Origin of the sequence: Bradyrhizobium sp. SZCCHNRI2009 (assembly GCF_032485115.1) — a bacterium.
Lineage (GTDB): Bacteria > Pseudomonadota > Alphaproteobacteria > Rhizobiales > Xanthobacteraceae > Bradyrhizobium.
In genome coordinates, this window is the sequence record NZ_JAUEUH010000002.1 from 744,369 (window position 1) to 859,711 (window position 115,343).

Here is a 115,343-nt window from a genome sequence, read left to right on the forward strand (position 1 = left end):
GCGCTCGCGCGGCGTCTCGAAGCGGCTGAACGACGGCGTCGGCTTCCTGATGAAGAAGAATAAGGTCCAGGTGATCTGGGGCAAGGCTGCGATCGACGCGCCCGGCAAGATCACGGTGACCAAGTCCGACGTCGAAGCGCCCAAGGGCGCGCTGGGTGAGGGGACCTATCAGGCGAAGCACATCATCGTTGCCACCGGCGCGCGGCCGCGCGTGCTGCCGGGGCTCGAGCCGGACAAGAAGCTGGTCTGGACCTATTTCGAGGCGATGGTTCCTGACAAGATGCCGAAGTCGCTGTTGGTGGTCGGCTCTGGCGCGATCGGCATCGAATTCGCCTCGTTCTTCCGCACGATGGGCTCCGAGGTCACCGTGGTCGAGGTGCTGCCGCAGATCCTGCCCGTCGAGGACGCCGAGATCGCCGGCCTCGCGCGCAAGCAGCTGGAGAAGCAGGGCCTCAAGATCATGACCGGGGCCAAGGTCACCAAGCTCGACAAGAAGAGCGACAGCGTGGTCGCCACGATCGACGACGGCAAGGGCAAGATCGAGGCGGTCGAGTTCGATCGCGTGATCTCGGCCGTCGGCGTGGTCGGCAACATCGAGAATCTCGGGCTGGAGAAGCTCGGGGTGAAGACCGATCGTGGCTGCATCGTCATCGACGGCTACGGCAAGACCAACGTGCCCGGCATCTACGCCATCGGTGACGTCGCCGGTCCCCCGATGCTGGCGCACAAGGCCGAGCATGAGGGCGTGGTCTGCATCGAGGCGATCAAGGGCCTGCATCCGCACGCGATGGACAAGAACCTCATTCCGGGCTGCACCTACTGCCATCCGCAGGTCGCCTCCGTCGGCCTCACCGAGGCCAAGGCCAAGGAGCAGGGCCGCGACATCCGGGTCGGCCGCTTCCCCTTCGTCGGCAACGGCAAGGCGATCGCGCTCGGCGAGGACCAGGGCCTGGTCAAGGTCATCTTCGACAAGAAGACGGGCCAGCTGATCGGCGCCCACATGGTCGGCGCCGAGGTCACCGAGCTGATCCAGGGCTATGTCGTGGCGATGAATCTCGAAACGACGGAAGAAGAGCTGATGCACACGGTGTTCCCGCATCCGACCCTGTCGGAGATGATGAAGGAAGCCGTGCTCGACGCCTACGGCCGCGTGCTGAACATGTAGCTCCGTCCCCGCTCGTCATGCGCGGGCTTGACCCGCGCATCCATCGCGCTTCGGGAAACTCTGCGAAGCGGATGGATTGCCGGGTCAAGCCCGGCAATGACGACAGCAGCCAGAAAGTCACTGCCGTGAAATCCAGCGACAATCTCACCATCGAACGTCCGACCTTCGTCACCCATCTCGAATGCGCGATGGAAGGCGATCACTATCCGGCGGATCAGGTCCACAACCTCTCCAAGGCCGGCAAGCCGCTGCTGGTGCGCTACGATCTCGCAGGCGTGAAGCGGGCGCTCACGAAGGACGCGCTGGCGCAGCGTCCGGCCGACATGTGGCGCTATCGCGAACTGCTGCCGGTGCGCAAATGCCAGGACATCGTCAGCCTCGGCGAAGTCATGACACCGCTGATCAGCCTGCCCAAGCTGTCGAAGAAGCTCGGCGGCGGCGAGATCATCGTCAAGGATGAGGGCCGGCTGCCGACCGGCTCGTTCAAGGCGCGCGGCCTCGTGATGGCGGTGTCGATGGGCAAGGCGCTCGGCATCAAGCACATGGCGATGCCGACCAACGGCAATGCCGGTGCTGCGCTCGCGGCCTATGCGACCTCCTGCGGCATCAAGACCACGATCTTCTGTCCGGCCGATACGCCGGAGGTGAATGTCAGCGAGATCGAGCTGCAGGGCGCGACCGTCTACCGCGTCAACGGACTGATCGACGATTGCGGCAAGATCGTCGGCGAGGGCAAGGCCAAGGTCGGCTGGTTCGATACCTCGACCCTGAAGGAGCCGTATCGCATCGAGGGCAAGAAGACGATGGGCCTGGAGCTTGCCGAGCAGCTCGGCTGGGACGTGCCCGACGTGATCTTCTATCCGACCGGCGGCGGCACTGGCCTGATCGGCATGTGGAAGGCGTTCGACGAACTGGAGAAGATCGGCTTCATCGGCGCAAAGCGTCCGCGCATGGTCGCGGTGCAGGCCTCGGGCTGCGCGCCGATGGTGCGGGCCTTCGAGCAGGGCGTCGAGCATGCGACCCGGTGGGAAGACGCCCACACCATCGCGTCCGGCATCCGCGTGCCTCAGGCGGTGGGTGATTTTCTCATCCTGCGCGCGGTGCGCGAGAGCAAAGGTTTCGCCATTGCGGTCGATGATGAGAAGATTTCATCTGCGCTCAGCGAAGTCGCGCGCGAGGAGGGGCTGCTGTTGTGCCCGGAAGGCGCGGCGACCTATGCCGCCTACAAGCAGAGCCTGGCCGACGGGCGCGTAACGAAAAACGATCGCGTCATGCTGTTCAATTGCGCGACAGGACTTAAATATCCGCTGCCGCCGGTCACCCGCACGCTCGATCGTCACCAGCCGATCGACTTCGGGCAGTTCTAACTAACAACCAGCACCGCGGCCTCGGGCACATGCTCCGGCGCAGACGCATTCGCGTCTGCCGCCGGTGCGTGCGACACAAGGGAGGACGTGATGCGACGAGCTCTTTGCGCCGTGCTGTTGGTGTGTCTTGCGCTGATGCAGCCGGCGCGCGCCGACAATTATCCCTCGCGCGCGATCACCGTGATCGTGCCATTCGCTGCCGGCGGCCCATCGGATGCGATGATGCGCATCCTCGCCGAGCACATGAGACAGACGCTCGGCCAGCCCGTTCTGATCGAGAACGTGACAGGGGCGGGCGGTTCGATCGGCGTGGGCCGTGCCGTCCGCTCGAAGCCCGACGGCTACACCGTGAGCTTCGGCCATCTCGGCACCCATGTCGCCAACGGCGCCGTCTACCGGCTCGGCTATGACCTCGAAGCCGATCTCGAGCCGGTGGTGCTGCTGCCGAGCAATCCGATGATCATCGTCAGCAGGAACAATATCCCGGCGAAGTCGCTGCCGGAGTTTCTCGCCTGGGTGAAGTCGCAGCCGAACCCCGTGTCGGCCGGCACCGCGGGCAATGGCTCCGGCAGCCACATCGCGGGGCTCTATTTCGAGCAGGTCACCGGCCTCAAGCTGCAATATGTGCCGTATCGCGGCACGGGACCGGCGATGAACGATCTGGTCGCCGGCCAGATCGATCTGATCGTCGACCAGACCTCCAACGCCATCAACCAGGTTCGTGCCGGCACGATCCGCGCCTACGCCGTCACCGACGCCAAGCGGCTCGAGTCCGCGCCGGAGATTCCGACCACCGACGAGGCCGGCCTGCCGGGCTTCCACATGACCCTGTGGTCGGGCCTCTGGCTGCCGAAGGGCGCCAGCAAGGAGATCGTCGACACCCTCAATGCTGCGGCGGTGGCTGCGCTGGACGAGCCGGATGTGAAAAATCAATTGAAAAACCTGGGGTTGCAGATGCCCGCGGCCGACCAACGGGGCCCCGCCGCGCTTGGAACCCTGCAACGCGCCGAGATCCGCAAATGGTGGCCGATGATCCGCGCCGCCGGGGTGGTGCCGGAGTAGGTTCACCCTGCCACGCCCAATCGCACATGGTTGCGCATCGGCCACGAATGTTGCGACGTCGCCACAGTTTACGAAGTTTTGGTAACAATCTCCGGCGCTCCGCAAACGCGCCGCTTTTTAGCCACACCTGGTCGTGAAATACTTTGATCAGAACATAACCAGTGCGTGTGAGGCTGCCGAAAATCCACTTGCCGGATTTTGAGCGTTCTCCGCGGCACCGGGAGGCCAAAACAGCGATGGACGCGAAGACCGACATCAAGCGCAGGCTGCCCAGCCGTCATGTGACGGAAGGGCCCGAGCGTGCGCCGCATCGGTCCTACCTCTACGCCATGGGCCTCACCACGGCGCAGATCCATCAGCCCTTCGTCGGCGTCGCCTCGTGCTGGAACGAGGCTGCGCCCTGCAACATCGCGCTGATGCGGCAGGCTCAGGCGGTGAAGAAGGGCGTGGCGCACGCCGGCGGCACGCCGCGCGAATTCTGCACCATCACCGTGACCGACGGCATCGCGATGGGCCATGACGGCATGCGCTCGTCGCTGCCGTCGCGCGAGGCGATCGCCGATTCCGTGGAGCTGACGATTCGCGGCCATTCCTACGATGCGCTCGTCGGCCTCGCCGGCTGCGACAAATCGCTGCCGGGCATGATGATGGCGATGGTCCGGCTCAACGTGCCCTCGATCTTCATCTATGGCGGCTCGATCCTGCCCGGCAATTTCCGCGGCCAGCAGGTCACCGTGCAGGACATGTTCGAGGCTGTCGGCAAGCATTCGGTGGGCGCCATGTCGGACGACGACCTCGACGAGCTCGAGCGCGTCGCCTGTCCGTCGGCTGGCGCCTGCGGCGCCCAGTTCACGGCCAACACGATGGCGACGGTGTCCGAGGCGATCGGGCTGGCGCTGCCTTATTCGGCCGGGGCCCCGGCGCCTTACGAAATCCGCGATGCCTTCTGCATGACCGCCGGCGAACAGGTCATGGAGCTGATCGCCGCCAATATCCGCCCGCGCGACATCGTCACGCGAAAATCCCTGGAGAATGCCGCTGCGGTTGTGGCGGCGTCCGGCGGGTCGACCAATGCTGCGCTGCATCTACCTGCGATTGCACACGAGGCCGGCATCAAGTTCGACTTATTCGACGTCGCCGAAATCTTCAAAAAGACACCTTATATCGCGGATTTGAAGCCGGGTGGCCGCTATGTCGCCAAAGACATGTTCGAGGCTGGTGGCATTCCGCTCTTGATGAAGACGTTGCTCGACCATGGCTATTTGAACGGCGACTGCCTCACAGTCACCGGCCGGACGATCGCCGAAAACCTCAAAGGCGTGAAGTGGAATCCGCACCAGGACGTGGTGATGCCGGCTGACAAGCCGATCACTGCAACCGGGGGTGTCGTCGGTCTGAAAGGCAATCTCGCGCCAGAGGGCGCGATCGTGAAAGTCGCGGGCATGTCGAACTTGAAATTCTCTGGGCCGGCCCGCTGCTTCGATCGGGAAGAGGACGCCTTTGACGCCGTCCAGAAGCGCACCTATCGCGAAGGCGACGTGATCGTCATTCGCTACGAGGGGCCGCGCGGCGGTCCGGGCATGCGGGAAATGCTGCAGACCACGGCGGCGCTGACAGGGCAGGGCATGGGCGGCAAGATCGCGCTGATCACCGACGGCCGGTTCTCGGGCGCGACCCGGGGCTTCTGCATCGGCCATATCGGACCGGAGGCGGCGGTCGGCGGGCCGATCGCGCTGGTCGAGGATGGCGACATCATCGAGATCGACGCCGAGGCGGGCATCCTTAACGTGAAGTTGAGCGATGCCGAGCTGGCGACACGCAAGACCAAGTGGACGCCGCGTGAGACGCATCACACGTCAGGTGCACTTTGGAAATATGCCCAGCAGGTGGGGCCGGCCGTGGCGGGCGCCGTGACCCATCCAGGTGGTGCGCAAGAGAAGTATTGCTATGCGGACATCTGATCGGATCCTTTTCGCATTGATGCTGGGGGTTGCCCCGCTCGCGTTGCCGACGCCATCGTTCGCGTTCGATGGCGCTCCGGTCAACCAGGAGCCGGCGATTCCCGTGGCTGGACAGCAGGCTGGCGCCGGCGCGCTGCGCAAGGCGCTGCCCGCGACGACGTCCTCGACCTCACCCACGCAGTCCCTGACGGCGCTGCAATACGCGGCGGAGGAAGGCCACCCGATTGCGCAGTTCAAGCTCGGCCGCATGTATGCGGCGGGCGATGGCGTTGCGCGCGACGACATGCGCGCCTTCGACTATTTCAGCCGCATCGCCAATGCGCATGCGGAGGACAGCCCGTCGGCGCCGCAGGCGCAGATCGTCGCCAATGCCTTCGTCGCGCTCGGCCGCTATTACCTGAGCGGCATCCCCAACACGAAGGTCAAGGCCGATCCGGATCGCGCGCGGGAGATGTTCTCCTATGCGGCGTCCTACTTCGGCAATGCGGACGCCCAGTACGACCTGGCGCGGATGTACCTGAAGACCGCGGATGCCTCGCGCGACGACTTCCGTTATGGTGCGCGCTGGCTCGGCCTCGCCGCGCAGAAGGGCCAGCACCAGGCCCAGGCGCTGCTTGGTCAGATGCTGTTCAACGGCGACCGGTTGCCGCGCCAGCCGGCGCGCGGACTGATGTGGCTCACGCTGGCGCGCGACAGCGCCGGTCCGGACGAAGCCTGGATCAAGGAGAGCTACAACCGCGCCTTCGCCAAGGCCTCGGACGATGACCGCGCCTCGGCGCTGCAGATGCTCGAGAGCTGGGTGCAGGGCAAGCGCGAGTAGCAGGAGCGGAATGCATCGCGTTCCCTCCGTTCGAGAGAGGGGCTGCGATGATCATCCGCGATGCGACGGCTGACGATGCCGAGGCGGCCTGCGCCGTGTTGCGGGCCTCGATTTCCGAATTGTGCAGGGACGACCACCGCGGCGACCCGCAGATCCTGGCGCGCTGGCTGGCCAACAAGACACCGCAGAACGTGGCGCAGTGGGCGGACGGGCAGGGGCGCTCACTGCTGGTCGCGGTCGAGGATGGTGCGATTCTCGCGGTCGGCGGGCTCGCGCATCCCGGCGAGATCACGGTCAACTACGTGTCGCCGCAAGCAAGCCCGGTTTCGCGGCATCAGCTCGGCGCTGGTGGCCGAGCTGGAGCGGCGGGCGGTCGCGCTTGGTGCAAGGGAGATCGCCTTGTTGAGCACCGAGACCGCGCATCGATTCTATCTCGCCCGCGGCTACGTCGATGTCGGCGTGCCCGCCGGCAAGTTCGGCACCGCGGCCTCCTATCCGATGCGCAAAACCCTCGGTCCCGTGCGGTGAGTCGCGGGTCGCGGCGGCACATCGAGGCCATGGCAGCGGATGCCTAACGAATAGGCGTCCGCGCGCCGATGTTCTGACCAGCATCAGGTTCCAGAACCAAAATCGGCGAACTTTGGTACACGAACGACCGCGATGACGCCAAAACGCGCTTGGCACGATTCGTGAGTGCAAATCCTCTGCAACAGCAGAGGCGGCACGTTTGCACAGCGTTCGGATCGGCCTGATCATTCCTCAGCGCGGCTCGGCGGGGTTGTGGGCACCCTCCGCGGAAGCCTGTGGGCGGCTGGCCGTGACCGAGCTGAACCAGGCCGCCGGCATCCGCCGCCGACAGGTCGAGCTGATCGTCATCGACGCCGGCGCAACCGCCGCCAGCGCGGGTCGGGCCGCGGTCGAAGCGGTCGACGAGTTCGCCGTCGACGGCCTCGTCGGCATGCTGCCGAGCTATGCGCGCGATCCTGTCGCGCAAGCCGCGCGCGGCCGCGTGCCGTTCGTCTACACGCCCCAGTTCGAGGGCCTGCCGGCGAACAGCGATGTGATGACCACGGGAGAGACCGCCGGCGAATTGCTGGCACCCGCGATCCAATGGCTCTCGGAGTGCAAGCACGCCCGGCGGTTCTTCCTGTGCGGCAACGACTACATCTGGCCGCGTTCCTCGCTCGACATCGCCAAGCGCCTGATCGCGCGATACGGCGGCGTCGTCACCGGAGAGCACTACGTGCCGGTCGGCGTGCATGATTTCGACGAGATGCTCGATCGTATCAAGACCACGCGCAGCGATGTCGTTCTCCCGGTCTTTCTCGGCTTCGACTGCATCGCCTTCAGCCGCGCCTTCTGCGCCGCCGGGCTCAGCCGCCACGTTCTGCGCTTCTCCTCGGCCTTCGACGAGACCATCGTCTATGGACTCGACAGCAGCGAGACCGAGAACGTCTTCGTCGCCTCCAGCTACTTTGCATCGCTGCGCTCGCGCAACAACGGCGCCTTCCTGGAGCGTTACTACACGGCGTTCGGCGACAACCCGCCGCCCGCGAACGGCTATGGCGAGTCCTGCTACGAGGGCATTCACGCGCTCGCCGCGCTGATCGAGCGCGCCGAGAGCTTCGATGCGCGCGTTCTCAGGCGCTTCTTCGGGCGCACGCTGCAGCGGCGCACCGCGCGCGGCACGGAGGCGCAGCCGGTGGTTGGCGGCCGGCACCCGATCCACCTCGCCGAGCTGGACGGCTACGACTTCGCGGTCGTCGCCTCGCGCTGACGCGCAAGGTGCGCCCCAAAAAACACTTGCCTTTTCAAATATTGTAATTTTAAACTTTGCGCGACTTGTGCAACAGCATCACCAACCGATGGGGACCCCTGATGACTTTTTCCCGCCGTCGTTTTCTGCAACGCTCGGCCATCGCGACGTCGACCTTGATCGCGGCACCTGCGGTGTTCCGCTCAGGCGCGCTCGCGGCCGAGAACCCGATCACCGTCGGCAGCCTGCATGACCAGTCGGGCCCGATCGGCACCTCCGGCACGCCGATGGTCTATGCGCTGCAGCTGGCCGTCGAGGAGATCAACGCCGCCGGCGGCCTGCTCGGACGTCCCTTGAAGGTGATCCACTACGACACCCAGTCCAACATCCAGCTGTACTCGCAATACGCCCAGCAGCTGGCGGTGAAGGACAAGGTCGACGTCGTCCACGGCGGCATCACTTCGGCCTCGCGCGAGGCGATCCGGCCGACCTTCGACCGCTTCAAGGTGCTGTATTTCTACAACACGCTGTACGAAGGCGGCGTCTGCGACCGCAACACCTTCTGCACCGGCACCACGCCGGCGCAGACGGTGGAGAAGCTGGTGCCGAGCGCGATGAAGAAGGCGGGCAAGAAGGCCTACATCATCGCGGCCGACTACAATTACGGTCAGATCACCGCGAAGTGGATGACCAAGTACTGCAAGGACAATGGTGGCGAGATCCTCTCGACCGACTTCTTCCCGCTCGACGTCACCAATTTCGGCTCCACCATCTCGAAGATCCAGGCGGCCAAGCCCGACCTCATCCTGTCGGCGCTGGTCGGCGGCAACCACACCGCATTCTACCGGCAGTGGACCGCCGCCGGCATGAAATCGAAGATCCCGATCGCCTCGACCACCTTTGGGCTCGTCAACGAGCCCTCGACGCTGGACGCGGCGGAAAGCGATGGGGTCATCGGCGCCTACGGCTATTTCGAGGAGCTGACCACGCCGGCCTCCAAGAGCTTCGTCGAGAAGATCAAGAAGGCGCATCCGGATTCGCCTTACATCAGCGAGCTCGCCTCGTGCACCTATGAAGGCGTGATGCTGTGGGCCGAGGGCGTCAAGAAGGCCGGCAGCATCGACCGCATGAAGGTGATCGAGGCGCTCGAAAGCGGCCTCGTCTTCGACGGCCCCAGCGGCAAGGTCTCGCTCGACAAGCCGACCCATCACACGGTCCGCAACGCGTTCCTGGCCGAGGTCAAGGATCGCAAATGGTCGGTGCTGGAAACCTACACCGACGCCAAGCCTGCCGACACCGCGAGCGTCTGCGATCTCGTCAAGAACCCCACCGACACCAAGCAGTACATCATCAATCTCTGACGCCTGCCGGGTCCCGCCATCCGGCGGGGCCCGGTGTCCCTGGACTGCCCTGAAAGACCTGACGCATGGCGATCTACGTCATCCTCGCGCTCGACGTCCTCAATGGAATCTCGTCGCTGTTCCTGCTCTGCCTGGGACTGGCGATCATCTTCGGCATGATGAAGATCATCAATCTCGCCCATGGCGAATTCATCATGCTCGGCGCCTATGCGACCGTCATCTCCGCCAATGCCGGTGTGAACATCTGGATCGCGATGCTGATCATCGCGCCGCTGTTCGTCGGCATCGTGGGGCTCGTGATCGAGCGCTGCCTGATCCGCTTCCTCTATGGCCGTCTCGTCGATTCGATGCTTGCGACCTGGGGCCTCAGCCTCCTGATCATCGGGATCATCACGACGATCTACGGCAATACCCAGCAGGGCGTGCCGACGCCGCTCGGCGGCTTCTCGATCGGCTCATATCAGTCGAGCTATTACACGTTGTTCCTCGCATTGATGGCGGCGGTCATGATGGCGCTCATCTATGGCGTGATGCGCTACACCCGCTTCGGCCTGGTCGCCCGGGCGACGATGCAGAACCCGGCGATGGCGGCCACGCTCGGCGTCAACCCGGCCCGGGTCTACATGAGCACCTTCGCGCTCGGTGCGGCCGTGACCGGCCTCGCCGGGGGCCTGCTGGCGCCGGTCTCCGGCATCACCCCCGTGATGGGCGGCGCCTACGTCGCCAAGGCGTTCATGACCGTGGTCGGCGGCGGCGCCGCAATCCTCTCCGGCACGCTCTCGGCCGCGAGCCTGTTCGGCTCGGTCAACCAGATCGGCGCCTATTTCACCACGCCGGTCTATGGCGAGGTGATCGTCTTCACCACCGCGATCGTGCTGATCCGCTTGCTGCCGCAGGGCATCTCCGGGCGCTTCTTCAAGGGGAACCTGTGATGGACAAGCACCTCCGTCTTTCCGGCCAGGTGGGCGCGATCGTCCTTGCCATCGCAGCGATTGCGATCGTGCCGAGCGTGATCGAGCTGTTCGCGCTGATGCAGCTGACGCTGTTCGCTGCAATGGCGGTGCTGGCGCTCAGCCTCGCCTTCATCTGGGGCTTCGGCGGCATCCTGTCGTTCGGGCAGACCGCGTTCTTCGGGCTCGGCGGCTATGCCTATGCGATCGCGGCCATCAATTTCCAGGACTCGACGCCTGCGATCCTGGTGGCCATCGCGGTCCCGGCGACGTTCGCGGCGATCCTCGGCTATTTCATCTTCTTCGGCCGCATCTCCGACGTCTATCTCGGCGTCATCACGCTCACGGTCACGCTGATCCTGTTCAACTCGGTCAACTCGACCTCGGGCGATCCGTACAGGATCGGCAAGGCGCTGCTCGGCGGCTTCAACGGCATGCCGGCGGTGCCGACCTTCAACATGCCGTTCGATCCGTCGACCGTGCTGTCGCCGGAGCAGTCGTGGTGGACCACGGCCTATGTGCTGCTCGGCGTGTTCCTGCTGCTGCGTCTGCTGCTGGCGTTGCCGGCCGGGCGCATCATCGTCGCGGTGCGCGAGAACGAGGTACGGGCCTCGCTGCTCGGCTACGACCCGCGGCTGGTGAAGTGCCTGACCTTCATCCTCGGCGGTGCGATCGCTGGGCTTGCCGGCGCGCTCTACGTCAACTGGGGCGCCTTCGTCAGTCCGACCATCTTCAGCCTGTCGCTGTCGGCGGAGATCATCATCTGGATCACGGTCGGCGGGCTCGGCACCTTGTTGGGGCCGATCATCGGCTGCGTCGTCATCGAATACATCGTCGCCTATATCGGCTCGCAGCAGCTGTTGAACTCCAACCTCGTGCTCGGCGGCGTGCTGGTGATCTTCGTGCTGCTGCTGCCGAAGGGCATGGTGCCGACCGCCCGCGATCTCGTGATGCGGCTGATGCCGGCCTCCAAGCCGAAAGCCAATGGTCCACCGGTGCAATCCGCTGCGGCGCCGCATCCTGCAGGAGCCGAATGACATGGCGGACCTCGTTCCTCTGCTCAAGGCCGAGCACCTGACGATGCGCTTCGGCGGCGTCGTCGCCAATGACGACATCACCTTCACCCTGCAGGAGATGGAGTTGCGCTGCCTGATCGGCCCGAACGGCGCCGGCAAGAGCACGTTCTTCAAGACGCTGACGGGACAACTGGTGCCAACGTCGGGCAGCATCGCGTTCCGCGGCATGCCGATCGCCGGCAAGCTGTCGCACGAGATCGCGCGCATGGGCATCGGCATCAAGACCCAGGTCCCGAACGTATTCAACGGCCTCTCGGTGCGCGAGAACATCTGGATGGCGGTGCGCCGCAAGGCGACCCCGCGCCAGCAGGGCCCGGCGGTCAATGCCGTGCTCGAGATGATCCGGCTGACCGACTACGCCGACAGCATCGTCGCGACGCTGTCGCACGGCCAGCGCCAATGGGTCGAGATCGGCATGGTGCTCGCCGCCGAGCCCGAGCTGATCCTGCTCGACGAGCCCGCCGCGGGGATGACCGACGAGGAGACCTTCCACACCGCTGCGATCATCCGCGAGATCAACCAGACCCGTGCGATCGTGGTCGTCGAGCACGACATGGAGTTCATCAAGCAGATCGCCAAGCGCGTGACGGTGTTCCACCAGGGCCGCGTGCTGGTCGAGGACACCGTGGACAAGGTGCTCGCCGACCAGCGCGTCCGCGACGTCTATCTCGGCAAGAAGGTGGCGGCATGAGTGCGCTTCTCGAAGTCAACGGGCTCAAGTCCGGCTATGGCCGGATCCCGATCCTGTTCGGCGTGGACCTGACGGTCGCCGACGGCGAATATCTCGGCATCCTCGGCCATAACGGCATGGGCAAGACCACGGCGTTGCGCACGCTGATGGGGCATCTGCCAACCACCGACGGCTCGGTGGTGTTCGCAGGCCGAGCCATCACGCATCTCAAGCCGCACGAGCGCTCGCGGCTCGGCATCGGTCTGGTGCCGCAGGGCCGGGAGATCTTTCCGGACCTTTCGGTCATGGAAAATCTGCGCATGGGGCTCGCCGCGGCTCCCAAGGAGGACCGTAGCGTCATCGATGCTGTGCTGCAGGATTTTCCGCGGCTGGTCCGCCTGCTCGACCGCCGCGGCGGCGCGCTGTCCGGCGGCGAGCAGCAATTGCTGGCGCTGGCACGCTGCCTGTGCACCAAGCCGAAGCTGATCCTGTTGGACGAACCGACCGAAGGCATCCAGCCGTCGATCATCGAGGAGATCATCGAGACGCTGCTGGCGTTGAAGTCGCGCTGGAAGATGTCTTTGATCGTGGTCGAGCAGAACCTCGAATTCATCACGTCGTTATCGGACCGCATCCTGCACATCCAGAAGGGGCGTATCACCGAGGAACTCGACCGTGAGACTCTCCTGGCCCGGGAAGGTCAGATGGTCCCGAGCTAGAGCCCGTACCGGCGCAGCTGCGCCGGCCCATTGAACTGACAATCTGCTGTCTCTGCCCAGCTTGTCCTCACAAGAAAGGATGACTCATGTCCATCAAACGCCCGAATGCCGAGGAAGTCGCCGATCTCGCCGCCAGCCTGCACATGAACATGACGGTGGAGGAGGCCGCCGAATATCTGTCGCTGATGGGCGGCATGTTCGACCAGTACGATATCATCGACGAGCTGCCGAACCCGCTGCCGCCTGTCAAATATCCGCGCACGCCGGGCGCCAAGCCGCCGCCGAAGGAGAACAAGTACAACGCCTGGGCGATCAAGACCGAGGTGAAGGGCGCGTCCAGCGGCAAGCTCGCCGGCCGGAGCGTCGTGCTGAAGGACAACGTCGCGCTCGCCGGCGTTCCCATGATGAACGGCTCGACCACGCTCGAAGGTTTCATTCCCGCCGCCGACGCCACCATCGTCTCCCGCATTCTCGATGCCGGCGGCACCATCGTCGGCAAGGCCGTCTGCGAGCACTTCTGCCTGTCCGGCGGCAGTCACACCTCCGATCCCGCGCCGGTGCACAATCCCTGGAAGATGGGCTATTCGGCCGGCGGCTCGTCGTCGGGCAGCGCCGCGCTGGTGGCGGCCGGCGAGGTCGACATGGCGATCGGCGGCGACCAGGGCGGCTCGATCCGCATTCCAGCGTCCTATTGCGGCATCTACGGCATGAAGGCGACCCACGGCCTCGTGCCTTACACCGGCGTGATGCCGATCGAATCGACGATCGACCACACCGGACCGATGACCAAGTCGGTCGCTGACAATGCGCTGCTGCTCGAAGTGCTGGCCGGCGCCGACGGTCTCGATCCCCGGCAATATGCGCCGAAGGTCTCGGCCTACACCGAGGCGCTCGGCAAGGGCGTCAAGGGTCTCAAGATCGGCGTCCTCAAGGAAGGCTTCAGCGCGCCCAACATGGAAGAGGGCGTGGTCGCCAAGGTCAAGGCTGGCGCGGAGCGCTTCGCCAAGATGGGCGCGAGCGTGTCGGAAGTCTCGATCCCCGAACACATGCATGCGCTGGCGGCGTGGAATCCGATCACGCTCGAAGGCTTCCTCGTGCAGATGATGCTCGGCAACGGCATGGGGTTCAACTGGAAGGGCCTTTACGATGTCGGTCTGCTCGATGCGCATTCCGGCTGGCGCACGCGCGCCGACGATCTGTCGGTGACGTTGAAGCTGACGATGCTGGTCGGCCAGTGGGGCCTCGAGCACTATCGCGGCCGCTACTACGCCAAGTCGCGCAACATCGCGCTCCAGGCCAAGGCGGCCTATGACGCCATGTTCGGCTCCTACGACCTGCTGCTGATGCCGACCCTGCCGTGCGTCGCCACGCCGATCCCGGCCAAGGATGCGCCGCTCGCCGAGGTGGTGCAGCGCGCCTTCGAGATGACCGCGACGACCAGCCCGTTCGACGTGACAGGTCATCCGGCGATGACCCTGCCGTGCGGCCTCTCGGACGGCCTGCCGGTTGGCCTGATGCTGATCGGCAAGGACTACGCCGAATCCACCATCTACCAGGCGGCGGCGGCGTTCGAGGCCGACGGCGACTGGAAGACCTTCTGATGATCACCATCACCGCGGTCATCAGGGCCAAGGCGGGACACGAGGCCACGATGCGCGACGCCCTCGTCGCCGTCGCGGCTCATGTCGCGGCCAACGAGCCGGAGACGATCGGGTTCTTCATCTCGCAGAGCGAGACCGAGCCCGGTCTGTTCACGACCTACGAGCGCTTCGCCGACAAGGCCGCGATGGACCGCCACAACGGCTCCGCCGCGGTGGCGACGTTCTTCGGCATCGCCAAGCCGATCCTCGACGGCGAGGTCATTCTCGTGACGTCGCAGGAGGTGTCGGCGACGCTGCGGTAGTGCGCTGGGAGGTACCAACCGTCTCCACAGTCATTCCGGGGCGATGCGACAGCATCGAACTATGGTGCGCAATTGCGCACCTGAGAATCTCGAGATCCGGGTTCAGCCCTGGCGGGCTGCCCCGGAATGACAGTGATGACGTCAACGAGAGGAAATCACGCCGATGCTCCGTTTGCACGGCATCATAGGACGCGCCGACGACAGGGCTTATGCCGGAAAACTCCACGCGCTGGAGCATCGCGGCGGCATCGAGCTGTTGTTCGTGCCGCCGGAGGACGCCGGCCGCAGGCGCTTCCGGCTGACCACCGATCGCGGCACCGACTGCGCCGTCAGCCTCGATCGCGACGAACAGCTCGTCGACGGCGCGCTGCTGCATCTCGATTCCGATCGCGCCATCATCGCCCGCTTCGGTGAGGAGCAGGTCTGGCACCTGCGCGCGCGCGATCCGGCCTGTGCGCTGAAGCTCGGCTGGCACGCCGGCAACCTGCACTGGCGCGTCCGCTTCGAAGACGATCATCTGATCGTGCTGCTCGATGCCCCGCTCGACACCTATCGCGCCCGCATCCAGCCGCTGCTCGATGCCGGCGAGGTCGTGGAGCGCGATCATGTTTGACCGCGGCGAGGCGCTCGCGCTGCTGCAGCTCGGCGACAGTGCCTTTCCCGCCGGCGGCTTTGCGTTCTCCTGGGGCATCGAAGGCCTCGCGGCCGACGGCCTGCTGTCCGGTCGCGCCGACCTCGACGGCGTTATTGCCGATCACCTCGCGCAGCGCTGGGCCAGCATGGATCGCATCCTGCTCCGCCGCGCCTGGCACGCCGACGACATTGCCGCGATCGCCGCCGTGGATCGCCTCGCCGAGGCGACAACGCCGTCGGCCGAGATGCGCGAGGGCTCGCGGCGCGCGGGCAGGGCGCTGCTCGGCGTCTGGGTCAAGCTCGCCGGTCCGTTGTCTCAGGCGTACCGTGCCCGCGCTTCTGCCGATGCGCGGCTCGGACATCTGCCGGTGGTACAAGCCATCACCGGCCGCGATGCCGGCCTTGGCCTCGACGCGGCCGAACTGGTCTCCGGCTGGACCCTCGTCGCCGGCCTCGTCAGCGCCGCCGTGCGGCTCGGCCTGATCGGCCACATCGAGTCGCAGCGCAGCCTCGCGCTTGCCCGCGCACGGCTCGCTGATCTGCTCGACGAGACACCCGACGACGACGCGATGCCGTCGAGCTTCACGCCCTTCATCGACATCGCCGTGTCGCGCGGTCCGCTGCGGCACGTGCGCATGTTCACGACCTGACCAGAGGTGCCGCGCCATGATGAACCTGTCGCCGACCGAGATGGATCGTCTCGTGATCTTCAACGCCGCGCAGATGGCGCGGCGCAACCGCTTGCTCGGCATCAGGCTCAGCCATCCGGAGGCGGTGGCCTACATCACCGACGAGGTGATGACCGCGGCGCGCCGCAATCTGCCCTATGCCGAGATCCGCGACATGGCGGGACGGCTGCTCACGACCGACGACGTCGAGCCCGGCGTCGCCCAGATGATCCCGATGCTCTATGTCGAGCTGATGTTTGCCGAGGGCACCAAGGTGATGGCGCTGTTCGAGCCGATCCAGCCGGCCGACGGCACTGCGGGTGACGAGTTCGTGCCCGGCGAAATCATTGCGGGCGGCGACGACATCGCGATGTTCACTGAGCTGCCGGCGGTCACGCTCGACGTCGTCAACACCGGCGACCGGGACATCCAGGTGCGCAGCCACACCCATTTCTTCGAGGTCAACCGCGCACTGTTGTTCGATCGTGCCGCCGCCTGGGGCATGAAGATTGATCGTCCGGCGGGACTCGGCGTCCGCTTCGAGCCGGGCGTCACCAAATCGGTACGCCTCGTGCCGATCACCGGCGACCGCATCGTGCGCGGCCAGGCCGGACTCGTCAACGGCCCGCTCGACGCGGCCGGCGCGCGCGAGACCGGGCTGAAACTCGCGCAGTCGCGCGGCTATCTGGGAGCTTGAACTCATGGCCACGCTGACCCGCCGCGCCTATGCCGAGCTGTATGGCCCCACCAAGGGCGATCTCATCCGGCTCGCCGACACCAGCCTGCTCGCCGAGATCGAGCACGACTACACGACCTACGGCCATGAGCTCCTGGTCGGCGCCGGCAAGAACCTGCGCGACGGCGAGGCCATCGCCGGCCACCGCACGTCGTCCCACAAGATCCTCGACGTCGTCATCAAGAACGCCACCATCGTCGACGCCGTCGCCGGCATCGTGAAGGCCGACATCGGCATCCGCGACGGCCGCATCGTCGGCATCGGCAAGGCTGGCAATCCCGACGTCATGCCGGGCGTGCATCCGGACATGGTTGTGGGCCACACCACAGCGCCGATCGCCGGCGGGCCTTTCATCGTCACGTCAGGCGCGATCGAAAGCCACGCCCATCTGATCTCGCCGGAGCAGTCGGATCACGCGCTGGCCGGCGGCACCACGACCATGATCGGCAACGGCTCGGGGCCGGTGTTCGATGTCGGCTCGGGCTCGGGGCCGAATTTTGGGCACTTCCTGAAATCGATCGAGTTCTCGCCGCTGAACTACGCGTTGTTCGGCCGCGGCGGCTCCAACCCCGAAGCTGTCGAGGAGGCGGTCGCGGCCGGCGGCATGTCCGTCAAGATCCACGAGGACTTTGGCGCCGCGCCCGACGTGATCGACAAGAGCCTGATCGCCGCCGACCGCAACGATTTCGCGGTGCATCTGCACACCGATTCGATCAACGAATACGGCTTCTGCGAGGACACGATGGCCGCGGTCGACGGCCGCACCATCCACATGTATCACGTCGAGGGTGCCGGCGGCGGCCATGCACCGGACCTGCTCAAGGTCGTGTCCTGGCCGAACGTGATCCCGTCCTCGACCAACCCGACCAATCCCTACACCTCCTACGGCATGGAGGAGGGCGTGCCGATGACGATGATCTGTCATCAGCTCAACTACAACGCGCCCGAAGACGTCATGTTCGGCGAGGCGCGGGTGCGGGCGCAGTCGATGGCGGCCGAGGATTTCCTGCACGACATGGGCGCGATCTCGATCTTCGGCACGGACACGCAAGGCATGGGACGTCTCGCCGAGAACGTCGCCAAATGCTGGCAGCTCGCCAGCGTGATGAAGGACCGCGTCGGCCGGCTGCCGGAGGAGACGACCGCGCGCGCCGACAATGAGCGCATCAAGCGCTACGTCGCCAAGCTCACCATCAATCCCGCTGTTGCCGTCGGCATCGATCATGTCGTCGGTTCGATCGAGGTCGGCAAGATGGCCGATCTCGTGCTGTGGCCGCGCGCCTCGTTCGGCCTCAAGCCCTACATGGTGATCAAGAACGGCTTCCCGGTGTGGGCCGCGATGGGCGACGGCAATGGCAGTCTGGGTCTCTCCGAGCCGATGATCCAGAAGCGGATGTGGGGCGCGCTCGGCGCAGCGCCACAGCGGCTCGGCGTCAACTTCATGTCGAAGCTCGCGGTCGACGCCGGCATCCGCGCCAAGCTTGGGCTCGGCCGTGAGACCGTGCAGATCAAGAACGTGCGCCGGCTGCGCAAGACCGACATGGTCCGCAACGCGGCGATGCCGCATGTCGAGGTCGATCCGCAGACCTTCGAGGTCCGCGCCGACGGCAAGCTGCTGATGTGCCCGCCTGCGACGACCGTGCCGCTCGCGAGGAGGTTCATGCTGCGATGAGCCGTCTCGCTCTCACCGGCACCGATGCGCCGATGACCGCCGCGCGCGTCGGCATCGGCGGTCCGGTCGGCTCCGGCAAGACCGCTCTGGTCGAGCGCCTGATCCCGGCGCTGCAGGCGCGCGGCATCGACATCGCGGTCATCACCAACGATCTCGTCACCGCCGAGGATGCCGAGCGCGTCCGCCGCTCGGGATTGATCGACCCGGCGCGCGTGTCGGCGGTCGAAGCCGGCGCCTGTCCGCACACCGTGATCCGCGAGGACCCGACGCTCAACATCGAGGCCGCCGACGAATTGGAGCGGCGCTTTCCCGGCGTTGAGCTGATCCTGCTGGAGAGCGGCGGCGACAATCTCGCCTCGACCTTCTCGCGCGACCTCACCGATTTCTGGATGTTCGTGATCGACGTCGCCGGCGGCGACGACATCCCGCGCAAGCGCGGCCCCGGCGTGATCCGCGCCGATCTGCTCGTCATCAACAAGGTCGATCTCGCCCCGCATGTCAGCGTCGATCTCGATCGCATGGAGCGCGAAGCGGCCGAGGTGCGCGGCGGCCGTCCGGTGCTCTTGACCAACTGCCGACGCGGCGAGGGTATTGATGCGATCGTCGATCTGCTCGAGCGCGAGGTGCTGTTCCGCACGTGAGCGCTTCAGCCCCAGAGCCGCCGCGGCTCGATCTCTCCTTCGTTCGCCGCGGCGGCCGCACGGTGATCGACCGCCGGCTGTTCGCGTGGCCGTTCGTGCTGACACGCAGCTTTCACACCGATGCCGAGCGGCCGGACCTGCTCAGCGTGATCCTGCAGACCGGCAGTGGCGCGGTGCATGGCGAGGACCGGTTGACGCAGCGCTTCACGCTCCATGCGGGTGCAGCCGTTTGCGTGACCACGCAGGGCGCCACCTCAGTCCATCGCGCCGAGCCGGGCGCACGTGCCATGGAGCAGGTGCTGCTCCGGGTCGAGACCGGCGCCAGGCTCGATTATCGGCCGGAGCCGCGTATTCTGTTTCCCGGGGCTGCCTTGTGCCAGGTGCTCGAACTGCACTGCGCCGCCGATGCTTTGGCCCTCGTGACCGACGCCTTCACGATGCATGACCCGGTCGGGCAGGGGCGCTTGTTCCGCGAGCTCGACTCCGCGCTCGTCGTGCGCCGGACGGGCGAGGCGCCGCTCCTCATCGACCGCATGCAGCTGCGCGATCCTGATGTCGCCGTCTTCAACGGTCATCGCGCATTCGGCTCGGCCGTGCTGATGCTGCCGCTGACGAACGATCTCACCGCGCTCCGCCAGCGTCTCGCCGATGCGCTGTCCTGCATCGACGGCCTCTACGCCGCGGCAAGCCTGCTGCCGGAGAGCGCCGGTCTCGGCGTGCGCCTCGCGGGCCGCCAGATGCGCCAGCTGCGCACCGGATTCGACGCGATCGCCGCGATCTATCGCGAGGCTCAGGCCCCGAGCGCGCCGGCGACGGCTCGGCCGACCGCTGCGTGAACCGCGTTGCGCTTGTCGTCGCTGGCCTTGGTTTCGGTGAGATAGCTGCTCACGACGACCGGCGCGCGCCCTGTCGGCCAGATCACAGCGACATCGTTGCTGCTGCCGCGCTCGCCCGCGCCGGTCTTGTCGCCGATGCGCCATTCGCCGGGCAGGCCGGCGCGCAGCTTGGCGCCACCGGTCTTGCAGGCGATCAGCCAGGCCGTCAGCTGATCGCGGGAGGCCGGCGACAGCCCATTACCGGTTGTCAGCTTCGCCAGGGTCTGGGCCATTGCCGCTGGTGTGGTCGTGTCCCTCGGATCTCCCGGCACGCTTTCATTGAGCTCGGGCTCGATGCGGTCGAGCCGGGTGATGGCGTCGCCGAAGCCGCGGATCGCACGGGTCAGGCCGGACGGGCCGCCGAGCGTCGCCAGCAGCAGGTTGGCCGCGGTGTTGTCGCTGAGCGTCACCGCGGCGTCACACAGCTCACCAACCGAGAGGCCGGACGTGCCGACATAGGCCTTGGTCACCGGTGCGTAGGACAGGATGTCGGCTTGCGCGATCGGAATGCGCCGCGCCAGCTGCTCGGTGCCGACATCGACCTTGGCGAGAATGGCCGCCGCCAGCAGCGCCTTGAAGGTGCTGCACATCGGGAACCGCTCGTCGAGCCGATGGCCGCCGAGCGCGCCGGTCGCGGTGTCCAGCAGCGCCACGCCGAGTCGCCCGCCGCTGTCGACTTCGATGCCGGCGATGGTGGCCTGCAGGTCGGCGGCAAGCACCGGCTTCGCCGCCAGCAGCGGCACGATTGCGAGCGGAAACAATTGCCGCCGTGTGCAGATCGTCATGGACCGTCCTCGAGTTACGTCGTCTCGAGATCGAAGTCGGCCCACACCGGCACGTGATCCGACGGCTTCTCCCAGGCCCTGACATAGCTGTCGATGCCGACCTCGACCAGCCGGTCGCTGGCCTGCGGCGACAACAGCAGGTGATCGATCCGGATCCCCGCGTTCTTCTGCCAGGCGCCGGCCTGATAGTCCCAGAACGTGTACTGCCCCGGCGCATCGGTGACGGCGCGCAGCGCGTCGGTGAGCCCGAGGCCGAGCAGCGACTGGAAGCTCTCGCGCGTCTCCGGGCGAAACAGCGCGTCCTCGACCCAGGCCTCGGGGTTGGAGACGTCGGCGGCAGCGGGGATCACGTTGAAGTCACCTGCGAGGATCAGCGGCTCCTCGGTCTTCAGCCGCTCACGCGCGTAGTCACGAAGCCGCGACATCCATTTGAGCTTGTAGGGATATTTTTCCGTGTTCGGCGGGTTGCCGTTGGGCAGGTAGAGGCAGGCGATGCGCACCACCCCGCTCTTGAGGCTGACCACGCCCTCCAGGAACCGCGCATGCACGTCCTCGGCATCGCCGTCGAGCCCGGACTTGGTTTCGTCGAACGGCAGCTTCGACAACAGCGCGACGCCGTTGAAGGTCTTCTGGCCGTGCGTCACCACGTTGTAGCCGAGCGCCTCGATCTCGAGCCTTGGGAATGCGTCGTCCGTGCACTTGATCTCCTGCAGGCAGACGATGTCCGGGGAGCATTCCTTGAGCCAGGTCAGGAGGTGATCGATCCGCTGCCGGACCGAATTGACGTTCCAAGTGGCGATACGCATTGGCTTGAGGTTCCCGGGGGGAAGGAGAAACGGCCCCGGTTAGATCAAGCCGCGACCACTCCGGTCAAGGCGGATGGCGTGGGAATCACAGGCGGGCGCAACATTCCGCAGGTGGCGCTGAACTGGCTGCTGCAGCGCCCGACGGTCGCGACCATCATCGTCGGCGCCCGCAACGAGAGCCAGCTGATCGAGAATATCGGCGCGGTCGGCTGGAGCCTGACGGCGGAGCAGGTGGCCACGCTCGACGCCGCGAACGACACGCCGGCGGCCTATCCGGTCTGGCATCGGCGCGGCTTCCCGATGCTGAACGAGCGTCGCTAGTCCAGGACGAGCGGAACTGCTGTGGATCATCAGCCTGAGGCCTCGTGCCTGCAGTGCCGATCCATTTGACGACGACGCCGGACGGGAAGTAAAATTAGGTTCGATCGTCACGTGGCCGCGCTCCGGTCATTCTGGAGCCGCCACAACGGGGGGCATCGACCCCGGACCGATCGGCGGTTGAGCCTCACGACTGTGCCGGACCCGCAGTCTTCAATGTGACGATGTTTGGCTCACTAAGTCGTCCCGGCGGACCGCATCAGATTTTCCACTGACTTGGAGGGTGGGCAAAGGCGCGCAGCGCCGTGCCCACCGCGCACCACGATCAGATCGTCCACCCCTCTGCCGGATACGCCAGCCCGTCGCTTGGCAATATCTCCGCGCCCAGCCCATTGCGAAACCGGCTGGCGTAGAATGCCAGCGGCAGGCCGTCCTGGTGGCGGCACCAGCGGACCTCGCCGATGAACACCGTGTGGTCGGCGATCTCGACCGTGCTCACGACCTCGCAGCCGAATTGCGCGATGGCCGCCGGCAGCAGGAAGAAGCCGTCACGCGCGTCCAAGGCAGGCGCGCCCTGTGCGAGGGCCGCGCCGGCGAAATGCCGGCCGATCGCGACATCATCGGCCGCGAGCACATTCACCGCATAGCGGCCGGACGCGCTCACCGCCTGCCAGGTGCGGCCGCGCTTGAGCGAGACCAGCACCGTCGGCGGCTGCGTCGAGACCGTGGTGAAACTGTTGGCGGTCATGCCGACCGGCGCGCCGTCGCCATCGCTGCTGGTGACGACGGTCACGCCGGTGGAGAACCGCGACGCGGCTGCGCGAAAACCCGCGGCATCGGGATGATGGCTCATCGGCCGCTCTCCGTCATCACGCCTCACGCCGCGAGCCGCGTCCGCTCGTCGATCCAGGCATGAATGCGCCGCTCGCTCGCCAGCCGGTCCCACTGCCGCTCCGGGTAGTTGAAATTGTCGGTGAACTCGTCGCAGAGCCCGCGATCCTGCGCCATGGTGAAGATCAGCCGGCCCATCGCCTCCGACGGCGGCTGCAGCATCAGGTTGGTCCAGCGCGCCGCGGCGAGCACGCGGTTCTCGCGCGCGCGATCGACCGTCTCGACGAAGCGGTCGTCGAACGCCACCGCCTCGGTGATCGCCTTGCCGAGTTCGAACGCGGCATAGGAGGCCATGTTGGCACCCTGGCCCATCATCGGATCGACCACGGAGTGCACGTCGCCGAGCGCAATCGCGATCTTGCCGTCGTCGAAGGTGACCGAGGAGCGCCGCACGGTCGGCACCACGGCGCCCTGCAAGAGGTCCAGCGGCTGCAGATCGAAGCGGTGCGTGTCGATCCGGTTGTAGGTGTGCGGATGGTGCTTCTCCAGCTTGTCGAGCAGCGTCTGCCGGAAGGCTGAGGGATCGGCGTCGTAGTTGAGCGACACCAGCTCGGCCATGTCACCGCCGGGAATGTTCTCCATCAGCAGCGCCGTCTTCATGCCGCCGAAGGTGAGCGTCGGAATCACGATCATCTCGCCATGGCCCGGAGAGACCGACAGCGTCACGCCGCGCGGATCGTCGCCCTCGGGGCTGCCGTGGTCGACGCCGTCATAGAGGCCGACGCAGAGCAGGCGCTGCGGCTGGTTGTAGGGCGACAGCTCCGGCCGGTGGCTGAACATCCGCCCCAGCGCGCCCTTGCCGGTCGATACCACCAGCAGGTCGAAGCGCGCCACCAGCGCCGGAATGTCGTCGTCCTGGATGCTGGCATATTCGATCGCGCCGCCGCGGTCCTCGAAATCCTTCATCAGCGCCGGCAGGTAGATCCGGTAGTCGACCGCGCGGCTCGGCTGCTTGAAGGCCCCGCGAAAGAGCAGGGGGCTGCCGGGGAAATTGAAGTAGTGATCGTGGTGGTGATAGACGAATTCGGGACTGTCCCAGTGGTTCACGCCGAGCTCGTTCTCGCGCGCCACGGTGATGCCGTGATGGGCCACCGTGTTCATCAACCGCGTTGCAGCATACTGTTCCGGCTCGCGGTCGGTCAGAACCGTGGCCTGGATGCCTTTCTTCTGCAGATACAGCGCCAGGTGCAGCCCGCCGATGCCGGCCCCGACGATGCCAATCGACTTCTCCATGGTCTCCCTCCGTTTGATTTTTTGAGAGGCTAGACCGGCCCGCCTCCTGACGTATACGGAATGACGAGAATAAAACTCATTCCGGGGAGGAATGGATGGACCGGATCGACGCGCTGCAGACCTTCATCCGCGTCATGGAAGCCGGCAGCTTCACCCAGGCCGCGGCCGATCTGGGCCTGGGACAGCCGGCGATCACCAAGCGCATCGCGCTCTTGGAGGAGCAGTTCGGCTGTCGCCTGTTCGTCCGCACCACGCGCAAGCTCCGGCCGACAGCCGAGGCCGATCGCGTCCTCAAGCTCGCCAAGGACATCGTCAGCTTGTTCGAGAGCGCGGGCATGCCGTCGCCGAAGCGCGTCGGCGCGCCCTCGGGCACCTTGCGGATGACGGTGCCGACCTCGTTCGGCCGCCATTTCTTCAGCGACGTCTTCGCCGAATATGGCCGCCGTTATCCCGAGGTGCGGCTCGACATCCGCTTCACCGAGCAGTTCGTCGACCTCGTGGAGACCGGGACGGAGCTCGCCATCCGCATCGGCGTGCTCAGCTCCAGCTCGCTGGTCGCGCGGCGCGTCGGCACGGTCAAGCGGCTGCTGGTTGCGGCGCCATCGCTGCTCGCAAGACACCGCCCGCCGCGGTTGCCCAATGATCTGCGCCAGCTCCCCTGCGTGACCTATTCGCGGCTGTCGCCGAAGAACGAGTGGAGCCTCGAATCCGAAACCGGCCGCCACGTCGTCGGCATCACGCCCTCGCTCACCTGCGACGACGCCGACATCATGACCCTGGCGGCGCTGGAAGGCCTCGGCGCCGCCGTGCTGCCGGACTGGTGCGCGGTTCAACACATTGCGTCAGGCAGGCTCATCCATCTGCTACCCGACTACGACGTTCCGTCGCTGCCGCTTCACGTCGTCTATCCCGACCCGCAATGGATGTCGCACCGCGCCCGCCTGTTCCGCGACCTGATCATCGAGCGCGCGGATGTGTTCACGATCGGGGCGCTGCAGTGAGGGAGTTTTCGCAACCACCAAGGGAGCAGTGCCCTCGCGACAAACGCGACTGTCTTCGCCCGGCTCGACCGGGCGATCCAGTGCGCCGAGGCGGTTGTGGCGATACCGATGGACCGCGGCGTACTGGATGCCCGCCTGCGCGGGCATGACGGCGAGGATGTGGCTGCATGGGAGCTGAAGACGCGCAGCAACGCCTCAGCGTCGTGGGCGCCGAGGCCACCGCTTCCGCTGCAGTATAGATGGAGCGAGGAGGCGCCGCGCTCTAGTTCATCCGGCGTCTCCACCGTCGTTGCGAGCGAAGCGAAGCAATCCAGGGCCGCCAAGGGCTCTGGGTTGCTTCGCTTCGCTCGCAATGACGAGGATGCTAGAGTTCTACCTCAAGCGACTGAAGAGAGACGGGACTGCGAGGGGGCGACAATGCGGCTGGCTGTGATTTCCGACGTGCATGGCAATCTGCCGGCGCTGGAGGCGGTGCTCGCGGACATCAAGATGCGCGGCGTCGACGCCACGGTCAATCTTGGCGACTGCGTGACCAGCCCCCTGTGGCCGCGGGAGACGTTCGATCTGCTGCAATCCGTGACGCTGCCCACGGTGCGCGGCAATCATGACCGCTGGATCGAGGAATGGCCGGAGGAGAAGTTGTCGCCGGCCGGCCGCTTCGCGCAGGTCGCGCTGACCGCTGAACAGCGCCGTGTGTTGCATGCCCTGCCGGCGCGGATCGCGCTGGAGCATGGCATCCTCGCTGTGCATGGCACGCCAGACGATGACTGTGCCCTCCTGCTCGAAGAGATGCTGGACGATGGCCGCTACGTCCCGGCGCGTCGCGACGTGCTCATCTCACGGCTCACCAACATCGGCGGCGCCACGCTGGTGCTGTGCGGCCACAGCCATCGGCAGGCGGTGGTGCAGGTGCCCCGTGGGCCGCTGGTGATCAACCCCGGCAGCGTCGGCTGCCCGGTGTTCGGCGACATCCCGATCGCAGCCCAGCTCGAACATCGCTCGCCGCACGCGCGCTATGCGGTTCTGACCGAGCGACGCGGACATTGGCAGGCCGAGCTGCTGGCGCTGACCTATGACTGGGATCACGCGGCGGCGCGTGCCGCCGAAAACGGTTTTCCGCATTGGGCCAGTGCCTACGCCTCCGGCGCGGTGCTGTGAGGGATCAGCGAACAACGACGTGGTGATTGCGATCCCGCGTGCACGTCGGGCAAATCGATCCACCGCATGACCCATGTTGGCGATGCCAATTGGGCGCAGCCGGCGTCGAATAGCGTGCGCCGAGAGATTAATTTCACGAGCGCCTTCAAGCTGATTTGCCCTGTCCAGTCCCGGTGCGAAAAATATCGTGGTTTCGCTTTTACAGAATTCATGCTCCTATGTCGCCGTCCCGCCCCGGCACGAGGGGCGTATCGCGATCGTCACGACACGCGGGGTGGGATGCGATGGGCGTCGTGGGCCGCAGCATGGCGTGATGCCGTGCGGACGAACGGCACAGGGCGCACGCCGAAATCGCATGGTCCTGGTCTCCCGACGCTGAGGCCACGCCGGTGGTGACGATGATCCGCCGGTCACGGGGGCAAGACAGCCCGGTCCCCGGGGAGAATGCGTATAAGGCGTAGAGCCGTCGTGCAGGGAATGCCGGTTGACCGGCTGGACCTGTGGTGACTGCCGCCTGCTTTCTTTCTGCAGGCGGGCCATGGGTTGCGGCCAGCACCCGGCATTCCCTGCGCCCTCGACCTGAACGAGGGGGAAACGGACGATCATGACTCGGGCACATCGTGCCGCGGGAACGATGAGTTGCATCCGGCGCTGCCAGCGCGCGCATTCGGAGGTTCCGTAATTCTACGGGCGGAACAATTAACGCGGCTGAAGCAGCCGATCAGGCATGGCAAGGGACCACAAGGAAAGCATCGCGCCCTCATGAATTGGCCTGGGGATCCCACGAGTTCGAAGCGAACCGCAAGCGCCAGTCCGCTGGGCGCGTTCTTCCTTTGGATCGGCGGCTTCGGCGCCATCGAGGGTCTCGACGACGAAGCGCTGACCGAGCGCGATCGCCGGCGCATCCGGGCGCGGCAGGTCGATGCCGTCGCGCGCCTCGTCCCCGTGACAATCGGCATCAATTTCGCGAACGCGGCCATCATTCTCGGCGTGTTCTGGAACACCGTCTCCAATCTCTTCCTCATCGCGTGGGGCACTGCGATCGGCGTGGCCGGCGGCATGGCGCTGCGCGGCTGGTGGCGCGCGCGCAAGTCGCGGCCGCAGGAGGCGTCCGAGCGCGCCATCTCCCGGATGACGCTGCAGGCGTTCTTCTTGGCGACGATCTGGGGATCGCTGCCGCTGATCGTGATGCCGCAGGTCGATCCGCATCTGCAGATCATCGTGGGTTCGCTGATGACCGGGATGATCTCCGGTGGCGCGTTCGCGATGTCGAGCGTGCCGCGGGCTGGTCTCGCCTACACCTGGACCCTGATGCTCGCCTCGGTGGGCTCGCTGTTTCTGTGCGGCGGCGCGACCTATCTCGTGCTCGTCGTGTTCCTGCTGCTCTACACCTCGTTCATGGTGCGGCACCTGGTGTCGCACGGCAACGTGTTCCTGGAGAACCTGAAGGCGCAGATCCGGCACGAGCGCCAGAACGAGACGATCTCGCTGCTCCTGAAGGAATTCCAGGAAAACGCCGCGAGCTGGCTGTGGCAGACCGATGCCGAGGGCCGGCTGATCGACGCGCCGCAGCGTTTCGCCGACGTGGCCCAGCTTCCGCTCGATCAGCTCAAGGGCGAGCGGCTGATCGATACGCTGAAATATCTCTGCCCGACCGATACGGCGACGCTCAAGACGTTGGCCGATCGCATGGCGCAGCGGCTGTCGATCCCGGAAATTCTGATCCATGTCGTGGTGGCTGGCGGCGAGCGCCGCCGTTGGGCGCTGACGGCGCGGCCGGCGCGGGATCACGAGGGCAAGTTCGCAGGCTATCGCGGCTTCGGCCGCGACGTCACCGAGCGCTGGCGGGCCGAGCAGGCGGAAGCCGAAAGCCGTGCCAAATCCGACTTCCTGGCAATGATGAGCCACGAGATCCGCACCCCGATGAACGGCGTGCTCGGGCTCGCCTCGACCTTGCTAGAGACGAAGCTCGACGACGAGCAGCGTCACGCGGTCATGACGATCCGCGAGTCCGGCGACAACCTGCAGCGCATCCTCAACGACATCCTCGATCTGTCCAAGCTCAACGCCGGCAAGCTCGAATTCGAGACGGTGGATTTTTCGCCGGCGGCGCTGGTCGAGGCGGTCACCGCCATCATGGGCGTCAACGCAAAATCGAAGAGCCTGCTGGTCAATGCGGATATCGATCCGAAGCTGCCGCCGGCGCTCAAGGGCGACGTGGCGCGCATTCGTCAGGTGCTGATCAATCTTGCGTCCAACGCGGTGAAGTTCACCGAGCAGGGAGGCATCACCATCGCCGTGGCCTGCCGCACGCGCGACGACCACAGGGCGACGATCGAGTGGCGCGTCTCCGACACCGGCATCGGCATTCCCGCCGATCGGGTCGGCAAGCTGTTCACGGATTTCGCCCAGGCCGATGCCTCGATCAACCGCCGCTTCGGCGGCACCGGGCTCGGGCTGGCGATCTCCCGGCGGATCATCGAGCAGATGGGCGGGGTCATCGCGGTGTCGTCGGTGCAGGGCGAAGGCTCGACCTTCCGCTTCAGCCTGACCTTGCCGTGGAGCGACAAGCAGGTGTCCGATCAGCGCGGCGACCGGGTCGGCGCCGGCGACCTCAAGGCACGGATCGAGGCACTCGGCCGTCCCTTGCGCGTGCTGATCGCCGAGGACGACGCCACCAACCGCATGGTTGTGTCGAAGATGCTGCAGGAGTTCCCGGTCGATAAATGCATCGTTCCGGATGGCGTGCAGGCGGTGAAGGCGGCCGACGAACAGGAGTTCGACCTCGTGCTGATGGACGTTCGCATGCCGGAAATGGACGGCATCGCCGCGACCCGGGCCATCCGGGCCAAGGGTGGACGGCTCGCCGAGCTGCCGATCATCGCGCTGACCGCGAACGCCTTCCCGGACGACATCAAGCAATGCCGCGAGGCCGGCATGACCGACTTTCTGGCCAAGCCGTTGCGCAAGCCGGCCATGGTGGCGGCAATGCTGAAGGCGATCGGAACGCCCGCGCCAAACGTCGAGGCGCCGGCGCTTGCGCCGTCAGATGTCCCGGCTGCGACGGCGGAGGCCTGAGCCGACAACGAGGGGACGCTAGACCGAGAAGCTGGTGCCGCAGCCGCAGGAGGCGGTGGCGTTGGGATTATTGACCCGGAACGAGGCGCCCATCAGGTCGTCGACGAAATCCACCTCCGAGCCGGCGAGGAATGGCACCGAGGCCGGATCGACCAGCACGACCGCGCGATCGCGCTCGATAACGAGATCGTCGTCGGCCTTGGCGCGGTCGATGTCGAACTTGTACTGGAAGCCGGAGCAGCCGCCGCCTTCGACCGAGATGCGCAGCATCGCGCCGGCGCTCTCCTTGCCGAGGATCTCTCCGATGCGGCGGGCGGCGCGTTCGCTGATGGTGACGGGGCCGGTCGAGGCATCAGTCATGGCAGGAGGTCTCCGAGGTAGCGCGTCATGCCCTATTCATTTGGTGCCGGGCGCTCCCCATAGTTAAGTGGGCTCCGCCGAGGAATCAAACCGCAAAAGGAACAATCGCCCGTGTCGGTCGGAATGGCTGCCCCCCGCGCTCCCTATTCCTGCGATCCCGATCGCAGCCGGGGCCGCCTGTTCGCCGAGCCGCCGTCCCGGACCCGCAGCGCGTTCCGCAGGGATTGCGACCGCGTCATCCATTCGACCGCCTTCCGCCGGCTGAAGCACAAGACCCAGGTGTTCGTCTTCCACGAAGGCGACCACTACCGCACGCGCCTGACCCATTCTTTGGAAGTGGCCCAGATCGCCCGCGCGCTGGCCCGGCAGTTCGGCCTCGACGAGGACCTGACGGAGACGCTGGCCTTGGCGCATGATCTCGGCCATCCGCCGTTCGGCCATGCCGGCGAGCGCGCGCTGAACCGCTGCATGGCGGACCATGGCGGCTTCGACCACAATGCCCAGACATTGCGCATCGTCACGTCGTTCGAGCAGCGCTACCCGGATTTCGACGGACTCAACCTGACCTGGGAATCGCTCGAAGGCATCGTCAAGCACAACGGGCCGTTGCAGGAGCCGATCCCGCCGGGAATCGCCGAGTTCAATACCCGGTTCGACCTGGAGCTGTGGAGCTACGCCTCGCTCGAGGCTCAGGTCGCGGCGCTCGCGGACGACATCGCCTATGATGCCCACGACATCGACGACGGGCTGCGGGCCGGCCTGTTCACGGTCGACGACCTCAAGGAGATTCCGCTGCTGGCCGCGATGATCGCCGAGATCGACCGCCAATATCCGGCGCTCGATCCGATCCGGCGCGGCGCCGAGCTGGTGCGCGAGCTGATCTCCTACCTGATCGCAGCCGTAGCGGCAGAGGCCGAGCGCCGGATCGCGCGGGCGCAGCCGATGTCGCCTCACGACATCAGGCGGCACAGCGGGCCGCTGGTGGCATTTCCGGCCGATGTGGCCGAGCATGAGGCGACCATCAAGGGGTTTCTCTGGCAGCGGATGTACCGCCATGAGCGGGTGATGCGGGTGATGCGCGACGCCGAGCGCATCGTCGCCGACCTGTACGGCCGCTACCATGAGGACGGTTCGACGCTGCCCGCGGGCTGGCTGGACGGTTGCGACGGCGAGGGCGATCGGGCTCGTCGCATCGGCCATTTTATCGCCGGAATGACGGACCGTTTCGCCTTAACCGAGCACCACCGGCTTTTTGACTCGACTCCGGATTTGCGTTAGGCGGCGGCATGGTCGAACAAGCTTCCACGCCTTACCTTTTTGCCGACATGCTCGCGCGTGTCCACGCCGTCTGCGCCATCATCGCCAAGCAGGGCGGCTGGCCCGAAGGCATCGATCTTTCGCGCGTGGTCGTCGAGCCGCCGCGCGATCCGAGCCATGGCGACATGGCCACCAATGCCGCGATGGTGCTCGCCAAGGAGGCGAAGGCCAAGCCGCGCGAACTCGCCGATGTGATCGCCGAGCGGCTGCGGGCCGATGCTCTCGTGGCGAAGGTCGATGTTGCCGGGCCCGGCTTCATCAACCTGACCCTACAGCCGGCAGTCTGGGCGCAAGCGCTCGGCACGATCCTGCGCGAAGGCGCTGCCTACGGCCGCGTCGCGCCGGTGCCCGGCGCGCCGAAGGTGAACGTCGAGTACGTGTCGGCCAATCCGACCGGGCCGATGCATGTCGGGCATTGCCGCGGCGCGGTGTTCGGCGATGCGCTATGCAGCCTGCTGCAGTTCGCCGGCCGCGATGTCACGCGCGAGTACTACATCAACGACGCCGGCGCGCAGGTCGACGTACTCGCGCGCTCCGCCTTCCTCAGATATCGCGAGGCGCTCGGCGAGGACATCGGCGCCATTCCGGAAGGGCTCTATCCCGGCGACTATCTCAAGCCGGTCGGGCAGGCGCTCGCGGCCGAGCACGGCGACAAGCTCAAGGCGCTCGCTGAGACCGAGTGGCTGCCGATCGTGCGCGACAAGGCGATCGCGATGATGATGGCCGAGATCAAGGATGATCTCGCCGCGCTCAACATCCGTCATGACGTGTTCTTTTCGGAACGCTCGCTGATTGCAGGCAGCACCAACAAGGTTGCCGACACGATCGAGTTCCTGCGCGAGCGGGGCGACGTGTATGAAGGCCGTCTGCCGCCGCCCAAGGGCGCGCCGGTGGAGGATTGGGAGGATCGCGAGCAGCTTCTGTTCCGCGCCACTGCCTATGGCGACGACGTCGATCGGCCGCTGATCAAGTCGGACGGCAGCTACACCTATTTCGCCTCCGACATTGCCAACCACCGGCACAAGTTCGAGCGCGGCTTCGCCGACCTGATCGACGTATTCGGCGCCGATCACGGCGGCTACATCAAGCGCATGCAGGCGGCGGTGAAGGCGGTGACGGCCGGACAGGCCGTGCTCGACGTCAAGGTCGTGCAGCTCGTCAAGCTGTTGCGCAATGGCGAGCCGGTGAAGATGTCGAAGCGCTCCGGCGACTTCGTCACCTTGCGGGAAGTTGTTGATGAAGTGGGGCGCGATGCGGTCCGTTTCATGATGCTCTACCGCAAGAACGACGCCGTGCTCGATTTCGACCTCGCCAAGGTCATCGAGCAGTCGCGCGACAATCCCGTGTTCTATGTCCAGTATGGCCACGCGCGGGGGCATTCGATCTTCCGCAATGCGCGGGAGAGCTTCCGGGACCTGCCGGAGGACGAGGGGGCGCGGCTAGCGTTCCTCCGCGAGGCCAACCTCGAAAAACTCTCCGACTCGGCCGAACACGACCTCTTGAAACGCCTGGCACTGTACCCACGTACGGTGGAGAGCGCAGCGCTGGCGCATGAGCCGCACCGGATCGCCTTCTACCTGTATGAACTTGCAAGCGAATTTCACGCCCTCTGGACGCGGGGGCGGGATTTGCCCTATTTACGCTTCATTATCGATGATGATGCAGAATTGACCAAGGCACGTTTGGCCATGGTTCAGGGCGTCGTCTCGGTTCTGGCGTCGGGACTTGCGATCTTGGGCGTTAATGCTCCTGATGCAATGCGCTGATTGGGGGAAACACACGACTTCAGTTGGGGGCCTCAATCTGGCAGGGTCCGCCTTAGGACGCATATGCGGCTCACCCGCAGGGACGCTTCATCACGATGGCTGATCGTTACCAGGACAGACCCTTTCCCGCTGATGGTTTTGGCCGTGGTGGAAACCAGCAGGCCGATGCCGATCCGCTCGCCGAACTCGCTCGCCTGATCGGGCAGAACGATCCTTTTGCCGCCTCGGGCCGGGCAACTCCGCAATCTCAACCGCGTCCGATGGCGCGCCCCGCGGCTCCCGCGCCGGAACAGCCGGTTCCCGGCATGCCTCCGGCCGGCGCTCCGGCCTGGATGCAACGTGCCCAGCCTGCCGCCGCCAACCCCTTCGCCGACATCGGCCGCGAGCCGCCGCAGCCGGCGCCTGCACCGCCGGCCTTTCCGGCGGGCTATCAGGATCCGCGCGGCCAGCCGGGTTTCCCGGACCAGGATTTCGCGCCCGCGCCCGCTCCCCGGCAGCAGCAGGGTTATCCGAACGCGGAGTTCGCCGATCAGTTGTCCAAGCTCGACTACAGCGTCGGGGAATCGCGCCACGGGTTCGCCGAGAATGACCGCGACTACAACCGCGACAACGGCTTCGACGACAACGAGCCGGACTCCTCGCGCTATGACGATGCGCTGTTCGGGCAGATGGGCTCGGGACAGCAGGGGTTTCAGGGCGACAACGATTTCCAGGATGGCCAATACGGCTATCAGGACGGTTACGACGAGGGCGAGGAAGAGGAGCGGCCGCGGCGGCGCAGCGGCATGAGCACCGTGCTCGCGGTGCTGACCCTTGCGGTGGTCGGCACCGGCGGCGCCTACGGCTACAAGACCTACATCTCGTCCGGCCGTACCGGCGAGCCGCCGATCATTCGCGCCGACAACAGTCCGACCAAGATCATGGCCCAGCAGGATCCGACGCCGAAGGTGCCGGATCGTCTGCTCGGCAATGACGGCGGCGAGAAGCTGGTGTCCCGCGAGGAGACGCCGATGGATCTGAACGCCCGCGGCGGCAATCCGCGCGTGGTGTTCCCGCAGATGAACCAGAATGCGGCTCCGCCGCCGGTCAGCGCCGGGGCGGCCCCGATGTCGCAGATGGCCAACGCCAACGGCATTTTGCCCAACAGTGATCCGCGTCCGATCAAGACGCTGTCCGTGACGGGGGGCAATCAGGCTGCTGCGGCCGATCCGCCGATGCCGGCGACGCCTGCAACCAAGCCGGCGGCGACGCCGAAGGGCCGCAAATCGCCGGCCAACGCCAATGCGTCGGCCGCCAACGACAGCCCGATGCCGCTGACACCGCAGCCGGCCGCACCGGCGCGCATCGCCGCGGCCGTGCCGGTCACCGAGCAGACCCAGACTGATCGTACCGGCGGCTACTTGGTCTCGATCTCGTCGCAGGCCAGCGAGGCGGAGGCGATGTCGTCCTACAAGGCGGTGCAGGACAAGTACGGCGCCGTGCTGGGCAAATATGAGCCGATCATCAAGCGGATGGATCTGGGTGAGAAGGGCGGCGTCAGGTACCGCGCAGCCGTCGGGCCCTTCGCGACGAAGGAAGAGGCCAACAAGATGTGCGGATCGTTGAAAACTGCCGGCGGACAGTGTTTCCCGTTTAGCAACAATTAAGGCCTGCTTGACCGCCCCCGAGGCGGGGTCTATGCGGCCCGCATGACCATGCGGGCTTTCATTACCGGCATCTCCGGGCCTGATCTCACCGACGCTGAGCGCGCGTTCATCGGCGATTCCAGGCCCTGGGGCTTCATCCTGTTCAAACGCAACGTCCAGTCGCCCGCCCAAGTGACTGCGCTGGTTGAGGAATTAAGAGCCTGCGTCGGCCGCGCCGACGCTCCGGTCCTGATCGACCAAGAGGGTGGCCGGGTGCAGCGGCTGGGGCCGCCGCATTGGCCGGCCTATCCCGCCGGCGTGGTGTTCGACCGTCTCTACGACCTTGATTCGGCCGCGGGCCTCCGTGCCGCCTGGCTCAGCGCGCGCCTGATCGCCGACGACCTGGTCGCGCTCGGCATCACCGTGGATTGCCTGCCGCTCGCCGACGTCCCTGTCGCCGGCGCCGATGCCGTGATCGGGGATCGAGCCTATGGCACGACGCCAGAAAAGGTGGCGGCGATCGCCCGGGCGGTGACGGAGGGGCTGGAGCAGGGCGGCGTGCTGCCGGTGCTGAAGCACATTCCGGGGCATGGTCGGGCCACCGCCGACACCCATTTCCGGTTGCCGACCGTGGATGCGCCAGAAGCGGAGCTCGACGCAACCGATTTCGCCGCGTTCAGGCTGCTGGCCGACCTCCCGATGGCGATGACTGCACATGTTGTGTTTAGCGCGATCGACGCCGCCCATCCGGCCACGACTTCTGCGACAATGATCGAACGGGTGATTCGCAAACGGATCGGGTTCCAGGGTTTGTTGATGAGTGATGACGTTTCCATGAACGCGTTGGCCGGATCGATCGCCGAGCGCACGCGTGCGATCGTAGCGGCTGGCTGCGACATGGTTCTGCATTGCAACGGCAAGCTCGACGAGATGCAGGCCGTGGCCGCCGAGACGCCGGAGCTTGAAGGGCAGGCTCTGATCCGCGCCGATCGCGCGCTTGCGGCGCGCAAGGCACCCACAGGCTTCGATCGTGACGCCGCGCGCGGCGAGCTCGACGCCTTGATCAACCGGCTGGGATCCGCTAGCGCATGACCGCTGAAATTCTGTCGTTTGAAACCGGCCGTCCCACGACGGAGCTGGCCGAGGCCGAACCGGCGTTGGTCGTCGACGTCGAGGGCTACGAGGGTCCGCTCGACCTGCTGCTCGCGCTGGCGCGGCAGCAGAAGGTCGACCTTGCCAAGATCTCCATCCTGGCGCTCGCCGACCAATATCTCCAGTTCATCGAGGCTGCCCGCAAGATCCGGCTGGAGCTCGCCGCCGACTATCTCGTGATGGCGGCCTGGCTCGCTTTTCTGAAGTCGCGTCTCCTGTTGCCCGAGCCGCCAGCGCAGGAAGGTCCGAGCGCCGAGGAGATGGCCACGGCACTTGCCAACCGGCTGCGCCGGCTGGAGGCGATCCGCGAAGCCGCCAATCGCCTGATGAACCGGCCCCAGTTCCAGCGTGACGTGTTCCCGCGCGGCAACCCGGAGGCCATAGCGGAGGTTCGTCGTCCCAAGTTCACCGCGACCCTGTTCGACCTGCTGTCGGCCTATGCCATCCAGCGGCAGTCGCGCGTCGTCACGTCCGTTCATATGGCCAAGCGCACGGTCTGGTCGCTTGCCGAGGCCCGCGCCACGCTTGAGCGTCTGGTCGGCATGACCGAGGTCTCGGACGATTGGGGATGTCTCGACGACTACCTGCTGGACTACGTCGTCGAGCCTGCACAGAAGGCCACCGTCTTCGCATCGAGCTTTGCGGCCGTCCTCGAGCTGGTTCGCGAAGGCAAGCTCGAGCTGAACCAGAAGCAGGCGTTCGCGCCGCTGTACTTTCGTAAGCGTCCACCGATCCAGCCCGGCGCCATGGCTGCGCCGGACTTGACGGTTGAGTAACGAACAAGGAGACCCTGCCATGGCAAGCTTGGCGGAACTGCGCATGGAAGAGCCCGACGAGATCGCGATCGAGCCTGTAGCGCGCCCCGAAGAGTTGCGCATCCTCGAGGCTCTCCTGTTTGCCTCGGCCGAGCCGCTTGAGCAGGCTGCGCTCGCCAAGCGTATGCCTGAAGGTGTCGACATCAAGGCCGCACTGGCGCAGCTGCAGGCGGAGTACGCCAATCGCGGCGTCAATCTCGTGCGCGTCGCCAACAAGTGGACCTTCCGTACCGCCGGCGACCTCGCCTGGCTGATGACGCGCGAGAGCACCGAGACGCGCAAGCTGTCGCGCGCGGCGATCGAAGTTCTGGCCATCGTTGCCTATCACCAGCCGGTGACGCGTGCCGAGATCGAAGAGATCCGCGGCGTCGTCACCTCCAAGGGAACGCTGGACGTTCTGCTGGAGACCGGCTGGATCAAGCCGCGGGGGCGCCGCAAGACGCCGGGCCGTCCGTTGACCTTCGGAACCACCGATGCGTTCCTGGCTCAGTTCAGCCTGGAGACCCTGGGCGATCTGCCTGGCCTGGAAGAGCTGAAGGGAACCGGCCTGCTGGATTCCCGGCTGCCGACCGGCTTCACCGTCCCGACGCCATCGGACGATCCGACGCTGCGGGAGGACGAGGAGCCGCTGGATCCCGGCGATCTCGACCTGGCGCTTGCGCCGGCGGTGGAGGCCGAGCCTGGCGAGGCCGAAGCCGCGGAAGACGAAACGGCCGAGATGGAAACGGTCGCAGCCGACACGGCTGCGGCCGAGGTCGCCGAAGGCCAGATGGCGACCGCTGAGGCCGCCGTTCGGGACGACACCTCGTCGCAGGTCGCCGTTGGCGATCTGGAACTGCCGGGCGCCGATGCGGAAACCGAGATCACCGAGGTGGACTTGGCCGTCGAGCAGATCGAGGTCGGGCCGGACGACGAGGCCGTTATCGAGCTCGTCGAGCTGTCTGCCGACGCTGACGCTCAGGCAGACGACGAGGCAGAGGCCGAGGCCGAGGTCGACGCGGCGGATGAGGAGATCGACGCGGCCGATGACGCGCACGACCGCGATACCGACGACGACGGCTCGCCGCGCCAAAGCTAGCGGCCAGGGCTGTTAACACTCGCGTTATTACGTAGGTCCGGCCGCGAATTGTCGGACCTTAAGTGCTTGTTTTTGGGGGCGTTGGCGCCTACCTTCCGGCCAGATCGGGCTGTCCGCGGGCCGTTTTCGGCTGGTGCGCCGCGTTCGTGTTGATGTTTCGCAATCGAATGCTAGAAGCGAAGTGTCGCGGTCAAGTCCATGGATATGACGCGGTTTCGGCGGTAGCGTCGACGGGCAGTCGGGTGAAGGCTGCGCCGGTGTTTGGAGGGTTGCAGGATGGGTTCGCTTAGCATTTGGCACTGGATCGTCGTGATCGCGGTCGTCCTGCTGTTGTTCGGGCGCGGCAAGATTTCCGATCTGATGGGCGACGTCGCGCAGGGCATCAAGGCGTTCAAGAAGGGCATGCAGGACGACGACAAGGCGCCGGAGAAGACCGAGCCCGTCAAGTCGATCGATCACGGCGCCACGCCTTCGGCCACCCGCACGGATGTCGGCAGCAAAGCCGTTTGATCTGCGCGTGAAAGGCGCGGGCGGCGCGCTCCCGCAGGGACGGCACAGGGACCTGTTCAGACAGGCCCGGGCAGGCGGGATCAGAGGCGTCGTCGCGTAGGCGGATTGTTTCATGTTCGATATCGGCTGGAGTGAGCTGCTCGTCATTGGGGTCGTCGCGTTGATCGCGATCGGTCCCAAGGAGCTTCCGGGCGTCCTGCGCATGGTCGGGCAATGGATCGGCAAGGCGCGCCGGATGGCCTCGGAGTTCCAGGGCCAGTTCCAGGAGGCGATGCGCGAAGCGGAGATGGCCGACCTCAAGAAGAGTTTCGATGAGGTCCGCGAGGCGGCCAGCGGTTTCACCCCGACCGGCGTGATCTCCTCGTTGCAGCGCGACGTCGACAAGGCTCTCGATATCGAGGGGATCGACAAGCCCGCCGAGTCGGCGCCCGCATCGGATGTCGCTGTTGCTTCGCCCGAGCCTCCTGTGATGACCCCGACCACCCCCGAGCCTCCAGTGGCCGAGACCTTCGCAGAGGCTGAAGTCCATCAATCCGTGGGCGAGCCGCTGGCGATCGTCCGTGAAATCAAACCCGAGCCACAGCCTGAAATGTCTGCGTCAGCAGAAGCTGACCGCCCGAAGGACGCCAAAGCGTCATGACCGTCGAAGATATCGAGGCCAGCAAGGCCCCGTTGATGGACCACTTGATCGAGCTGCGGTCGCGGCTGATCAAGGCGCTGATCGGCTTCGGCGTGGCCTTCATCTTCTGCTTCTTTTTCGCCAAGCAGATCTACAACATCCTGGTGCTGCCGTTCGTCTGGGTCGCAGGTGCCGAGAACAGCAAGTTCATCTACACCCAGCTGCTCGAATATTTCATCACGCAGTTGAAGCTCGCGATGTTCGGCGCTGGTTTCATCTCGTTCCCGATCATCGCGACGCAGATCTACAAGTTCGTGGCGCCGGGGCTGTATCGCCACGAACGCAATGCTTTCCTACCCTACTTGATAGCGACCCCCGTCTTCTTCGTCCTCGGCGCCATGCTGGTCTATTTTGCGGTGTGGCCGATGATCGTGCGCTTCTCACTGGGCATGCAGCAGCTCGGCGGCCCCGAGACGGCGCAAATCGCGCTGATGCCCAAGGTCGGTGAATATCTGTCGCTGATGATGTCGCTGATCTTCGCCTTCGGCATCGCGTTCCAGCTCCCGGTCATCCTGACCCTGCTCGGCCGCATCGGCATCGTCACCTCGCAGATGCTGAAGGAGAAGCGGCGCTATTTCATCGTGATCGCCTTCATCATCGCGGCCGTGCTGACGCCGCCGGACGTGCTCAGCCAGGCCTCCCTGGCGCTGCCGCTGCTGGCGCTCTACGAGGGCGCGATCATCGCGGTCGGCATCGTCGAGAAGCAGGCGGCTGCGGCCAAGTCCGGCTCGTCGTCCGGCTCGGGGAATCTCCCGGCCGACCCGTCCGAATAGAACGGTTGCGCTCGGGGACATCCCAGGGCGTTGCCTGTTCCCATCCGGCGCCATTCGCGGTAGTGCAGGCCGGCCCGCGAGCCCAGGCGACTCGCCGATACTCTTCGTTCCCAGGACCGAACGACCATGCACGACATCAGATCGATCCGTGACAATCCGCAAGGTTTCGATGTGGCGCTGACGCGCCGGGGTCTGGCACCGCTGTCGTCGCATCTGCTCGCCATCGACGAGCGGCGGCGCGCGGCGATCCTGGCCTCCGAGCAGGCCCAGGCCCGGCGCAACGCCGCCTCCAAGGAGATCGGCGAGGCCAAGAAGGCCAAGGATGACGCGCGCGCATCGGCGCTGATGGAGGAGGTCGCCAAGCTCAAGACCACCATGCCGGAGCTGGAGGCAGCCGCGAAGCAGGCGGATGAGGAGCTGGCGCGCGAGCTCTCGGCGATTCCCAATTTGCCGCTCGACGAGGTGCCGGACGGCAAGGACGAGCACGACAATGTCGAGCGCCACATGTTCGGCGCCCGGCGCAACTACGCCTTCGCGCCGAAGCCGCATGATGATCTCGGTGCGGCTCTTGGCACCATGGACTTCGAATCGGCTGCGAAGCTGTCGGGCGCGCGCTTCGTCGTGCTGAAGAGAGGCTTGGCGCGGCTCGAGCGCGCGCTCGGGCAGTTCATGCTCGATCTTCATACCAATGAGCACGGCTACACCGAGATCAATCCGCCGCTGCTGGTACGCAACGACGTCATGTTCGGTACCGGCCAATTGCCGAAATTCGAGGACGACCAGTTCTGGGCCGTGAAGGGCGAGCTGATTGCAGAGCCGGATGATCGCCTCAAGACCGAGCGGCTCGGTCTCATTCCAACTGCCGAGGTGGCCCTGACCAATCTGGTGCGCGAGTCCATCGTTGACGAGAAGGAGTTGCCGATGCGGCTCACGGCGCTGACGCCGTGCTTTCGCGCCGAGGCGGGCGCGGCCGGCCGCGACACCCGCGGCATGATCCGTCAGCATCAGTTCACCAAGGTCGAGCTGGTCTCGATCACGACGCCGGAGACCAGCAAGGACGAGCACGAGCGCATGCTGGCCTGCGCCGAGGAAGTGCTGCGCCGGCTCGATCTGCACTATCGCGTCATCACGCTGTGCACCGGCGACATGGGCTTCTCCTCGCAGAAGACCTACGACATCGAGGTCTGGATGCCCGGGCAGGGCGATGGCGGCGCTTTCCGCGAGATCTCCAGCTGTTCGGTGTGCGGCGACTTCCAGGCGCGCCGCATGGATGCACGCTATCGCGGAAGCGATGGCAAGCCGCGCTTCGTGCACACGTTGAACGGTTCGGGCACGGCTGTCGGCCGTGCGCTGATCGCGGTCATGGAGACCTATCAGCAGGCCGACGGCTCGATCGCCGTCCCCGATGTGCTGCAGCCCTATATGGGCGGCCTCAAGGTGGTGACCGCGGAGCCATAGCGCCGCGGCAAATTGCATCCGCTCAGGTCGCCGCCATTGCGTGCGCGCCGGCGGGTCGTATCCTCGGTTCTGTTCAGCAATTGCTTTTCAGATACCGGCATCATGGCTCTGCATCGGGATATTTTCTGGATCGGGCGGCAATGGGCCGTCACCGGCTCCGGCATCCAGGCGGTCGATCAGCGCCTGAAGGGAGCATTCGATATCGAATCCTCAAGGGTCTGGGACGAGGGCCTGCACGACTCGCTGCGCGATCAGGCTTGGTTCAACCCCGTCGACTTCGAGAAGGCGTTGAGTGTCGCGCGGGTCCGGTTTGCGGCAGTGCCGCGGACGGAGCCGTCAGCGGTGCCGGCGCCTGCTGTCCAGCAGGCGCCCGGCGCATCCAGCCTACCGTTGAGGCTGGGCACACGAGGGCAGCTCGCCAGGTTCCTGCCGCAGTGGCGGATCCGGCATTGACCGGGTGGTGCCGCTGCGCGCTCAGGTTTGCCTCGATGCTGCACAGCAGATAAGACACCCCCCGAACGATGCTTTCGAAGGGACGGAAGGTTGGCCATGCGGATTCTCTGCACCAATGACGACGGAATCCATGCGCCGGGTCTCAAGGTGATCGAGGAGATCGGACGCGCCCTGTCCGACGACGTCTGGATCGTGGCTCCCGAACTGGACCAGAGCGGCGTGTCCCATTCCCTCTCGCTCAATGACCCCCTGCGGCTGCGTGAGGTCGGCCCGCGGCATTTCGCGGTGCGCGGCACGCCGACCGACTGCGTCATCATGGGATCCCGTCATATCCTGGGGGCGAAGCTGCCCGACGTGGTGCTGTCTGGCGTCAACAAGGGCCGCAACGTTGCCGAGGACGTGGTCTATTCGGGCACCATCGCCGGCGCGCTCGAAGGCACCATTCTCGGTCTGCCGTCGTTTGCCCTGTCGCAGGAATTCAGCGTCGCAACGCGTGACAAGCCGTCTTGGGACACCGCGCTCAAATTCGGCCCGCAGATCGTGCGCAAGGTGCTCGAAGCCGGCGTGCCGAGGAATACAGTGATCAACGTCAACTTCCCCGCCTGTGCACCGGAAGAGGTCAGGGGCGTCGTGGTCACCCGCCAGGGCAAGCGCAATCTGGGCTTCTTGAAAGTCGATGAGCGGCGCGACGGCCGCGGCAACCCCTATTTCTGGATTGGCTTCGACCGGGCTGCCTCGCTCGATGTGCCCGACGAGGGGACGGACCTCGCAGCTCTCGCGGCGCGCTACGTATCAGTGACCCCGCTTCGCCTGGATCGCACGGACGAGGCGTTCTCCGGCAAGCTCAGCGACATTCTCGGCTGAAGCGCCTTCTACCCCTGTGGCCCAGCGCCACGCAGGGCATGGTCGATCGCCTTTCCGAGCGTCTCGAGCTGGAATGGCTTCTGCAGGGCCGGCCGGTCGCGATATTCTTCCGGCAACCCCGACGAGCCGTAGCCGGTTGCGAAGATGAAGGGACGGTTGCGCGCCTTGATGAGATCGGCCACCGGCGAGATGACCTTGCCGTTGACGTTGACGTCGAGAATGGCGACGTCGAAATAGGTGCTCTCGGCCAGCCGCATCGCTTCGCCGATTTCGCCGGCTTCGGCCGCGACGGTGTAGCCGAGCTCTTCCAGCATGTCGGCGACCATCATTCGGATCATGACTTCGTCTTCAACCAAAAACACAGAGCCGCGCGGCGGCCGCGGTGCAGTCATGATGTCAGTCCTTGCCCATACCCGATTTGACGCTCGCAAATAACGGCTTATGGCGCAACGTCAACAATGTCGTCTTTCACGGTCGTGCGGCGTGGGCACGATCGCCCATAAGGTGAACGAACCGGACCCGACTTGGTTCCTTGTGCGGAACGCGGTCCGTCGTCGGGACCATGACGGTGCATCCGGTTGCGACGGGTGTGCGGAAAATCGGTGCGCAACCCTCGCCCGGCAGGTAAATTGCGCACGAGCCCACCAACCAACATCCCGATGCCCCCAGCTGCTCCTCCCGAGAAAATGATGTTTCAGCTGACCCTGCGTCGGCGGGGGATCAGCGATCAGGCGGTGTTGCGTGCGATGGAAGAGGTGCCGCGGGAGGAGTTCGTTCTGCCGGCCGACCGCCCGGAGGCCTATCGTGACAGCGCGATGGCGATCGCCTGTGGGCAGACCATCAGCCAGCCCTTCGTCGTCGCCTACATGACCGAGCAGCTCAAGCTGCAGAAGTCCCATCGTGTACTCGAAATCGGGACGGGGTCAGGATACCAGGCCGCGATTCTGTCCAGGCTGGCCACCAACGTTCTGACGGTGGAGCGCTTCCGGACATTGGCCGACAAGGCCAGGGAGCGGTTGGAGAAGCTCGGCTGCTTCAATGTCGAGGTCATGCTCGGCGATGGCTACGCTCTATCGCCGGGGGGCGGCCAATTCGACCGCATCATCGTAACGGCGGCGATGGACGAGATTCCCCAGAGCCTGCTCGACCGGCTGGAGCCGGACGGTATCCTGATCGCGCCGGTCGGGCCGCAACACGGGGTGCAGACGCTCGTCAGGATCACGCGAACGGGTGATCGTTTCGACCGAAAGGAGCTCGTCGACGTGCGATTTGTGCCGGCAATTCCGGGGATTGCGCGCGAACTTTAAACGTGCGGATCAGCAGGCCGCACAACGCTTTATTCGCGGCTTAAGCGCTTATTTACCGCGGCTGTGTTTACTCGAATTCGTTGTTTGTTGCGTACGAGTGAGTAACCATGCCCGCCACTGTCGAGTTGCTTCGCTCGCGCCGCCTGCCGCAAGTTGCGGCGTTGGCGCTGATGTCGTTCGGCGTCGCCGGCTGCAGCGCCGACATGTCGACGCGGCTGTCGCAGACGCAAAATCCGTTTTCAAACCCCTTTGCATCCGATTCCACCGGGTCGGTGCAGGCGCAGCCGCCCCGGCAGCACCAGCAATACAGCCAGTCCTACACGCCGGCTCCCGCGCCGGCGCCTGCCTATTCGTCCTCGGCGCTGCCGCCCCCGGCGGTCGGGGCTCCGCAATCCTATCCGACTGGTGGCGGCGCCGGAGGCATGTCGTCGGGCGGGCGCGGCGTCGCGTCCTATGCGCCACCCGCTGCGGTCCCCGTCGCGGCGCCCGCCGTCGCCGCACCCCCGGCCTATGCACAGCCCGCGCATTCCTATGCTCCGCCGGCCCAGCCGCGCCTCGAGACCACCGGCACCGTGCCGCCGCGTTCGGTCGCGGCCGCGCGTCCTGCCAGTGGCACCAAGATCATCGTCGGCACCAGCGATACGCTCGACATCCTCGCCAAGCGCTACCGCGTGACGCCGGCTGAGATCCTGGCTGCCAACGGCTACAAGGGGCCGCGCGCATTGTCGCCAGGCCAGCAGCTGATCATTCCGCATCCTGGCGCGGTGGCGGCTGCGCCCGCGGCCCAGCCCGTTGCCGCGGCGCCAATGGTCGCGCCGAAGCCGGTGGCGGCCGCCACACCGTCCACCGTCCATTTCGTCAACCGCGGCGAGACACTCGCCAGCATCGCCCGCCAGAATCATCTGACGGTGGCTGAGCTCGCCCGCGCCAACAATCTCGATCAGGCTTCGCCGCTCAAGCTCGGGACCAGGCTGACCGTCCCTGGCAGGGCCGTGGCGGCAGCTGCGCCGGTGGCTCCGGTCGCAACCGTTCCCCAGGCGGTTGCGACCGTGCCGGCGCCAGCGCCGACAACGCGGGTCGCGACGGCCGCCGGTCCGGTCCAGACCGCCCGCCTGGCCCAGGCCAATCCGGCGCCCGAGAAGGAGGAGGAGCCGGCACGGCCCGCCGAGACCACCAGCTCGCTACCGACCTTCCGCTGGCCGGCGCGCGGCAAGGTGATCACCAGCTACGGCGCCAAGACCAACGGCAAGTCCAACGATGGCATCAACATCGCCGTGCCCGAGGGCACCCCGGTGAAGGCGGCCGAAGATGGCGTCGTCGCTTACGCCGGCAATGAATTGAAGGGTTATGGCAATCTGGTCCTGGTGCGGCATTCCAACGGCTATGTCACCGCATATGCCCATGCGAGTGAGCTGATGGTGAAGCGCGGTGATCCGATCAAGCGCGGCCAGGTCATTGCCAAGTCGGGTCAATCGGGAGAAGTCGGATCGCCGCAGCTCCACTTCGAGATCCGCAAGGGATCGTCTCCGGTTGACCCGCTGCAATTCCTCAACGGGGCGTGAGGTCCGGTCGTGTGACCTCACGCAATCGTGGACGACACAGGGCCGCGCAGATTACTGCGCGGCTTTTTGCGTTGTCAGCCGCACGCCGAGGCGGCCCGCCAGATCTTGCGTGAACTGCCACGCGACGCGGCCCGAGCGCGAGCCGCGCGTCGTGGCCCATTCCAGCGCCTCGCGCTCCAACTGATCCTCGGCGACTGCGATGGCGAAATGGCTGCAATAGCCTTTGACCATCGCGAGATATTCGTCCTGGCTGCAGCGGTGGAAGCCGAGCCATAGGCCGAAACGGTCGGACAGTGAGACCTTTTCCTCGACCGCTTCGCCCGGATTGATCGCGGTGGAGCGCTCGTTCTCGATCATGTCGCGGGCCAACAGATGGCGCCGGTTCGAGGTGGCGTAGAGAATGACGTTCTCCGGGCGTCCCTCGATGCCGCCTTCGAGCACGGCTTTCAGCGATTTGTAGGACGCATCATTGCCGTCGAACGACAGGTCGTCGCAGAACACGATGAAGTGGAACGGCGCGGCACGCAGGATGTCCATCAGCGCCGGCAGGCTCTCGATGTCCTCGCGGTGAATCTCGATCAGTTTCAGCCGGTCGGCCGGCTTGCGCGTGACGTTGATGCTGGCATGGGCTGCCTTCACCAGCGATGATTTGCCCATGCCGCGCGCGCCCCACAACAAGGCGTTGTTGGCCGGCAGGCCGTTGGCAAAGCGCTCGGTGTTCTCGATCAGGATGTCGCGCATCCGGTCGATGCCCTTGAGCAGGTCGATCTCGACACGGCTGACGCGCGGCACCGTCGAGAGCCGGCCGTCCGGATGCCAGACGAAGGCGTCGGCCGCGTTGAGGTCCAGCGCGGGCGTGGCACCCGCATGGGTTGTCGCCAGATGCGCGGCAATTGCTTCCAGCGCACGGGCAATCCGGTCAGCCGTATCATCGGAGGCGGGGCCGGCGGGACGTTTTGCCGCGATCTTTGGTGGCTTTTGCGCTGCAGGCCGGGGGCCTTTGGCGAGCGGTCTGAGGGCGTTTTTGGCGGGGGCGCGGGACGAGGCTCTGGCTGGTTTTTTCGACATGCTGCAAGTTCCTGATGGGGCAGCCATATCGGGCCTCGCCGGCTGCCGCAAGCGGGGCGAAATGAAGGGGCGGGGCGCCTTGCTATTGGGACTGCTGCCGCTATATTCCGCGCGAAATTCGCAAGAGGCCGGCCCGCGCCGAGACAAGCGTGGTTCGCCGGCTATTCCCGTCTCACCGGGCGCTGCCCACGAGGATCGACCACATGCTGATCACCCCTGCCTATGCCCAGGCCGCCGGCGCTGGCGACACCAACAGCATGCTGATGTCGCTGCTGCCGTTCGCGCTGATCTTCGTGATCATGTATTTCCTGATCCTGCGGCCGCAGCAGAAGAAGGTCAAAGAGCACGCCGATCTCGTCAAGAACGTCCGCCGCGGCGACACCATCGTGACCCAGGGCGGCCTGGTCGGCAAGGTGACCAAGGTCGTCGACGACGATCAGGTCGAGTTCGAGATCGCCGACGGCGTGCGCGTGCGCCAGATGCGCCAGATGATCACGGGCGTCCGCACCAAGGGCGAGCCCGCGAAGGCAGACGCAAAGGACGACAAGAAGGACGAGAAGGCCGCGAGCTGATCGCCGGCCTGGCCGGTCGAACGCCGGTCTTCGCTCTTTGTGATGTTCTGATTTTCCGGGCCGGCTACGGCCCTTACGGACAACCTCCATGTTGTATTTCACGCGGTGGAAGGCGCTGGGCATCATTCTCACGGCGCTCGTCGTGTGCCTGTGCGCGGTGCCCAACTTCTTCTCCGAAGCGACGGTCAAGACCTGGCCGGCCTGGGCGCAGCGCCGGCTGGTGCTCGGCCTCGACCTGCAGGGCGGCTCCTATCTGCTGCTCGAGGTCGACTCCAACTACATCAAGAAGGAGCGGCTCGATGCCGTGCGCGACGACGTTCGCCGCACGCTGCGCGATGCCAAGATCGGCTACACCGGATTGGTGAGCCGGGGTGATGGGGTCGAGGTCCGGATCACCAAGGAAAGCGACACGGGAACCGCGATCTCCAAGCTGCGCGATCTCTCGCAGCCGCTCGGCGGGCTGCTCGGCTCCAGCGGCCAGCGCAGCCTCGAAGTCAGCGATGCCGGCGGCGGACTGGTCCGGCTGACGATCCCGCCGGCGGCCATCACCGAACGCATCCGCCAGACCATCGAGCAGTCGATGCAGATCGTCGAGCGCCGCGTCAACGAGCTCGGCACCGTCGAGCCCGTGATCCAGCGCCAGGGCAACGATCGCATCCTGGTGCAGGTGCCGGGCTTGCAGGATCCGACGCAGCTCAAGAACCTGCTCGGGCGCACGGCCAAGATGGAATTCCGGATGGTCGACACCTCGGTGCCGGCGGATCAGGCGGTGCAGGGGCGGGTGCCGCCGGATTCCGAGGTGCTCCAGAGCGCATCGCCACCCAACCAGCCCTATGTCGTGAAGAAGCAGGTGCTTGTCTCCGGCGGTGATCTCTCCGATGCGCAGACCGGCTTCGACCAGCGCACCAACGAGCCGATCGTCACCTTCCGCTTCAACTCGGCCGGCTCGCGCAAGTTTGCGCAAGCCACCACCGAGAATGTCGGGCAGCCGTTCGCCATCGTCCTCGACAACAAGGTGATCTCGGCGCCGGTCATCCGCGAGCCGATCACTGGCGGCTCGGGCCAGATCTCCGGCAATTTCACCGTGCAGTCCGCCAACGAGCTCGCGATCCTGCTGCGCGCCGGCGCGCTGCCCGCGCCGCTGACGGTCATCGAGGAGCGCACCGTCGGTCCGGGCCTCGGCGCGGACTCGATCGCCAAGGGCGAGCTCGCCTCCTATGTCGGCTCGATCCTCGTCATCGTGTTCATGCTGCTGACCTACCGGCTGTTCGGCGTGTTCGCCAACATCGCCGTGGTGGTGAACGTCGCGATGATCTTCGGCGTGCTGTCGCTGCTCAATGCCACGCTGACCTTGCCGGGCATCGCCGGCATCGTGCTGACGGTCGGCATCGCCGTGGACTCCAACGTGCTGATCTATGAGCGCATCCGCGAGGAGCTGCGCGGCGGCCGCAATGCGATCTCGGCGATCGACGCCGGCTTCAAGCGCGCATTGGCGACCATTCTCGACTCCAACATCACCACCTTCATCGCCGCCGCCGTGCTGTTCTATATCGGCACCGGCCCCGTGCGCGGCTTCGCCGTGACCTTGGGCATCGGCATCCTCACCACGGTCTTCACCGCCTTCACGCTCACCCGTCTGATCGTTGCGGGGTGGGTGCGGTGGAAGCGGCCGCAAAGCGTGCCAATCTAGGAGCTACTGTGACACACTGGGTTCTCATCGGGCTTGGCATCCTGATCGCGGTGCTGACGGTGGTCAGCGCGCTCGGCCTGCTGCCGTCGCTGCGCATCGTTCCCGACGACACGCATTTCGATTTCACGCAGTTCCGCCGCATCAGCTTTCCGATTTCTGCGGCGCTGTCGATCCTCGCCATCGTGCTGTTCTTCACCCATGGCTTGAACCTCGGCATCGATTTCCGCGGCGGCACTTTGCTCGAGGTGCGGGCCAAGTCCGGCACCGCCGACATTGCGGGGATGCGCGCGACGCTGGCGACCCTCGGTCTGGGCGAGGTGCAGCTGCAGCAGTTCGGCACTGCGGCCGATGCATCGGTTCTGATCCGAATTGCCGAACAGCCGGGCGGCGACGCCGCGCAGCAGGAGGCCGCGAACAAGGTGAAGGCGGCGATCGGCGATTCCGTAGAGTATCGCCGGGTCGAGGTGGTGGGGCCGCGCGTTTCCGGCGAGTTCCTGGCCGTCGGCATGCTCGGCCTGATGCTCGCGATCATCTCGATCCTGATCTATCTCTGGTTCCGGTTCGAATGGCAGTTTGCGCTCGGTGCCATGATCGCCAACGTCCACGACATCGTGCTGACGATCGGCTTCATGTCGATCAGCCAGGTCGATTTCGACCTCACCAGCATCGCGGCGCTGCTGACCATTCTCGGCTATTCGCTCAACGACACCGTCGTCATCTACGACCGTATCCGCGAGATGCTGCGGCGCTACAAGAAGATGCCGATGCCGCAGCTGCTCAACGAATCGATCAACTCGACCTTGTCGCGCTCGATCATCACGCACGTCACGGTGACCCTGGCGCTGCTGGCATTGCTCTTGTTCGGCGGCCCGGCGATCCACAGCTTCACCGCGGTGATGATGTTCGGCGTGGTGCTGGTCGGCACCTACACCTCGATCTTCATCGCCGCGCCGATCCTGATCTATCTCGGCGTCGGAACCGTTCGGGGTGATCAGGTCGACGAGCCGAAGAAGAAGCCCTGATCAGCCATTGGACCCGGATCGGGGTTGAGAGGTTGGTCTCGCATGGCAACTGACGCTCCGCATTTCCCGCGGTCCGCGCCGATCGATGGTTATGGCAAAGGCGGCTTCGCCTTTGCCGGCATGTCGCATCGCGGCTCGCTGCTGTGCCTGCCCGACTCGATCTGGGCCTGGGACGTCATCCAGCCCGACCAGATCGACCGCTATTCGTTGCAGCGCGTTTTTGATGCGGCGAACGGGATCGACACGCTCATCATCGGCACCGGAAACGAAGTCTGGATCGCGCCGGCACCGCTGCGCGCGGCCCTGCGTGGCGTGAACGTCGTGCTCGATGCGATGCAGACCGGCCCCGCGATTCGCACCTACAACGTCATGATCGGCGAGCGGCGCCGGGTTGCGGCAGCGCTCATCGCCGTCCCATGAGCGAGACGAACGCCAACAGCGACGCCGCGTTCTGTGCAGGCCTTGTCCGCGAGCACGATTTCGACCGCTACGCCTCGACGCTGTTCATGTCGCCCGAGCCCCGGCGTGCGCTGTTGTCGCTGTACGCATTCAACGTCGAAGTCAGCCGCATTCGAGATCTCGTGTCGCAGCCGCTGCCGGGCGAAGTCCGCCTGCAGTGGTGGCACGACACGCTGACGGGTCACGAACATGGCGGCGCGGAGGGAAATCCCGTTGCGGCCGAATTGCTGCTCACCGTGCAGCGCTTCGCGCTTCCGGTCGAGCGGCTGACGCGCCTGGTCGATGAGCATCAGTTCGATCTCTACAACGATCCGATGCCGACGATGGCGGCGCTGGACGGCTATCTCGGCGACACGCGTGGCGCGCTGTTCGCGCTGGCCGCGCAGATCATTGCGCCGCCGTTTGCGGACGCCGATCATCTCGCGCACCATGCCGGTATCGCGCAAGGGTTGCTCCATGTGATCGCGGCGCTGCCGCGCGATGCGGCCCACCGGCAGCTCTATGTCCCGCTCGATCTTCTCGCGCGGCATGGCGTCGGCCAGGAGGAGATGTTCTCCGGCAAGGCGTCGCCGGCGATCCAGGAGGTGATCATGGACCTGCGCGGGCAGGCCCGGCAGCATCTCGATCACACCCTCGAGCTGGCGCGTCAGGCGCCACCGGCCGTGCGGCCGGTTCTGCTGCCGCTCGCGCTGGTCCGGCGCGACCTTGCGCGGGCCGGACCCCGCGACGATCCGTTTCAGCCGCGCTCCCGCTCGCGCCTCGCGACGCTGTGGACGCTGTGGCGGGCCGCGGGGACGACGAGTTTTCGCGCGCGCTGACCCCGTCGCGGGCTCAGGCCGAGGGCATCGTGCTCCAGAGCGGCGGGCTGTGCAGGAGTCTCGGCATGTCCGGCGGCTCGTGCCGGTGGATCGTGCAGCGGGTGTCCCAGACGACGAGATCACCCGGTCGGCAGGTGTGGGTCCAACTGAACTCGGGCCGTTCGGCAAGCTGCCAGAGATCGTCGAGCAGCGCGTCTGATTCGTCCTGCTCGAGGCCGACGACGTAGGAATGGCGACGCTGCCCCAGCGCGAGCATCGAGCGGCCGGTATCGATATGATTGCCGACCAGCGGATGCACCGGGCCTGCGATGACGGTGCGACAGCCATCATCGGCGGTGTCGGTCGCGAGATGACGAACCTTCAGATGAGCGACGCGGCTGCGCAGCGCCGGTGAGAGCGCGTCATAAGCGGCGTAGAGGCTGCAGAATGACAGTCTGTCGCCCAGCAAGCCCCCGGGGGAGGTGTAAAATAGATCCGCGTGACCGAAGCGACGACTGAAGGCCGCGATGTCACGTTCACCAAGCCGCTGGCTGCGCACCAGCAGGACCTGATGCTTGAGCAGCGCGCGCATGAACGAGGCGAACGCCCAATCGTCGAAGGATCCGAGATCGACATTGCAGACCTCGGCACCGAGCGTCTTTCCCGTCGGGATGACCTGGATGAGGCTGCTTTCGGCGCTTCGAGCAACGTTGCTTCTGAGACTCACTTGCGTCATCTCCCAAGTTTCACCAGCGCCTGCAAATCAACCATCGTAATTTGTCGGGGGTGTTTCGGCTCGGAGGCAATTCGCGGAAGGATCGCGGCACGATCTGCCGATTGTCGGCACACTCTGCCGCTCTGAGTCGGAAATTGGACGCTTCAAGGCGATGCGCGAGGAAATATCCAGCAACCTGCAACTCATTCGCAGGCAATCTGGCGCTTGATCGTGCTGATCCCGCGCGCAAGCGAATCAGTGTGGGCGATCTGTTCCCTTGATCTGGGTCCGATGCATGATTCGCCGCGCATGATCATCGAACGGATCGCGCCGATGCATGGTGCAGCGATTGTCCCAGATGACGAGATCTCCGACCTTCCAGACATGCTCCCAGGAGAATTCCGGACGGGCAACATAGGCCCACAACGCGTCGAGCAATGCTTCCGACTCGGCGAGCTCGAGGCCGACCAGATAGGCATTGCGCCGGCGGCCGAGATAAAGCATCTGCAGGCCGGAATCGGGATGCGTGCAGACCAGCGGATGTATCGCGCCCGGCGATGTGCGCGGATCATCGATCGGCGTCACGCCCTGTCGGACGAAGCCGCCGCTGTTGTAGGTGCCGTCATGTTTGATCTTCAGATCTGCGACGCGGCGCTTCAGTTCAGGAGGAAGCGCGTCGTACACGGCATACATGCTGCAGAACGACGTGTTGCCGCCGACGGGGGGAATTTCCAGCGCGTAGAGCGCGCTCGCGATCGGCGGCGTGTCGAGATACGACATGTCCGTATGCCACACCGCTTCGCCTGCGCCGAGGCTGCCGATCGCCTCGCCATTCACCTTCACGTTCGAGACGATATAGATTTCGGGTAGACCGTCGACGAAGCGGCGCCCGTTCTCCTGCACCGGCGCCCAGTCGAGATCACCGAAGCGGCGGCTGAAGGCGATCAAGTCCTGGTCCGTCAGACCCTGGCCGCGCACCAGCAAAACGGAGTGCGTGTGAAAGGCACGGAGCAGGGAGCTGAAGCCCGCATCGTCCAGATGCTTGAGATCGACATGTCGAATCTCGGCACCGAGTTGCCGGCCGGTCGGGATGATCTCGATGTTCGACGACCGAGACGTTGTGGCCGCGCGGGTTTCGACGTTCATTGCCAATCCTCCCAAACGACATTGCAACCAAAGGATACAATGGTCGGTCCGCGAAGTCTCGTCCGCTCAGGCCGAAGGCAGGTTCAGGTCCGCCTCGAAATTGAACCGGTCGCGCAGGTTTTTGCGCGAGTCCAGGATGTCCTTGAGGAAAGCGCGATCGCTGTCGCTCGTGAGCATCGGTTCGATCAGGTCGATCTGGTTCATCGCGACCAGCTGCAACAGTTCAGTGCGTGGCCTGCCGCTGGCGTCGCGCGGCAGGGCATGCACGACCTGGATATGCTCCGGCGGCTTCGGGCCCTTGGCTGAAGCAAGCTCGTTTTGCAGCTGAGTTTCAAGCGTCGGCTGCTCTCCCTCGACGAACGCATAGAGCCCGACGCCGGTCCGGCGGTCTGCGAAGGCAACGATCGCCGCGTCGCGCACGGCCGGGTTCTTCCGGATCATGTCCATCAGCACCGGCGCATCGTTGACCAGGCGTCGTCCGCCACCCTCGCGGTCGGTGAAATTGAAGATGCCGCGCGTGATGGCGCGATACACCTTCTTGCCGGTCATCAGCCAGACGCGCGCGAACAGCGATTTGCGTGCCAGGATCTTGCGCTCCTTCGGCGTCAGCGCCTCGGGCGCGTAACTCCGCTTATGCTTGAGCAGATGACGCAGGTCCTCATAGGCCGCGATCCGGAACAGCCGGCTGCGGCTCTCGAAGCAGGCGGCCAACTGAAAATCGGTGACGTAGCAATGGCCGTCGTGACCGACGAGCCAATTCTGCTCCTTGGCGAGATCGTTGTGCGTGATTCCGGCGCGATGCAGCCGGCGCATCATCCGCTTGGCCGAGCGGAAATAGGCGACGTTGCCGTGCGGCTTGGCCAGATGCAGCGCCACGCCATTGATGAAGCCGCGGACCAGCGCGCGATCCCCAGCCCATAGCAGATCAGGGCCGGCGTTGAGCCCCTTGGCGCGCATCAGCGCCTTGCGCTCGCGCGCGAACAAATGCCGCGCCAGCACGAACGACCACCACGGCACCTCATCGAGCCGGCGCAGCACGGCGTCGACGTCACCGGCCTCGCTCTTGAAGCGGCCGCGCTCGACGGTCGAGAACACGTCGCGCTTGAGCAGAACGCCTTCGCTCCAGCGCGCCGCCAGCACGGCGAAATCAGTCTTCGGCAAACTCATGGGGCTCTCACGCAGCGGCCGCGACGGGCAGGTGCTCGGCGATCCAGCGGTCGAGATCGGCCAGCGCGCGGGCGCTCATCGCCTGCTTCTTCGCCACCGTCTTCTCGTTGCCCTTCAGCCGCGTGCCGTCCGGCTTGCGGGTCGGGGTTGTCGCCAGCGGCGGGAACAGACCGAAATTGATGTTCATGGGCTGGAACGAGCGCGTCGCACCGTCGATCGTCTCGATGTGGCCGCCGGTGATATGGCCGAGCAGGGCACCGAGCGCCGTGGTTGGTGGTGGCGGCAGCAGATTGGCGCCACGCACCTCGGCGGCGGCGTAGAGGCCGGCGATCAGGCCGATGCTCGCCGATTCCACATACCCCTCGCATCCCGTCATCTGGCCGGCAAAGCGCAGCCGTGGCTGGACGCGCAGGCGGAGCTGCGCATCGAGCAGCTTCGGCGAGTTGAGGAAGGTGTTGCGATGCAGACCCCCGAGCCGCGCGAATTCCGCGTTCTCGAGGCCAGGGATGGTGCGGAAGATCTGCTGCTGCGGGCCGTATTTCAGCTTCGTCTGGAATCCGACCATGTTGTAGAGCGTGCCGAGCTTGTTGTCCTGGCGCAGCTGCACGATCGCGTAGGGCTTGACCGTCGGATTGTGCGGATTGGTCAGGCCGACCGGCTTCATCGGGCCGTGACGCAGCGTCTCGTGGCCGCGCTCGGCCATCACTTCGACCGGCAGGCAGCCGTCGAAATAGGGCGTGTTGGTCTCCCACTCCTTGAAGTCGGTCTTCTCGCCGGCGAGCAGCGCCGCGACGAAGGCGTCGTACTGCTCCTTCGTCATCGGACAGTTGATGTAGTCAGCACCCGTGCCGCCCGGACCGACCTTGTCGTAACGCGACTGGAACCACGCCTTGGTCATGTCGATCGTGTCCTTGTGCACGATCGGCGCAATGGCGTCGAAGAAAGCAAGTGCCGTCTCGTCGGTCAGGTCACGGATGGCCTCGGCGAGCGGCTGCGAGGTGAGGGGACCGGTGGCGACAATGACGCGATCCCACTCCGCCGGCGGCAAGCCGGTAACTTCGCCGCGGCGCAGCGCGATGCGTGGATGCCCTTCGAGAGCCGCTGCGACGGCCGCCGAGAAGCCGTCGCGGTCGACGGCCAATGCTCCACCGGCCGGAACCTGATTGGCGTCGGCAGCGCGCATGATCAGCGAGCCCAGCCGGCGCATCTCGGCATGCAGCAGGCCGACGGCGTTGTTGGCCGCATCGTCGGAGCGGAAAGAGTTCGAGCACACCAGTTCGGCCGGGGTGGCGGTTCGGTGCGCCTCGGTCATGCGGTCCGGCCGCATCTCGTGCAGCACCACATCGACTCCAGCCTCGGCGAGCTGCCAAGCGGCTTCAGAGCCGGCGAGGCCGGCACCGACAACGTGGACGGTATTCGAAGGTGATTTGGAGCCTGTCATGCGCGGGACAGGTAGCGCTTTTCCCGAGCGCTGCAAATGCGCCAATGAGGCTCGGCGCGAGAAAGCGGGCGCATGTGTTTCGCTGCGCCAGGCCTAGATGCGGCAACGCCCGCAGCGAGGCGGGCGATGTCCGGTAGATATCGGAAGAAGGCCGATCAGCCGTTGTAGTGACCGGCGGCAACGCGCGGGATGTCCGAGCGATCGAGACCGATGTCGGCGAGTTCGCGATCGCTGAGCTGCGACAGCTCGGCAACGTTGCGCTGATACTCACGGAACGCCTGAACCATGCGGATGAGCGAGAGCAACATGAGAAATCTCCTTTAGTTCGCGATTCAGTTCTTCATTGGAACCTCATCGTTGAAATGAACATAGAAGAGATTGTTGCGATGCGGAAGCGCTGATGTTGCGATGCAGCTAAACCTCCGGCGCATAGCTTGGGTAACGCTTGAGTAAGAATCGGGCAGAGGCGATCAGAGGGTGCGGATCTGTCGGAAACCTCCGTAATCATGCGATTTTTCAATCGTTCGTTTGAAAAGCCCGATCGATTGGCTGTCACTGCGGCTATGAAGCCGTTAGGCGTTGAGCATCTCGCGAGCCCCGACGAAGTGCATGGGTCGATCGGCGTGAATCTTTATTCACTCTTTGATGTCGCGACGGTGAACCGATGTCCACGATCACGCGCGGCTCGCAGTGATTTCATTTCGCGAGAATATCCAGGTGGTGCGACAAATTGTCGCGGCGTCCGGCAATGATGCCTGCGCCGTCGCACCAGCGAGGAAAAACAATGAACAGCAAACTGTTGGGGGCCGCGCTCGTCATCGCGGCGATGACCACGTTCGGTCCGGCTCAGGCGGCGCGGATGCACGGCGCCGGCTGCAGCGGGGCCAACCTGGAGAAGACTGAGACGGCGATCGAGGCAATGGCTGATGGCGACGCCAGATACACGGCGCAGCGAGAGATCGCGGCGGCCCAGGATGCGCTGCTGAGCGGCAAGATGGGCGCCTGCAGCGTTCATCTGACGAAGGCGATGCAGGCCGGGATGATCAAGTAGCGCGTCAGTCGTTCGCGTCGTTGAACCAAGGGCCGATCGCGTCACCGCGATCGGCCTTTTTCCGGGCAGGTTATGGCGCCCGCGCCAGCTGCGTTGCGAAGGTCGCGATCGTCCGCGCATAGACCTCGCTCTTGTTCCACTGCTGGATGACCGCAAAATTCGGGCCGCCGGGCTCCCAGTCCTTGCCCTTCTGCCAGCCATAACCCTTCAAATAGTTCGCCGTGGAGGCGAGAACGTCAGGCGCGCTGCGGATCAGGTCGCGCCGGCCATTGCCGTCGAAATCGACGGCATATTTGATCCAGGACGACGGCATGAACTGGGTCTGTCCGATCTCGCCGGCCCAGGCGCCGCGCATCTCGGCCGGCTGGAGATCGCCGCGGTCGACGATCCGCAGCGCATCCAGCAACTCGCCGCGAAACTGCTCGGCGCGGCGGCAGTCATAGGCCAAGGTCGCGAGCGCACGGATGGTCGGGAACTTGCCGACATTGACGCCGAAATCGGTCTCAAGGCCCCAGATCGCGACCAGCACCTCGCCGGGCACGCCGTAGCTCTGCTCGATCCGCGACAGCACCGAGCCGTATTGCTTCAGCATGTTGGAGCCGCGGGTCAGGCGCGGCGGCACCATGCGTCCGGAGAACTCCTCGAAGGTCTGGCTGAACACCTTCTGACCGCGGTCGCGGTTCAGCACGCTTTGGTCCGGCGTCACGCCCGTCAGCGCCGCATTGATCGTGTTTTGCGAGATGCCCTTGGCCGCAGCCTCGGTCTTGAACTCGGCGAGCCAGCCGTCGAAATTGCCGTTGCCGCAAGGTACCGCGGCGTGCGCTGGCGCTGACAGGGGGGTAAGGGCAGCGAGACAGGCAAGAGCGGACACGGCGAGAACGCGAGCAATCATCGAAACACCTGGACGGCAATGGATTCAAAAAGCGTTGCTGGGCGTGCTCCATGTCGGGCGTAACCGCGGCAGCAGCAAGGCCTTTCGATCACATTGGCGTCGGATTTCGTGAGCGCCGCCACACTCTGCGGCCCCTCGACGCGACCGCCGGCCCGGAGGCCGGCGGCAGTGAAAACTCATCGCTGCGTCCTCACATCTGGTCACGCGAGCGCCATGGGAACAGGTTCGCCGGGAAATCGGCCGCGGGCTTGGAGCTGCGGGGGACCGGCGGCACGATCCGGGCGGCGTCGGGGTGGATCGCGATGGCCTCACGGTAGAGATGCCAGGTGGCGTGGCCGAGCACCGGGATCACGACGGCGAGACCGAGGAAGAACGGGATCGTGCCGGCCACCAGAAGCACTGCGACGATGAGGCCCCAGGCCGCAACCGGAACTGGGTTCTTGGCCGCCACGCGCAGCGAGGTGACGACCGCTTCGAGCGCGCCGGCGTGACGGTCGAGCATCAAGGGGAAGGACACGATGCTGAGGCACAGCGCCAGCAACGCGAACAGGAAGCCTGCGCCACAGCCGACCGCGATCAGCCACCAGCCTTGCGGCGTAGTGAAGACCCGCTGCAGGAAATCGCTCACACCGGTCGCGCCGCCATAGCCGAACACTGCGACGTAGATCGCCTGCGCGGTCGCGACCCAGGTGACGAACAGCGCGAACAGCAGCGTGCCCAGTCCGAGCATCGAGCCGAACGACGGCGACCGCAGCACCTCCAGGGCATCCCAGGCACTGGTGTCCTCGCCGCGGTCTCGGCGGCTGCTGAGCTCATAGAGACCGAGCGCGGCGAACGGGCCGAGCAGGGCGAAGCCGGCCGCCAGCGGAAACAACAGCGGCACCACCGCATAGCCGAACACTGCACGCGCCAGCACCAGGCCGAGAACGGGATAGATCGCACATAGCATCACGGCGTGACTCGGCACCGCCTTGAAGTCATCCCAGCCGAGCCGCAGCGCACGCATCAGGCTCGACATGTCGATCGTACGAATCGTCAGCTCAGCCGCGACCTCGTCTGCCGCCCGAACGTGGGAGGCAGCATTGCTGTGGTAGGTAGCCATCGTCGTGTGCTCCCTCAACTTGCGCGGGGCGCTTCCCAACCACGCAGGCGGGCTGCGCTTCTCGTTGGAACAAATTCGCGGATGGCCAGACGCGACGAACCTCGCGGCGGCCATTCGCGAACGGAAGTCATCAGGATAGTAGCAAAACAGGCTGCGCCTACTCACGCCTCGGTGAGGGCTGTGAATGTCGCAGTGCATTAGCTTGGCACGCCCATGCAGAAGCCTGAGCATGGTCCAATAAAGTCGTTCCGCCGTCATTCCGCCTTGGGTAAGCTTCACATTCGTCGCCGTGTTCGCGTTTGGCAGGCCACGGCGGTGGCGGAGCGGCTCCGACGGGCGTCTCTGCAACGGAACACCGCCGGCCGAGTTCTTCTTACGATCACCATCCATTGGGAGCCATTGATGAGCGTTTTCGGAAAGATCATGGGCGCGATTTTCGGCCATCATGCCGAGGCGGCACCGGCCGGCGGCAGCACGCCCGCCGCGGGCGGTGCCGCGCCGGCCGGCGGCGCGGCTGCGTCCCCGACGGCGGCCCCGGCTGCTGCGCCGCAAAATGTCGATGTGGCTGCGATCGTCGACAAGGCGGCGGCTGCCAAGCACGAGAAGCTGGAGTGGCGAACCTCGATCGTCGACCTGATGAAGGCGCTCGATATCGATTCGAGCCTCGCTGCGCGCAAGGAGCTCGCCAAGGAGCTCGGCTATAGCGGCGACACCAACGACTCCGCCAGCATGAACGTGTGGCTGCACAAGCAGGTGATGAGCAAGCTCGCCGCCAATGGCGGCAAACTGCCGCCGGAGATCAAGCACTGAGCTTGCGCCGCTCACGGCAAGAACAAGAAGCGAAAGGCCCGCCATCGTGCGGGCCTTTGTCGTCTTGGGTCGCGTCTGGCGTGAGGCTGTGCCAGCGCCTCAGACGTGCACGAAGCCGGCGCGTTCCCAGGCCTCCGCATGTAGCTGGTCGCGGTCGAATCCGATGTCGCGCAGCGTGCGCCCGTCGAGCTGGTCGAGATAGGCGAGCTGCGTGCGGTAGTGAACGTAGCGCTTGAGAACGTCGAAAATGGCTGTGATGAACATGTGCCTCTCCCCATGGGTCTGGTTGCTTGCTCGGCGGGGGATTGCTGATCCATCCAGGTAGCCATTGCGTTAAGGCGCTCCGTCCAATCGTCTCGCCCGGTAATTCCACGGCCCATCAGGCCATGATGTCCCGGTTCTCCGGATGGTCTCGGAGGTAGTCGGCGACGAAGCTGCAGTCCGCGATGACCTTGCGGCCGTCGGCGCGGATCAGCGCGAGGGCACCTTCCACGAGCTGCGAACCGATGCCGCGGCCTCGCAGCGGTAGCGGGGTCTCGGTATGGGTGATGATCACCCCCTGCGGCGTGGCCCGGTAATTGGCAAACGCGACGTGGCCGTTGATGTCGAGCTCGAAGCGGCTCCCGGCCTTGTTGTCACGGACATCAGTCATGCGCCTCTACTTTCGTTTAGGTTTCTCGGTGATCTTGAGGAACTCCGCCAGCAGTGCACGGATCGACCATGGCTTGCCATCGACCGCACCCCGGATGTCGTCGATCTTCCATTGGCCCGCTTCGCGCACGAGGTCGTAACGGATGATGTCGTCGGCCTGTTCCTTGCGCTCGGTCCGGTGGCCGCGAATCCTGACCGCGACGGTTGCCTTGTCGCCGTCCTGCATTTCCGACGTCACCTTGAACGAGGCGACATCGGGATCCTGCGAATTCGTGACGGGATCGAAATCGATCGCCCCGACCTCGTCCTTGGGCGTGCGGGCGTCCATCTTCGCCCATTGGGCGGCCAGCGACTTCGACAGATATTTCGCGCGCGCTGCCTTGTCCTCGATGACGAAGGTGCCGCCATCCTCCCCCTTGCCCTTGGCGACGCGGGTGTAGATCGCAGTCATGATGCCGACAGGCTCGCTGGAAGCAGGCGCCTGCGCGTGCAGCGGAGCAGCGGCGAGCACGCCAGCGAGGCCGAGAAGCAGGAAGCGACGATCGATCATGGTTGTCCTCAAATCAGATTCGGCGCGCGGTGATATGAAGAAATGCGCGGCCGGCCACGGTTTGTCGCGCGGCATCCGCATCCGTTCGAAACACGCCACCGCATGGGTGGGATGGGGAGGCCGGCCTTGCGAGGGCGAGCAGGACCGGGATAAACAGGCCCAAAGGTATCGGGCGGCTGAGATCGCCTGAAGGATCGATCGAGGGGACGCTTCCATGGGTCTGTTCGTCAGCAGCAGCGGCGCGAGAGATTGTCGATGACACCGGCACCCCTGCGCATGTCCCGCCGGGTGATGAACCTCGCGCATATCGTCACGCAAAATGGCCGCCGGCTCGGCGATCGCGTCGGCTTCGTCTGGGGCGAGAGGTCGTGGACCTGGCGCGAAATCGACGCGATGGTCTCGGCGCTCGCGGCGGCGCTGGCCGAGCAGGGGATCGCCAAGGGCGATCGCATTCTGGTGCACTCCAAGAACTGCGAGGAGATGTTCGTCTCGATGTTCGCCGCGTTCCGGCTCGGCGCGGTCTGGGTGCCCACCAATTTCCGACTGATGCCGGACGAGGTCGCCTATCTCGCGACCGCCTCGGGCGCGAAGGCGTTTCTCTGCCACGGCGACTTTCCGGATCATGCTGCCGCAGTGACGACTGCTGACTTTACCTGGCGCATCGGTGAAGGCGGCAGCTTCGGCACGGGGGCCGTGGCCGACGCAATGAAGGCGCATGTCGGCGCACACGTCGCGAACGCGGCCGTCGAGCATGACGATCCCTGCTGGTTCTTCTTCACCTCCGGCACGACCGGTCGCTCCAAGGCGGCGGTGCTGACGCATGGCCAGATGGCGTTCGTCATCACCAATCATCTCGCGGATCTGACGCCGGGCACGACCGAGTACGACGCGTCTCTCGTCGTGGCGCCGCTGTCGCACGGCGCCGGCGTGCACCAGCTGATGCAGAGCGCGCGCGGCGCCAAGACCGTGCTGCTGCCGAGCGAGAAGTTCGACATCACCGAAGCCTTCCGCCTGATCGAGATGCATCGCGTCAGCAACCTGTTCACGGTCCCGACCATCCTGAAGATGATGGTCGAGCATCCCGCGGTCGACCATTTCGATCACTCCTCGCTGCGCCACGTGATCTATGCCGGCGCGCCGATGTATCGCGAGGACCAGAAGCGCGCGCTGGCGCGGCTCGGCAAGGTGATCGTGCAGTATTTTGGCCTCGGCGAGGTCACCGGCAACATCACTGTGTTCCCGGCCGCGGCGCACGAGGAAGAGGATGGACCGGAGGCGCGGATCGGCACCTGCGGCTATGAGCGCACGGGCATGCAGGTCTCGATCCAGGACGATCAGGGACGCGAGCTGAAGCCGGGCGAGACCGGCGAGATCTGCGTCATCGGTCCGGCCGTGTTCGCGGGCTACTACGACAATCCCGACGCCAATGCGAAGGCGTTTCGCGACGGCTGGTTTCGCACCGGCGATCTCGGCCACATGGATGCGCAGGGCTTCGTCTACATCACCGGCCGCGCCTCGGACATGTACATCTCCGGTGGCTCCAACATCTATCCGCGCGAAGTCGAGGAAAAGATCCTGACGCATCCCGACATCGGCGAGGTGGCCGTGCTCGGCGTGCCCGATCCGGTGTGGGGCGAGGTCGGTGTTGCCGTCTGCGTGGCGCGCGAAGGTGCGGCCGCGCCGAGCGAGAGCGCGATCGCCGGCTATCTCGCCACCAAGCTGCCGCGCTACAAGATGCCGAAGCGCTTCTTCTTCTGGGACGCGTTGCCCAAATCGGGCTATGGCAAGATTCCGAAGCGTCTGGTGCGCGACGAGCTCGAGGCGCGCGGCCTGCTCGATCTCACCAGGCAGGGCTGACGCGTGATGCGATCCATCACCCAGCCCGGTGCGCCCGTCGCGGATCGCATCCAGTGGGTCGAGGCCCGCGGCCGTGTGTTCACCTTCACCATGGAGCAGGGGTTGCCGCTCTTGGACGCCGCGCGCCGCGGCTTTGCGGCCAATGGCTTTGCCGGCGGTGTGCTCGATATCAAAGGCGGTGCGCTCGGACCGTTCGCCTATGTGATGCCGGCGCTGTCGAAGACGGCGGATCATGCCGCGTTCTACAGCGACACCTATCGTCCCGCCGGTGTGACGCGCCTGTCGACGGGGACGATGACGCTCGGCGTGCGCGACGGCGCGCCATTCTTCCATTGCCACGCGCTGTGGATGGAGGAGGGGAGCCGCAACGGCGGCGGGCACATCCTGCCGGAGGAGACCATCGTCGCCGAGCCGTTCGAGGTCGACGCCTTCGGGCTCGACGGCGCGATCTTCACGGCAGAGCCGGACGTCGAGACCGGCTTCAAGCTGTTCGGGCCGGTAGCGGCCGCACCAAGCGGCGCCACGACGGACTGCCGCGCCTTCGCGCTCCGGCTGCGGCCGAACCAGGATTTCGCCGGTTGCCTGGAAGCGTTCTGCCGGGCGCAGGGGATCAGCAAAGCGCGCATTCGCGGCGGCGTCGGCTCGACCATCGGGGCGCGCTTCGAGGACGGCGTCGTCGTCGAGCCGTTCGCGACGGAGCTGACGATCACCGCCGGCGCGATCGCGCCGGGCGACGACGGCCTTGAAGCCACTGTTGACGCCGCGCTGGTCGACTACACCGGCGCGCTCGCGCGGGGGCGCCTCGTCCGCGGCGACAATCCGGTGCTGATGACGATGGAGCTGGTGCTGGAGGTCGTGGCGTAGCCCGCGTGGGCCGGTGGCCGATGCGGGCGCGATGTGCGAGATTGCCGGTGATGTTACCGAGGTTGTGAAGGCGTCATGGCGAGGAAGCAACGCGAGATCCGGCTGCCGGCCCCTTATCTGAAGCGGCTGTGGCTCGATCCGGCGAAGATCTCCGATCGCGCGGCCTATCCGTTTTGCCTGCCGTTCCTGCAGGACGCGTTCGAGCTCAGCTTCACCAACGCCATCACCATCATCGTCGGCGAGAACGGCACCGGCAAATCGACCCTGCTCGAAGGCATTGCCGCGCTCGCGGGCTACGACGAAGCTGGCGGCGGCAAGGGTTACATGCCGGTCGACCATGGGCGTGCGATCGAGCGTATGGGCGGCGCACTCGCCGCCGCGCTGCGCGCGAGTTGGTTGCCGAAGATCACGCAAGGCTGGTTCTTCCGCGCCGAGAGCTTCTTTTCGGTGGCGCGCTATCTCGATCAGGCCGCACTGGACGATCCGTTCGGCGGGCCGCCGCCCGACTTCCTGTCCCATTCGCATGGCGAGGGGTTCCTGCGCTTCTTCGAGGAACGCTGCCAGCGCCAGGGCATCTACATTTTCGACGAGCCGGAATCGGCACTGTCGCCGGCGCGCCAGATCGAGTTCCTGAAGCTGATGCGGCGCATGGATGACTCCAGCCATTGCCAGGTGCTGATGGCGACGCATTCGCCGGTCCTGATGGCCTATCCCGGCGCGACCCTGTTGCGGCTGACCAAATACGGCCTGGAGAAGGTCGCGGTGCAGGATACGGATCATTTCAAGGCGATGCGTGAGTTCTGCGCCGACCCCGACGGCTCGTGCAGGCGGTGCTGGCGGAGTGAGGCCGGGATGATAGGCGAGCAGAGCGAAGCCTGCTCGGCCCTCATTGCGAGCGAAGCGAAGCAATCCAGGATCCCACGAGGACTCTGGATCGCTTCGTCGCTTTGCTCCTCGCGATGACGGAGAGACATGACTGCGCGTTCTCGCCGTGCCAGGTGCACCCGAGCTTTGACGTTCATTCCGCCCTCCTCAGTGAGAGGGCGCAGGGAAGGCCGGGTGCAGGCCGCACCCATGGCCCGCCTGCGAAAAAAATGCAGGCGGCAGGAACCACAGGATTGGCCGAACAACCGGCCTTCCCTGCGCGACGGTTTCTACCGGCTTATACGCGCTCTCCTCGGTGCGCCGGGCCTTCTGGCCACCGTCATCGGCGCGACGCCTTGAAGGCATCGACACCCACTTGACCTCAGCGTCGGGAGGTCAGGACCACACGATTTCGCCGTCCGCCACAAAACCCGTCGTCTGCGCAAAAGCGCCGGGCCCGTGACGTCCATCGCATCCCGCCCTCCACGCCCGTGACGACCGCGAAGCGCCCCTCTCGTGAGGACAGGACGCATGCAGGAAAACAGAAATTCCGAAATGGCGAAACAGGAATATTTTTCACGGCAGGACTGGACAAGGGTGATGCCGCTGATCCCGTGCGCAAATTTAGGTTTTGCGCGCATGGCCGTTTTGGTGTCAAAACGGCCGCGTCGTGGCTCGGCCATGTGCGCGCCGTGCCCGTCGGGCGACTCGGAACGTGACAGGAGCGAAGGAAGAGGGGCTGCATGCCGGAGCAGATCGGTCGCCACGACAAGCTCGAACAGGCGCTCCTGGCCCTGGATGATCGCGCCATGGTGCTGGAGGAGCTCGACGGCTTCATCGCCGGCCTGCTCGTGCTCCCTGAGCCGATTCCGCCGGGCGAATGGTTCGCGGCGGCCTTCGGGCTCGGCAAGGGCCGTCGCTCCGTGTTCACCAGCATCGACCATGCCAACGAGGTGCTCGGGCTGGTCATGGACTATCACCGGGAGATCGCGCTGACGCTCGCGCATCATCCGGAGCAGTACCAGCCGCGCTTTCCCATCGACGGCTTCAACGGCGAGGTCGTCTGGGAGCTGTGGATCGACGGCTTCGCGGCGGCCACGAACCTGCGTCGTGACAGGTTCGATGCGTATGAGCGGGTGGGCGGCGAAGTCGCCATGGCTGCGGTCGGTCTGATGATGATGATCGGTGCAACTCTCGACGAGAACCCGGATCCCGTCGAATATCGAAATCTCAGTCGCAACGCGCCCCAGAATATCCGCGAGGCGGTGCTGACGCTGCATCAATACCGGCAGAGCGGGGCTCCGCTGCCCGCGTCCACCAGCTTCGCCCGGCAGCCCAATCCCTTCGCGTCGTTCGGCAGGGTCGGCCGCAACGACCCCTGTCCCTGCGGTTCCGGCCAGAAATACAAGCGCTGCTGCGGCGCGAATTGATCGGCCACGACACGGTCTTTTTTGTTGCAACAATCGGGAGCGGTGCAAAGATGCGCCGCCGCGCGCCGGATGCGCCGGCCAATGAGAGTGACTGAGGAAACGACATGAGGATGGTGTTCGGCAAGGCGCTGGCCGTGACGGCGGCGCTCGCGATCGCAACGACGGCCCTGACCACAGCGGATGCGCATGGTCCGACCCGGCGCAAGGTGCAGGAGCACGTCGAGATCAACGCCGCGCCCGCCAAGGTGTGGGCCGTGATCGGCAACTTCCAGGACATGAGCTGGCTCGGCGTCGTCGACAAGACCGCGGGCGACAAGGGCAACGAGATTGGCGCCACGCGCAAGCTGACCCTGAAGGGCGGCGCTACCGTCGACGAGGAGCTCTACAAATACGACGCCGAGAAGATGAGCTATTCGTACCGTATCACCGCCGTCGACGTGAAGGTGCTGCCGGTGACGAACTACTCGTCGACCATCGCGGTGACGCCGAGCGCGGACGGCAAGGGCAGCGTGGTCGAATGGACCGGCGCGTTCTACCGCGGCTTCCCCAACAACGATCCGCCGCCGGAACTGAACGACGAGGCTGCGGTCAATGCGGTGACCGGCCTGTACAAGGCTGGACTCGAAGGGTTGAAGAAGAAGGTGGAAAGCGGGAGCTAGCGTGGATTGACGATGTTGCTTGGTCGGCGCTCTCCATCTCACCGGACTGCTGCGAGCAACCCGGCCATGGCGGTCTTGGCGCAGACGAGCGCCAAACTCCGATTGCCATATGCGATCGCATTTCCGTCCATGGGCAGATGCCAAGCCAGCGCGCATCGTCTCCCGCATCATCTCCGTGCGCTTTTGTCCGGTATCTTGCTCGCGTCCGCCACAATCATCGCCCATGCCGAGGAGGCCTTCGTCACCAACCAGCTCAGCGACGATCTGACGATCGTCGACCTCGCGACCTCGAAGCCGGTGGCGACGATCCCGATCGGCGGCAAGCCGGCCGGCGTCGCGGTGGCTGCCGACGGACGCTTCGCCTATGTGGCGAGCCCGGACGACAAGAGCGTGAGCGTCGTCGACGCTGTCGCGCGAAAGGTGGTTGGACGGGTCGAGGTCGGTGGCGGGCCGCTCGGCATTGCCGTGACGCCGGACGGTTCGACGGTCTACGTCGCAGACTGGTACAACGCCGCAATCCGCGTGATCGATGCGAAGACCCGGACCGTGACCGGCAGCATCGCGGTCGGCGCCTCGCCGTCGGGGCTTGCGGTGACACAAGACGGCAAGCTGCTGCTCTCCGCCGACCGCGATGACGACATGGTCTCGGTGATCGACACGGCGACGCGCCAGCGCCTTGCGACCATCAAGGTCGGCACGCGGCCGTTCGGTGTCACCATCGACGCCGAGGGCAAGCGCGCCTACACGGCAAATGTCGCCTCCAACGACGTCTCGGTGATCGACCTCGCCGAGCGCCGCGAGATCGGCCGGGTCAAGACCGGTTTGCGGCCCTATGCGGTGGCGCTGGCGCAGGGCAGGGGCTTCGCCACCGACCAGTATGACGGCACGGTCAGCGTGTTCGACCTGGCGAGCCTGCAGCCGCTCAAGCGCATTAGCGTCGGCGACTATCCGGAGGGCATCGAGGCGACCGCCGACGGCCAGCGCGTCATCGTCGCCAATTGGGAGAGCAACATTCTGAGCGTCATCGACGTGGCCGCGCTGAAGGTCACCGGAGAGATCAAGGTCGGCGACGGTCCGCGCGCATTCGGCGCGTTCCTGCGGCGGTGAGCAGGTCCGCCGGTGGCGGAAATGGAGTTGCATCTGCAGCCTCCGTCACTGCGAGCGCAGCGGCGCAGCGAAGCAATCGAGGCCGCGCGAAGACTCTGGATTGCTTCGCTGCGCTCGCAATGACGCGGTGAGGTTATCGAGGCTCGTCATTATCCCTGCATGTCGCCGGCGGCGCTGATGCAGGCTACGAATCTCGTCTGGCGGGCACCACCAACCGCTCCACGATCTCGTCCATCCGGGTGAACAGCATCTCCGGCTGGTGGTCGCGCAGCGCCTGCTCCGCGGCATAGCCCCATGTCACCGCGCCGAAGGCGATGCCGGCGGCACGCGCCGCCTCGATGTCGCGGGTCTCGTCGCCGATCGCGATGGCCTCTGCCGGGTCGACGCGCAGCCGCTTCAGCACCCGGCGAAACTTCCGTGCCTTGCCGAACACCGAGGCCGAGCAATCGAAATCGGCGAACAGCCCGGCGCGCGATCCGAGCTTCTGCCGCGCGTTGGCCTCGCTGTCCGACGAGACCAATGCGAGCATGGTGCCGTTCGCGGCAAGCGTGTCGAGCATGATGTCGACGCCTGCGAACAGCGGGATGCTCGCTGCATGCGCCGTCTTCAGTTGGCGCACGTGGCGCGCGATGAAGGGCAGCTTCCAGCGCGGCACCTGAAGGAAATCGAGGATCTCACGGGTCGAGGCATGGCGGAGCCCGTCGATGTCCTCGTCCTTCACCTGACGAAAGCCGAAGCGCTGCGCGACGATGTTCACGTGGGTGCGAAACCACGGGAAGCTGTCGGCGAGCGTGCCGTCGAGATCAAAGATGACGAGAGAGTAGGGCATCGCGCGAGGTGAGCGTGGCGAGGAGCTGATGATCGTCGAGGCGTGTCGTCCTGCGACAGCCCTGCGCCATAGCAATGGGAGGGGCGGCGCGCAATGAGATGCGATCATTGCGTGTCGCAGCTCTACGGTGACGTTCGATGATCAGGGGTTGAACATGTTGTGATGTGCACCTGGAGATAACGCGGTCTATCATCCCGGCGGGCCGGCGGATCATGGTCTGCCTGCCCGATTTGATCGAAATTGTTTTCATCATTCAAGCCAGAGAGATTTCACATGGCCCTCAACAAGGTTGCTGCAGCGTATCTGTCCTACTTCGCCTATATCGACGACGCGCTCGATGTGGTTCAGCCGAGCGATTTCGTGGCGATGCTGAAGTCCGTCCCATCGGGTGCGGCGAACGGTCCGTGGTCGCTATGCTGGGGCCCGGCGGTCAACAACGGCGTGCTCGCCTACGTCGCGCAAGGCAGCGACGGCAGCTACGCGGTGGCGTTCCGCGGCACCGATGTCGATGGCTCGGTCGCCGGCGCGTTCGAGAACGTGCTCGCCGATGCCGATGCTGTCTTCCAGGTGCCGTGGCTGTATCCGCAGCAGGCCGGAGCGCCGCTGCAGATCAGCGCCGGAATCAACGACGCGCTGGCGCTGGTCATCGCGCTCACCGATCCCACGACGGACCTGTCGCTGCTGGACTATCTGCGCGGCCTTGCGGCCAAGCAGAACCTGCAACTGATGGTGACCGGGCACAGCCTCGGCGGCGCGCTCGCCGTGGTGGCGACGGCGTGGCTGCAGGACCAGTTGCCGAAGCTGAACTCGTCGCTGACGTTCACGCTGTGGCCGCACACCTTCGCGGCTCCGACGATGTGGAACGCGGGCTTCGCGACGACCTTCGCAAAGAGCTACACCTATTACGCGGCGGTCAACAGCAACGACATCGTGCCGATGGCCTGGGCCAACCTGAACGGAATTCTCGGTACCTATCCGCCGCCGGCGCCGGTCCTGAAGGACACCAACTACTACTCGATCTACAAACCGCTCGAGTGGCTCAGCGCAGCGATCCCGACCTATACGTCGATTGCGCCGAGCAATCCGGATCTGTTCACGATCACGCCGATCGTCGAGGCGAACGACTCCTGGACCGCGGAAGCCGGCTACATGCATTCCATGCAGCTGCAGTATTTCCCGCATGCGACCGGCACGAAGGCGCCGCCGCTGCCGGGAGTCACCAAGACCGGCGTGGCGCGGCCACGGGCGGTCGCCGTCGCGGCCTGAGCGCCGCAGGGCAGCTTTTGCGGGGCTGGGTTCGCTCAGTCCTGCAAGGGGGCTCGGTGCGGCGGCCGATCAACCTTTCATCACGATTATTGTGAGTGTGCGCTGCGGGAACGCCTGGCGCCGTGCGGTGGTTGACCCCGCACAGAAGCAAGGAGAGAGACATGCAACGTACGATCAAGATGGCCGCGCTGGCCGGAGCCACGCTGGTGATCGGCACCGCCGCTGCGTCCGCGCAGGGCTATGCCCGATTCGGCGACTCCATGGCCTGGGTGCCGCCGGCGCAGACCTCCGATTCCGAGCCGGTGTATGGCGCAGCGCCGGCGCCAGCCTACGCGCCGGGTCCGGTGGCTGGTCCAGTGGCCTGGGGCGGCGGTTACAACGGCACCAACCATCCGACCCCGGGCTCGACCCAGGGCGATGTCGGCCCGTCCGGCAACAACAACGGCACGCTGACCGGCGCCTACCGGCAGTGGTAGTTGCCGTCTGGCGCTGAAGTGAGCCGATCAAGCCCGCCGCTCGGACAAGAGCGGCGGGTTTGTCGTCTGAGAGGGCGCCCAGGCGCTTGCGAGATGATGCGACCAGCATTCTGGATCATCTGATCGCGGCAACGTGAGCGCCACGTTGTGTCGCACACATGTTGTGGCGGGTGGCGGAACTGCCGGGGCATGACGATGGTTTGTTCCTCGATGAATTAGGAACAACGGAGCAAGTTCATGACACGCACGTTTGGATTGGCAGCGCTCACCGCCGTCACGCTGGTCGCCGGCACGATCGGCGCCTCGGCCGGCGAATACGGGCCGGGCGGCTACGGCTATGGCGGCCAGGTCACCAGCACCTATGCCTACCGCGATTCCTTCGCCTGGGCGCCAGGGCCGGTCTATGAGGAAGGCTACGTCGCCGTCGCGCCGGGCCCGTATGACGGCCCGGGCTGGGGCGCAGGCTACAACGGCACCAACCACCCGACCCCGAGCTCGACCCAGGGCGACGTCGGACCGCGCGGCAACAACAACGGCACGCGGAGCGGGTTTTATCGCCAGTGGTAATCTGAGTTCGTTGCAGAAACATCGAGCCCGCCGCTCTGCAGGGAGCGGCGGGCTTTGCTGTGATGAACCGGTATCGACCACATGCGTCATTGCGAGGAGCGCAGCGACGAAGCAATCCAGAGTCGCGTACGCGGCCCTGGATTGCTTCGCTTCGCTCGCAATGACGATCGATACAAGGGAGTTGAGGGCAACTACTCCGCCGCCTCGCTGGCGGCGCCGCGGCCGCGCTTCTTCGGCTTGGCCGACTTCTCCAGCACCGGCTTGAGGAACTGCCCGGTGTAGCTGCGCGGCGCCTTGACGATATCTTCCGGCGGGCCCCAGGCGACGATCTCGCCGCCGCCGTCGCCGCCTTCGGGGCCGAGGTCGATGACCCAGTCGGCGGTCTTGATGACCTCGAGATTGTGCTCGATCACGACCACCGTGTTGCCCTGCGCGACCAGCTCGTGCAGCACCTCCAAGAGCTTCTTGACGTCGTGGAAGTGCAGGCCCGTCGTCGGCTCGTCCAGGATGTAGAGCGTGCGGCCGGTGGCGCGCTTGGAGAGCTCCTTGGCGAGCTTGACGCGCTGGGCCTCGCCGCCGGACAGCGTGGTGGCCTGCTGGCCGACATGGATGTAGTCGAGGCCGACGCGGCGCAGGGTCTCGAACGTGTCGCGTACGCGCGGCACCGCCTTGAAGAACTCGGCGGCTTCCTCGACGGTCATGTCGAGCACGTCGGCGATCGACTTGCCCTTGAACAGCACGTCGAGCGTCTCGCGGTTGTAGCGCTTGCCCTTGCAGACGTCGCAGGTGACGTAGACGTCGGGCAAAAAGTGCATCTCGATCTTGATGACGCCGTCGCCCTGGCACGCCTCGCAGCGGCCGCCCTTGACGTTGAAGGAGAAGCGGCCGGGCTCGTAGCCGCGCGCCTTGGATTCGGGAAGGCCGGCGAACCATTCGCGGATCGGCGTGAACGCGCCGGTATAGGTCGCGGGGTTGGAGCGCGGCGTGCGGCCGATCGGCGACTGGTCGATGTCGATGATCTTGTCGATATGCTCCAGCCCCTCGATGCGGTCGTGCGGCGCGGCTGCCTCGTTGGCGCCGTTGAGCTTGCGTGCGATCGCCTTGTAGAGCGTGTCGATCAGGAGCGTCGACTTGCCGCCGCCGGACACGCCTGTGATCGCGGTGAACAGGCCGAGCGGGATCTCGGCCGAGACGTTCTTCAGATTGTTGCCGCGGGCATTGACGACCTTGATGGTGCGGCGATGGTTCGGCGGCCGCCGCTCGGGCACCTCGACCTCGAGCTCGCCGGTGAGATATTTGCCGGTCAGCGACGCCGGATTGCGCATGATCTCGGCCGGAGTGCCCTCGGCGACGATGTGGCCGCCATGGGTGCCGGCGCCGGGACCGATGTCGAGCACATAGTCGGCGAGGCGAATCGCGTCCTCGTCATGTTCGACGACGATGACGGTGTTGCCAAGGTCGCGCAGCCGCTTCAGCGTGTCGAGCAGGCGGGCATTGTCGCGCTGGTGCAGGCCGATCGACGGCTCGTCGAGCACGTAGAGCACGCCGGTCAGCCCCGAGCCGATCTGCGACGCCAGGCGGATGCGCTGGCTCTCGCCGCCGGACAGCGTGCCGGAGGAGCGCGCCAGGGTCAGGTAGTTGAGGCCGACGTCGAGCAGGAAGGTGAGGCGGTCGCGGATCTCCTTCAGGATTCGCGTGGCGATCTCGGTCTGCTGCGCATTGAGCTGCTTCGGCACCTCGGCGAACCACTCGCCGGCCGCCTTGACGGAGAGGTCGCTGATCTCGCCGATGTGCTTGCCGCCGACCTTGACGCACAGCGCCTCGGGCTTCAGCCGAAAACCCTTGCAGCCGGCGCAGGGCACGTCGTTGAAGTACTTGCCGAGCTCCTCGCGCGCCCACTCGCTCTCGGTCTCGCGGAAGCGGCGCTCGATGTTGGTGATGACGCCCTCGAACGGCTTCTTGGTGTCGTAGGCGCGGACGCCGTCCTCATAGGTGAACTTGATCTCGTCGTCGCCGGAGCCGTGCAGCAGCGCGTTCTGCGTCTTCTTCGGCAGGTCCTTCCACTTGGTGTCCAGCGTGAACTTGTAGAACTTGCCGAGCGCGGTCAGCGTCTGCAGGTAATAGGGCGACGACGACTTGGCCCAGGGCGCGATCGCGCCCTTGCGCAGGGTGACGTCCTTGTCGGGAATGACGAGGTCGGCATCGACGTGCTGCTCGACCCCCAGGCCGCCGCATTCCGGGCAGGCGCCGTAGGGGTTGTTGAACGAGAACAGCCGCGGCTCGATCTCGGGGATCGTGAAGCCGGAGACCGGGCAGGCGAACTTCTCCGAGAACAGGATGCGCTCGGGCCCGCTCTTGTCGTGGATCTTTGCGGTTTTCTTCTTTTCCTTCTCCTCCGCCGGCGCGGCCGAGGCGGGAGCGTCCGCGAACTCGATGACGGCCAGGCCTTCGGCGAGCTTCAGCGCAGTCTCGAAGCTTTCTGCGAGACGCTGGCCGATGTCGGGGCGCACGACGATGCGGTCGACGACGACGTCGATATCGTGCGGGAACTTCTTGTCGAGCGTGGGCGCCTCGGCGAGCTCATGGAAGGTGCCGTCGATCTTGACGCGCTGAAAGCCCTTCTTGAGATATTCGGCGAGCTCCTTCTTGTACTCGCCCTTGCGTCCCCGCACGACCGGCGCCAGCAGATAGAGGCGGGTGCCCTCGGGCATCGCCAGCACGCGGTCGACCATCTGCGAGACGGTCTGGCTTTCGATCGGCAGGCCGGTCGCCGGGGAGTAGGGCACGCCGACGCGCGCCCACAGCAGGCGCATGTAGTCGTAGATCTCGGTGACGGTGCCGACCGTCGAGCGCGGGTTCTTCGAGGTCGTCTTCTGCTCGATCGAGATCGCCGGCGACAGGCCGTCGATCTGGTCGACGTCCGGCTTCTGCATCATCTCCAGGAACTGGCGGGCATAAGCCGACAGCGATTCGACGTAGCGGCGCTGGCCCTCGGCGTAGATCGTATCGAAGGCGAGCGAGGATTTGCCGGAGCCGGACAGGCCGGTGAACACGACGAGCCTGTCGCGCGGGATCTCGACGTCGATGTTTTTCAGATTGTGCTCGCGGGCGCCGCGGATGGTGATGGCCCGCAGGCTCGACTGGTTGGCTTGCGCGCGCTGCTTGGCCTTGAGCACTTCATCCATGACGATCGTCCCACGGCGCAGAGTCGCGCCATCGTTGCAGGCGCGTTTCGCCGGAAGCCGGCCATCGGACGCCAGGGGGAAAAGGTATGGTCGGAACGTAGGAAGAACGGAGCTGGATTTCCAGTGCCGTCAGCGAATCATCAACAATGCGCTCAGGGAATGGCAGCGACTGGCAGGAGGCGGACCGGTTCCGCCGGCTGGATCAAGTGCTCAAAGCACAAGCGCTCAAGCAAAAGCCTCCGCTCGGGCAGAGCGGAGGCTTCGTGCGTTGGCCCGGAGGCTATGTGCTTAGAAGTGGTAGTTCACACCGACCTGGACCGAGTGGAAGTTCGTCGTGCCAGTGGCTGCGGTGCCGAGGCCCGTGAAGGTGTAGTTCTCGCTGCCGAAGCTCTTGTACAGGTACTCGCCCTTCAGCGACCACTGCGGAGCGAACATGTATTCGGCGCCAGCGCCGACGGTCCAGCCGCTGTGGATCTTGCTGTCCGAACCAAAGCCCACGAAGGTGATCTTGCTGTCGGCCCAGGCGTAACCGCCGGTCGCGTACAGCAGAGCCGGGCCGAAGGCGTAGCCGATGCGGCCGCGCACCGTGCCCCAATCCTGGATCTTGGCTTCGTCGCCGAAGATGGTCTTGGAGGAAATATTGGCCCAGGCTGCGTCAGCCTCGAGGCCGAACACGACGGCGCCCTGCTGCCAGTTGTAGCCGACGGTGCCGCCGGCGAAGCCGCCCTTGCGGTCGAACGTGTTCGCGCTGCTGTCCTCGGCAGCATAGCCGCCCATGGCACCGATGTAGAAGCCGGTCCAGGTCAGCACCGGCGCGGCAACCGGGGCCTTGGTGTAGGTCGGGCGCGCGGCAAGATCAGCGGCGGCAGCGGGAGCGGCCAGGGCGGCCAAGGCCACGGTCGCGAGCAGGATCTTCTTCATTCCAGTCTCCAGTTTATTCCTCGAAGTCCGCATCGCACCGATAAGCTTACGCACGAAACAGACTCACCCGTTCAAGTTGACGAGGTTCCTTTAGCCCGGTTCCGTGCAGATTACCGTCACCCTGAAGACACACTCGCGGCCAAACCGCGTTTTTACGGCCAAGTTCCAGAAAGCCTATGTCACTCAGTTACTTGGTTCCGCGTGTGGCGAGCCGACAAAGTGGCATCAGGGCAACAAAAAAGGCCGGCTTTCGCCGGCCCTTCTCGGAACCTGTCGGCTGCAGGCATCAGTACTTTGCGATGACCGGGCCGCCGAAGTGGTAGCTGAGGCCGGCCTTGACCGTGTGAACGGTGTCCTTCCACTCGGAGCGGTTGAGCGCCGCAGCGCTGTACTGGATCGTGCTCTTGCCGAAGTCGAGATAGTTGTACTCGAGCTTGGCCGACCAGTTCGGCGCGAACATGTATTCGGCGCCGGCGCCGACCGTATAGCCCCAGCGGGTGGTGTTCTGGCTGAAGACGTTGCCGGGCACGCCGTCATAGCGATGCTGCAACTGGCCCACCGCGGCGCCGCCACTGACGAAGAACAGGGCGGGACCGGCGGCATAGCCGAGGCGGCCCTTGATGTCGCCGAAGCTGGTCAGCTTGGTGAAGAAGGTGTCGCCGACGCCGGCATTGACCACGGCGGAGCGGCCGTTGATATCGGCCCAGTGATAGTCGCCTTCGAGGCCGAACACGACGTTGTCGACCTGCCAGTTGTAGCCGACCACGCCGCCGACGAAGCCGCCATTGGTGTTGTAGTTCTGGGTGCCCAGGAAACCCGGCGCGTTGAAGCGGCCAAGGAAGGTTTCCTTGCTGGTGCCCCAGCCGCCGCCGCCCTGGATGCCGGCGTAGAGGCCCGACCAGCTCAGGATCTGCGCGACCATCGGCGGCGCCTTGGTGTACGGGCGGGCCGCCATGTCGGCCGCCGACGCGGATGTGGCGGATGCGATGCCGACGAGCGCCGTCGTGATCACAAGCAACTTCTTCATCAAATTCTCCCCCGGGAGGTTGGAATGACAAGCGATGGGCAAGTCATACACAGGGCATCCCGGAGAGGCTGTAACGCGCCCGCCACAGAAATGAAAAAGCGTTATAAATCATATATTTAGCACAAAAACGCCGCGACGCTGCCGGGCTGTTGACACGAAAAAGGCCGGCGCGAGGGCCGGCCTTTCCGAATGCGTGCGAGCGGTGACTTTTTTCAGTAGCGCGTGCCCATCGGCGCCCCGAATCGATAGTTCACGCGGACGGTCGCCATATCGATGTCCTGCTTGATGGTGTCGACGCGCGACAGCACGGTTGCGGTGGCCGGGAAGCTGATGTCGCGCGAGCCCATGAACAGGTGGTCGTACTCGACGGCGACCGACCAGTTCGGCGCGAAGCCGAACTCGACGCCGGTGCCGACGGTGCCGCCCCAGCGGGTCTCACTGGCGGAATCCAGCAGCGTGCCGACCGGGAAGGGCGCGGCCGCATTCGCCGTGCCGGTGTATTTGTTGTGGGTGACGGCGGCGCCGCCCTTCACGTACCAGAGCACGTTGCCCCAGGCGTAGCCGACCTGGCCGGTGAACAGGCCGATCGCATCGGTCTTGGTGGTGTTGGTGATGCCCGCGGCCAGCGCAGCCGTGCTCGCATTGGACGACTTCAGGTCGGTCCAGTTGCCCTGGGCCTCGACGCCGAACACCCAGCTCGCCGCCTGCCAGCGATAGCCGACCTGGCCGCCGATGAGGCCGCTCGAGGCATTGTGGCAGCCTTCGGACTGGGTCGGCACGACCGCCACGCCGCCGACGCGGTTGAGCGTCCAGCAATTGTGGCTCCAGTCGGCGCCGCCATTGACGCCGAGGTAGAACCCGGCCCAGCTCGGCAGCGGCGTGACATAGGCCGGCGGCGGCGCCTTGCTGTAAGGGCGCGTCGCGAAGTCGGCCGCCGAGGCCGGCGCCAGTCCCAGCGCCGCGGCGCTTGCGGTCAAGATCAAGGTCGTCTTCTGCATTCGTCTCTCCCCAGTCCCAATACACCACGCTCCGGATCCCTCCGATCCGGGCCCACGCGAAGGTGGCCTGTGGCTGGTTGTAAGGGAGACTGCTTTCCAAACTCGTGACCGGGACGAGCCGCGTGACGGGATGTGCCGATCGTGCTTAAGCGCGGGTAAAGACGGCGACTGCCAGTGCCGACGGGGGAGCTGTGTCACAGCGTGAGTGACGACAGGCCGGGCAGGCGCCGCCGCGTGAGATCGCGAGTGTCAGCCCTCGAGGGTCAGTGCTTGGAAACGACGGGACCGCCCCAGCGATAGTTCACGCGGACCGTCGCCATGTCGACGTCCTGGCCGACCGCATCGGTCCGGCCCGCGGCTCCAAGGGGAACACCCGAGAAGCCGAGGGTGCGGTTGCCCATGAACAGGTGCTCGTATTCGGCTGCGACCGACCAGTTCTTGGCGAAGCCGACCTCGACACCAGTCCCGACCGCAGCCCCCCAGCGCGTGGCGCTGGACTGGTCGAGCACCACGCCCGTGGCCGTGGAGAGGCCGTTGTACTTCTCACCCGCGACCGCGGCGCCACCCTTCACGTACCAGAGCACGTTGTTCCAGGAATAGCCGATCTGGCCGGCGAACACGCCGATGCCGTTGATCTTGGTCTGGTTGGTCACGGCCGGGGCGAACTGGCTGGTGTTGCTGCCCTTGAGGTTGGCCCAGTTGCCTTGACCTTCGATGCCGAACACCCAGCCGCCAGCCTGCCAGCGATAGCCGATCTGGCCGCCCGCCAGCGCGCCGGTCGCATCATGGCAGCCTTCCGCGTTGGTTGCGGCCACGCCGGCAAAGCTGACCTTGTTGGTCCAGCAGGTGCGGGCCGCTGCGCCACCGGCATTCAGGCCGATATAGAAGCCACTCCAATCATAGATCGTCGTGATCATCGCAGGCGCTTTGGTGAAGGTGCGCGCGGGCAGATCGGCAGCGATGGCCGGCGCAATCCCCAGCGCCAGCGAAGTTGTCGCCCCCAGCAACAGCCTTCTCATCGCATTCCCCAAACCACGTCCGACGCCCGCACGCACGCTCTCACCAACGCCCACCCGCCGGACGTTGATAGCTCCTTCCGCCGTAAAAAGCCGTCACCCAAAGGACACAACGGCTCGGCAAGTGCCGGTTCTGGCACACAAAAAAGGCCGGCGCGAGGCCGGCCTTTCGACATATTCGCTTTTTGCGTGCAATCAGTAGCGCGACACGATCGGGCCGCCGAAGTGATAGGAGACGCCCGCCTTGACGGTGTGCACGGTGTCGCTCCACTCGGAGCGGTTGGTCGGAACCGCGCTGTACTGAATCGAGCTCTTGCCGAAGTCGAGATAGTTGTATTCGACCTTGGCCGACCAGTTCGGCGCGAACATGTACTCGGCGCCGGCACCGATCGTCCAACCCCAGCGCCAGTTGTTCTGAGCGAAGCTATTGGCCGCGCCACCATTGAGCGCTGCGTCGTAGCGGTGCTGGAGATCGCCGACGGCAGCGCCGCCGCTGACAAAGAACAGCGCCGGACCCGCAGCCCAGCCGAGGCGGCCCTTGATGTCGCCGAAGCCGCGCAGCCTGGTGAAGTAGGTATCGCCGAGGCCGGCGTTGACGACGCCCGACCGGCCGTTGATGTCGGCCCAGTGATAGTCGCCCTCGAGACCGAACACGATGTTGTCGACCTGCCAGTTGTAGCCGACCACACCGCCGACGAAGCCGCCGCTGGTGTCATAGTTCTGGGTGCCGGCAAAGATCGCCGTATTCGGCGCCCCGAAGAAGGTCTCGTTGCTGCGGCCCCAGCCGCCGCCGCCCTGCAGACCGAGGTAGAAGCCGGCCCAGGTCGGAAGCGGCGCCGGCGCCATCACCGGGGCCTTCGTGTACGGGCGGGCGGCGAGATCGGCGGCTCCCGCCGGCGTCAGCGCCCCCAAAACCATCAAGCTGACAGCTCCGAGAAAAATTCGTTTCATCCCAAGTCTCCCGCGTTGGGCGTCTCCAAAATGGTCCCCGGAGACGCTCGTCTGTGAAGTTGGTGCGACCACGCTTGCGGCCCCAATCCATCCTCAAATATACGCGATTCAACCCTGGATACCGTCTCCCAAAAGCCACAGCCGAGGAGGAAGTGAGGCCGGCTAACTTAATGAAAGTTAATCCCTTTTTCGTGAATAAGGGAACTTTTTCCGGGTTCCATTGCGAGAACTTGCGGTTCCATCGAGTTCCGTGGAACTCGACGCACGGTTGTAGACATATGCGCGCGAACAAAACTGGAACAATGGCCTTCCGCCTGCTATATGTGGATAAACAATGGACAGGGCGGGTGGACCGCGCGGCAACCGTATAGGGTCCGCCGCGAGAGGAAGGGTTAGCCACCGGACGCCGTGAGGCCGGTGTGGACGGCCGGTCCGATGATCGAGAACCGCGGGAGAGTGGTGATGGCGGGTAGTGTGAACAAGGTGATTCTGGTCGGCAATCTCGGCAAGGACCCCGAGATCCGGCGCACGCAGGATGGGCGGCCGATCGCCAATCTGAGCATTGCGACGTCGGAAACGTGGCGCGACAAGGCGACAGGCGAGCGCAAGGAAAAGACCGAGTGGCACCGCGTGGTGATCTTCAACGAGGGTCTTTGCAAGGTCGCCGAGCAGTATTTGAAGAAGGGCGCCAAGGTTTACATCGAGGGCGCGCTGCAGACCCGCAAATGGACCGATCAGAGCGGTGTCGAGAAGTACTCGACCGAGGTCGTGCTGCAGGGCTTCAACTCCACCCTGACGATGCTCGATGGCCGGGGCGGCGGTGGCGGCAGCTTCTCCGATGACATGGGTGGCGGTGATTTCGGCAGCAGCGGTCCGTCGATGGCGCCGCCGCGCCGCGCGGTTGCTTCGGCGGGCGGTGGCGGACGCAACAGCGACATGGACGACGACATTCCGTTCTGAAATTCAGGGCGCGCCTTGGTGTGAAGGAGAAGGCGCGATCTCGGTGAAGCTGTGGGGTGTACGCGCCGCCGGCGTCGCGTCGCCTCCAGGTGGTTTCGGGCGCTCACGATGGGAGTGCCCGGTGATGTGGGAGAGGGGTTCTACCGCCCTGTTGTCGCCATCAGGTGCGGGGGATAGCGTTCTCCCTCAACCTTGATCGCAACTGCGGCCTGCTCCATCTGGGCGAGATCGTCCGCAGTGAGCTCGACGTCGGCGGCCTTGAGATTCTCGTCGAGGCGATGGAGCTTGGTCGTGCCCGGAATGGGAACGATCCACGGCTTTTGCGCGAGCAGCCAGGCGAGCGCGATCTGGGCCGGCGTGGATGCCTTGCGTTCGGCGATCTGCTTGAGGAGATCGACCAGCGCCTGGTTGGCCTTCATCGCCGCGGGCGTGAAGCGCGGCAGGGTGCTGCGGAAGTCGTTGTCGGCAAGCGTGGTCGTCTCGTTCATCGCGCCGGTCAGAAAGCCTTTTCCCAGGGGACTATAGGGCACCAGGCCGATGCCGAGCTCCTCGCAGGCCTGAATGATGCCGTTGCTCTCGGGACCTCGGGTCCACAGCGAATACTCGTTCTGGAGCACGGCAACGGGCTGGACGGCATGCGCGCGCCGTACGGTCTGGGCGCTGGGCTCGGACAGGCCGAAGTGCCTGACCTTGCCTTGCCCGATGAGATCCTTGACCGCGCCGGCGACGTCCTCGATCGGCACGTCCGGATCGACGCGGTGCTGATAGAACAGATCGATGCGATCGGTCTTGAGCCGCTTCAGGGATGCCTCCGCGACCGCGCGAATGCGCTCGGGGCGGCTGTTCATCCCTGATGACCGGCCGGTCGCCGGGTCGATCGCAAAGCCGAACTTGGTGGCGATGACCACCTTGTCCCGAACGGGAGCCAGGGCGTCGCCGACCAGCTCCTCATTCGTGAACGGTCCATAGATTTCGGCGGTGTCGAAAAATGTCACGCCGCGATCGAAGGCGGCGCGGATAAGGTTGACCGCGTCGTCCTTCTCGAGCGCGTGACCGTAGCCGAAGTTCAGGCCCATGCAGCCGAAGCCGATGGCCGACACTTCGAGGCCGCTCTTGCCCAGGGTTCTCTTCTTCATCCGGTTCTCCTGTCCGTCCTGCGGTCAACGCCGGCATCACGCGTCGTCAACCTTGCCGTCCGGGCTGAACCTAAGGCTGTGACCGCGATAACATTAGAGGCTAGAATGCGCATACTTTTATGAAATGGAATCATGAATGCTGCGCGAGAACCTGAACGACGTCCTTGGTTTCCTCGCTGTCGCCCGGGAGGGAAGCTTCACGCGGGCGGCTGCCAGGCTCGGCGTCAGCCAGTCGGCGCTCAGCCATGCCCTTCGCAATCTGGAGGCCCGGCTCGGCGTGCGGCTGCTGGCGCGCACGACGCGCAGCGTCGCCCCGACGGCCGCCGGTGAACGTCTGCTGCGGAGCATCGGACCCCGGTTCGATGAGATCGAAACGGAACTGGCGGGGTTGAGGGAATTGCGCGACAGGCCCGCCGGCACGATCCGGATCACGGCGGGAGAGCATGCCGCGGACTCCGTGCTCTGGCCGGCGCTGAAAAAGCTGCTTCCGCTGTATCCCGACATCAAGGTCGAGGTCGTGACCGACTATGGACTGACCGATATCGTCGCCGAGAGATTCGATGCGGGTGTCCGCCTCGGCGAGCAGGTCGCCAAGGACATGATCGCCGTCAGGATCGGGCCGGACCTGCGCATGGCCGTGGTCGGCTCACCGGCCTATTTCGCCGTGCGGTCGCGGCCAAGGAAGCCGCAGGATCTCACGGACCACAATTGCATCAACATCCGACTTCCGACCCTGGGCGGGATCTATGCGTGGGAGTTCGAAAAGCGTGGACGCGCGCTGAAGGTGCGCGTGGACGGGCAACTGGTGTTCAACAACATCGCGATGCGCATGAACGCGGTGCGCGCCGGGCTCGGGCTCGCTTATCTGCCCGAGGATCAGGTCCGGGACGACCTTGCGCGAGGCAAGCTCGTTCGCGTCCTGGAAGACTGGTGCGCGCCGTTTGCCGGCTATCATCTGTATTTTCCCAGCCGCCGGCAGCCCACATCCGCGTTCACGGTGCTGGTCGACGCGCTGCGCTATCGCACATGACGAGCCCGGTTCGCGAGATCGTTTCGCCGGACAAACGGATTTTGCTGAAGAATCAACGGCTCTCGCGCGCCGCTGGCAGTCTCTCTGCAACTGCGGCGCTGAGGCGGGAAAACAAGTGCGGCGGCACGGCTGAAGTCCAGTCCGCGGGGGGGCGTCCGGGGCACCGTCGGTCGCAGCGTAAGACCTCGTTAAGTCGCTGGAAATGCGGCCAAAAAATCCGTCTTGCCGGTGCGTCAAGGGGTGGCCTGCCGTGACGCGATGCGCTATATGATTCCAAGCGATTTTCGCGTGTCAAAACCGACCGGTATCCCCTTTGTCCGATAAAGAAGATGAGAAGCCCGGCGAGCCGGGCGGACCTTCCGACATTCGTCCCGTCTCCATCCTCGATGAGATGAAGCGCTCCTACCTCGATTACGCGATGAGCGTGATCGTGTCGCGAGCGCTGCCCGATGCGCGCGACGGCCTGAAGCCGGTGCATCGGCGCATCCTCTATTCGATGTACGAGCAGGGGCACACGCCCGACAAGAAATACGTCAAGTCCGCGCGCGTGGTCGGTGACGTCATCGGTAAATACCATCCGCATGGCGACCAGTCGATCTACGACGCCATGGTGCGCATGGCGCAGGACTTCTCGATGCGCGTGCCGCTGATCGACGGCCAGGGCAATTTCGGCTCCGTCGACGGCGATCCGCCGGCCGCCTACCGATACACCGAAGCGAAGCTCGCCAAGTCGGCGATCCCGCTGCTCGACGACATCGACAAGGACACCGTCGACTTCCAGCCGAACTACGACAATTCGGACAAGGAACCGTCGGTTCTTCCGGCCAAATATCCGAACCTGCTGGTCAATGGCGCCGGCGGCATCGCGGTCGGCATGGCCACCAACATCCCGCCGCACAATCTCGGCGAGGTGATCGATGCCTGCATCGCGCTGATCGACAATCCCGCGCTCACGATCGACGAGCTCATCAACATCATTCCGGGGCCGGATTTCCCGACCGGCGGCATCATTCTTGGACGCGCCGGCGTCCGCTCGGCCTATCATCTGGGCCGCGGCTCGATCATGATGCGCGGCAAGGTGACGATCGACACGATCCGCAAGGATCGCGAGGCGATCATCATCTCCGAGATTCCCTACCAGGTGAACAAGGCCACGATGGTCGAGCGCATCGCCGAATTGGTGCGCGAGAAGAAGGTCGAAGGCGTTGCCGACCTGCGCGACGAGAGCGACCGCGACGGCTACCGCGTCGTCGTCGAGCTGAAGCGCGACGCCGTGCCGGACGTCGTGCTCAACCAGCTCTACAAGTTCACGCCGCTGCAGACGAGCTTCGCCGCCAACATGCTGGCGCTCGACGGCGGCCGCCCGCAGACGATGACGTTGAAGGACCTGCTGACGATCTTCGTCGCGTTCCGCGAGCGTGTCGTCACGCGCAGGACCAAGTTCCTGCTCAACAAGGCGCGCGACCGCGCCCACATCCTGGTCGGCCTCGCCGTGGCCGTGGCCAATATCGACGAGGTCATCCGGGTCATCAGGACCTCGCCCGATCCTGCGTCCGCGCGCGAGGCGTTGATGTCGCGCGACTGGCCGGCGCGCGACGTCGAGGCCATCATCACGTTGATCGACGATCCGCGTCATCGCCTCGCCGAGGACGGTACCATCCGGCTGTCGTTCGAGCAGGCCAAGGCGATTCTCGACCTGCGTCTGCAGCGCCTGACCGCGCTCGGCCGTGAAGAGATTTCCGACGAGCTCGACAAGCTCAAGGTCGAGATCAACGACTATCTCGACATCCTGCGCTCGCGGGCGCGGGTGCAGGGGATCATCAAGGACGAACTCGCCGCGATCAAGGCGGAGTTCGGCACGCCGCGCCGCACCGTGATCGCCGAGCAGGAAGGCGAGGTCGAGGACGAGGACCTGATCCAGCGCGAGGACATGGTCGTGACCGTGTCGCATGCCGGCTACACCAAGCGCGTGCCGCTGTCGGCCTATCGGGCGCAGCGCCGCGGCGGCAAGGGCCGCTCGGGCATGCAGACGCGCGAGGAGGATTTCGTCAGCCGGCTGTTCGTGGCCTCCACGCATACGCCGGTGCTGTTCTTCTCGTCGCGCGGCCAGGTCTACAAGGAGAAGGTCTGGCGGCTGCCGATCGCGGCGCCCAACGGGCGCGGCAAGGCGCTGATCAACATCCTGCCGCTGGAGCAGGGCGAGCGCATCACCACGATCATGCCGCTGCCGGAGGATGAATCCTCCTGGGCCAATCTCGACGTGATGTTCGCCACCACCGGCGGCAACGTCCGCCGCAACAAGCTGTCGGATTTCGTCGACGTGCGCCGCTCCGGCATCATCGCGATGAAGCTCGACGACGGCGAGGAGATCGTCAACGTGCAGATCTGCACCGAGCGTGACGACGTGCTGCTCACGGCGTCGGGCGGGCAGTGCATCCGATTCCCCGTCACCGACGTGCGCGTCTTCACCGGGCGGACCTCGATGGGCGTGCGCGGCATCGCGCTCGCCGGCGGCGACAAGGTGATTTCGCTGTCGATCCTGCGCCATGTCGAAACGACCTCGGACGAGCGTACGGCGTACTTGAAGATGCGCCGGGCGATGTCGGGCGATGCTGCCACCGAGGAGCCGGTCGAGACCGAGGGCGAGGAGGCGGCCGCTGGCGCGATCCAGTTGTCGCAGGAACGCTATGTCGAGATGTCGGCGCAGGAGCAGGTGGTGCTGACCGTCTCGGTCAACGGCTACGGCAAGCGCACCTCGTCCTACGAGTACCGCACCACCGGCCGCGGCGGCAAAGGCATCGTCGCGATGTCCGTCAACAACCGCAACGGCAAGCTCGTCGCCTCGTTCCCGGTCGAGGATGGCGATCAGATCATGCTGGTGACGGACAAGGGGCAGTTGATCCGTTGCCCCGTCGACGGCATCCGCATCGCGGGACGCTCGACCCAGGGCGTCATCGTGTTCGACACCGCCGATGATGAGCATGTCGTGTCGGTGGAGCATATCGGCGAGGAGGCCGAGAACGGCAACGGGGCGAGCGAGCCGGCGAATGGCGAATAGGGAGTAGCGAATAGGGACGAATCAGGTTTCGGGCTATTCGCTATTCGCTATTCGCTATTCGCTATTCGCTCTCTCCTCACTGCGTCCGGTCGACTCCGATGATCCGCGCCTCACGAATGGTCCCCCGGGTTCCGGCGCTGCGCAGGCAGCCCGCTTCGAAGTTCGGCCAGGCCTGCTGCGAGCAGTCGCGGCCGATCGGTCGAATGTCCAGGCGGTCCGCCTTGGCGAGCGGACGCGGCACGCTGGCTTCGACCTGAGGAGCGAAGCCGGGCAGGAGGGTGATGCCGGCAGCCACCAAGCCGGCCGCTGCGACTGCAGATAGCGCTTTGATCATGACGGTCCCCTGTCCGGGCCGTTCGGCCCGTTGTTCGTTAAGGATTTGATAATCAGTTCGGGTTTCGAGACGTCTTCGCGGAACGGGCGAATTGGTTTCGTCTCGGCGCGAGCGTGTTTCGTGTCCCGAGTTCCGATGAAACAATCGCGGTAGCCCACCACAGTTCCGACTCCCCGGTGTCGCACCCCATTTCATTGCGGTGCGGTCTCTCGGCCGCTCTTTGCCCATCACAGCCACGCCAGCGGGCCTGACGGCGGCTTGCCGGCCTGTTCCGGGCGGTATAGGACGGGCGCATGCAACGCATTGCGCTCTATCCGGGCTCGTTCGATCCCGTCACCAACGGCCATCTCGATGTGGTCCGGCAGGCCGTTCATCTCTGCGATCGCCTGATCGTCGCGGTCGGCGTGCATCACGGCAAGAAGCCGCTGTTCTCGACCGAGGAGCGGCTGGCGATGGCGCACGAGATCTTCGGTCCCGTCGCAGCCGCGGCGGGCTGCGGCTTCGAGGCTGCGACCTACGACAATCTGACTGTCACCGCCGCGCAAAACGCCGGTGCGATCATGATGATCCGGGGCCTGCGCGACGGCACCGATTTCGACTACGAGATGCAGTTGGCCGGCATGAACCAGACCATGGCACCGCAGGTCCAGACGGTGTTCGTTCCAGCCTCGGTGGGTGTCCGTCCGATCGCGGCCACCCTGGTTCGCCAGATCGCCGCCATGGGCGGCGAGATCTCGCATTTCGTGCCGCCGTCGGTGGCCGAAAGTCTCAAGGCCAAGTTCAAGTGATCCTTCGGGCACCGGCCGCTTCCGGCAGTGCCTTCCTCTCCTCATCGTCTCATGTCATCGGAGTTGCCATGATCCGCGCTCTCGCTTTCGTCTTTGCTCTCGTGTTCGCGTTGCCGGCGCTGGCCCAGTCGCTGCCTGCCGGCCTCGACAAGCAGAATGCCCTGGTCATCGACACCACCAAGGGCCGCATCATCATCAAGCTGCGCACCGATCTGGCGCCACAGCATGCCGAGCGACTGAAGACGCTGGCGCGCGAGGGCTTCTACAACAACGTGCCGTTCCACCGCGTCATGGACGGCTTCATGGCGCAGACCGGCGACGGCCAGAACTTCAATGGCACCGGCGGCTCGAAGTACCCGAACCTGAAGCAGGAGTTTTCGAGCACGCCGTTCAAGCGCGGCACCGTCGGCATGGCGCGCCGGGGCGACAGCGTCGATTCTGCCAACTCGCAGTTCTTCATCTGCTTCGGCGATGCGTCCTTCCTCAACGGCCAATACACCGTGATCGGCGAGGTCGTGCAGGGCATGGACGTCGTCGACAAGCTCAAGAAGGCGCCTGCGGGCTCGTCGGGCGGTGCCGTCACCGATCCGGACAAGATGGTGAAGGTTCAGGTCGCCTCGGACATCAAGTAGGCAGGCAGAGCAGGGGCATGCCCGGGTCTCGCGCCCGGGTTCCCCCGGGCCTTAAGGAACCTTTTGCCACGTCGCGGAGGCATGCCGATTCTGCCGCCCTGTTACATCGACAGGGCCGGTGGCTTCAGCTTTAAGCGCATTGGGTCTATTCTGGGCCAACATCGCGGGCCTCGTCGTGCTCGGATTGCCGTCAGGAGGGGTGACGGCCGCACATGGGAAGGCGCCGCGACATTTCAGACCCAGGATTTGCTTTGTCCTGACCCCCGTCAATTCCTACAAAAACCGAGAGACCAGAATGGCTGTGACCGAAAATACCTTGATCCTCGAGACCACTCAGGGCCCCGTCACGATCGAGATGCGTCCCGATCTCGCGCCCGGCCATGTCGCGCGCATCAAGGAGCTCGTCCGCGAGGGCTTCTACGACGGCATCGTCTTCCACCGCGTCATCGACGGCTTCATGGCGCAGACCGGCTGCCCGCAAGGCACTGGCACTGGCGGCTCCGGCAAGAAGCTGAAGGCCGAGTTCAACGCCGAGCCGCATGTTCGCGGCACCGCCTCGATGGCGCGTGCGGCCAATCCTGATTCTGGCGACAGCCAGTTCTTCATCTGCTTCGACGACGCCCGCTTCCTGGACAAGCAGTACACGGTCTGGGGCAAGGTCACCGAGGGCATGGAGAACGTCGACAAGATCAAGCGCGGCGAGCCGGTGCAGAACCCGGACAAGATCGTGAAGGCCTACATGGCCGCCGACGCGGCTTAGTATCGCGGCAAAGGCCGCAATACGCGAGTAGGGAGTAGCGAATAGCGAGTCGTCTATTCGCCATTCCCTATTCGCTACTCGCTCTGATCATGCGCACCGACCTGTTCGATTTCCATCTTCCCCCCGAAAACATCGCGCTCCGCCCGGCGAGCCCGCGCGAGTCCGCGCGCATGCTGGTGGTGCAGGGCGACGGTGTCCTACGCGACCGCACGGTCGCCGACCTGCCGGACTGGCTGGAGCCCGGTGATCAGCTCGTCGTCAACGACACCAAGGTGATCGCGGCGCAGCTGTCCGGTCGGCGCATCAGCCGCGAGACCGAGGCGAAGATCGAGGCGACCCTGATCAAGCGGCTCGACGGCTCGCGCTGGCAGGCGCTGGTGCGGCCCGCCAAGAAGCTCGCGCCAGGCGATACGATCCGGTTCGGCAACGAGGGCAAGGTCTGCCTGCTCGGCCATCTCGACGCCACCGTCGAGGCCAAGGGCGAGGAGGGCGAGCTGACGCTGTCCTTTGTGTTCCATGGGCCCGCGCTCGACCAAGCGATCGCCGATCTCGGCCGGCCGCCGCTGCCGCCCTACATCGCCGGCAAGCGGCCCGCAGACGAGCAGGACGCGACAGATTATCAGACCATGTTCGCGGCCAAAGAGGGCGCGGTGGCTGCGCCGACGGCTGGGCTGCATTTCACGCCGACGCTTGAGCAGCGGCTGCGCGAGCGTGGCGTCGGGCTGCAGCGTGTCACCCTGCATGTCGGCGCCGGCACGTTCCTGCCCGTGAAGGTCGATGACACCGAAGGCCACCGCATGCATGCGGAGTGGGGCAGTCTCACGCCGGACACGGCGGCCGCATTGAACGAGGCGCGCGCCAAGGGCGGCCGCATCGTCGCGGTCGGCACGACGTCGCTGCGGCTCGTGGAGAGCGCGGCGCAGCCCGACGGCACGATCGCGCCGTTCGAGGCGGAGACGTCGATCTTCATCACGCCCGGCTATCGCTTCCGCGCGGTCGATATCCTGATGACCAACTTCCATCTGCCACGCTCGACGCTGTTCATGCTGGTCTCAGCCTTCGCCGGCTTGGAGACGATGCACGCGGCCTATGCGCATGCGATCCGCAGCGGCTATCGCTTCTATTCGTATGGCGATGCGTGCCTGTTGTTTCGTCGGCCAGACGAGCGCATCGTCGAGCCGTAGGGTGGGCAAAAGGCCCACCCTGCAAGTTCGCCCTGAGAGCTACGCCATCGCCCGCTCGGGCAGGAGCTCGGCGATCTGCACCGCATTGAGCGCAGCGCCCTTGAGCAGCTGATCGGCGGCAACGAACATCGCGATCGAGTGGCCGGACGGATCGGACAGATCCTTGCGGATGCGGCCGACCAGCACGTCGTCCTGGCCGGAGGCGTCGACGGGCATCGGGAAGTAATTCTTGGCGCGGTCGTCGACCACGCGCACGCCGGGCGCGGTCGCCAGGATGCGGCGGACGTCGTCCTCCGAGATCGGCTTCTCGCATTCGAAGGTGATGGATTCGCAATGGGCGCGCAGCACCGGCACGCGGACGCAGGTGACGCCGATGGCGATGCCTTCGTCCTCAAAGATCTTGCGGGTCTCGTTGATGACCTTGGTTTCCTCGTCGTTGTAGCCGGTCTCAGGATCGATGGCGGTGTTGTGGCTGAACAGGTTGAAGGCGAACGGATGCGGCATCACCTTGGGCGCATAGACTTGGCCGTTGAGGCTCGCGCGGGTCGACTGCACCAGCTCGTCCATCGCCGCCGCACCGGCGCCGCTGGCGGCCTGATAGGTCGAGATGATCACGCGCTTGATGCGATTCTTCTGATGGATCGGCCACAGCGGCACCAGCGCCGTGATGGCCGCGCAGTTTGGATTGGCGATGATGCCCTTGTGGTCGCGGATTCGGCGGGCGTTGATCTCCGGGATCACCAGCGGCACGTTCGGATCCATGCGGAAGGCCGAGGAATTGTCGACCACGACGGCGCCAGAGCGCACGGCGATGGGCGCGAACTTCTTGGAAATGCCGCTGCCGGCCGAGAACAGCGCGATGTCGACGCCCTCGAAGGAGCGTTCGGTCAGCTCCTCGATCACGATGGTCTGGCCGCGGAAGGTCAGGGTCTGGCCGGCCGAGCGGGCGCTCGCCAGCGCCCTTAGCTGGCCGACGCGGACGTTGCGGCGGTCCAGGGTGGCGATGAATTCGGCGCCAACGGCGCCGGTCACGCCGACGATGGCAATGGTGGGATCGTGGGACACGTCTCAAGTCTCCGGTTGAAATTCGGGCAATAAAAAAGCCCCGGACCTTCATCAGGCGGGGCTTCGGTTCGAAGATGGTCGCAATCGAGTTCGACTACGCGCGCACGCCTCCCGAGGCCCTCGTGGGCTTGGTGGTTTTCGTCGTGCGTTTGGTCGAGATCGACATGGCGCGCGACCATAGGGGCGGTCGGAACCGCCGTCAACGGCCGAAATGGACGAAAACGGCGCCATCGCGGTTGAATCGGGGGCCATCCTGACGCAATAAGCCGGCCATGAGCTCCTCGGCCAGCGACCTTCGCAACCATTTCGAACTGCTCGGCAATGACGGCGCGGCCCGCACCGGCCGGCTGACGACGCCGCATGGCGTGGTCCGCACCCCGGCCTTCATGCCGGTCGGCACCGCCGGTGCCATGAAGGGCATCCACTGGCGCGACGTCCGCGAGGCCGGCGCCGACATCGTTCTCGGCAACACCTATCACCTGATGCTGCGGCCCACGGCGGAGCGCATCGCTGCGCTTGGCGGCCTGCAGCGCTTCACCGGCTGGGGCGGGCCGATGCTGACCGATTCCGGCGGCTTCCAGGTGATGTCGCTGTCGGGTTTACGCAAGGTGACCGAGCAGGCGGTGACGTTCCGCTCGCACATCGACGGCGCGAAAATCGAGCTGTCACCGGAGCGCGCCATCGAGGTGCAGCGCCTGCTCAACTCCGACATCGCGATGCAGCTCGACGAATGCGTGCGGCTGCCGGCCGAGCGCGACGATATCGAGCGCGCGATGCGGCTGTCGCTGCGCTGGGCCGAACGCTGCCGCCGCGCGTTCGAGAGTGCGCCGGCAGGCTACATGCTGTTCGGCATCGTGCAGGGCGGCGATGTGCCCGCACTGCGCGTCGCCAGCGCGCAGGCGCTGGTCGACATCGGCTTCCACGGCTATGCGATCGGCGGCCTGGCCGTCGGCGAGCCGCAGGCGGTCATGCTCGAGATGATCGAGGCGACCGCGCCGGTGCTGCCGGCCGACCGTCCGCGCTACCTGATGGGCGTCGGCACGCCTGACGATCTCCTGGAGTCGGTCCGGCGCGGCATCGATATGTTCGACTGCGTGCTGCCGACCCGCAACGGCCGCCACGGCGTCGCCTACACACGCTTCGGGCCGGTGAACCTGCGCAATGCGCGTCATGCCGATGATGACAGGCCGCTGGATGAGGAGAGCCCGTGGCCGGCGGCGCGCAGCTATGCCCGCGCCTATCTGCATCATCTGATCAAGGCCGGCGAGGCGCTCGGCGCCACGCTGCTGTCGGAAATCAACATTGCCTACTTCCAGCAATTGATGGCCGGGATGCGCGCGGCGATCGCACAAGGGCGCTTCACGGAATTCTACGAGCGCACCAAGGCCGATTGGGCGCGCGGCGACATCGCCCCGCGCGCCGGCTGACAGCCGCTTCAGGTGAACGCCGCCAGCTCGTTGTGAGCCCGGCCCTATGCGCCGGCCCTCTTGAAATTGTGCTGATCATGCATTGCCGACCTGCCCGACGGTCGCGTTATCCTCAGCGACGGAACGGCCGCGACATCACGTCGCGGAACTCTCTCGCCCTGGCGCCGTTCAGTTGCACACGAAGCGGCTTTTCACGGAGTGCTTGGTGACGAAGCCATAGCCGCAGGTGTCGCAGGTCCAGAGATAGCTGATCGCATTGTCAGCCAAATATGCCGACGCCTCCGCGGCAATCATGGAGTCGGCGCAGACCGGGCATGTCGGCAGATCGCAGCCGCGAGGATTCGGGCGTGCGGTTGCGGTCGACACGAGATCAGCGAGTGCTGACATATTGACCTCCTGGACGATCTCTTTGTTGGCGATCTCTGCTTGAACGACGTCAATTTCGAAAAGGGTCGATTTCGAACGAGTCGCGTTCGAACGGGTCTATTCCGACGAGTCCAACTTTCGCGGATATCAAGTCCGTCACACAAAGAGTTTGTTTGGGTGGTCTGTTCTTATGTCTATTCTACAACGGTGCTGTCGTTTGGCACGAACGCCCCGATTGTATCACTCCGAAGATGACATCTTGCTGATGTCCGCCCGGGTTGCAGTCGACCTGCACCGTGAATCTTCGTCCGGCTGCAATCAAGCATACACCGAGTTTATTGACCTTGTCGCAACACAAATGCGTTGGTTTTTCGCAATTTAGCCACGACTTGTTGTGCGCCGCGATCGTCCTAAGATCGCGCAAACGTGCTTGCGCAGCGCAACAGGCTCGCTGAAGATGGTCGGAATCGTTGTCGACGTCGCGCGGGGCGCGCAGAGGAGTGATTTCATGGAGTCGTCAGCACAGCGTCCCGGACGCGGGCGCGTATTTGATTCAATTGTCGACGCGTTCGGCAATACGCCGATTGTGCGGTTGCGAAAGCTGCCGGAGCAACATGGCGTCAAGGCGACCATCCTCGCCAAGCTGGAATACTTCAATCCCGCCGCGAGCGTGAAGGATCGGATCGGCGTCGGCATGATCCTGGCGATGGAGCAGGCCGGCGTGATCAAGCCCGACACCGTGCTGATCGAGCCGACCTCGGGCAATACCGGCATCGCGCTGGCCTTCGTTGCTGCGGCGCGCGGCTACAAGCTGAAGCTGGTGATGCCGGAGTCGATGTCGGTGGAGCGGCGCAAGATGCTCGCGTTCCTCGGCGCTGAGATCGTGCTGACGCCGGCGTCGCAGGGCATGAAAGGCGCCATCGCCACCGCCGAGGAGCTGTTGCGGACGACGCCGAACTCGGTGATGCCGCAGCAGTTCAAGAACCTCGCAAACCCGGACATCCATCGCCGCACCACCGCCGAGGAGATCTGGAACGACACGGCGGGCAATGTCGACGTGTTCGTCGCCGGCGTCGGCACCGGCGGCACCATCACCGGCGTGGGCCAGGTGCTGAAGGCGCGCAAGCCCGGTCTCAAGGTCGTCGCGGTCGAGCCGGAGGAGAGCCCGGTGCTGTCGGGCGGGCAGCACTCGCCGCACAAGATCCAGGGCATCGGCGCCGGCTTCGTGCCCGACATTCTCGACCGGTCCGTGATCGACGAGATCGTCAAGATCAACAGCACCACCGCCATCGAGACCTCGCGCGCGCTGGCCCGCAACGAGGGCATTCCCGGCGGTATCTCCTCGGGCGCGGCGATTGCGGCCGCGATCGAGATCGGCAAGCGACCGGAAAGCGCGGGCAAGACGATCCTGGCGATCGTGCCCTCGTTCTCCGAACGTTATCTGTCCACCGCGCTGTTCGAGGGGATCTGACCATGGCCGACCAGCCGCGGCGGCCCCGCACGCTCGCTGACGCCCGTACCGAGGCTGAGGCCGCGTTCAAGAAGGTGACCACCAAGCCGGTGGAGGCGCCGCCGAAGAAGGCGGCGGTTCCTGGCGTGCGCGAGCAGGTGACGTTGCGGATCGACCAGGACGTTCTCGAGCACTTTCAGTCCGAAGGGCCGGGCTGGCAGGACCGCATCAATGCGGCGCTGCGCAAGGCGGCAGGGCTCTGAGGGCCGGCTGCATTCTAACGAACAAGCCCGGAGCTCGTGCTCCGGGCTTTTTTTACGTGGGAAAGACGAAGACGTTTACCGGCGCAGCGCGCTGCCGAGCACACCGCCCATCATGCCACCGATGAAGGCGGCGCCGGCGGCGTTGCCCGCGTTGTCCTGCGGCGGCGGATTGCGATAGACCGGCGCACCCTGCGGCGGCGGGCCGCCGGCCGCGACGTTGCCCGCCGGCTTGGCGCGGCGCGGCCTGGCCTCATCGCCGACTGCGGCGGTCGCCGGCGCCGGCTGCGGCTCTGCCAGCAGCGCCTTGTGCTGCAGCTTGGTCAGGAATCCGGTCGACGGATAGCCTCGGGCCGCCTGCCAGCGCTTCATGACGCCGCGGGTCTGGTCGTCGAACACGCCCGTCATCTTGGTGTCGAAGCCAAGACCGGTCAGCCGCCGCTGCACGTCGCGGCGCTTGGTCTTGTCGAGGCCGATCTGATCCTCGCTGACCTGAGTGCCTTCCTCGGTGTAGGTGGCGGGATCGACGCCCTTGGCGACGTTGCGGGTGGCGGTGTTGATGGCCCCGCTCTCGATCGCGGCGATGCGCGCCATCGCCAGCGACTTGAACTGCCCGTTCGGGTAGGTCGAGAGATAGGCGTTGAGCTCTTCCGGCTTGTTGGAGTCCTTCACCGAGCGCCAGAATTCGAGCTCGGCTTCGCCTGCGGTCACGGTGGCCGTCGCGACGGCCGGCGTCGTGCCGGCCGTGGCGGCCGTTGCAGCGGGGGCAGCCGCCGGGTTGAGGTAGACCGCGCCGATCAGGTTGGTATGCCCCCAGGGCAATTGGCCCTTGCTGGTCTCCTCATTGACCTGGGCGCGCACGGCGGTCATGGCCTGCTGAATCTCGACGCCGGGCTGGGCGATGTGCGAGATCAGCGCGCGGGTGAACGGGCTGTTGGCGCCGGCCTCGCCGTCGAGGGCGGTCTGGCCCGGGCCGGTGGCGAACGCGATCAGCGTGCCCTCGCCGGACTTCATCTCGGCCAGACCGGTCTGCACCGACACGCTGCGGGTCGGCGAGTTCGACTTGATCTTGGCGGCGAACGGATTGTCGCGGCAGGCATCGAGGAACACCAGCTTGACCTTGGCGTCCCCCATCGTCTGGTCGAGCGTCACGTCGATATTGATGGCCGAGCCCAGCTTGACGTCCATTTCCGACTTCAGGTCGGCGTCGACCGGCAGCAGGTAGTTGGTGCCCGCAATGGCGATGCCGTGCCCGGCGTAATAGAACACCGCGATGTCGGCGCCCTGCGCCTTGCGACCGAAATCGAGCAGCTTCTCGGTCATCTTGTCGCGCGTGAGATTGGTGCCCTCGACGACGTCGAAGCCGACGTTGCGCAGGGTGGCCGCCATGGCCTTGGCGTCGACCGGCGGGTTCGGCAGTTGAGCCACGCTCTTATAGGCGCCGTTTCCGACGACGAAGGCGACGCGGCGGTCGGCCTTGGCGGCTTCAGCGGTCAGCACCATGCAGAGCAGGGACAGGGCGACGGTGAGATAGCGCATCAGGAGATCCCCCAACGATCAAGCGAAGCGTTCACTGCAGCATTTGTCGCGGATCGGCGCGAAAAGTCTTGTTCCCGGGCAAAAAATCACGCTTCCGCCACAAACCAGTTCGCGGGTGTTGCGCCCGATCCACGACGATCGCGTGTAGCGCGCCGGTTCCGTGATCCGGATCACGCCGCTTGAGGGCTCCCCGGCGCCTCAGGTCCCAGCCGAACTGCCCATCGGCACGGCCCGAGGCTGCGGCGGACGCAGGTTCAGCAGGTTTCCGGCGAGAATCAACGCAGCGCCGACCACGGTCAATCCGTCGAGACGCTCCGCATAGACCAGCCAGCCGACGGTGGCGGTCAGCGGAACGCGGAGAAAATCCATGGGCACCACGATGGTGGCGTCGGCGTAGAGCAGCGCCCGCGTCATGCAGAAATGCGAGAAGGTCCCACAGAAGGCGACGAGGAGGATCCAGCCCCAGGTCGCGGCCGAGGGCGGCGTCCAGAATACGAGCGAAGGGATGAGGCCGGCGATGGATTGCACCACCAGCATCCAGAAGATGATCGACACGGTGGGTTCGGTGCGCGTCAGCAGCTTGACCAGCGCGATCGAGATACCGAAGCCGACCGCGGCGGCCAGCGCGATGAGCTGTCCCGGATTGATCGCCCCGGTATCCGGGCGGACGATCACGACGACGCCGACGAGGCCGAGCCCGATCGCCGCCAGCTTGAACAGGGTGATGCGCTCGCCGAGGAAGGCCGCCGCCAGCAGCGCCGTCCAGATCGGCATCGTGAACTCGATTGCCACCACCTGGCCGATCGGGATCAAGGTGAGCGCGAAGAACCAGCCAAGCTGCGCGCCGTAATGGACGAGGTTGCGCGCCGCGTGCTGCTTGAGGCGCGAGGTGCGCAGCCTGGCAAAGCCGCCGCTAAATGCGATGACCGGCGACAGCATCACCAGGCCGATCAGGCAGCGCAGCTCCATCAGCTCGAACACGTTGAGCTCGCGCATGGCTTCGCGTCCGGCCACCGCCATCACCAGCATCAGGCTGAGCCAGCCCGTCATCCACAGTGCGGCGATCAGTTTCGAAGCGGGACGATTCATGAGGTGGCGGGGAGAGGGAGGAGGGCGGCGAAGGCGGGCTGTATCACCTCGCGTGCAGAGCAATGCAAATGAAATCAACGGTGCAGTGCACCAACGCCGCTGCAGGCTTTGCTCGCGACGGACGCGTGTCATCGAGAAAAACGTGGAGTGTGGCTGTGTTTCGTCCTAAAGCGACCGCCGCGATACAGCCCAAGGCAGCCAGAGACACGACATGACCGAACGCGCCGCTTCAGCCGACTTCGTGACCGCCTTTGCCACCGGCTGGCCGGAGCGGGAGCCTCATCTCATGGTGCTGTCGCTGACCACCCATAAAGGTGTGCAGGACTTCGCCATGACGCGGGAGCAGGCGCTGCTGGTCGCCAAGACCATCAAGCGCACCGCCGCGCAGCTTGCTCCGGCGCCCTCCGCAGGTGCAATCCCCGGCGCCAAGCGTGGCGGTTGATCGAGATCACCGCGACAGTGAAATGTTGGCTGCGCGGAACTGGCTGTCGGCCCGGATCGACACGGACTGCCTCTTGCCGCGGGTGGCGAGCGCGATGTTGGCGTTGAAGCCGGCGGTGGTCGCGAGCAGCTGGAAGTTGCCGCCGCCGCCACGGCCCTGCAGCACGCCATTGATGCCGCGGCTGGTCTCACTCCAGGTCCCCGAGATGGCCGAGCCCTCGGCGATCACCTCGGCCTGCAGCCCGAACTTGTAGGCATCGCTTGCGCAGGTCAGGACGAGCGTCATCCGCGGTCCCGAGACGCCGTAATTGGCCCGGCACCGGATACGCTCGGTTGAGCCGTCCTCAAGGGCAACCGTGCCGCTGCCGCCCCACGTTCCGGCCATGCCGGTGAAGGGGCCCGGATCGGCGTGTCCCGGCGAGGCGGTCATACCCGCTGTCAAAACGACGGCGGCGGCCGCGGCCCGCCGCACCATCTTCAGGAGCGTGTGCGCGCCGTTACAGGCGCGAAGCCTGCCAGCGGCCGCTACAGGGGATGCCGGCCGAGGCGCCGTTCCACTTGCCCGAGCCAGAATTGCCGTTGAGCTGCCCATTCGCATATGCGCCATTGATGGAGACCTTGACGAGGCCTTCGCGTCCAATCGAACCCGACACATTGGCGCCAGCCGCAGAAATCTTACCGTCTGCGACGATCAAGGTCGAGCTGGCCGTGGGCTCGCAGCTGCCACTGTTGGTGACGATCGTCACCTGCCACTGACCGTCATAGGGCGACTGGGCGAATGCGGGGGCGGCCGAGCTACCCACCAGGATCGACGCGGCGAAAGCCATTCCAATGCGGTCGAGACGCATGAATCGTTGTCCCTCAATGTCGTTTGATTGGTACCTTATTTGGAGGAATTGTGACGAAAATTTGCCGCAGCGCCGCAACGAATTTTTATCGAGCAATTTCAGTCCATTAACGATTAATGCGGAACCCGGCTTTGAGCCATTCGGGCGGCATTGTGCGCAAACTGCGCCTTCGCCCACCACATGAGCGGACGACCGCCCACATCCTTCCGCTGACCGCCCATGCTGCCGTTCGCAGGGCACCGCGAAGGCGCCAGCGGGGAGGATGTCCACAACTTATCGGGGCGATGCGATCAGATGTTCAGTGCGGGGTGAGGCTGGGCGCGTTGGTCGCGAACTGCTCGTCCTGCGGCTTGGCCGGAATCGTGCCGGTCGCCTTGGCCGATTCGACGACATCGCCGAGCAACTTGAGCCCGAGCGGTGCGAGAGCGCGCTCCCACAGCTCGCGCGCGGTCTCGCCCTTCTTGACGAAGCACCATTCCTGGGCGGCGATGGCGCCGGCATCCATGCGGTCGGCGAGGTGGTAGATGGTGCCGCCCGCGATCGGATCGCCCTCCTTGATGGTCCACTCCACTGCGGCGATGCCCCGGTGGCGCGGCAGCAGCGAGGGATGGTAGCCGATGCCGCCGAGCCGGGCGGCTGCGACGGCCTCGTGGGTGACGCGGGCGTGGCTATGTGCCGTGACGATCAGGTCCGTGTCGGGGGCGATCTCACCGGCGGGCACGACCTTCGGATTGGCCTGGACCACGACCTCGATCCCGGCTGCTCGCGCCGCGGCTGCGAGCCGGTCCTCGCCATCATGAACGACGACCCGCGCGATCTCGATTCCTCTCTCGCGCAGCATGTTCAGTGTGGCGACACCGAAATGGCGGGAGCCGACGAGAGTGATGCGCATGGTCAGGGATCTTCCACGGTTGGGGGCTGGATCCGGTCGGGCTCTGACCGGATGAAACGGGTCAAACCAAGCCTTGGCCTCCAGGTCAAGCGCCTGCTGGGCCGTCGTCACAGTCTGGCTTCGTCCGGCCGGTGGAGGCGCTGGGGGGATTCAAACGGGAAAGGAGAAAGCTGCTGCGAGCCAGAGTTGGGCGGGCGCTTCAACCTCGCCGAATGCCGTGGGGCGCCATCAAGGTGCAGGCCGAGATGACCGTGGCGGATGACACACCCTCGTTGGGACCGGCGTCAGCATCAGATGGACCGCGAGGCAGGACCGATACCCGAAACTCGCCGAAAGGTTGTGTCCGGACCGGTGCCGCATCGCGGCATGCCCGTCGACAGGCCTCAAACCCCTTAGGAGCGAACTATCAATTGAACTGATAAGGACGACCGAAGGTGCTATCCTGGTGGCTCATGGGTTCGATCTGGCCGGTCTGCGAACGCAATTCGCCTCAGCCAATGGCTGAGTGGATAGATAAACCTTTGATTGTGTAATTAGTTGTCGGTCTGCGTATTAAAACTGACGCTTCTGCATATGACGAAGATAATTTCTTAAAGGCCACGGAGCACAATGCTCCGGCCGCTCCGCCGCGCGGCCGGATAGCCGGGTGCCGCGCCTGTCACCAATCCCTGGGCAACAGCACCCGGTTATTTGCCGGCGGTCATGTGGATTCCGGCGGCGGAAGGTCGATGCCGAGGGCTTCGCAAAGCGGTCCGAGATGTTTCTCGTAGCGGCGCCAGCTTCCGATCGACCGGCGGTAGATCGGCTCGCGCACCTGCATCAGGCTCGCCGTGCGCACCATGCGCTCGGTGCGATGGAAGTCGAGGCAGGCATCCTCCCAGTCGAGGCCGCAATGATCGAGCACGCGGCGCGACACGCCCTCGAGGTCGTCGACCAGATCCTCGTATCGAACGTCCATCAGGACGCCGGGCGGCAGCACCTGGTGCCAGTGTTCCATCACGCCCTCATAGCCCCGGTAGTAGTGGCCGAGCTCGGTCAGGTCGTAAGCAAAGGGCTGTGAGCCGGTGAACAGCAGCGAGTAGCAGGAAACGCAATTGTCGAGCGGGTCGCGCCGCGTGTTGATGATCCTGGCGCGCGGGAACGCCGCATGGATCATCCCGACGAACAGGAAGTTCAGCGGCATCTTGTCGACGATGCGCTCGGCCTCGGGCGCCAGCGTCCGAACGCGGGCGGTGTACTCCTGACCGATCTTCGTCATCTCCTCGGGTGGCAGCAGCGTGATCAGATCGGGATACGCCGGAACGACCTTCTGGCGGTTGGCGCATTCGCCGACGAGATCCTTGAAGGTCTCGAGCTCGCCCGCGCCGAAGACCTTGGAATGGCTGGCCAGCACCTGCTCCATCAGGGTGGTTCCGGAGCGCGGCATGCCGACGATGAAGATCGGGGCCCAGGAGTCGTCGCCGTGCCCTGCAACCATGCGAAAGAACTCGGGCGTGAAGCGCGCCGCGACATTTTTCATCATGCCGAGCCGCTGCTCGGAGTCGTAGTCGAAGGTCTTGCGCTTGAGGGTGTTCGCCTTGTGCAGATGCGAGAAGGCCTGGTCGTAGTCCTTCAGGTCGGACAACGCCTTGCCCATCGCGAAATGGGCTGCGATCTGCTTCTCCTGATCGAGACGGTCGACGCGTTCGAGGAGCTGCCGCAGACCAGGAAGCCGGCTGTCGTCCGGCTTGAACTTCGACATATTCGCGAGATTGAGATGGATCGGCGCGTCGTCCGGCGCCAGCTCCAAGGCCTTCTGGAACGCCGCCGTCGCCTCGTCGAAGCGGCCGAGCGCCTGGTAGGCGACGCCGAGATTGTTGTAGGAGCCGAAGCGTTCCGGCTTGATCTTGATGGCCAGCAGGTTCTGCTCGATCGATTCCTCGAGCCGGTTGAGCTCAAGGAAGGCATTGCCGAGATTGCCATAGGCGTCGGCATAGTCGGGCCGGCTCGCGATCGCCCGCTTGTAGTGCTCGATGGCGCGCTCGCGATGGCCCTGGCGCAGCAGCACGTTGGCGATGTTGTTGTGGGTCTCGGCGTGTTCAGGACTGAAGTCGAGAACCTTGAGATAGTGCTTCGCCGCCTCGATATCCTTGCCCGCCGTATAGAGCAGGTTGCCGAGCGCAAAATGCGCATCGAGGTGCTGCGGCTTGTTGTCGATCGCCCGCCGGAGCAGGGCCATCGCCTCGTCGATCAGCCCCTGGTTCTGGCGCACCATGGCGAAGGCATAGAGGATGCCGGCGTGGCTCGGCGCCAGCGCAAGTGCCGTCTCGTAGTGCTGGACGGCCGTCTCATAATGGCCGGCGGAGGCCTCGACGGCTCCGATGCTGCCATGGGCCTCGGCGGACTTGTCGTTCACCGCGACCGCGCGCCGGAAGAACTCCTTGGCCTCGTCGAGCCGGTTGGCGGTGGTGCAGACCATGCCGAGCCCGACCAGCGCGTCGAACTGGTTCGGCTGCCCCGCGAGGATCAGCTTGAAGATCGTCTCGGCATCCTTGAAGTCACCGCGGCCTTGCAGCTTCTTTGCCACGGCGGCGGCGCCTTCGGCCAGAGTCTGCAGCGATCCGGCCTGCTGCGAAGCGAAGGAAAGCGATGCTGTCGTCGGCGTCACCACGGGCGGAGCGACGTTCACCGGCTGGGGCGGCTTGGCGCCCGCGATCGCCTCGGCAATCGTCGGCCGCACGGCCTCGCTGCCGAGCGCATCGAGCAGCGGCTTGAGCCGGTCGCCATACATGCGCCAGCGGCCGACCGATCCGGAGAACAGCGGCTTACGGACCTGGACCAGGCTGGCGGTGTTCACCGGACGCTCGTTCTCGTGGAACGACAGGCAGGCGTCATCCCAATCGAGCCCGCAATGCGCAACGATCTTGCGGGCATGCGCATCGAAGTCGCGCACCATGTCCTCATACGTCACCTCCAGCATGACGCCCTCTGGCAGCACCGAGCGCCAATGGCTCATCAAGGCGTCGTAGGCCCGGTAGTAGCGGCCGAGCTCGGCCAGATCGTAGGCGAAGGGCTGCGGCTCGGCGAACAGTTGGGTGTAGCAGGACAGGCAGGTGTCGATCGGATTGCGCCGGACGTGAATGATCCGGGCATTCGGCAGCGCGAGATGGATCAGCCCGGCGAACAGGAAGTTCGACGGCATCTTGTCGACGATGCGCTTGGTGTCCGCCGGCAGGTCCGTGAACCGGTCGAGATAGGCGTGCGCGAGGGTCGTGATGTCGGCGTCGGACAGCTTGGCGAGCATCTCCGGATAGTCACCGCGGTCACGATCGGTGAACAGCCCCGCGGCGGCCGCGAAATAGTTGACCTCGCCGGCGCCATGCACGGCGGAATGGCTGGCGAGGAGCTGCTCGACCAGGCTGGTGCCGGACCGGGGCATGCCGATGACGAACACCGGCGCGTGCGATGGATCGCCATGGCCTGCGCGCGCCTGTAGCATGTCCCTGGAGAACACCGCGCGGATGCGCTCGATCTGGCGCAGCGTCTGGTTCTCGTCATAGTTGATGCGGCGGCGCTCGAGAGCATTGCCGGCGTTGAGGTGCACCAGCGACCGTTCGCCGTCCTTGATGTCGGCATAAGCCCGCCCGAGGGTGAAGTGCAGGGCGATGCGCGCATCCTCGGTGAGTGTCTCCGATCTCGCGGCCAGATCCTGCAGAGGTGCCCAGCGCGCGTCGTCGACCGCGAACGGCTTGACCACGCCGTAATTGAGGTGCGTGCCGATACTGCGCGGGTTGACAGCCAGGGCCGATTCATACGCGAGCGCCGCCTCGTCGAGCCGCCCCAGGATCATCAGCACGCCAGCGAGATGGTTCATCGTCGTGGCATCGCGGGGATCGTGGGCGAGGGCGGTTCGATAGCTCGCGACGGCGTCCTCGTAGCGCTGGATGTCGCGCAGCGCATCGCCGCGGTTGCGGTGGGCGACGGCATAGTCGGGGCGCCGGCGTACCGCCTCGTCGTAATGCGCGAGCGCCAGGTCGTGCTTGCCGCGCGATCGCAGCGCATTGGCGAGGTTGTTATGGGCCTCCGGGAAGTCCGGCCGCGCGGCGATGGCACGCTCGTAATGGAAGATGGCGGCAGGGCCGCTCTTCATCTCCAGGTGCAGATTGCCGAGATTGTAGTGCGCCTCTGCGAGCCGGGGGTTCAGGGCAAGGGCCTGCTGATAGGTGTGGATCGCGGCGTCGAGCTGACCGGTGGCCTGCTGACAGCCGCCGATGTTGAGCAGCACGACCGGCGCGTTGGGCTGGATCGCGAGCGCGCGCGAGTAGTGGACAATGGCTTCCGAGTGCCGCCCAAGCATGCGGCAGGCGTCGCCAAGGCTGGCGGCGGCTGCGGCGAAATCCGGCCGCGCGTCGAGTGCGGCCTCGTGATGCGCGAGCGCGCGCTCGTACTGGTCGAGGCGCTGCAAGGCAAAGCCGAGCGCCTGGTGCGCATCGGCGCTGCCCGCGTCCGCAGCCAGCAACAGCTCCAGATGCCGAACCGCGCCGGCAGGATCGCCGAGGCTGGTGAGCGCGCTGCCGAGCAGAAGCCTGGCCTCGGTCGAGGTCTCGTCGAGCGCGACGGCGCGCTGCAGATGCGCGCTCGCTTTGGCGAGGTCGCCGAGGCCTGCGAAGGACTTGCCGAGCGACAGGTGCAGATCCGCGGCGTCACCGGCTTCCTCTGCGGCCTGGTCGAGCAGGTCGCGTGCCTCATGTGTGTCGCCGAGCTGCAGGCGGACCATGGCGAGGCTGCACAGGGTGCGGAAATGACGGGGCTGAAGCGAAAGAACCTTCCGGTAGGTCTGCTCGGCGATGCGCAAGGCTTGATCATTGAGCGCGGCCGCCGACGGCTGTCTGCCGTCGGACGCTGCGGGGACGAGGCGGGGACGGAAGGCGACGGCGAGCTCGTTCATGATGGCAACTTGCTGAATGTTCGACGAATGCCGTTGTCGAGGCGGATTGAAGCGAAACGGAGGCTTAGGTGAGGCCGATCGCAAACGGTCGGCTAGAACCCTTCGAGCAGCGGATGGAGCTTGTCCGGCCCCGTGCAGCGTCGATGGCCGGTGCTGCCACCACGCAACGAGCCGGCGTAGACCCAAGGGATCTGCGCCGGCCAATGTTGGTCAGGTTGCTGAAGGCGTCAGCCCCACATGTGGTGCATCGCGTGGTGGTGGGACATGTCCGGACCGCTCGAGGCTGCTGCCGCCGTTGCGGCCGTGGCCGCGGCTGCCGCCGTGTGGTGGCTGCTATGATGGCTGTGGTGGCCGCCGCAGTGATGCGTCGTGGTGGTGTTGTTGCCGCCGGTGGTTCCTCCGCCGGCCGTTCCACCGCCCGTCGTGCCGCCACCGGTCGTCCCACCACCCGTGGTGCCGCCGCCCGCAGTGCCGCCTCCGGTGGTGCCACCACCGGTCGTGCCACCTCCGCCCATGCCGCCGCCGGGCGTGGTCGTGCTCGTAGGCGTTCCGCCCGTGCCGTTGGCGATGTTCGGATTGGCGCCCGCCGGCATGCCGGTGCCCTGGGCAATGCCATTGACCGCAGTCGCTGTCACGAAGCTCGTCGCTGAGGTCACGTAGGCCGATCCGCCGATCGCGATGTTGTTGCCCGCAATGTCTCCGGCATTGCCGATGTAGTTCGCGGCGGCAGCCTTCAACATCGCCTGATCGGTCGCCAGGGCAGCACCCGTGTCGCCGTTCATGATGCCCATCAATGCCTTGGTGGCCATGATGGTGTCAGACTGTAGAGCTCCGGCGGCGAGCTCGTCGTCGAACCGTCCCTTGAACACCGCCCCCTGCGCCGCATCGAACGCGGCGCCAAAGTTCTGGTAGTTCGTGATCTGGTCGATCAGGGCCTGTGACGCCGTACCTGTTCCATTTGCGACCGCAACCAACTTCGCACCCAGCGTATTGCCCTCGGCGAGGAACGACGCCCAGAAATTGGTCTGCGCCTGATTATCCTGGAACTTCGTGACGGTCCCAGTCAGGCCGCCGGGCATTTCGGAGAACCCGCCGATGTGACCAGGCGCACCGGTGCCGCCCGCCGCTGCGTTGAGCGCCGCGTCGTTCTGAAACACGTCGATCATGTCGACGATGTTGTCGGCGGAGCCGCGCAGCGCCGTCGGATTGGCCATCGTCTCGGCGACATCGTATTTGTTCAGCTGAAGGTTTCCTTGGCTGAGCAGCGTCATCAGGTGCAGTGTCGTCGTTTGGGCCGCAACGGCGGTTTCACCGGCTTCAATCGCGGCGAGCTTCGCGGGGTCATTCAGGATCGCCTGAAGGCCCTGCGTCACGGCCGTAAAATCAGCCTGGATCTGGTTGATGTTGTTGGCGCTCATGCCGCCCAGCGAAAGGTCAGCGGCGGCATTGAACACCGTTCCGATGGCGGTCAGGTCGCCCGCGGCCGCTGCAGCGAGATTGGTGGCGCTGTCGTTGCCGGCGGGAAGGCTCTGGAACGCCACGTCCATGGCACCCGTGTTGGCCAGGAAGGGAACGTTGTTGAGCGCGGCGGAAAGATGCGCGTCACCCTGGATCTGCGCCAGGATCTGCATCTGCACGTTGTGGATGGTCTGGTCGGCCTCGGCGAGGGTCGCCGGGTTGGTCGTGTTGGGCGCCGCGTTGATCAGCGTCGTGATCTCGTTCGAGACCTGGGTGAGCACCGCGGTGTCGGTCGCGTTGAGCGTGAATGCCTTGCCGCCGATCGTGACATCTCCGGGATTGGCCAGCATCGCGTTGATGTCGTTCTGCACGGCATGCAGGTCTGTGGTGTAGCTGCCGAGGAACGGGTTGGAGTTGCCGCTGTTCTGGGGCGTCGAGAACAGACCGGTCGAGATGCGAACCGCGTCGTTGAACACGACGCCGGCCTGGACGAGGTCGGTCGACGGGTTGAGCGCAGAGGCGCGAACCAGCAGATTGGACGTGCCATTCGCCAGCGCCGTCGGGTTGAAGGTATTGGCTGCCATTGATCATCTCCCCAAGTTTCAACCCGGCGTCTGCTGCTTGGCGTATGGGCAGCACGCGGGCGTTGATCGGGCAGCGACGTCTCGTTCGCTCCTTCGCGGAACGGGCGAAATGTCGCAGCCTCAGAGCACCTGGGAATTATTTGCTCCAATGGGGCCAAAAGAAGCGCCGCGGAGTCCTCAAATATGATGTTGTTCGGGCAAATGGCTCCTGTCGCAGCCGGGTCACGGCGGCGGTCGGAAGCTTACTAACTCGTTGATTTCTGTCGTGGCATCCCCGCAACATCGTCGCTCAGCGGCGCTTCGACGCACGGTCCAGACAAGAAGTTGCCCCGATCTTGCGACCGGTCACCGATCTCTCCTTAGAAAAGTTCCAGCGTGACGAGCCTCCGCGGTGCGGAACGGAACGTGCATCTTTGTTGATCTTCCGAGGCCTCCTTCTTCAACGCGTGTCGTCTCGCCCGGCTCATTGTCCTTCTCATTTCCCCCGGGAGCACTGCGCGAGTGGACCTCATCTGCTTGTGCTCCCGGGTATCCGTATCCCAGCCGCAGCGGCTGCTGCGGCTGCCTCGTCAACCCCACATGTGATGCATCGCGTGGAGATGCGACATGTCGGGCCCGGCAGCCGCGGCCTGGCTCATATGCGCGCCCTGGCTTTGATCGTGATGATGGTGATGATCGCTGTGATGCGTGGCGTTGCTGCCGTTGTTGGCCGTGGTACCCGTCGACGTTCCGCCAGCCGCCGTTCCGCCAGCCGCCGTTCCGCCAGCCGCCGTTCCGCCAGCCGCCGTTCCGCCGGTCGACGTGCCTCCGTTCGCCGCGGTGCCACCGGCTGCAGCGCCACCGGCGGCGGTGGTTCCTGCCGCAGCAGTGCCGCCGGTGCCGTTGGCCAGGTTCGGTGTCGCGGTGACCGGAATGGTGCCGTGCGCGGTCCCCTTGATTGAGGTCGCCGCCGAGACCGTCGTGGCCGTCCCAACATAGGTGCCGCCATTGACCGGAATGTTGTTGCCGGAGACGTCCATGGCGTCGGCGGCAAAGCCCTGGCCGGCCGCGGCGACCATCGCCTTGTCTGCCGCAAGTGCCGCGCCGGTGTCGCCGTTGAGGATGCCTTGCAGGCCCTTGACCGCGTTGGCGGTGTCGGCTTCGAGCGTGCCGCTGAGCAGTTCGTTGTCGAACCGACCCTGGAACACGGCCCCCTGGGCGGCGTCGAAATTGGCGCCGAACTGCTGGTAGTTCTGGATCTGCGTGATCAGGGCCGCGCTCGCCTGCGCACCGCCGGTCGAGATTTTCTGCAGCGTGGCGTTGATGGTGTTGGCCTCGGCCAGGAATGCGGCCCAGAAATTCGTCTGTGCCTGGTTGTCCTGGAATTTGGTGACCGTCCCTTTGAGCCCGCCCGGATCCTCGGCAAAGCCGCCCGCATGGCCGGCGTTGCCGTTGCCACCTGCCGCCATGTTGAGGTTGGTGTCGCCCTGGATGATGTCGATGATGTCGAGCAGGTTGTCGGCCGTGCCGCGGAGAGCGGCCTGATTGCCGGTGGTCGCAGCCTGATCATACTTGCCCAGCTGCAGGTTGATCTGGCCGAGCGCCGTCTGCAGATGGATCGTCGTCAGCGCCGCGGCGTTGGCAGTCTCGCCAGCCTCGATCTGCGCGAGCTGGGTCTTGTTGTTGAGGATGGCCGTCAGTCCGTGCTGGACGGCGGTGAAGTCCGCGGTCACCTCGGCAAGGTTACCGGTGTTGATGCCGCCCGAGGCGACCTCGACGGCCTTGTTGAAGACCAGACCAACGTCCTTCAGGCTGTTGCCGGCGGTAGCGGCGGCAAGACTCGCCGGATCGTCCGCGCCCGCGGGCGACGTCTGGAAGGCGACGTCCTGGCCGCCGGTATTGGCGAGGAAGGGGACGTTGTTCAACGCGTTCGCCAGATGCGCGTCATTGTGGATTTCGCCGAGGATTTCCTGTTGCAGCGCGTGGATCGTCTGGCTTGCCGCTGCCGATGTGCTGGCGTTGGCGAACTGTCCCGCCGCCTGCAGCAGTGTGCCCAGTTGCCCCTCGACATTGGTCAGCACCGCCGTGTCGGTCGCGTTCAAGGCGAAGGTCTTGCCGCCGAGCGTGACCTGACCAGGGTTGGCCAGCATCGCCGCAATATCGGTCTGCACCGCCGTGATGTCGGCCTGGTAGCTGGTGAGGAAGGCCGGCGAGTTGCCGCTGTTGGCGAGGCTGAAGAGGCCGAGCGAGGCGCGCACCGCGTCGTTGAAGACGACGCCAGCCTGCACCAGGTCGGTCGAATGCTGGATCGCCGTGGCACGGGTCAAAAGGTTCGACGTGCCGTTGGCAAGCGCGGTCGGGCTGAAATTCACCGGCGTGGCGCCGCCAGCCGGCGGCGTCGACGATGAGCCGCCGGTGCCGTTGGCAATGTTCGGGGTTGCCGTGACCGGGATCGTGCCCTGGGCGAGTCCGTGCACCGACGTGGCCGTCGAGACCGTGGTCGCCGAGCCGACATAGGTCGCGCCGCCGATGGCGATGTTGTTGCCGGAAACGTCCATGGCGTCGGCCGCGAAGCCCTGGCCGGCCGCGGCGAGCATCGCCTTGTCCGCGGCAAGCGCAGCGCCCGTATCGCCGTTCAGGATGCCTTGCAGGCCCTTCACCGCGGCCGCCGTGTCGGCTTCGAGCGTGCCGCTCAGAAGCTCGTTGTCGAAGCGGCCACGGAAAACGTTGCCTTGCGCGGCATCGAAATTGGCGCCAAATGCCTGATAGTTCTGGATCTGGGTGACCAGTGCGGCGCTGGCCTGCGCTCCGCCGGTTGCGATCTTCTGCAGGGTCGCGTTGATGGTGTTGCCTTCCGCCAAGAAGGCGGCCCAGAAATTCGTCTGCGCCTGGTTGTCCTGGAACTTGGTGACCGTGCCGGTCAACCCGCCCGGATCCTCCGCGAACCCGCCGGCATGGCCCGGCATGCCGTTGCCGCCCGCGGCCTTGTTCAGATTGGCGTCGTTCTGAATGATGTCGATGCTGTCGAGCAGATTGTCCGCCGTGCCGCGCAGCGCAGCCTGATTGCCGGTTGTTTCCGCCTTGGCATACTGGTTGAGCTCGAGATTGATCTGCCCGAGCACCGTTTGCAGATGGATGGTCGTGAGCGCGGCCGCGTTCGCCGTTTCGCCATTCTCGATCTGGGCAAGCTGGGTCTTGTTGTTGAGGATCTTGGTGAGACCTTGCGAGATCGCGGTGAGGTCGTTCGTTACCTCCTGCAGGTTCGCGGTGCTGATGCCGCCGGAGGCGAGGTCGACGACCTTGTTGAAGACGAGGCCGACATCCTTCAGCGTGTTGCCTGCGGTCGCTGCGGCCAAGGTCGCCGCATCATCGGCACCGGCCGGCGTGTTCTGGAAGCCGACGTCCTGGCCGCCGGTGTTGGCGAGGAAGTTGACCTTGTTGAGCGCGCCGGACAGATGCGCGTCGCCGTTGATCTCCTGCAGGATCTCCTGCTGGACCGCGTGCAGGGTCTGATCCGCGGCTGTGATCGTCGCAGCATTCGTGGTCTGCGGTGCGGCCGTGAGCAGCGTCGAGATCTGCGCCTGCACGTTGGTGAGAACGGCGGTGTCGGTCGCATTCAGCGTGAAGGCCTGGCCGCCCAGGGTCACCTGGCCGGGATTTGCGAGCATCGCGGCGATGTCGTTCTGTACGGCGTGGAGATCGGTCGTGTAGCTGCCGAGGAACGGGTTCGAGTTGCCGCTGCCTGCCTGCGTGAACAGGCCGAGCGAGGCGCGCACCGCATCGTTGAACACCACGCCGGCTTGGACGAGGTCGGTCGACATCTTGAGCGCTGAGGCGCGCACCAGCAGGTTCGACGTTCCGTTGGCCAGCGCCGTCGGGTTGAAGGTGTTATTCGCCATAGATCATCTCTCCCCAAGTTCATCCGACGCCCGGCAGGGCCCCGTACCGAAACTGGCCGGACGATGCGGAAGCGCATCGGCCCTGCGTCGGACGTGCTGCGCCGCGCCTCACGCCCGTGCGCCGCTGTGTCGCGCGCTTTTCTGACGCGCGCTACTTTGTCGCACCTCGCTATATGCTCGGAGCAATCGGGCCAAAAAAGGCGTGGGGGAGTCCGCAAATATGTTGTTCTCGGGACATCGCGGATCTGTGACAGATGTGCCGCGATCGCGTGCCAAGTGATTGATTTCTGGCGGCAAGCAGCAAATGCGGGGTACGGCGATCGGGCGCGAATTGCATGTTGTCGTCAAGATGCTGCCTGCATCTCGCCGGTGAGTGGCCGGTCTCCGGAGATCAGACGCAGGGTTGGTCTGATGCGCTTAAGGCTGCCCAGCGACGAGGGCGCGCGGCATTGTCGCAGCGCGATTGTTGGAAAAACGCCACGATGGATCGTCTGTCCGGGGGAGTGAGAGGCGAACGCGCCTGGGCGTATCGGCCGACCTCGCCGTGCGCCGTTCAGGACGGCGGCGCGGCCTGACGCTGTGCCAGGAGCGCAGTCCTGATCTTCTGCAGCAGTGTGGTGTAGAGCTGATTCCAGGCCGGGTCATTCTGCCCGTTCGCGTCCAGCCCTTGCTTGGTCAGGCCCAGGCTGATCCGGTAGACGGCGAGCGCGCCGTCGATGTTGCCGAGTGGAATGAAGGCATCGCCCAGACTCTGGTAGGAATTTGCAAGCGCCTGCTGCAGCAACGGATCGTTGGCGACCGTGTTGGCGAGGTGGGTGATCAGCGCGGTATTGGCACGACGCTGCTCGAAGGCTTCGGCATGGCGGCCCTGGGCGGCGAGCACGTCCGCCAGCAGAGCGTGGCACCACGCGAGGTCGCGCTCAAAGCTGAGATTGCCGCGGTGAGCTGCGGTCAGCTTCCGGATGATGGCGAGGCTGGCGGAATAGGCGGCATGCGCAGCCTCGAGGTTTCGCTGAACGAACAACACGGCGCCAATGCGGTTCAAGGCGACCGAGAGGTTGCGTTGAAACCCGGCGTCGTCCGGATTGGCTGCGGTCAGGTACCTGACGATGGCGATGCTCTGCTTGTAGTTCTGCAGCGCGCCCATGAGATCGCTCGCGGTGGCTGCGCGATCGCCTTCCGCGATGCCGGCGGCAGCCTGATCCAGCAGCCTGCCGGCGGCGACCGTGACGCCGACTGCAAGGCCCCCGCGGGCAACGTCGCCGCACGGTCGCGCCAGCAGTACTGCGAGCGCGACCGGTTCGTCGCTCTCCACGGATTCCGGCGCAGACTCTGCCCTCGAGGTTCGATGCCGATCAAAGGACGCAGGCGCCGCCTGCTGCTGAGAGGTGCGCGGTTGCGGATACAATCCCTGTCCGAATCCGGGAATTCGGCGCAACATGCCCTCGACCTGCGCGGCCGTGATCAGGCGCGTGCATTCGAACTGTCGGGACGTGCCCTGCCATCGCGGGCACCACAGAAAGTCCTCATGGTCGAAGCGATGACTGGCATCATTCCAGCAACTGTTGCAGGCGTGATGGTTGATGACCCGATAGGGGGTCGCAAACTCGTTGGTCGGGTGGGTGAAGCCGCTGATCAGCACGACCGGAGTGCCGACCGCCCAGGCCAGCCATGACAACCCCGAGGAAAGGCCGATGAAGAACGCGGCATGCTTGAGCCAGCGGGCGCGCTCGGGCAGCGGCCGGTCGCCGGTCTGATCCTCGGCTGCGGCGGGAATTTGCGTCCGGTAGGCGCCGTGGCTGCGCTCCGCGGTCTGATCGATGCAGATCACGCGATAGCCGGTCGCGCGGAGGAAGGCCACGATGCTCTGCCAGCCCTCGGGATTGTTCCAGTGCTTGCACGCGGTCGTTGCCTGCATGGCGATGCAGACATAGGGGTCCTCGATGGGACGGCTGTCTTCGCTCAACGCGACGCGAGGTGGACGCTCGGCCGGATCCACGCCGAGAATGTGAGCTGCGGTCCGATGCAGGCCGACCTGCCGGAAATCACAGGGCTGATGGACCAGCTCGGCATCGTCGAAGAACAGCCCGACCGAGTAGGTTGCGTAGTATCGCTCCGGCTGGACCGTCTCGTGGCTGAGGAATGCGATGTCAGGGTAGGCGTCGCGGAACAGCGGGATCAGCGGTTCGCCCATCGCACAGCTCAGGCGGCACCGATGCAGGTCCTTGAACTTCACTGCATAACTCATCCAGCCGATGATGTCGCCGATCGTGCCGACCGGGAATTGGATCAGGACGTCGCGGTCGGTGGCGTCATAGTCGTGGCACAGCAGCAGCTCGGGCCCTGACCACACTTCGAGCCTGAACGGGACAAAGTAGCGTTTGCTGCTGTTGACGTGCCCAGAACGCAGGTCGATGTCGAACAGGACGTTGGCGGTCTCGAGATCGCTCAATCGGACGTGCCAGGCGTGTCCGGTGTCGGGCAGCATGACACGACAGCCGTCGTTGAAGTCGAAGCGCAGCCCCTGGGGACCCTCCTGGGTCGGCACGGCCGCTGGCGGCGGCAGTCGCGGCTTGCGTGCGTGATCAGACGCCTCGGTGCGGGCGCCGGGCTGGGCGGACGGTAACGCACTTGCCGGCACCATCGCCGGGTCTGAGGTGCGGGGAAAATTTGCAACGTTCATGTCGAGGTGCCGACGCGGTCTGCGTTCATTCGTGAGCGATGACGCCGACCGCGGCCGTTCGGTCTTGTTACTCCACGAAGGCGCGGCGCCACTGATCGAGAACCGGCTTCATCAGATAGCTGAGCATCGTCCGGCTGCCGGTTTGAACGTAGACTTCGGCCTGCATGCCGGGCATCAGGTTGACGTTGCCGAGCCGCTTGCGCTCCTCGTCGGACAGCGTGATCCTGACCGTGTAGAAGGTGGAGCCGGTTCGCGGGTCATTGGTGATATCAGGCGACACGAACGAGACCTGGCCGCTCAATTTCGGCGTGGTGCGCTGGTTGAAGGCGTTGAAGTGGACCATCGCATCCTGCCCGGTGTGAACGTGATCGATATCCTTGGGCTGGACGTGCCCTTCGACCTGCAGTTCGTCCGAATCGGGGACCAGCTCCATGACGGTCTCACCCGGCTTGATGACGCCGCCGATGGTGTGGATCGCGAGCTGGTGGATGGTGCCGGAGTTCGGCGCGCGCATCTCGATGCGATCGAGCTGGTCGCGCGCGGCGACGCCCTTCTCGACCAGATCGCCTTCCTTGGCCTGGGACTCGCTGAGGTCCTTGACCACCTCACTGCGGAAATCCTGATCGATCTTGACGGTCTGGAGCTCGGCTTCGCTGATCTTGGACCTCGTCTCCGCCACGCTGGACACCAGCTGGCCGCGTTCACCGTCGATCCGAGCGGCTTCCCGCTGCAGCGTGGTCAGTCGCGTCAGCGGAACGAGCCGCTTGTCATAGAGTTCCTGCACGCCGGCCAACTCGCCCTTGATCAGCTCGATCTGCTTGTTCTTGGATTCGAGCTGAGACTCCATGCCGCTGATTTCGTTGTTCAGCTGAACGATGCGGCCCTGCAGCAGCTCTTTCTGGCTCTTGCGGGTCGTGGCACGGGCCTTGAACAGCGCGTTCTCCGACGCGATCACGGTGCGGACGTTCGGATCGTCCTGTCGTGAGGTCAGCGTGGACGGATAGTCCGGCTGATCGAGACCGTCACGCTCGGCCGAGAGTCGCGCAATCTTGGCGCGCTGCTCGTTCAATTGCTTGGTGATCGCCTGGAGCTGGGCCTGGCTCTGCGTGGCGTCGAGCCGCACGAGCAGATCGCCCGCCGCGACGCGCTTGCCGTTGTCGACCTTGATTTCCGCGACAATGCCGCCGGTCGGATGCTGAATGGCCTTCACGTTGGATTGCACCACGAGATTGCCGGGGACCACGATCGCGCCGGCGAGCGGCACGAGGGTCAGCCAGCCGCCGCCGAGAACGCCGGCGACAAGCAGCACCCGCAAGCCGAGACGCAACTCGTTCTCGAACATGCGGCTGACGCGCGGCACCAGCGATTCGTCCGAGCCGTCGTCGAGATCGGCCGCCGTTCCTTGCGTCGCAATGAAGGTCATGCCGGTGGTCAAGGCCGTGCCGGCGGTGCCGACCAGGCGGCCGACACGGGTTTGCGGAACGGCAGGCGCATGCGCCAGACGGGCGGGGAGGTTCTGCTGCCCGACCGCGCGCGGCGCGCCGACGCCGAAATTGCCGTCGCGTCGTGCATCCTGCAGGTCGAGCAGGGGCGCCGAATTGCTGCCCGCCATGCGCGCGGGCGGATGGCGCGGCGGCGGCGACAGCTCCGGCTCGTTGCCGCGCATCGGTGCGGGCTGCTGCCAGTCCATCTCGCGGATGCCTTCACCCCGGCGTGTCCGGGGCGCCTGGGCGCCGAGACCGAACAGCGACAGCGACGCACCGAGGGCGCGGCCCATGGTGCTGCCCTTCTTCTTCGAACGCGGCTTTGGCCTGCCTGGCGACGGTGGCGGACGCCGTCGCTTCTTGCCGCCGTCCCGTGTGCCGTGGCGCTGCCGCGGGTCCTCGTCGGAGCCGTCGTCGAATGCGCCCTGCAGCCGCTGCAGCTCGAGGATCAATGCATCGCCCTGCGGACCGACCGCGCGAGTCTTCGGTCGCACATAATCGTCGTCGTCGAACGGCCTGAAGTCGTTGATGTGTTTCATTGATCAAGCGCTTTCTGCTGGGGCGGCGCGACGAAGCGAGCGGGCGTTCGGATTTGGCGCCGCTGCGGGAGCAGCAACCCTGGGCGGAGCGGGGGCATGCGCGACGGCGGGTCCCGCGGCCTTGTTGGCTCCGGCGACGCGGGCAAATATCTCCTGGCAGGGACCGAATGCGATCGCCTTGCCCTCGTACAGCACCAGCGCCATGTTGAGCGCATTCAGCGCGCTGGGACGGTGCGAAATCACGATCACGATGCTCTGGTTCTGCTGCCGCATGATCTGAATGGCGCGGCTGAGCGCGTTCTCGCCGTCGGTGTCCAGATTGGCATTCGGCTCGTCGAGGACGATGAGAAAGGGATCGCCATACACCGCGCGGGCCAGACCCACGCGCTGCCGCTGACCGGCCGACAGCGACATGCCGCCTTGGCCGATTCGCGTCGAATAGCCTTCCGGCAGCCGCAGGATGATGTCGTGCACGCCGGCGATCTGCGCCGCCTTCAGAATCGCATCCGAGCTCGCATTCTCGTCGAAGCGGCAGATGTTGTCGGCGATGCTGCCGTCGAACAGGGCAACGTCCTGCGGCAGGTAGCCGATGTGGCGGCCGAGATCCTCGTTGCTCCATTGGTCGAGCGCTGCGCCGTCGAGGCGGACGGATCCATGCTGTGCAGGCCAGATGCCGACCAGCGCCTTCGAGAGCGAGGTCTTGCCGGAGGCACTCGCGCCGAGCAGTGCCAGACCCGTGCCTGCCTTGATCGAGAACGACACGTTTTGAACAATCGGCCGATCGGTGCCCGGCGCGGTGACCGTCAGCTCCTGTACGGTCAGCTCGCGGAACGGGCGGGGCAACGCGACCGGCGGCGCTTCCGGCCTGGCGGTGGCCTTGCAGATATCGCGCAGACGCGCGATGCCCTGGCGCGCGGCGACCAGCTGTTTCCAGCTGCCAAGTGCGATCTCGATCGGGGCGAGCGCGCGGCCCATCAGGATCGACGAGGCCATCATCACGCCGCCGGAGGCCTGCTCGGAGACGACGAGCGCCGCGCCGATGCCGAGCATGCCCGATTGCAGGATGAAGCGCAGCACTTTCGCGGCGGCCCCGAGATTGGCGTAGACATCGCTCGCGCGAATGTTGTCCTTCAGATAGCGCTCGTTGACGGCGTTCCAGCGTGCCGAGAAGCGATCCAGCATTCCGAGCGCGCGAATCACTTCGGCATTGCGCTGGGTGGCATCGGCGAGAACCTGCCGCGCGGCGCTCGTATCGCTGGCGGATTTGCTCGCCTGACGCGACAACCGGTCGGTCACCAGCGTCATCGAGATGATTCCGGCCGTGCCGATGACGGCCGTGATGCCGATCAGCGGATGAAACAGAAACATGCCGATCAGGAAGATCGGTATCCATGGCATATCGAGAAAGGCGGTTGGTCCCATGCTCGACATAAAGGCGCGCAGCTGGTCGAGATCGCGCAGCGGCTGCTGCATCAGCATCGGCTTGGTGCCGCGCAGGGGCAGGGTGGCCAGAGCGTGATGAATCGCGTCCTGCAAGCTCGCGTCGAACACGGTCGCCACCCGGCACAGCATGCGGGTGCGCAACGCGTCGAAATAACCCTGAATCAGATAGACGGCTAGAATCATCACCGACAGGCCGACGAGCGTGGCGAGATTCTTGCTCGGAACGACGCGATCATTGACCTGCATCATATAAACCGAGCCCGAGAGCATCAGGATGTTGATGACGCCGCTGAACACGCCGATGCCGGCCATGCGTTTGACAGCCTGGCGCAACCCGCGCGTCACCGGATCGTCGCTTCCCGAGAGAAGGTCGTTGAGGGCAGCCGCGGCTTTCGTTCTCGGGCGGTCTTGAGCCAGACTCATCCAGGCGCGTCTCCCAAACACAGTGCTTCACTCCGCGCTATTGACAGTCGATACCGACGATTTTCCGGCAACAATTGGACAAGTGGGCAATTCCGTCGCAGCGTCGCGGGTAAACGACCGGCACGAGGCGCGATGCGCCGGGGCGGCTCTGAAAAAGTGTGGCATCGTTCAGCGCGATCGGGTCCGTGCGAAATCCGTCCGCGATCGTCGATAGTTGCAGCGTGATAGCAGCCATCGGCACGCGACGCGTGTCACACATTCGTCCGTCTATCACCTTGGTTCCGTACTCATTGGTCGCGGTCCGGGCCGAATGACGCCACGAAGCCGAATAAATCTTCCTGCGGTGCAACGCGCAGGCGTTGTCATCTCGATCATGCGGTATTCGATGATGGTGCGGAGAACGATCATGATGGCGGCGGCAACACAAGGACATGCGGCTCCGCGCACCAATCCAAGACGTGCAATCAGCTCAGCCGGGCATGGCGACCGAC

The 115,343-nt window shown here is 65.5% G+C and carries 103 protein-coding genes and 1 pseudogene (1 of these 104 only partly in view); 65 read left to right on the forward strand and 39 right to left on the reverse strand.

Annotation, left to right across the window (positions count from 1 at the left end):
- From lpdA to QX041_RS11085, 20 genes are all read left to right on the forward strand, one after another.
- Positions 1–1,165 carry the 3' portion of a dihydrolipoyl dehydrogenase gene (gene lpdA / locus QX041_RS10990; protein ID WP_316165293.1) on the forward strand. Its footprint begins 257 nt before the window's first position, so 1,165 of the gene's 1,422 nt are visible here — the last part of the coding sequence; its start codon lies off the left edge, out of view; it ends in the stop codon at positions 1,163–1,165.
- Between the two features lie 125 nt (positions 1,166–1,290).
- Positions 1,291–2,532: a threonine synthase gene (locus tag QX041_RS10995; RefSeq protein WP_316165294.1), complete on the forward strand. Its 1,242-nt coding sequence runs from the start codon at positions 1,291–1,293 to the stop codon at positions 2,530–2,532.
- Between the two features lie 90 nt (positions 2,533–2,622).
- Entirely contained in the window at positions 2,623–3,594 is a 972-nt protein-coding gene (locus tag QX041_RS11000) for a tripartite tricarboxylate transporter substrate binding protein BugD (RefSeq protein ID WP_316165295.1), read from the forward strand.
- Positions 3,595–3,830: 236 nt separating this feature from the next.
- A complete protein-coding gene (gene ilvD / locus QX041_RS11005) occupies positions 3,831–5,555 on the forward strand; it encodes a dihydroxy-acid dehydratase (protein ID WP_315827502.1) in 1,725 nt (574 codons plus the stop codon).
- A 103-nt stretch (positions 5,556–5,658) separates the two neighbouring features.
- Positions 5,659–6,375, forward strand: a complete 717-nt coding sequence (locus QX041_RS11010; protein ID WP_409977886.1) for a tetratricopeptide repeat protein — start codon at positions 5,659–5,661, stop codon at positions 6,373–6,375.
- A gap of 243 nt (positions 6,376–6,618) precedes the next feature.
- Positions 6,619–6,903, forward strand: coding sequence for a GNAT family N-acetyltransferase (locus tag QX041_RS34380; RefSeq protein ID WP_410051863.1), 285 nt, complete (start codon positions 6,619–6,621; stop codon positions 6,901–6,903).
- A gap of 199 nt (positions 6,904–7,102) precedes the next feature.
- Entirely contained in the window at positions 7,103–8,152 is a 1,050-nt protein-coding gene (locus QX041_RS11020) for a substrate-binding domain-containing protein (protein ID WP_315827504.1), read from the forward strand.
- Between the two features lie 101 nt (positions 8,153–8,253).
- Complete coding sequence (locus tag QX041_RS11025; protein ID WP_316165296.1) at positions 8,254–9,492, forward strand: ABC transporter substrate-binding protein; 1,239 nt, start codon at positions 8,254–8,256, stop codon at positions 9,490–9,492.
- Positions 9,493–9,557: 65 nt separating this feature from the next.
- A complete protein-coding gene (locus QX041_RS11030; RefSeq protein WP_316165298.1) occupies positions 9,558–10,424 on the forward strand; it encodes an ABC transporter permease subunit in 867 nt (288 codons plus the stop codon).
- Positions 10,424–11,479 carry a branched-chain amino acid ABC transporter permease gene (locus tag QX041_RS11035; RefSeq protein ID WP_316165299.1) on the forward strand — a complete coding sequence of 352 codons (1,056 nt, stop codon included), beginning with the start codon at positions 10,424–10,426 and terminating at the stop codon, positions 11,477–11,479. The genes QX041_RS11030 and QX041_RS11035 overlap by 1 nt, the downstream gene beginning before the upstream one ends.
- Before the next feature lies 1 nt (position 11,480).
- On the forward strand, positions 11,481–12,209 hold the full coding sequence (locus QX041_RS11040; protein ID WP_315711676.1) for an ATP-binding cassette domain-containing protein: 729 nt from the start codon (positions 11,481–11,483) through the stop codon (positions 12,207–12,209).
- On the forward strand, positions 12,206–12,907 hold the full coding sequence (locus tag QX041_RS11045) for an ABC transporter ATP-binding protein (protein WP_315827507.1): 702 nt from the start codon (positions 12,206–12,208) through the stop codon (positions 12,905–12,907). Before QX041_RS11040 ends, QX041_RS11045 begins: the two co-directional genes overlap by 4 nt.
- Positions 12,908–12,993: 86 nt before the next feature.
- The gene (locus QX041_RS11050) at positions 12,994–14,508 is read left to right on the forward strand and encodes an amidase (RefSeq protein WP_315827508.1); all 1,515 of its coding nucleotides are present in this window, start codon (positions 12,994–12,996) and stop codon (positions 14,506–14,508) included.
- Complete coding sequence (locus QX041_RS11055) at positions 14,508–14,810, forward strand: putative quinol monooxygenase (protein WP_257164995.1); 303 nt, start codon at positions 14,508–14,510, stop codon at positions 14,808–14,810. The genes QX041_RS11050 and QX041_RS11055 overlap by 1 nt, the downstream gene beginning before the upstream one ends.
- A gap of 163 nt (positions 14,811–14,973) precedes the next feature.
- Positions 14,974–15,423, forward strand: coding sequence for an urease accessory protein UreE (ureE, locus tag QX041_RS11060; protein WP_315711680.1), 450 nt, complete (start codon positions 14,974–14,976; stop codon positions 15,421–15,423).
- On the forward strand, positions 15,416–16,093 hold the full coding sequence (locus QX041_RS11065) for an urease accessory protein UreF (protein WP_315711682.1): 678 nt from the start codon (positions 15,416–15,418) through the stop codon (positions 16,091–16,093). Before ureE ends, QX041_RS11065 begins: the two co-directional genes overlap by 8 nt.
- A gap of 16 nt (positions 16,094–16,109) precedes the next feature.
- Positions 16,110–16,808 carry an urease subunit beta gene (gene ureB, locus QX041_RS11070; protein WP_315711684.1) on the forward strand — a complete coding sequence of 233 codons (699 nt, stop codon included), beginning with the start codon at positions 16,110–16,112 and terminating at the stop codon, positions 16,806–16,808.
- Between the two features lie 4 nt (positions 16,809–16,812).
- Positions 16,813–18,519, forward strand: a complete 1,707-nt coding sequence (gene ureC / locus QX041_RS11075; RefSeq protein ID WP_316165300.1) for an urease subunit alpha — start codon at positions 16,813–16,815, stop codon at positions 18,517–18,519.
- On the forward strand, positions 18,516–19,160 hold the full coding sequence (ureG, locus tag QX041_RS11080) for an urease accessory protein UreG (RefSeq protein WP_316165301.1): 645 nt from the start codon (positions 18,516–18,518) through the stop codon (positions 19,158–19,160). The genes ureC and ureG overlap by 4 nt, the downstream gene beginning before the upstream one ends.
- A complete protein-coding gene (locus QX041_RS11085; RefSeq protein ID WP_316165303.1) occupies positions 19,157–19,996 on the forward strand; it encodes an urease accessory protein UreD in 840 nt (279 codons plus the stop codon). The genes ureG and QX041_RS11085 overlap by 4 nt, the downstream gene beginning before the upstream one ends.
- Here the strand turns inward: QX041_RS11085 and bla are convergent.
- Together bla and xth are read right to left on the reverse strand one after the other, a co-directional pair.
- On the reverse strand, positions 19,951–20,820 hold the full coding sequence (bla, locus tag QX041_RS11090; RefSeq protein WP_316165305.1) for a class A beta-lactamase: 870 nt from the start codon (positions 20,818–20,820) through the stop codon (positions 19,951–19,953). The two genes, QX041_RS11085 and bla, sit on opposite strands and share 46 nt — an antisense overlap.
- A gap of 14 nt (positions 20,821–20,834) precedes the next feature.
- Positions 20,835–21,626 carry an exodeoxyribonuclease III gene (gene xth / locus QX041_RS11095; protein WP_316165306.1) on the reverse strand — a complete coding sequence of 264 codons (792 nt, stop codon included), beginning with the start codon at positions 21,624–21,626 and terminating at the stop codon, positions 20,835–20,837.
- A gap of 78 nt (positions 21,627–21,704) precedes the next feature.
- Here xth and QX041_RS11100 point away from each other — a divergent pair, with 78 nt between their 5' ends.
- Positions 21,705–21,947: an aldo/keto reductase gene (locus tag QX041_RS11100; RefSeq protein WP_316165307.1), complete on the forward strand. Its 243-nt coding sequence runs from the start codon at positions 21,705–21,707 to the stop codon at positions 21,945–21,947.
- A gap of 322 nt (positions 21,948–22,269) precedes the next feature.
- Here the strand turns inward: QX041_RS11100 and QX041_RS11105 are convergent, their stop codons facing one another.
- Positions 22,270–22,797: a flavin reductase family protein gene (locus QX041_RS11105; RefSeq protein WP_316165309.1), complete on the reverse strand. Its 528-nt coding sequence runs from the start codon at positions 22,795–22,797 to the stop codon at positions 22,270–22,272.
- A gap of 23 nt (positions 22,798–22,820) precedes the next feature.
- Positions 22,821–24,068, reverse strand: a complete 1,248-nt coding sequence (gene styA / locus QX041_RS11110) for a styrene monooxygenase subunit StyA (protein ID WP_316165311.1) — start codon at positions 24,066–24,068, stop codon at positions 22,821–22,823.
- A gap of 95 nt (positions 24,069–24,163) precedes the next feature.
- Here styA and QX041_RS11115 point away from each other — a divergent pair, with 95 nt between their 5' ends.
- The 3 genes from QX041_RS11115 to QX041_RS11125 all read left to right on the forward strand — a co-directional run bounded on the left by QX041_RS11115 (position 24,164) and on the right by QX041_RS11125 (position 29,305).
- Positions 24,164–25,069 carry a LysR family transcriptional regulator gene (locus QX041_RS11115; protein ID WP_316165312.1) on the forward strand — a complete coding sequence of 302 codons (906 nt, stop codon included), beginning with the start codon at positions 24,164–24,166 and terminating at the stop codon, positions 25,067–25,069.
- Between the two features lie 417 nt (positions 25,070–25,486).
- Entirely contained in the window at positions 25,487–26,227 is a 741-nt protein-coding gene (locus tag QX041_RS11120; RefSeq protein ID WP_316165448.1) for a metallophosphoesterase family protein, read from the forward strand.
- A 762-nt stretch (positions 26,228–26,989) separates the two neighbouring features.
- A complete protein-coding gene (locus QX041_RS11125) occupies positions 26,990–29,305 on the forward strand; it encodes an ATP-binding protein (protein ID WP_315750995.1) in 2,316 nt (771 codons plus the stop codon).
- Positions 29,306–29,323: 18 nt separating this feature from the next.
- Here the strand turns inward: QX041_RS11125 and erpA are convergent, their stop codons facing one another.
- Positions 29,324–29,665, reverse strand: a complete 342-nt coding sequence (gene erpA, locus QX041_RS11130) for an iron-sulfur cluster insertion protein ErpA (RefSeq protein WP_315711699.1) — start codon at positions 29,663–29,665, stop codon at positions 29,324–29,326.
- A 111-nt stretch (positions 29,666–29,776) separates the two neighbouring features.
- Here erpA and QX041_RS11135 point away from each other — a divergent pair, with 111 nt between their 5' ends.
- The 12 genes from QX041_RS11135 to surE all read left to right on the forward strand — a co-directional run bounded on the left by QX041_RS11135 (position 29,777) and on the right by surE (position 42,155).
- The gene (locus QX041_RS11135; protein ID WP_315711700.1) at positions 29,777–30,943 is read left to right on the forward strand and encodes a deoxyguanosinetriphosphate triphosphohydrolase; all 1,167 of its coding nucleotides are present in this window, start codon (positions 29,777–29,779) and stop codon (positions 30,941–30,943) included.
- An 8-nt stretch (positions 30,944–30,951) separates the two neighbouring features.
- Positions 30,952–32,748 carry an arginine--tRNA ligase gene (argS, locus tag QX041_RS11140; protein ID WP_316165313.1) on the forward strand — a complete coding sequence of 599 codons (1,797 nt, stop codon included), beginning with the start codon at positions 30,952–30,954 and terminating at the stop codon, positions 32,746–32,748.
- Positions 32,749–32,843: 95 nt separating this feature from the next.
- Positions 32,844–34,394: an SPOR domain-containing protein gene (locus QX041_RS11145; RefSeq protein ID WP_315750999.1), complete on the forward strand. Its 1,551-nt coding sequence runs from the start codon at positions 32,844–32,846 to the stop codon at positions 34,392–34,394.
- Between the two features lie 42 nt (positions 34,395–34,436).
- Complete coding sequence (nagZ, locus tag QX041_RS11150) at positions 34,437–35,465, forward strand: beta-N-acetylhexosaminidase (protein WP_316165314.1); 1,029 nt, start codon at positions 34,437–34,439, stop codon at positions 35,463–35,465.
- Positions 35,462–36,301 (forward strand): ScpA family protein, encoded by an 840-nt coding sequence (locus QX041_RS11155; protein WP_315711705.1) that lies wholly within the window; start codon positions 35,462–35,464, stop codon positions 36,299–36,301. The genes nagZ and QX041_RS11155 overlap by 4 nt, the downstream gene beginning before the upstream one ends.
- Before the next feature lie 19 nt (positions 36,302–36,320).
- Positions 36,321–37,418: an SMC-Scp complex subunit ScpB gene (scpB, locus tag QX041_RS11160; protein ID WP_316165316.1), complete on the forward strand. Its 1,098-nt coding sequence runs from the start codon at positions 36,321–36,323 to the stop codon at positions 37,416–37,418.
- 276 nt (positions 37,419–37,694) lie between these two features.
- Complete coding sequence (locus QX041_RS11165) at positions 37,695–37,928, forward strand: twin-arginine translocase TatA/TatE family subunit (protein ID WP_006614346.1); 234 nt, start codon at positions 37,695–37,697, stop codon at positions 37,926–37,928.
- Positions 37,929–38,040: 112 nt separating this feature from the next.
- Positions 38,041–38,568, forward strand: a complete 528-nt coding sequence (gene tatB, locus QX041_RS11170; RefSeq protein WP_316165318.1) for a Sec-independent protein translocase protein TatB — start codon at positions 38,041–38,043, stop codon at positions 38,566–38,568.
- Positions 38,565–39,380: a twin-arginine translocase subunit TatC gene (tatC, locus tag QX041_RS11175; RefSeq protein ID WP_315827526.1), complete on the forward strand. Its 816-nt coding sequence runs from the start codon at positions 38,565–38,567 to the stop codon at positions 39,378–39,380. Before tatB ends, tatC begins: the two co-directional genes overlap by 4 nt.
- Before the next feature lie 126 nt (positions 39,381–39,506).
- Positions 39,507–40,838, forward strand: coding sequence for a serine--tRNA ligase (serS, locus tag QX041_RS11180; protein WP_316165319.1), 1,332 nt, complete (start codon positions 39,507–39,509; stop codon positions 40,836–40,838).
- A gap of 102 nt (positions 40,839–40,940) precedes the next feature.
- Positions 40,941–41,291: a hypothetical protein gene (locus tag QX041_RS11185; RefSeq protein WP_316165321.1), complete on the forward strand. Its 351-nt coding sequence runs from the start codon at positions 40,941–40,943 to the stop codon at positions 41,289–41,291.
- A gap of 96 nt (positions 41,292–41,387) precedes the next feature.
- Complete coding sequence (gene surE / locus QX041_RS11190; RefSeq protein WP_315711718.1) at positions 41,388–42,155, forward strand: 5'/3'-nucleotidase SurE; 768 nt, start codon at positions 41,388–41,390, stop codon at positions 42,153–42,155.
- Positions 42,156–42,163: 8 nt separating this feature from the next.
- On the opposite strand, the gene QX041_RS11195 is transcribed toward surE, so the two are convergent.
- The gene (locus QX041_RS11195; RefSeq protein ID WP_315711720.1) at positions 42,164–42,547 is read right to left on the reverse strand and encodes a response regulator; all 384 of its coding nucleotides are present in this window, start codon (positions 42,545–42,547) and stop codon (positions 42,164–42,166) included.
- Positions 42,548–42,814: 267 nt separating this feature from the next.
- Between QX041_RS11195 and QX041_RS11200 the strand changes: the two genes are divergently transcribed.
- Complete coding sequence (locus QX041_RS11200) at positions 42,815–43,462, forward strand: protein-L-isoaspartate(D-aspartate) O-methyltransferase (protein ID WP_316165449.1); 648 nt, start codon at positions 42,815–42,817, stop codon at positions 43,460–43,462.
- 107 nt (positions 43,463–43,569) lie between these two features.
- Entirely contained in the window at positions 43,570–45,024 is a 1,455-nt protein-coding gene (locus tag QX041_RS11205) for a LysM peptidoglycan-binding domain-containing M23 family metallopeptidase (RefSeq protein ID WP_316165323.1), read from the forward strand.
- Positions 45,025–45,075: 51 nt separating this feature from the next.
- On the opposite strand, the gene QX041_RS11210 is transcribed toward QX041_RS11205, so the two are convergent.
- Positions 45,076–46,092, reverse strand: a complete 1,017-nt coding sequence (locus QX041_RS11210; RefSeq protein WP_316165325.1) for an ATP-binding protein — start codon at positions 46,090–46,092, stop codon at positions 45,076–45,078.
- Positions 46,093–46,295: 203 nt separating this feature from the next.
- On the opposite strand from QX041_RS11210, the gene yajC reads away from it, so the two are divergent.
- The 5 genes from yajC (at position 46,296) to QX041_RS11235 (ending at position 50,653) form a co-directional block, all read left to right on the forward strand.
- Positions 46,296–46,664 carry a preprotein translocase subunit YajC gene (gene yajC, locus QX041_RS11215; RefSeq protein ID WP_006614336.1) on the forward strand — a complete coding sequence of 123 codons (369 nt, stop codon included), beginning with the start codon at positions 46,296–46,298 and terminating at the stop codon, positions 46,662–46,664.
- 88 nt (positions 46,665–46,752) lie between these two features.
- Entirely contained in the window at positions 46,753–48,354 is a 1,602-nt protein-coding gene (gene secD, locus QX041_RS11220) for a protein translocase subunit SecD (protein WP_315711724.1), read from the forward strand.
- An 8-nt stretch (positions 48,355–48,362) separates the two neighbouring features.
- Positions 48,363–49,376: a protein translocase subunit SecF gene (gene secF, locus QX041_RS11225; protein ID WP_315711726.1), complete on the forward strand. Its 1,014-nt coding sequence runs from the start codon at positions 48,363–48,365 to the stop codon at positions 49,374–49,376.
- A 42-nt stretch (positions 49,377–49,418) separates the two neighbouring features.
- Entirely contained in the window at positions 49,419–49,796 is a 378-nt protein-coding gene (locus tag QX041_RS11230) for an Mth938-like domain-containing protein (protein WP_316165326.1), read from the forward strand.
- The gene (locus QX041_RS11235) at positions 49,793–50,653 is read left to right on the forward strand and encodes a phytoene/squalene synthase family protein (protein ID WP_316165327.1); all 861 of its coding nucleotides are present in this window, start codon (positions 49,793–49,795) and stop codon (positions 50,651–50,653) included. The genes QX041_RS11230 and QX041_RS11235 overlap by 4 nt, the downstream gene beginning before the upstream one ends.
- A 13-nt stretch (positions 50,654–50,666) precedes the next feature.
- Here the strand turns inward: QX041_RS11235 and QX041_RS11240 are convergent, their stop codons facing one another.
- The 5 genes from QX041_RS11240 to QX041_RS11260 form a co-directional block, all read right to left on the reverse strand.
- Positions 50,667–51,359: a TauD/TfdA family dioxygenase gene (locus tag QX041_RS11240; protein WP_316165328.1), complete on the reverse strand. Its 693-nt coding sequence runs from the start codon at positions 51,357–51,359 to the stop codon at positions 50,667–50,669.
- 243 nt (positions 51,360–51,602) lie between these two features.
- Positions 51,603–52,493, reverse strand: coding sequence for a TauD/TfdA family dioxygenase (locus QX041_RS11245; RefSeq protein ID WP_316165329.1), 891 nt, complete (start codon positions 52,491–52,493; stop codon positions 51,603–51,605).
- 66 nt (positions 52,494–52,559) lie between these two features.
- A complete protein-coding gene (locus tag QX041_RS11250; RefSeq protein WP_316165330.1) occupies positions 52,560–53,660 on the reverse strand; it encodes a serine/threonine protein kinase in 1,101 nt (366 codons plus the stop codon).
- Between the two features lie 7 nt (positions 53,661–53,667).
- On the reverse strand, positions 53,668–55,101 hold the full coding sequence (trmFO, locus tag QX041_RS11255) for a methylenetetrahydrofolate--tRNA-(uracil(54)-C(5))-methyltransferase (FADH(2)-oxidizing) TrmFO (RefSeq protein WP_316165331.1): 1,434 nt from the start codon (positions 55,099–55,101) through the stop codon (positions 53,668–53,670).
- 155 nt (positions 55,102–55,256) lie between these two features.
- Positions 55,257–55,409, reverse strand: a complete 153-nt coding sequence (locus QX041_RS11260; protein ID WP_006614327.1) for a DUF1127 domain-containing protein — start codon at positions 55,407–55,409, stop codon at positions 55,257–55,259.
- Between the two features lie 476 nt (positions 55,410–55,885).
- On the opposite strand from QX041_RS11260, the gene QX041_RS11265 reads away from it, so the two are divergent.
- Entirely contained in the window at positions 55,886–56,152 is a 267-nt protein-coding gene (locus QX041_RS11265) for a hypothetical protein (RefSeq protein ID WP_315751019.1), read from the forward strand.
- A 70-nt stretch (positions 56,153–56,222) separates the two neighbouring features.
- On the opposite strand, the gene QX041_RS11270 is transcribed toward QX041_RS11265, so the two are convergent.
- Entirely contained in the window at positions 56,223–57,044 is an 822-nt protein-coding gene (locus QX041_RS11270) for a lytic murein transglycosylase (RefSeq protein WP_315711736.1), read from the reverse strand.
- Between the two features lie 190 nt (positions 57,045–57,234).
- A complete protein-coding gene (locus tag QX041_RS11275; RefSeq protein ID WP_315711738.1) occupies positions 57,235–58,146 on the reverse strand; it encodes a DUF2189 domain-containing protein in 912 nt (303 codons plus the stop codon).
- 402 nt (positions 58,147–58,548) lie between these two features.
- On the opposite strand from QX041_RS11275, the gene QX041_RS11280 reads away from it, so the two are divergent.
- Complete coding sequence (locus tag QX041_RS11280) at positions 58,549–58,956, forward strand: DUF3597 domain-containing protein (RefSeq protein ID WP_315827531.1); 408 nt, start codon at positions 58,549–58,551, stop codon at positions 58,954–58,956.
- Positions 58,957–59,055: 99 nt separating this feature from the next.
- Here QX041_RS11280 and QX041_RS11285 read toward each other — a convergent pair whose 3' ends face one another.
- The 3 genes from QX041_RS11285 to QX041_RS11295 all read right to left on the reverse strand — a co-directional run bounded on the left by QX041_RS11285 (position 59,056) and on the right by QX041_RS11295 (position 60,157).
- Positions 59,056–59,220, reverse strand: a complete 165-nt coding sequence (locus QX041_RS11285; RefSeq protein ID WP_316165332.1) for a DUF1127 domain-containing protein — start codon at positions 59,218–59,220, stop codon at positions 59,056–59,058.
- Positions 59,221–59,335: 115 nt separating this feature from the next.
- Positions 59,336–59,608 carry a GNAT family N-acetyltransferase gene (locus tag QX041_RS11290; RefSeq protein ID WP_316165333.1) on the reverse strand — a complete coding sequence of 91 codons (273 nt, stop codon included), beginning with the start codon at positions 59,606–59,608 and terminating at the stop codon, positions 59,336–59,338.
- A gap of 6 nt (positions 59,609–59,614) precedes the next feature.
- Positions 59,615–60,157: a DUF3828 domain-containing protein gene (locus QX041_RS11295; protein WP_316165450.1), complete on the reverse strand. Its 543-nt coding sequence runs from the start codon at positions 60,155–60,157 to the stop codon at positions 59,615–59,617.
- 255 nt (positions 60,158–60,412) lie between these two features.
- On the opposite strand from QX041_RS11295, the gene QX041_RS11300 reads away from it, so the two are divergent.
- The 6 genes and pseudogenes from QX041_RS11300 (at position 60,413) to QX041_RS11325 (ending at position 66,938) form a co-directional block, all read left to right on the forward strand.
- Positions 60,413–62,014 carry an acyl-CoA synthetase gene (locus QX041_RS11300; RefSeq protein WP_316165334.1) on the forward strand — a complete coding sequence of 534 codons (1,602 nt, stop codon included), beginning with the start codon at positions 60,413–60,415 and terminating at the stop codon, positions 62,012–62,014.
- Between the two features lie 6 nt (positions 62,015–62,020).
- Complete coding sequence (locus tag QX041_RS11305; protein ID WP_316165335.1) at positions 62,021–62,878, forward strand: PCC domain-containing protein; 858 nt, start codon at positions 62,021–62,023, stop codon at positions 62,876–62,878.
- Between the two features lie 75 nt (positions 62,879–62,953).
- A pseudogene (locus QX041_RS11310) lies at positions 62,954–63,723 on the forward strand (AAA family ATPase).
- Positions 63,724–64,485: 762 nt separating this feature from the next.
- Entirely contained in the window at positions 64,486–65,172 is a 687-nt protein-coding gene (locus QX041_RS11315; RefSeq protein WP_316165338.1) for a UPF0149 family protein, read from the forward strand.
- Positions 65,173–65,276: 104 nt separating this feature from the next.
- Positions 65,277–65,831 carry an SRPBCC family protein gene (locus QX041_RS11320; protein WP_316165339.1) on the forward strand — a complete coding sequence of 185 codons (555 nt, stop codon included), beginning with the start codon at positions 65,277–65,279 and terminating at the stop codon, positions 65,829–65,831.
- A gap of 129 nt (positions 65,832–65,960) precedes the next feature.
- Positions 65,961–66,938 carry a cytochrome D1 domain-containing protein gene (locus QX041_RS11325; protein WP_316165340.1) on the forward strand — a complete coding sequence of 326 codons (978 nt, stop codon included), beginning with the start codon at positions 65,961–65,963 and terminating at the stop codon, positions 66,936–66,938.
- Between the two features lie 184 nt (positions 66,939–67,122).
- On the opposite strand, the gene QX041_RS11330 is transcribed toward QX041_RS11325, so the two are convergent.
- Positions 67,123–67,767, reverse strand: coding sequence for an HAD hydrolase-like protein (locus QX041_RS11330; protein ID WP_316165341.1), 645 nt, complete (start codon positions 67,765–67,767; stop codon positions 67,123–67,125).
- Between the two features lie 273 nt (positions 67,768–68,040).
- On the opposite strand from QX041_RS11330, the gene QX041_RS11335 reads away from it, so the two are divergent.
- The 3 genes from QX041_RS11335 to QX041_RS11345 all read left to right on the forward strand — a co-directional run bounded on the left by QX041_RS11335 (position 68,041) and on the right by QX041_RS11345 (position 70,076).
- On the forward strand, positions 68,041–69,033 hold the full coding sequence (locus QX041_RS11335) for a lipase family protein (RefSeq protein ID WP_316165342.1): 993 nt from the start codon (positions 68,041–68,043) through the stop codon (positions 69,031–69,033).
- 161 nt (positions 69,034–69,194) lie between these two features.
- Entirely contained in the window at positions 69,195–69,509 is a 315-nt protein-coding gene (locus QX041_RS11340) for a hypothetical protein (RefSeq protein ID WP_315711753.1), read from the forward strand.
- Between the two features lie 237 nt (positions 69,510–69,746).
- Complete coding sequence (locus QX041_RS11345) at positions 69,747–70,076, forward strand: hypothetical protein (protein WP_315827539.1); 330 nt, start codon at positions 69,747–69,749, stop codon at positions 70,074–70,076.
- A gap of 191 nt (positions 70,077–70,267) precedes the next feature.
- Here the strand turns inward: QX041_RS11345 and uvrA are convergent, their stop codons facing one another.
- From uvrA to QX041_RS11375, 6 genes are all read right to left on the reverse strand, one after another.
- Positions 70,268–73,261, reverse strand: coding sequence for an excinuclease ABC subunit UvrA (gene uvrA / locus QX041_RS11350; protein WP_316165343.1), 2,994 nt, complete (start codon positions 73,259–73,261; stop codon positions 70,268–70,270).
- A 288-nt stretch (positions 73,262–73,549) separates the two neighbouring features.
- Positions 73,550–74,182 carry a porin family protein gene (locus QX041_RS11355; protein WP_316165344.1) on the reverse strand — a complete coding sequence of 211 codons (633 nt, stop codon included), beginning with the start codon at positions 74,180–74,182 and terminating at the stop codon, positions 73,550–73,552.
- 286 nt (positions 74,183–74,468) lie between these two features.
- Positions 74,469–75,209, reverse strand: a complete 741-nt coding sequence (locus QX041_RS11360; RefSeq protein ID WP_315827542.1) for an outer membrane protein — start codon at positions 75,207–75,209, stop codon at positions 74,469–74,471.
- A 212-nt stretch (positions 75,210–75,421) separates the two neighbouring features.
- Entirely contained in the window at positions 75,422–76,207 is a 786-nt protein-coding gene (locus tag QX041_RS11365) for an outer membrane protein (protein WP_315827543.1), read from the reverse strand.
- A gap of 263 nt (positions 76,208–76,470) precedes the next feature.
- Complete coding sequence (locus QX041_RS11370) at positions 76,471–77,226, reverse strand: outer membrane protein (RefSeq protein ID WP_316165345.1); 756 nt, start codon at positions 77,224–77,226, stop codon at positions 76,471–76,473.
- 192 nt (positions 77,227–77,418) lie between these two features.
- Positions 77,419–78,174 (reverse strand): outer membrane protein, encoded by a 756-nt coding sequence (locus QX041_RS11375; RefSeq protein WP_315711763.1) that lies wholly within the window; start codon positions 78,172–78,174, stop codon positions 77,419–77,421.
- 462 nt (positions 78,175–78,636) lie between these two features.
- On the opposite strand from QX041_RS11375, the gene QX041_RS11380 reads away from it, so the two are divergent.
- Complete coding sequence (locus tag QX041_RS11380) at positions 78,637–79,134, forward strand: single-stranded DNA-binding protein (protein WP_315711764.1); 498 nt, start codon at positions 78,637–78,639, stop codon at positions 79,132–79,134.
- Positions 79,135–79,274: 140 nt separating this feature from the next.
- Here the strand turns inward: QX041_RS11380 and QX041_RS11385 are convergent, their stop codons facing one another.
- A complete protein-coding gene (locus QX041_RS11385; RefSeq protein ID WP_316165346.1) occupies positions 79,275–80,270 on the reverse strand; it encodes an aldo/keto reductase in 996 nt (331 codons plus the stop codon).
- Positions 80,271–80,406: 136 nt separating this feature from the next.
- Here QX041_RS11385 and QX041_RS11390 point away from each other — a divergent pair, with 136 nt between their 5' ends.
- Positions 80,407–81,300 carry a LysR family transcriptional regulator gene (locus tag QX041_RS11390; RefSeq protein WP_315711766.1) on the forward strand — a complete coding sequence of 298 codons (894 nt, stop codon included), beginning with the start codon at positions 80,407–80,409 and terminating at the stop codon, positions 81,298–81,300.
- Between the two features lie 313 nt (positions 81,301–81,613).
- Positions 81,614–84,358, forward strand: a complete 2,745-nt coding sequence (gene gyrA, locus QX041_RS11395) for a DNA gyrase subunit A (RefSeq protein WP_316165347.1) — start codon at positions 81,614–81,616, stop codon at positions 84,356–84,358.
- 76 nt (positions 84,359–84,434) lie between these two features.
- Here the strand turns inward: gyrA and QX041_RS11400 are convergent, their stop codons facing one another.
- The gene (locus QX041_RS11400) at positions 84,435–84,692 is read right to left on the reverse strand and encodes a hypothetical protein (protein ID WP_316165348.1); all 258 of its coding nucleotides are present in this window, start codon (positions 84,690–84,692) and stop codon (positions 84,435–84,437) included.
- Positions 84,693–84,985: 293 nt separating this feature from the next.
- Here QX041_RS11400 and coaD point away from each other — a divergent pair, with 293 nt between their 5' ends.
- The 4 genes from coaD to queA all read left to right on the forward strand — a co-directional run bounded on the left by coaD (position 84,986) and on the right by queA (position 88,056).
- On the forward strand, positions 84,986–85,480 hold the full coding sequence (gene coaD, locus QX041_RS11405; RefSeq protein ID WP_316165349.1) for a pantetheine-phosphate adenylyltransferase: 495 nt from the start codon (positions 84,986–84,988) through the stop codon (positions 85,478–85,480).
- Between the two features lie 68 nt (positions 85,481–85,548).
- Positions 85,549–86,112 carry a peptidylprolyl isomerase gene (locus QX041_RS11410; RefSeq protein WP_316165350.1) on the forward strand — a complete coding sequence of 188 codons (564 nt, stop codon included), beginning with the start codon at positions 85,549–85,551 and terminating at the stop codon, positions 86,110–86,112.
- Between the two features lie 295 nt (positions 86,113–86,407).
- On the forward strand, positions 86,408–86,872 hold the full coding sequence (locus tag QX041_RS11415) for a peptidylprolyl isomerase (protein WP_315799860.1): 465 nt from the start codon (positions 86,408–86,410) through the stop codon (positions 86,870–86,872).
- Between the two features lie 89 nt (positions 86,873–86,961).
- The gene (gene queA / locus QX041_RS11420) at positions 86,962–88,056 is read left to right on the forward strand and encodes a tRNA preQ1(34) S-adenosylmethionine ribosyltransferase-isomerase QueA (RefSeq protein ID WP_316165351.1); all 1,095 of its coding nucleotides are present in this window, start codon (positions 86,962–86,964) and stop codon (positions 88,054–88,056) included.
- A gap of 39 nt (positions 88,057–88,095) precedes the next feature.
- Here queA and QX041_RS11425 read toward each other — a convergent pair whose 3' ends face one another.
- Positions 88,096–89,121 carry an aspartate-semialdehyde dehydrogenase gene (locus QX041_RS11425; protein ID WP_316165352.1) on the reverse strand — a complete coding sequence of 342 codons (1,026 nt, stop codon included), beginning with the start codon at positions 89,119–89,121 and terminating at the stop codon, positions 88,096–88,098.
- 272 nt (positions 89,122–89,393) lie between these two features.
- Between QX041_RS11425 and tgt the strand changes: the two genes are divergently transcribed.
- Positions 89,394–90,548, forward strand: a complete 1,155-nt coding sequence (tgt, locus tag QX041_RS11430) for a tRNA guanosine(34) transglycosylase Tgt (protein WP_316165353.1) — start codon at positions 89,394–89,396, stop codon at positions 90,546–90,548.
- Between the two features lie 168 nt (positions 90,549–90,716).
- Here tgt and QX041_RS11435 read toward each other — a convergent pair whose 3' ends face one another.
- Complete coding sequence (locus QX041_RS11435; protein WP_315711782.1) at positions 90,717–90,935, reverse strand: hypothetical protein; 219 nt, start codon at positions 90,933–90,935, stop codon at positions 90,717–90,719.
- A 487-nt stretch (positions 90,936–91,422) separates the two neighbouring features.
- Between QX041_RS11435 and cysK the strand changes: the two genes are divergently transcribed.
- Both cysK and QX041_RS11445 read left to right on the forward strand, forming a co-directional pair.
- A complete protein-coding gene (cysK, locus tag QX041_RS11440) occupies positions 91,423–92,385 on the forward strand; it encodes a cysteine synthase A (protein ID WP_315827553.1) in 963 nt (320 codons plus the stop codon).
- Positions 92,386–92,387: 2 nt separating this feature from the next.
- Complete coding sequence (locus QX041_RS11445; RefSeq protein ID WP_315711784.1) at positions 92,388–92,627, forward strand: BrnA antitoxin family protein; 240 nt, start codon at positions 92,388–92,390, stop codon at positions 92,625–92,627.
- Between the two features lie 75 nt (positions 92,628–92,702).
- Here the strand turns inward: QX041_RS11445 and QX041_RS11450 are convergent, their stop codons facing one another.
- Both QX041_RS11450 and QX041_RS11455 read right to left on the reverse strand, forming a co-directional pair.
- Positions 92,703–94,163, reverse strand: a complete 1,461-nt coding sequence (locus QX041_RS11450; protein ID WP_315711785.1) for a caspase family protein — start codon at positions 94,161–94,163, stop codon at positions 92,703–92,705.
- A gap of 198 nt (positions 94,164–94,361) precedes the next feature.
- Entirely contained in the window at positions 94,362–95,252 is an 891-nt protein-coding gene (locus QX041_RS11455) for a DMT family transporter (protein WP_315751044.1), read from the reverse strand.
- A gap of 211 nt (positions 95,253–95,463) precedes the next feature.
- Between QX041_RS11455 and QX041_RS11460 the strand changes: the two genes are divergently transcribed.
- Positions 95,464–95,694, forward strand: coding sequence for a hypothetical protein (locus QX041_RS11460; protein ID WP_315711788.1), 231 nt, complete (start codon positions 95,464–95,466; stop codon positions 95,692–95,694).
- 6 nt (positions 95,695–95,700) lie between these two features.
- Here QX041_RS11460 and QX041_RS11465 read toward each other — a convergent pair whose 3' ends face one another.
- From QX041_RS11465 to QX041_RS11505, 9 genes are all read right to left on the reverse strand, one after another.
- Complete coding sequence (locus QX041_RS11465) at positions 95,701–96,168, reverse strand: hypothetical protein (RefSeq protein WP_409977878.1); 468 nt, start codon at positions 96,166–96,168, stop codon at positions 95,701–95,703.
- Between the two features lie 22 nt (positions 96,169–96,190).
- Positions 96,191–96,541, reverse strand: coding sequence for a hypothetical protein (locus tag QX041_RS11470; protein ID WP_315751045.1), 351 nt, complete (start codon positions 96,539–96,541; stop codon positions 96,191–96,193).
- A gap of 298 nt (positions 96,542–96,839) precedes the next feature.
- Entirely contained in the window at positions 96,840–97,433 is a 594-nt protein-coding gene (locus QX041_RS11475) for a formyltransferase family protein (RefSeq protein WP_315711792.1), read from the reverse strand.
- 700 nt (positions 97,434–98,133) lie between these two features.
- Positions 98,134–102,360, reverse strand: a complete 4,227-nt coding sequence (locus QX041_RS11480; protein WP_316165354.1) for a sulfotransferase — start codon at positions 102,358–102,360, stop codon at positions 98,134–98,136.
- 227 nt (positions 102,361–102,587) lie between these two features.
- A complete protein-coding gene (locus QX041_RS11485) occupies positions 102,588–104,402 on the reverse strand; it encodes a hypothetical protein (protein WP_316165355.1) in 1,815 nt (604 codons plus the stop codon).
- 569 nt (positions 104,403–104,971) lie between these two features.
- Positions 104,972–108,280, reverse strand: coding sequence for a hypothetical protein (locus QX041_RS11490; protein WP_316165356.1), 3,309 nt, complete (start codon positions 108,278–108,280; stop codon positions 104,972–104,974).
- 553 nt (positions 108,281–108,833) lie between these two features.
- The gene (locus QX041_RS11495) at positions 108,834–110,963 is read right to left on the reverse strand and encodes an autotransporter strand-loop-strand O-heptosyltransferase (protein ID WP_316165357.1); all 2,130 of its coding nucleotides are present in this window, start codon (positions 110,961–110,963) and stop codon (positions 108,834–108,836) included.
- A 67-nt stretch (positions 110,964–111,030) separates the two neighbouring features.
- Positions 111,031–112,986 carry an HlyD family type I secretion periplasmic adaptor subunit gene (locus tag QX041_RS11500; RefSeq protein WP_315711799.1) on the reverse strand — a complete coding sequence of 652 codons (1,956 nt, stop codon included), beginning with the start codon at positions 112,984–112,986 and terminating at the stop codon, positions 111,031–111,033.
- A gap of 3 nt (positions 112,987–112,989) precedes the next feature.
- Positions 112,990–114,852, reverse strand: a complete 1,863-nt coding sequence (locus QX041_RS11505) for a type I secretion system permease/ATPase (protein ID WP_315711800.1) — start codon at positions 114,850–114,852, stop codon at positions 112,990–112,992.
- Positions 114,853–115,343: the final 491 nt, after the last annotated feature.

Coding starts and splice junctions, on each gene's coding strand:
- QX041_RS11000 (WP_316165295.1), top strand. CDS start 2,623: ATGCGACGAGCTCTTTGCGCCGTGCTGTTGGTGTGTCTTGCGCTGATG.
- ilvD (WP_315827502.1), top strand. CDS start 3,831: ATGGACGCGAAGACCGACATCAAGCGCAGGCTGCCCAGCCGTCATGTG.
- QX041_RS34380 (WP_410051863.1), top strand. CDS start 6,619: ATGGTGCGATTCTCGCGGTCGGCGGGCTCGCGCATCCCGGCGAGATCA.
- QX041_RS11025 (WP_316165296.1), top strand. CDS start 8,254: ATGACTTTTTCCCGCCGTCGTTTTCTGCAACGCTCGGCCATCGCGACG.
- QX041_RS11030 (WP_316165298.1), top strand. CDS start 9,558: ATGGCGATCTACGTCATCCTCGCGCTCGACGTCCTCAATGGAATCTCG.
- QX041_RS11035 (WP_316165299.1), top strand. CDS start 10,424: ATGGACAAGCACCTCCGTCTTTCCGGCCAGGTGGGCGCGATCGTCCTT.
- QX041_RS11040 (WP_315711676.1), top strand. CDS start 11,481: ATGGCGGACCTCGTTCCTCTGCTCAAGGCCGAGCACCTGACGATGCGC.
- QX041_RS11045 (WP_315827507.1), top strand. CDS start 12,206: ATGAGTGCGCTTCTCGAAGTCAACGGGCTCAAGTCCGGCTATGGCCGG.
- QX041_RS11050 (WP_315827508.1), top strand. CDS start 12,994: ATGTCCATCAAACGCCCGAATGCCGAGGAAGTCGCCGATCTCGCCGCC.
- QX041_RS11055 (WP_257164995.1), top strand. CDS start 14,508: ATGATCACCATCACCGCGGTCATCAGGGCCAAGGCGGGACACGAGGCC.
- ureE (WP_315711680.1), top strand. CDS start 14,974: ATGCTCCGTTTGCACGGCATCATAGGACGCGCCGACGACAGGGCTTAT.
- QX041_RS11065 (WP_315711682.1), top strand. CDS start 15,416: ATGTTTGACCGCGGCGAGGCGCTCGCGCTGCTGCAGCTCGGCGACAGT.
- ureB (WP_315711684.1), top strand. CDS start 16,110: ATGATGAACCTGTCGCCGACCGAGATGGATCGTCTCGTGATCTTCAAC.
- ureC (WP_316165300.1), top strand. CDS start 16,813: ATGGCCACGCTGACCCGCCGCGCCTATGCCGAGCTGTATGGCCCCACC.
- ureG (WP_316165301.1), top strand. CDS start 18,516: ATGAGCCGTCTCGCTCTCACCGGCACCGATGCGCCGATGACCGCCGCG.
- bla (WP_316165305.1), bottom strand. CDS start 20,820: ATGACGATCTGCACACGGCGGCAATTGTTTCCGCTCGCAATCGTGCCG.
- xth (WP_316165306.1), bottom strand. CDS start 21,626: ATGCGTATCGCCACTTGGAACGTCAATTCGGTCCGGCAGCGGATCGAT.
- QX041_RS11105 (WP_316165309.1), bottom strand. CDS start 22,797: ATGAGCCATCATCCCGATGCCGCGGGTTTTCGCGCAGCCGCGTCGCGG.
- styA (WP_316165311.1), bottom strand. CDS start 24,068: ATGGAGAAGTCGATTGGCATCGTCGGGGCCGGCATCGGCGGGCTGCAC.
- QX041_RS11115 (WP_316165312.1), top strand. CDS start 24,164: ATGGACCGGATCGACGCGCTGCAGACCTTCATCCGCGTCATGGAAGCC.
- QX041_RS11120 (WP_316165448.1), top strand. CDS start 25,487: ATGCGGCTGGCTGTGATTTCCGACGTGCATGGCAATCTGCCGGCGCTG.
- QX041_RS11125 (WP_315750995.1), top strand. CDS start 26,990: ATGAATTGGCCTGGGGATCCCACGAGTTCGAAGCGAACCGCAAGCGCC.
- erpA (WP_315711699.1), bottom strand. CDS start 29,665: ATGACTGATGCCTCGACCGGCCCCGTCACCATCAGCGAACGCGCCGCC.
- argS (WP_316165313.1), top strand. CDS start 30,952: ATGGTCGAACAAGCTTCCACGCCTTACCTTTTTGCCGACATGCTCGCG.
- QX041_RS11145 (WP_315750999.1), top strand. CDS start 32,844: ATGGCTGATCGTTACCAGGACAGACCCTTTCCCGCTGATGGTTTTGGC.
- nagZ (WP_316165314.1), top strand. CDS start 34,437: ATGACCATGCGGGCTTTCATTACCGGCATCTCCGGGCCTGATCTCACC.
- QX041_RS11155 (WP_315711705.1), top strand. CDS start 35,462: ATGACCGCTGAAATTCTGTCGTTTGAAACCGGCCGTCCCACGACGGAG.
- scpB (WP_316165316.1), top strand. CDS start 36,321: ATGGCAAGCTTGGCGGAACTGCGCATGGAAGAGCCCGACGAGATCGCG.
- QX041_RS11165 (WP_006614346.1), top strand. CDS start 37,695: ATGGGTTCGCTTAGCATTTGGCACTGGATCGTCGTGATCGCGGTCGTC.
- tatB (WP_316165318.1), top strand. CDS start 38,041: ATGTTCGATATCGGCTGGAGTGAGCTGCTCGTCATTGGGGTCGTCGCG.
- tatC (WP_315827526.1), top strand. CDS start 38,565: ATGACCGTCGAAGATATCGAGGCCAGCAAGGCCCCGTTGATGGACCAC.
- serS (WP_316165319.1), top strand. CDS start 39,507: ATGCACGACATCAGATCGATCCGTGACAATCCGCAAGGTTTCGATGTG.
- QX041_RS11185 (WP_316165321.1), top strand. CDS start 40,941: ATGGCTCTGCATCGGGATATTTTCTGGATCGGGCGGCAATGGGCCGTC.
- surE (WP_315711718.1), top strand. CDS start 41,388: ATGCGGATTCTCTGCACCAATGACGACGGAATCCATGCGCCGGGTCTC.
- QX041_RS11195 (WP_315711720.1), bottom strand. CDS start 42,547: ATGACTGCACCGCGGCCGCCGCGCGGCTCTGTGTTTTTGGTTGAAGAC.
- QX041_RS11200 (WP_316165449.1), top strand. CDS start 42,815: ATGCCCCCAGCTGCTCCTCCCGAGAAAATGATGTTTCAGCTGACCCTG.
- QX041_RS11205 (WP_316165323.1), top strand. CDS start 43,570: ATGCCCGCCACTGTCGAGTTGCTTCGCTCGCGCCGCCTGCCGCAAGTT.
- QX041_RS11210 (WP_316165325.1), bottom strand. CDS start 46,092: ATGTCGAAAAAACCAGCCAGAGCCTCGTCCCGCGCCCCCGCCAAAAAC.
- yajC (WP_006614336.1), top strand. CDS start 46,296: ATGCTGATCACCCCTGCCTATGCCCAGGCCGCCGGCGCTGGCGACACC.
- secD (WP_315711724.1), top strand. CDS start 46,753: ATGTTGTATTTCACGCGGTGGAAGGCGCTGGGCATCATTCTCACGGCG.
- QX041_RS11230 (WP_316165326.1), top strand. CDS start 49,419: ATGGCAACTGACGCTCCGCATTTCCCGCGGTCCGCGCCGATCGATGGT.
- QX041_RS11235 (WP_316165327.1), top strand. CDS start 49,793: ATGAGCGAGACGAACGCCAACAGCGACGCCGCGTTCTGTGCAGGCCTT.
- QX041_RS11245 (WP_316165329.1), bottom strand. CDS start 52,493: ATGAACGTCGAAACCCGCGCGGCCACAACGTCTCGGTCGTCGAACATC.
- QX041_RS11250 (WP_316165330.1), bottom strand. CDS start 53,660: ATGAGTTTGCCGAAGACTGATTTCGCCGTGCTGGCGGCGCGCTGGAGC.
- trmFO (WP_316165331.1), bottom strand. CDS start 55,101: ATGACAGGCTCCAAATCACCTTCGAATACCGTCCACGTTGTCGGTGCC.
- QX041_RS11260 (WP_006614327.1), bottom strand. CDS start 55,409: ATGTTGCTCTCGCTCATCCGCATGGTTCAGGCGTTCCGTGAGTATCAG.
- QX041_RS11265 (WP_315751019.1), top strand. CDS start 55,886: ATGAACAGCAAACTGTTGGGGGCCGCGCTCGTCATCGCGGCGATGACC.
- QX041_RS11270 (WP_315711736.1), bottom strand. CDS start 57,044: ATGATTGCTCGCGTTCTCGCCGTGTCCGCTCTTGCCTGTCTCGCTGCC.
- QX041_RS11275 (WP_315711738.1), bottom strand. CDS start 58,146: ATGGCTACCTACCACAGCAATGCTGCCTCCCACGTTCGGGCGGCAGAC.
- QX041_RS11280 (WP_315827531.1), top strand. CDS start 58,549: ATGAGCGTTTTCGGAAAGATCATGGGCGCGATTTTCGGCCATCATGCC.
- QX041_RS11285 (WP_316165332.1), bottom strand. CDS start 59,220: ATGTTCATCACAGCCATTTTCGACGTTCTCAAGCGCTACGTTCACTAC.
- QX041_RS11290 (WP_316165333.1), bottom strand. CDS start 59,608: ATGACTGATGTCCGTGACAACAAGGCCGGGAGCCGCTTCGAGCTCGAC.
- QX041_RS11295 (WP_316165450.1), bottom strand. CDS start 60,157: ATGATCGATCGTCGCTTCCTGCTTCTCGGCCTCGCTGGCGTGCTCGCC.
- QX041_RS11300 (WP_316165334.1), top strand. CDS start 60,413: ATGACACCGGCACCCCTGCGCATGTCCCGCCGGGTGATGAACCTCGCG.
- QX041_RS11305 (WP_316165335.1), top strand. CDS start 62,021: ATGCGATCCATCACCCAGCCCGGTGCGCCCGTCGCGGATCGCATCCAG.
- QX041_RS11315 (WP_316165338.1), top strand. CDS start 64,486: ATGCCGGAGCAGATCGGTCGCCACGACAAGCTCGAACAGGCGCTCCTG.
- QX041_RS11320 (WP_316165339.1), top strand. CDS start 65,277: ATGAGGATGGTGTTCGGCAAGGCGCTGGCCGTGACGGCGGCGCTCGCG.
- QX041_RS11325 (WP_316165340.1), top strand. CDS start 65,961: ATGGGCAGATGCCAAGCCAGCGCGCATCGTCTCCCGCATCATCTCCGT.
- QX041_RS11330 (WP_316165341.1), bottom strand. CDS start 67,767: ATGCCCTACTCTCTCGTCATCTTTGATCTCGACGGCACGCTCGCCGAC.
- QX041_RS11335 (WP_316165342.1), top strand. CDS start 68,041: ATGGCCCTCAACAAGGTTGCTGCAGCGTATCTGTCCTACTTCGCCTAT.
- QX041_RS11340 (WP_315711753.1), top strand. CDS start 69,195: ATGCAACGTACGATCAAGATGGCCGCGCTGGCCGGAGCCACGCTGGTG.
- QX041_RS11345 (WP_315827539.1), top strand. CDS start 69,747: ATGACACGCACGTTTGGATTGGCAGCGCTCACCGCCGTCACGCTGGTC.
- uvrA (WP_316165343.1), bottom strand. CDS start 73,261: ATGGATGAAGTGCTCAAGGCCAAGCAGCGCGCGCAAGCCAACCAGTCG.
- QX041_RS11355 (WP_316165344.1), bottom strand. CDS start 74,182: ATGAAGAAGATCCTGCTCGCGACCGTGGCCTTGGCCGCCCTGGCCGCT.
- QX041_RS11360 (WP_315827542.1), bottom strand. CDS start 75,209: ATGAAGAAGTTGCTTGTGATCACGACGGCGCTCGTCGGCATCGCATCC.
- QX041_RS11365 (WP_315827543.1), bottom strand. CDS start 76,207: ATGCAGAAGACGACCTTGATCTTGACCGCAAGCGCCGCGGCGCTGGGA.
- QX041_RS11370 (WP_316165345.1), bottom strand. CDS start 77,226: ATGAGAAGGCTGTTGCTGGGGGCGACAACTTCGCTGGCGCTGGGGATT.
- QX041_RS11375 (WP_315711763.1), bottom strand. CDS start 78,174: ATGAAACGAATTTTTCTCGGAGCTGTCAGCTTGATGGTTTTGGGGGCG.
- QX041_RS11380 (WP_315711764.1), top strand. CDS start 78,637: ATGGCGGGTAGTGTGAACAAGGTGATTCTGGTCGGCAATCTCGGCAAG.
- QX041_RS11385 (WP_316165346.1), bottom strand. CDS start 80,270: ATGAAGAAGAGAACCCTGGGCAAGAGCGGCCTCGAAGTGTCGGCCATC.
- QX041_RS11390 (WP_315711766.1), top strand. CDS start 80,407: ATGCTGCGCGAGAACCTGAACGACGTCCTTGGTTTCCTCGCTGTCGCC.
- QX041_RS11400 (WP_316165348.1), bottom strand. CDS start 84,692: ATGATCAAAGCGCTATCTGCAGTCGCAGCGGCCGGCTTGGTGGCTGCC.
- coaD (WP_316165349.1), top strand. CDS start 84,986: ATGCAACGCATTGCGCTCTATCCGGGCTCGTTCGATCCCGTCACCAAC.
- QX041_RS11410 (WP_316165350.1), top strand. CDS start 85,549: ATGATCCGCGCTCTCGCTTTCGTCTTTGCTCTCGTGTTCGCGTTGCCG.
- QX041_RS11415 (WP_315799860.1), top strand. CDS start 86,408: ATGGCTGTGACCGAAAATACCTTGATCCTCGAGACCACTCAGGGCCCC.
- queA (WP_316165351.1), top strand. CDS start 86,962: ATGCGCACCGACCTGTTCGATTTCCATCTTCCCCCCGAAAACATCGCG.
- tgt (WP_316165353.1), top strand. CDS start 89,394: ATGAGCTCCTCGGCCAGCGACCTTCGCAACCATTTCGAACTGCTCGGC.
- QX041_RS11435 (WP_315711782.1), bottom strand. CDS start 90,935: ATGTCAGCACTCGCTGATCTCGTGTCGACCGCAACCGCACGCCCGAAT.
- cysK (WP_315827553.1), top strand. CDS start 91,423: ATGGAGTCGTCAGCACAGCGTCCCGGACGCGGGCGCGTATTTGATTCA.
- QX041_RS11445 (WP_315711784.1), top strand. CDS start 92,388: ATGGCCGACCAGCCGCGGCGGCCCCGCACGCTCGCTGACGCCCGTACC.
- QX041_RS11450 (WP_315711785.1), bottom strand. CDS start 94,163: ATGCGCTATCTCACCGTCGCCCTGTCCCTGCTCTGCATGGTGCTGACC.
- QX041_RS11455 (WP_315751044.1), bottom strand. CDS start 95,252: ATGAATCGTCCCGCTTCGAAACTGATCGCCGCACTGTGGATGACGGGC.
- QX041_RS11460 (WP_315711788.1), top strand. CDS start 95,464: ATGACCGAACGCGCCGCTTCAGCCGACTTCGTGACCGCCTTTGCCACC.
- QX041_RS11465 (WP_409977878.1), bottom strand. CDS start 96,168: ATGGTGCGGCGGGCCGCGGCCGCCGCCGTCGTTTTGACAGCGGGTATG.
- QX041_RS11470 (WP_315751045.1), bottom strand. CDS start 96,541: ATGCGTCTCGACCGCATTGGAATGGCTTTCGCCGCGTCGATCCTGGTG.
- QX041_RS11475 (WP_315711792.1), bottom strand. CDS start 97,433: ATGCGCATCACTCTCGTCGGCTCCCGCCATTTCGGTGTCGCCACACTG.
- QX041_RS11480 (WP_316165354.1), bottom strand. CDS start 102,360: ATGAACGAGCTCGCCGTCGCCTTCCGTCCCCGCCTCGTCCCCGCAGCG.
- QX041_RS11485 (WP_316165355.1), bottom strand. CDS start 104,402: ATGGCAGCCAATACCTTCAACCCGACGGCGCTGGCGAATGGCACGTCC.
- QX041_RS11490 (WP_316165356.1), bottom strand. CDS start 108,280: ATGGCGAATAACACCTTCAACCCGACGGCGCTGGCCAACGGAACGTCG.
- QX041_RS11495 (WP_316165357.1), bottom strand. CDS start 110,963: ATGAACGTTGCAAATTTTCCCCGCACCTCAGACCCGGCGATGGTGCCG.
- QX041_RS11500 (WP_315711799.1), bottom strand. CDS start 112,986: ATGAAACACATCAACGACTTCAGGCCGTTCGACGACGACGATTATGTG.
- QX041_RS11505 (WP_315711800.1), bottom strand. CDS start 114,852: ATGAGTCTGGCTCAAGACCGCCCGAGAACGAAAGCCGCGGCTGCCCTC.